The organism is Paenibacillus sp. J31P190, from assembly GCF_059692075.1.
This window is the reverse complement of sequence record NZ_JCAUAS010000007.1, coordinates 173,014-288,356: the sequence shown is the minus strand read 5'-3', so window position 1 is coordinate 288,356 and position 115,343 is coordinate 173,014. Positions and strand designations below refer to the sequence as shown.

Here is a 115,343-nt window from a genome sequence, read left to right as displayed (position 1 = left end):
TTGGTCGTTCGTATCCAGCCTCTCTCTACCGGAGAAGATTGCGTACTTCGGCGTAAAGGCAGCTCCGGGGATGGCCGGTGAAGTCTGGGCAAGTCTGGATTCAGGCGGTCTTATGCGTTCTAGTGATTCCGGCGACAAATGGACCAAACTGCCTAACGTACAGCGTGCCAAACTCTTTGCGTTTGGGAAAAACAGGCTTGGATCCAGTTATCCGACGGTGTTTGTCTACGGCACAGTGGACAACACCGCGGGGATATTCCGTTCCGATGATTTTGGTGCGACTTGGGTAAAGATTGACGTGCTCGACCCAACGATGAGCAATTTACCGAATACGATGGAAGGGGACCGACAGGTTTGGGGCCGTGTATACATCGGTACGAGCGGCTCAGGAGTCTTCTATGGCGAGACCTTAATGAGTGAAGGGACCGACACTGAACCGCCTACGGCGCCGACTAATTTGTCTTCTCCGTCGCAAACCGCCACGACCTTACTCCTATCATGGACAGCATCCACGGATAACACCAGTGTGGCGAGATATGAAGTTTATAAAGGAAGCACGTTTATTGGCAACACCACCAATTCGACAAGTACGACGTTTACCGCAACGGGTCTAACGCCAAGCACAGCGTATACGTTTTCCGTTAAAGCGAAGGATGGCTCAGGCAACGTATCTACACCTAGCAATACGCTCAGCGTAACGACGGCGCCTCCTCCTTCTCCACCGACGAATCTGACATCGCAGTCGATCACATTAACCAGTGTTAATCTGAATTGGAGCTTGCCCACTAATCTGACCAACGTGGCCGGATATAACATTTACAGCGGCTCCAGGTTTATAGGAACAACGACGGGCACGACGTTTACCGCCACGGGACTTCTCCCAGATATATCTTATTCATTTACCGTCAAATCCAGGGATACCGCAGGCAGCGAGTCCGCTCCCAGCAATGCGATTGCGGCGACAACCCTATCTGGTCCTGGAACACTTGCCTTCAGCGACAATTTTGAGGACGGCATCGCCGACGGCTGGACCACGCAAAACGGAACCTGGTCCGTTGAGACATCGGGTGCCTCCAAGATTTATAAGGAATCGGCCTGGCTAGCGGCTATGGCTTACAGTACGGTAGACGCCAGCACTTATGGCAATTACAGCGTGGAAGCCAAAGTCAAAATGACGTCGACCGATCCCGATCCGGCAATTGGCATTGTGGCCAGATTTACCGATCCGAGTAATCTCTACTCATTTCGTTACAGGGCAGGCAAACTGCAGATCGTCAAATATGTGAATGGAACCTACTATCTCGTCGTTCAAAAAGATTACGCCATGACCATGAATGTTTCCTACACGTTTACAGCGGTATTAAATAATAGCACCCTTGACTTTTATGTGGGTGGTGTTAAGGAATTAACAGTTAATGATTCGAGTCACACCTCGGGGAAAATAGGCGTATTTACGTATAAAGTAAGAGGGGATTTCGACGATGTGAAAGTCATTCATAATCGCGATTTCGTGTTGCCGTCGGTACCTGGGAATCTGACAGCGCTGTCAAAGAACGAGACGACGGTAGATTTGTCCTGGAGTGCATCATTGGACAATGTAGGTATAGCCAACTATGAGGTGTACAACGGCTCGACGTTGGCTGGAACGGTAACATCAACAACATATTCCGTCACCGGTCTTACTTCGGACACCGCTTATACCTTCACGGTTAAGGCCAAGGATGCGGCGGGGAACGTATCTGGAGCGAGTAATGCTCTCCACGTCACGACGGATCCCTACCTGATCAAACCGAAGAAAACGCTGGCGGCAGTTACCATCGACGGATCATTAAATGAAGCGGTATGGACAATGACGAAGCCAGTGAATAAAACCATTATCGGGAATCCGAATCATACCGCGGAATATGGTGCGTTATGGGACAACAATTATTTGTATGTTGGGGTGAAGGTAAGCGATAGTCAGCTTATTAACGATTCCACCAATGTTTATTTTGATGATTCCGTCGAAATTTACATTGACAGCAATCACAATAAGGCTGCAACGTATGACAGTTTTGATCGCCAGTATATTAAGGGCTGGAATGACAGCACGCTGTTTGAACAAAAAGGACTGATTACAGGCGTACAGCATGCTTGGGCCGCAATTCCAAATGGATACAGTGTGGAATTGGCAATTCCATGGAACGCGATTGGCATTGTGCCGACTGCGGGCATATCCATTGGTTTCGATGTTGCGGTCAATGATGACGACAACGGTGGCGATCGCGACAGTCAGTTGATGTGGGCCGGAACGGGCAATAACTGGACGAATACCTCTATGTTCGGGAATTTGGAGCTATCACCTGTATCCATCGGGGATACGCAAGCACCAACGGCCCCGACGAATCTGACAGCGCCATCGCATACCGATCGGACAGCGAATTTGTCATGGACCGCCTCTACGGACAATGTAGGTGTTACTGAATATGAGATCTATAATGGCACCACTTTAGCCGGAACGGTAACATCAACAACCTATAAGGTCACCGGATTGATGCCAAGCACATCTTACACGTTTACAGTGAAGGCTAAGGATGCGGAAAACAATGTTTCGGGGACGAGTAACGTGGTCAGCGTCACGATGGACGAATCGTACACACTGATCCATGTCAAGAAAACTTTGGATACCATGACAGTTGATGGATCGTTGGACGAAGCAGTATGGGCCATGCAGAAACCGGTTAACAAAACCGTGATCGGGACGCCAAACAATTCCGCCGAATTTGGTGTGTTGTGGGACAACGATTATTTATATGTTGGGGTCAAAGTAATTGACGGAGATTTATATAACAACTCCGCTGACACGTTCTTAGACGATTCTGTGGAGATCTATGTAGACGGCAACAACAACAAAGGCGCGACCTATGATAGCTATGATCGGCAGTATATCAAGGGCTGGAACGATAGCGAATTATTCGAATCGAGAGGTTTGAAGAACGGAGTACTACATGCATGGTCCGTGATCACAGGCGGGTACAGTGTAGAGATTGCGATTCCCTGGAGCTCGCTGGGTATTACGCCTACCGTGGGCATGACCATTGGCTTCGACGTGGCAAACAACGATGAAGACGACGGCAATGGCAGGGGGAGCCAGACGCTATGGTCTGGAACAACTGACAATTGGAAGGATACGTCGGCTTTTGGCGAGTTGCAGTTATCCCCCGAAACTACGACAGTTCTAAATTAAGGTTCAGCTCAAAGACAGCAACTATGTTCATTAAATGAAGAGGCTCCCTCAACTCATCTCGTAGATGAGTGGGCGGGCCTCTATTTTAAGCAGAAAAAAACTAATTTTGTGATATCAACTTCTGAATTATGACCATTGTATTGCTCAGATCGATCACTTAAAATATAAGATATTATAATATTTTCCAAAAGTTTAATAGAGTGTTGGAAAGAAGTGTGATCATTGTGAGAATCGAGGGGCGATACCAGATGATCTCTATACGGCGGTGGCTTCCCTCCAAGATAAAATATAAACTTTTTTTCGCTATTTTGTTATTCGTATTCGTTCCCCTATTTATTTTTCAACTCCGCAACTATAACCAAATCGAGGAAATCATCCGCCAGAAGGTGGATTGGCAAACAGGACTGCAAGTTGAGCAGGTGAAGGAAAAATTCAACTTATTGCATACGAATCTGTTAACGAATGCCTTCGAGATTGAAAACAATCCACAATTTTATACTTGGCTTACCCAAGCCGATGGCGATAAAACGAATGGGGATGCAAGAAGAAGTGAAATAGAAAATGAATTGGCACGTATCAACAGTCGCAGTTCGCCGAATAGTGTTTTTGTATATTATGCTCTAGTCGACAGATCAGGTCATACTTATACTTCGTACAGCCCTCTTAAGCCGCTGCAGGCAGATGATGTATTAAATGATCCTGGCTTTGTCAAGATGGCCAAGAGCGGGGAATCATTAAGTTGGTTGGAAGAAGAAATGGGGGATATTGGTGTTTCCTCCCGTAGCGAGCGGCAGCTTGCGTTATTATCCGTTTTGCATAAAGGAAAAGAAGAGCCTTTCGGTTACCTACGAATTAGCTTTGATTATGACAGCTGGTTGAAATCAATAATTCGGGATTTTCCTGTGTTGCAAAATTATTTTTTCCTTGATGGAAATGGGAGGATTCTCTCTCGTACACGTAACAGTGCGAGCTTGGCTCCCGAATGGATCGAGCGGATTCAGAAAAGTGCCAATCAAGTGCAGGGATACTTCGATCGGAACTCCAATATGTTATTCAACGTTCAATATTTATCGGATGTGAATTGGAAATTGGTCAGCCAATTCCCATTTGATTCGTATATTGGGGACATTAATGGGATGAAACAGCAGTACTTCACGACGTTTACGCTTTTCATTGGCCTGTTTGTTCTGATCATGTTTGTTATTTTGTCAGGTCTTACCCGTCCGCTTCAACTGCTTCAACGAAAAATGGAACAAACTGTAACCAGCAACTTCCGGGGCCGGATTAATGTGGAGCGAATGGACGGGGAGGTGCTGGTTTTGGCTCAAAGCTTCAATCGTATGACGGATGATATCCATGTCTTATTTGACAAATTGAAGGTAGAAGAGAAGCAAAAAGAAGCTATGCATTTTCAAATGCTACTCTCTCAAATGAATCCTCATTTTTTGCTAAACACGTTAAATATGGTGAAATGGCAAGCTGTCTTAAGTAAGCAGGACGAAATAGCCGAAATTTGCTTAAATTTAGGCAAGCTTCTAGAAAGTAGCTTGAATACGAATTTTGATATCATTTTTGCAAAAGATGAATTGGAGCTTGTCCGTTCCTATGTCTACATCATGCAAAAGAGATGGTTATATCCGTTTGAAGTCATTTATTACGTGGATCCTTCGTTAGACTATGTGCTTGTCCCTAAACTGAACTTACAGCTACTTGTAGAGAACTCTATACATCATGGCTTTGCCAAATTGAAAGACAAAGGTCAAATTGTCATAAAGATGACTGCTGTCGAGCAGGAACTAATCATAGAAGTAGAGGATAACGGTATTGGCCTGAAGAAAGCGGAAGAGATTAGTTCCCTCCGTAATCGGAAGCGTAACGGCATCGGCTTGACCAATTTACGTGAACGTCTGCGTCTGTTGTACAAAGAGAAAGCTTCGTTTTCGCTTGAAGAGCTGCCCCAGGGAACGCTTGCTCGTGTTATAATCCCGCTTCTTATCTCGAATCCGTACACGGAAGGGGAGAATCAACTTGTGGAAAGTACTTCTAGTTGAAGACGAAATTTTTGTAAGGGACGCGATCAAGCAACTGATCCCCTGGCATTCATTGGGGTTTACTTTGATCGGTGAGGCAGGCGAAGGTTTAGAGGCACTCGACCTTATAGCTCAGCATAAACCGCATCTCGTTATTTCCGATATCATCATGCCAGAGATGGATGGGGTGACACTCCTGAAATCGGTACGAGAGCAGGGGCTCGAAACCCGGTTTATTATGCTGACGTGCATGAGTGACTTTGAATATGCTCGGAAAGCTTTGGAATATGGGGCGTCTGGTTATATTTTGAAGCTGTCGATGGATATTCGCACCCTTGAAGATTCGCTCAACAAGGTGAAGCAGGAGCTTGAGAAATCCGCTGTCCAGTCCCGTGACAAGCTGCTCTTAAGTATGCCGGCGGTTTTCGATCGAATATGGAGGGCGATAAGCGCAATGCCCGCAACTCAGATTCGTCTGGAATTGGATGTGATTGAAGCGGGGCTCAGCAATGAGGGGATTCACATGAGTGCTATATGCTCCGTTCTACACGGGTTAGATCCGCTACCTTCTGGATTAATGGGTTGGATCGAAGAGGCGGGAGAAGCTCAAATCTTTACAGATATGGGAATCTCAACGATAATTACCTGGTCGCGGAATCCTTTTCCTTTAGATTTTCTGAAAAAGGATTATCCCCAAAGCTATGCGTATTCGAATGCCCGCAGTCTGGAGCAAATTCCCGAGCTGTGGTCATCGCTCCTTTCCAAGCTGACCGACCATTGGTATGGTGATCATGGAATAACGGAGAGAAACGAAGAAAGGAATGAAAATGGAGGAATTCTTTGGGAAACAGAACGGCAACTGATTGCAGCCATGGAACAGGCGATTCCCGAGGAAGTGGATAAAATGATCCGGCTGGTGTGGGAGGAGATGAAGCTGCGTCGGCTTCCTCTGAATAGAGTTAAGCAAATGGCTGCCCATATCATTAGCCAATATCGCCGGGTCACGAACACTACCCTTGGTGCTTCTATAAAATTGTGTATAGAATCAGCGGTCTCGCATGGAGAACTTCTAACAGATATGATAAACGAGATCGTTCAGGATATGAAACAAAGGAGCCATGAGACTGTTCCTGTAACGGACCACCCGGAAATTAATAAGATCTTGTTCTATATTCATGAGCATTACGCTGAAAATGAGAATGGACTGAAAGCTATGGCCGAATATGTGAAAATGGATGAAAACTATTTATGCGGTTTATTCCGAAAGAAAACCGGGGAAACGCTTATTCAATACTTGCAGCAGATTCGAATCAAACAAGCTCTGCGTTATTTGGAAACGACTGATTTTACGGTTAATGAGATCAGTCAGTTGGTGGGATTCGGAAATGACCATTATTTCATAAAGGTGTTCAAAAAGCTCTTGCTCATGACGCCTAACGAGTATCGTAAGTCGAAAATTTAAGCCTTTTTGATCAAAGCAACTATTTCAAAACTTAATTTGTCATTCTATTTTCACGAAGAAACTAGCAAACCTTTGCGTTTGCTGACTTCTTGCACTTTAAAACACTTTAAAACTTATTTGTCACCCAACATTGGTTGGTTGTTTTGAAATTAAATAGGCGTTCACTCTATTGTGGGTGAACGCCTATTTAATTTTTTTGTATGTAGAGGAGGAAATGATTGATCGTATCCATCTGCAACGCGGGAAGGGAGATTAATACGAACGGGCAGGATTGTTGAACCGAGTATGATATAATGCTCCTGCGGGGAGATGATACTATGTCTAGTTCAGAATGGATTACTGAGCTTTTGGAGAATGAGAATCCTTCATACGTAAAACAAGCAATCAGTTGTATTGAAAAACCAGAATTATTGCATGCCATCGCACTGAATTATAATTGGGATAACGGTTTTGAAGTACCTAATTGGATAGTGGAGAATGGAAACTGCGAGTTTGGAACAGCACTGTTGTTGTTCTACAGGGCCGACGGTTACGTACTCTTAAACAGTAATAAGGATATGACAATAGGACAAACAGAATGGGTTACATTCGTAAGTAACCTTTTAAAAAAATTAATAAATAATCATTTTAGTATATCGAAAGTTCCTTACCAACCAGAGTTGACTAAAGTACAAAAATTCAAATTAATAAAGGCTAATCCAAACATACCCGAAATAATTTATCATGGGGTCTAACCCCTGATAACCATTCAACTGAGGGACGAAGAACTATAACTCAATAAACATCAGGAGAAGGCTACCGACAGCAATAGATCGGTAGCCTTCTCAGCTACCGGGCAGGTTAGTATAAGAAGAAGGCATAAAATATAAAACAAAAAAAGGAGTTTTTTTTGTGATTATAGAAGGTGAAAAATTAAGTTCTTCTTTTAGTGTTGATGTTATAAATCGACCCGCGACACAAGGGGAGATTCAACTTCTTCAAAGATTCTCTCCAATCGAAATTCCATCAGATTATATTGATTTAGTTAAACAGGGAACAGAATGTGAAATTAAAGTTCTAAACGAAATGTATATACGGATTTGGGGACCAACTGGATGTATTGAATTGAATGAAGCATATAATATACAATTTTACATTCCCGATGGTTTAGCAATAGGTGATGATGAAGGTGGAAAGGCTTTAATTTATATGCAAGGAAAAAATGGATTCGGACTTTATTTAGTAGATTTTGGAGACTTAGATGTTAATGACGCAGAGTTAATTGCTCCCTCACTTATAGATTTATTAACTAAAGATATTGGTATCAAGATTTTATTTAACTAAACATTCCTGTAATGACTAAGATTTGGACTTTGTCAAAAAAGGAGCGCCTCGGTATGATGGGTTTGTGCACGGGTTCGAAACCCAATACCATCAAGGAGGCGCTCTTACTATGAAGTTTAAACAAAACGATGGACAAAATCAACGTATTGAACGAATTTCCACCTCTCATCTTGTAATAGGTATCGAGGTTGTGGTGCAAAGCTCTAATTCATGATAACGTAATTGATAATGAAGTCATGGGATGGAGCAACTTGCTTTGGAAACGAAATTGGATTTATTTAAATGGAAGCAATATGAATCGACAATCATTTTACTAACGGTGAGATGGTATTTGAAATATAGTTTAAGCTATCGAGATATAGTTGAAATGATGAGTGATCGAGGATTAAGGATATCCCATACGACGATAATGAGATGGGTCCATGAATTTGGACCCGAAATCGACAAACGAATCCGCCCCTTTTTGAAACCTACAAACGACTCGTGGAGGACTGACGAAACCTACATCAAAGTTAAAGGTCAGTGGAAGTATTTATACAGAGCCGTTGATTCTATGGGGAAAACCATTGATTTCATGTTATCTGAAAATCGGGATATGCAGGCAGCTAAGCGCTTCTTTACAAAGGCTTTGTCCTCTCCACATTCTCAAATCCCACGTGTAATCACCTTGGATAAAAATCCAGCATATCCACCAGCCATACAAGAATTAATAAATGAGAAATCCTTACCAAAAGAAACCTTGATTAGACAGACAAAGTATCTAAACAACATTGTGGAGCAAGATCACCGATTCATAAAGAAAATCACAAAACCAATGCTTGGTTTCAAATCGTTTCTTACAGCGGATCAAACGTTAAAGGGAATTGAGGCTTTACATATGATAAGGAAAGGGCAGGCCGATGATAATTCGACTGTCCTCACAGCTGTTGAATGGCTAAATAAGATATTTGGTTTAGTGGCATAGATAAAGTATAGTTTGTCGGTAACTGTGAACTTTTTTAAATCCTTGCACCAGAACCTGAATAAATGTAAAAACAAATACGGATAATGCTTACTTCAGCAATACTTATAAACGGATTACAGGACAAACGACCGAATATCGTAAGGAAGTATGTTCTACGAGTCAACTTTTGTAAGTAGCATTTAAACAGCATATAGCGTAATAACAAGAGGGTTGTAATCCTGAGAGGGTTGCAACCCTCTTGTTGAAGTAAACCATTTTTTATGCAACGGATGGACAAAAAAAGTGAATTTTAAGCAAAATAGACAAGAGTGGAGCAAGAAAATGAGTATTCATATGCTATATAATAAGGATATTCACGATCATTAGTGCTTAAGAAAATCGTACAAGATCAGAGGGGGTGCCATAGCGATGCAGAATTCAGATTCGGGGAAGAAGGAAAGCCTGCTTGTCTGCTCATGCTCGATATGCTGCTGCCGAATATTCCGGACAGAGCGTTTCGCATTACGGATTTTGGAGCAGTCGGAGATGGTAATAAGGACAACACGGAGGCGATTCAAAGGGCTATTGGAGCTTGTTCGGAAGCGGGTGGCGGTAAGGCAGTTATTTCAGCAGGCGTATGGCTGACGGGTCCATTGAAGCTTACAAGCATACTGGAGCTTCATGCTGAGGCAGAGGCGCTTGTTATATTTAGCAAACGATTCAAGGACTATCCCCTTGTGATGTCTAGATATGAGGGCAGGCCGTGTGTTCGATGTCAGTCCCCACTCAATGGATATGGGTTGGAGGATGTTGCCATTACAGGAACGGGTGTGTTCGACGGTGGGGGAGAAGTATGGCGACCAGTGAAGAAGTAGAAAATGACGGATCCCCAGTGGAAGCAGCTTATGCAAGCTGGAAGTGTTCTGGATGAAACCGGGCAATGGTGGCCGACGGAAGGCGCTATGCAAGGCGGGGCACTGGTGGAACGCCTGCTTCGGGAAGGAAATGTCAGTCTGGAGGCATATGAAGAAGCTAGAGACTATTTGCGTCCTAATCTGTTAAGCTTGCGAAATTGTAAGCGTATACTGCTTGAAGGACCTACTTTTCAAAATTCGGCAGCATGGTGCCTTCATCCTTGGGCATCCGAGCATATTACGATCCGTCATGACATGGTATGCAACCCCTGGTTTGCCCAAAATGGCGATGGGTTGGATCTGGACTCTTGCCGCTATGCTCTAGTGGAAAATTGATCGTTTGATGTCAGTGACGATGCTATATGCTTGAAATCAGGCAAAGATGAAGCGGGGCGGGAGTTAGGTATGCCATGTGAGTACGTGACTATCCGCGGATGTCGTGTTTACCATGGGCACGGCGGTTTCGTGAACGGGAGCGAGATGTCCGGAGGCGTGCGGCACATTCGTATATCGGACTGCATGTTCATCGGCACCGATATCGGGCTCCGGTTCAAGAGCGCACGCGGCAGGGGCGGCGTTGTTGAAGATATCAGGATCGAGCGCATCTATATGAGAGACATGAAGGGCGAAGCCATTTCATTCCATCTGTTTTATGCGGGGAAAGAAGGATCAGGATCGGCTGAAGAAGAGGTTTTTCCCATTTCAGTGGAGACGACAACTGGAGCTTAGGAGATGTCGAAGATGAGTTGGTTATCTCTGGAGCAAGAACAAAAAACTGGATATTGAATGATGAGGATGGGGATCGTCGGAAGGTATTTGTGGGGTCTGAGGTTATGTATAAGGAGACTATCCGTTGGTAAATGGCGGTCCATTTTCAAATAAACTGAATTCATAGGAGGTTTAAAAAAATGAATTTGAATGGAAGCAAGACCTTACCAGTGTGGTATGCAGATTTGGGAGATGGGCGCTATCGCAATCCGATACTTTGTGCAGATTATTCAGATCCCGATGTGATTCGGATAAAAGAAGATTTTTATATGACAGCTTCCAGTTTCGCTAGCTCGCCAGGGTTACCAATTCTCCATTCGAAAGATTTGGTTAATTGGACTTTGATTGGCCATGCCGTTGAGCGACTCCCTGGTGGCTATGATGGTCGTGTGCGACTTCAGCGCTCCGGATGAGGGGATTTACATGACGACTACTGTGGACCCGGCTAGTCCTTGGTCACCCTTGCATATGGTTAAGGAAGTGAAGGGGTGGATTGATCCATGTCCTCTCTGGGATGAAGATGGGCAAGCTTATTTGTTCCATGCTTTCGCCAAGAGCCGTAGCGGAATCAAGAGCAAGCTGCAAATTTGTAAAATGGACCCTGCCGGCACCTCCCTTCTGGATGAAGGAGAAATCATTTTCGACAGTACGGAAGGGCATCCGACCATCGAAGGACCGAAATTATACAAGAAGAATGGCTACTATTACATCTTTGCCCCGGCTGGCGGTGTTAAGACAGGATGGCAGACAGTGCTTCGTTCTAAGCAAATTATGGGACCTTACGAGGACAAGATCGTTATGCATCAAGGCGCGACGGAAATTAATGGCCCTCATCAAGGTGGTTATGTAGAACTAGAGTCGGGAGAATCTTGGTTCATTCATTTCCAGGATCGAGATGCTTACGGACGGATCGTCCACCTGCAGCCGATGATGTGGGAGAGTGATTGGCCTGTTATTGGCATAGATGCGAATGGGGATGGGATCGGCGAGCCGGTCGTTACACATAGGAAACCAGATGTAGGCGGAGAGTTTCCGTTCGCTGTACCGGAGACGAGCGATGAGTTCGATAAGTCCGCGTTAGGGCTGCAATGGCAATGGCAGGGGAACTATCAGAGGGAGTGGTATTCCCTCGCAGCAAATCCCGGACATTTGCGGTTGTTTGCACAGAAGCTTCCAGAAGGAGCCGCTACACTCTATGAAGCAGCTAATGTTCTGTGCCAGAAACTGCCCGCCCCTTCATTTACGGCGACAGCTAAGTTTGCTTTCCAGCCTGATTCTGCAAATGAACTAGCTGGCTTGACGGTGTTCGGTCAATCCTACCGTTATGCAGCCTTGCAGGCAACCTTAACGGGGATGCAACTTGTTCTTGTTGAAGGGCAAGGCAGCAAGGAGTCCTCCACTGAAATGGCAGCTGTAAGCGTGCCGTTACCGGATGCACCCGAGGTGATATATCTCCGTGTTATTGTTGCAGAGAAAGCAGTATGTACTTTCCATTACAGTTTGGATGGCTATGCTTTCATGCCGATCGGAGATGCCTTCGAAGCTGAGCCTGGTTTATGGGTAGGTGCTAAGCTTGGGCTGTTCTGCATACAGCAGAAAGAAGAAAACGGCAAAGGGTATGTGGATATCGATTGGTGCCGGATAGATTAGAAAGGCTTGCATGATTTGAGTGAAGCGGAATACATCTCATAGTCAGCGAAAGGAAGGAACAATGATGAAACAAGTGGAATTGTGGTCGGTAAAAATGGCACAGACGATTATGAAGAAAACTGAGGCAAGCGGATATCATCCCCAGCTGGATAAACAGTGGGCTTATGTCCCGGGAATGGCTTTGAAGGCCTTCCAATGGTTAGGGGAATGGACGGGCGATACGTCATATACGGATTTTGCAAAGCGGCATATGGACTTGTTCATTCGAGAAGATGGCTCGATCGAAACTTACACTTTGGAAGAATACAACCTCGATCAAATCAATCAGGGGAAAGGGCTGTTCTCACTCTGGAAGGAAACAGGTGAAGCCAAGTATGCGAAAGCGGCTGATCTGTTGATCAATCAAGTGAAAGGGCAGCCACGTACAAGCGAGGGCGGTTTTTGGCATAAAAAAATATATCCATTCCAGATGTGGCTGGATGGCTTATATATGGGAACACCTTTTGTTGCAGAGTATGCCAAAACCTTCAACGCACCGGAATTATTCGATGAAGCAGCCAGACAAATCCTTCTCGTTGAGCAGTATACACGCGATAAAGCGACTGGGTTGCTGCACCATGGGTGGGATGAAAGCGGCGAGCAGCTTTGGTGCGATCCTATGAGCGGGAAATCGAAGCATTTCTGGAGCAGAGGCATGGGATGGTATGCTATGGCGGTTGTTGACGCATTGGAGCACTTCCCTGTGGATCATCCGAAGCGTGGAACGATTGCAGGCATCTTCGAAAGAATGTGTCACGCGCTAGAACGTGTGCAGGATGCTGAGAAAGGGATCTGGCATCAGGTGTTAAATATGGCCGGTCGTGAAGGGAACTATTTGGAGGCATCAGGGTCCTGCATGTTTGTATATGCAATGGCTAAGGGTTTGCGGTTAAATTTCCTTTCAGGTCGGTTCAAGGCTACTGCAGTCAAGGGATACCAAGGAATTTTACGGCATTTGGTCGAAGAAGATAGAGAGGGTGTCCACTTGAAAGGAATTTGCCATGGTGCTGGACTCGGTGGGGTTCCATACCGAACTGGCACTTATGAGTATTACATCAGCGAAGCTATCGTCGAAGATGTCCTGATGGGAGTGGCACCATTCTTATTGGCAAGCATGGAGATGGAGAAGCTGGAGGCTGGCTCCATTCATTCTTAAGATTATAAGGAGATGACCTCGATGTGGAGCCCAGACGATTTTTTGGCAAAACTTTATTCGGATACGGTTGAAAACAGCTTTGACCGTTCAACTGAAGTGTCAACTGTCATTGCTAAACAGCAGGAGCTTAGACGCAGGCTTATGGCTTCATTGGGTGCATGGCCCGAACATAAAGCGCCTTTGCAGCCGGAACTGCTGGAGAAATTTGAGCATGGGGAATTGATCATCGAGAAATGGGTGTATACAACTTACGAAGGGATGCGGATACCTGCTTATGCCCTTTATCCGAAAGTTAGAAGCGGCAAGCTTCCAGCTGTGCTTGCCTGCCACGGGCACGGACCGGGCCAACGCGCGGCTCTTGGCATGAATTTCGATGGGACATTTGCCGATGAACCAGGCATTCACAACCGCTTTGCAATTGAGCTAGCTCAAAGAGGAATGTTCGTGCTTGTACCTGAAATTATCGGTTTTGGTGATAGAAGGCTGAAAGCGAGTGTAGAATCAAATCCGTCGAGCAGCGATTCTAGTTGCTTGCCCATTTCACTACAACTGTTGATGTGCGGGATGACGATCGCAGGGGTTCGAGTGTATGAGTCTATACGAGGGCTTGATTATTTGGCTCTCCGCGAAGAAGTTGACTCTTCACGGATCGGGACACTCGGTTTCTCGGGTGGCGGTTTGGTTGCTTCCATGACAGCAGCCATAGATGAACGGATACATGCTACTGTACTGTGTGGATATACGAATACTTATAAAGGCAGCATTCTAGATCGACCTCATTGTGTGGATAATTATATTCCAGGCATACTCCTGCACGCAGAGCAACCAGAGCTAATCGGATTAATTGCCCCCAGACCGTTGTTCATTGAATCGGGCTTAGAGGATAGGGTATTTCCGATTGAAACCGTGAAGGAAGCGATTAACCGCTTGTCCACCATCTATCGGAGCTTGGATGCGGATCACCAATTGGAATCTGATTTGTTCCCGGGGAAGCATGAAATATCGGGGAGAAGATCATTCGATTGGCTGAAGGAGCAGCTTTCATAGGCGTATCTATGTATGGATATTAGGAAAGGAGACCGAGTGGCTCATGCGGGAAATAACAGTTGCACAAGATGGCAGCGGTGACTTCACATGCGTTCAAAAGGCTGTTGATGCAGTTAGAGTTCATCCGCTTGAACCTGTCACCATTCATATTAAGAATGGAACCTACCGCGAGAAAATAACCGTGCCAGAGAATAAACCTCATATTAAGCTTATCGGGGAAAGCTGCGAGGGAACCATTCTAGCTTACGGTGATTTCGCTAGAATGACCGGATCAGATGGCGAAGAAATCGGCACATTCCGTACCGCCGTATTGAAGGTGGATGCAGATGATTTTCAAGCGGAAAATTTGACGGTGCACAACACCGCCGGGCATGGGCATGACATCGGGCAGGCACTAGCCTTGTCCGTTTCCGGCGATCGCCATGTCTATAAGAACGTCAGATTACTCGGGAATCAAGACACGATATATACATGCCGGGGACGTCAATATTTTGAAGAATGTTATGTGGAAGGCCATGTTGATTTCATCTTCGGGTCGGCTACGGTGCTATTCGATAAGTGCGAGATTCACAGCTTAAGGGGCGGTTATATTACAGCGGCTTCAACCCCCAAGAATATTGAATACGGTTATGTATTCATGAATTGTCGATTGACCGGCAGTGAGCATGAGGAGACTGTGTATCTAGGTAGGCCGTGGAGACCCTGGGCTTATACGGTGTTTATAGACACGTGGATGGGACCGCACATTCGTTCAGAAGGCTGGGACAATTGGGAGAATCCAGACAATGAAAGCTCGGTCCGTTATGCCGAATACGGCAGCACTGGACCAGGCGCACTGCAAGCAAGCCGGGTGCATTGGGCGAGGACTTTGACGGAAACAGAAGCGAAAGGGCTGAGCATTGAGCGTGTGCTTGGAGGGCATGATCAATGGAATCCTCATCAGAGCACTTTTCAGTAGGGGCTCGTTACTGAAAGATCTCTATCTAATCATGCGATAAGCATGGTGAAAGTACCTTTTAAATGGAAAAATGAGGTTGTCGATTAATTGAGGACAAACGCTGACGAACTCAGAAAACGTTATCAACCGAGATGCGGTCTTTTGATAATCTAATGAATCCAGAAATCGCTATTGTAGAAAAAACAGCCGAAAATCACGCTCTTTCGTCAACGTAACGAGGCTGCGATTCGTTAGAGATCCGAGTATGCGCATTATGAGGTCATGATAATTAAAGCTACATTTGGGACACCTTTTTAGGGTGTCCTATTTTTTTACCTACGTATCATTCCAATCGATTTCATATCTGTGTTGATGATTATCAGGTTATTAAAGGCTTGATTTAAGGGGAATCTTACATAATCTTCAGGGTGGAATGCGAACTGGAGAAAGTGATTGTAGAATTCTGGGACCAATCAGGTTACCTTGGAATCACAGGGATCCCAGTTCCACTTAAGCAAGGTTGAAGGAGGAGAGACACTTGTCAGTAAATCAAGGTACCGTTTCCACAAAGCAAAGCGGCGCGGTTCTAAGAGCCAGACAGCCTAGTTGGCTAAGAACGATGATAAGAAATCGATATTTGTACATTTTGATTTCTCCTGGGCTGCTATATTTTATTCTATTTAAGTATGTTCCAATTGGCGGGCTTGTCATTGCCTTTCAAGATTATCAGCCTTTCGTAGGCATTTCCGGCAGCAAGTGGGTAGGGTTGAAGCACTTCGAACGATTTTTTTCGGAACCGACCTTTTGGTTGTTGTTCAAAAATACGCTAGTTTTGTTTTTTCTCGACCTGGTCTTTGTGTTTCCCATTCCCATCATTCTTGCTTTGATGCTCAATGAAGTGCGCCAGCAGGTGCTCAAACGTGTTGTTCAAACATTTGTGTATGTGCCCTATTTTATGTCCTGGGTCATAGTAGTCGCACTCAGCTTTATCCTGTTGACTCCCGAGGGAGGAATGATCAATAAGCTGATCGAAGCCACTGGCGGAGATTCCGTCAATTTCATGGCTAACCGCGATTGGTTTAGGCCGATTTATATCCTTCAGATCATTTGGAAGGAAGCCGGATGGGGAACGATTCTGTATTTGGCCGCTATAGCGGGCATTGACCCTCAGCTCTATGAAGCGGCTAAGATGGATGGCGCCGGTCGTATTAGGCAGCTCTGGCATATCACACTGCCCGGAATCCGAAGCGTTATTCTTGTTCTGGTGATCCTGAAGGTGGGAGCGATTCTCGAGCTCGGATTCGATCACATCTTCCTGATGCTCAACTCCATGAACCGCGAGGTTGCTGAAATCTTTGACACCTATGTCTACTCTACAGGCATTAAACAAGGCCAGTTCAGTTATAGCACAGCTATCGGCTTATTCAAATCCTTAGTAGGGCTGATCATGGTCATACTGGCAAACCGATTAGCAAAGCTGCTGGGTGAAGAGGGAATTTACTAAGAAAGGAGCTAATCGCACATTGAGAGATCGAACATTATCAAGTCGGTTGTTCGAAATTATCAACCTATGTCTGCTAACCATTATAGCGCTGATAACCGTAGTCCCTTTTATTCATGTGGTGGCGGCCTCTTTCTCTACACCAGAGCAGTACCTGAAGAACGAGTTTCTGCTGTTTCCCACCAAATTCAGTCTTGAAGCATACAAGTTCATATTCAGTACTAGCACCTTGTTTCGCAGCTTAGCTGTGACCATTGGAATTACAGTAGTTGGCACGCTGTTCAGTATGGCTGTCACGAGTTCAATGGCGTACGGATTATCCCGCAGGGATCTGGGGGCAAGGCGGGTGCTCATGCTTATGGTCATTTTCACCATTCTGTTTAATGGCGGGATGATTCCTTCCTTTCTTGTTGTTAAAGAATTAGGTTTGATTAATACGTATGGCGCTTTAATTATTCCCAGCTGTGTCAGTGCTTTCAATCTAATTGTTATGCGTAATTTCTTTCAGAATTTGCCTGAAGGCCTGGAAGAATCAGCAAGAATCGACGGATGTAACGATATCGGAATTTTTATCCGTATTGTCCTTCCTTTGTCTAAGGCGGTTCTGGCTACCATCTCACTCTTTTATGCGGTGGGATATTGGAATACGTTCATGCAAGCCATCTTGTTTGTAGATGATTACAACAAATGGCCGATTCAGGTATTGTTAAGGCAAATTGTCATTTTGGCGGCGGGGATTTCGGCAAATCCAGAAATGATGAGTCAGAACTATGTACCTCCGCCGGAGCAAACGATCAAAATGGCCGTTATCGTCGTAGCCACTGTTCCTGTTCTTATAGTGTACCCGTTCTTGCAAAAGCATTTCGCCAAAGGGGCGCTGCTTGGTTCGGTTAAAGGATAAAATCAATCATTCAAGGGGGAATTTGAAAATGCAAGCCAAGGTAACCAAATGGGGTAAAGCATTAACGATTACAAGCGCAACCGCAATGCTGATTGCAGGCTGTGCAACCAAGGAAGCTGCACCGCAACCTACTAATGGAGCAACAGCCAAGGAGAAACCATTAGAAATTTCTATGCTGGCGCCTCTATATGGGCCAAACCCGCCACAAGATACTATTGAAAAGCTGATTGAAGAGAAGACCAATACGAAGCTGGAATTTACGTGGGTCCCTGCAAATGTGTATACGGATAAAATGACAACAGGCATCGCTTCCAACACATTGCCGAAAATCATCCAGGTTGCGGCTACCGAGTTCAAGAACACTTCCGTTATCAATGCAGTCCGATCCGGCATGTTCTGGGAAATTGGGCCTTACTTGAAGGACTACCCGAACATCAGCAAAAATTTAAATCCGAATATTATGAAAAGCAGTACCTTCTTCGGCAAAACTTACGGTCTTTATTATGAGATTGATATTTCTCGCCAAGGCACTCAGTTCCGTAAAGATTGGTTGGATAAGCTAGGTCTGAAAGAACCCCGCACCATTGACGAGCTATATCAAGTTCTGCGAGCTTTTACATTCAATGATCCGGACGGAAACGGCCAGAACGACACTTATGGACTTGTGGATCGTAATGAGCTGCCCTACAGCGCATTCAAGGAACTATCCATTTGGTTCGGAGCGCCGCATGAATGGGGAGAGGTGGATGGTAAGCTAGTTCCGGATTTTATGTATAAAGAATATATGGATGCATTGAAGTTCATGAAGAAGATTTACGACGAGAAGCTAATGAATCAGGATTTCACCATCACTAGCCCCGCTCAGCAGGAGGAGAAATTCTTTAATGGCAAGGGCGGAATGATGATCGGCAATATATTCGCCCAGCAAGATAAAATCAAGAAGATCAATCCGAAGGCGGAAATCAGCGTCTTTAATCGAATAGAGGGTCCCAAAGGCTTCCGTAACTGGGGAGGGACGGGAATGGGTTCCTTATACATGTTCCCGAAAACCAGTGTGAAAAGCGAAGAAGAGCTGAAAAAAATCCTTGGATTCTTTGATAAGCTGCTGGAGCCAGAGATTTATAATTTGCTTGGCTTTGGCATTGAGGGAAGGCACTATAAGAAAATCGATGACAAAAATATCGAATTTATCGAAGAAGCGAAAGATTTAAGAACGAATGAAGTAAATCCTTATTCCAATGTCCTGCATCTATTTAATTTCAACTACATGAAAGCAAAGCAAACCGATCCGGTTTGGGCTAGAGTATTAGATGAAATTGCCGACAATAAGAGCATTGCAGTCATGAATCCAGCTGTACCGCTGCTTTCCGCGACACAAGCAGAGAAAGGAACGGAGTTACAGAAGATCATTACAGATGCCACCTATAAGTTTATTCTGGGCACTATTAATGAGGACGGTTTCAATAAAGAAGTGGAAAAATGGCGCAAAAATGGTGGCGACAAAATTATTGAAGAACTAAATAAGGAGTATCTTTCACTCGAAAAATAAGCTAATCCTCAAAGGCAAAGAAATCCCTCTTCCTAGATCTAGGGGGAGGGATTCTTATTTGTTCCAAGCTCCTTATACTTTCCTGGGGTAATCCCCTCTGTTTTGCGGAAGGAGCGTATGAAGTTTTGAGAATTGTTGTACCTTAGACGCTCGGAGATTTCTTTTACCGATAATTCCGTCTCTGTTAACCATGTTTTGGCCATCTGATGTCTGTATTGCGCGAGATAGGCGCCAAACGGGATATCCATTTCCTTACGAAATAAGGTATTTAAATAATTGGCATTGTAATGTAGCCTTTCCGCACAAGCATCAATGCATAGATCCGTTTCAAATTCTTCATGAATCATTTGAACCATTTGCTGTGTAAGGAGCTGATGTTTGGATTCCGTGCGGTCTTGGATACGAGTCATCATGGGCTCAAGCATGGTAATGTGAAACCATTTCTCCGCATCTTGTGGCGATTTTAATTTGAATAGTTCATCAAACAACGAGTGCTGCTCATCACCTGAACGATCCGTTTTGATGCCTAAGCTTTGCATGAGCCCCAATAAATCGATTAGTAATCGATTGAGCGCAAACGGATATGGAGCAGAGGAGCCTATTTGAATTGGGAATGCTTCTTCAAGGAATTTACGGATCCATTTGTTTACGCCATCTTTGTCTAGTTGTTTGATCGCTTCGAACAGCTCCATCTCAACAACTTGAGGGAAGGAATAGTGCAGGTTGTGGTCTTCTCCAAGATCGCCGAAATAATGCGTGTCTTTATCATGGAGCCGGACTCCGTAATTTATGGCTTCCAATCCTTCTTCATAAGCGCGGGGAACTTGGTTCCATTGATCAAAGGGCTTGCTGATTCCAATGCTTACATTCACATCTAAGTAAGAGATAACAGTTGATCTAATATGTTCTGCGATTAAGAAAAGCTCGTTAACAAATTCGTCTTTATCCTCGTGATCAGAGACGATCAAGGTAACCTGGCACTGGCCAAGCAAAATCGGAGACAATCTCTTTTTTTCGGGAAGCAGCTCGCCTATGATATTGTTAATAGCGAACATCAGCAGATCATAGTCTTTGGCTGCAAAGCGAGTATGATCCAGATTCTTGATTTGAAGCGCAAGCACGGCAAAAGGGCGGTTTACTATTATATATTGAAAGCCGAAAACCTCCAGATTTCGATGGATCTCAACTTCCTTTAGATGCCCTTGAAACAATCGAACCATAAATAATATTTTGGCTTGCTCGATATGGCCATAAAGCTTGCTTTCCAATTCTGATTTGGTATAGAGCAATCGGTTCAACTGTTCCCCTATATAACGAAGCTCGCCGACGGAATGGCCTTTCGGCTTTTCGTTCGAATGGTTAGCCACAAGGTTATACAGGTTCAAGATAGGGAGATATAGACGCTTGGACCATCTCAAAGATATCAAGATGAACAAAGCTAGCAGTATCAAGCAAATATAAAGAGTAAACCAGCCGATCTCCTTGGATTGCTGAGTCAATTGACTTAATGTGACGATCGACATATAAACCCAGCCGTTATAATCGGACTTGCGGTAAGTAATCGTATATTTGATATGATCCAATGTAACGTCTGACTGTCCGGACGGTTGAAGTTCAACATCTTTGAAAATAGCTTGGCGCAAACGGTCTAGAATCTGGAAGGGGAGGCTGCCCTCATTGACAATGATCCGCTGCTGGGGATCGAGAATGACCATGGTTTCCGTTTCCCGGTCCAAAGCAAATAATCCTTTCAAGCTGCATGTGGGAATCGTGACCATGAACATGCCCGTTTGTTCGTAAGCGGCTAATGGAAGCTTTCTTATGTAGTGCACCATAGAATTACAAGCGTTGGCCGGTACATTTTGCCCGAAGACGTCATTGTTCGAGCTTGCGATCTTCCATTCTGAAGAAAGCGCTTCCTCAAACATGTGAAGTATCGGCGCAGAACCTGACCAATCATTTAACCGGTTCACCCCGCTATTATTGATAATCCAGTTGCCCTCTTTACTGAACATCGTAATATCGGTAATCCCGCTGTCAATGGTTTGTAAATGATTAAGCTCGGCTTTGATCGCGTTATAGGTATCGAATTGATAAGGCGATAGCGGCTCATAATAACCGGCTTGTAACGTATTCGAGCTTAAGAAATGGATAGAGGAGCGCTCTACTGTTTTTAACAACTGTTCAATGTTGGATTGCACTTGAGTGACATTTAGAATTTTCTCGCGGCTTACATTTTGCTGGACGATGCCTGAAGATTTGAAATATGAGAAGATGCCCAGGATCAGGACAGGAAGTGAAACGAGAACGAAACAGAAAATAACGAGCTTGGCATAATCGTTGATGGAAAACCAATTGGTCATACGTTTAATCTTTACAGAGAGATGGTTCATATGCTTGACGGAGGCCTCCTCTGCAACTTTGTTCCATCATAACATATGTGGGATTCACTTAAAATCGAGGGATGACAAGAAAGATCATTTTTTAGGAAAAAAGGACATCGAATAACAAAAATTTCTTAGAGATAAGGAGCTAGAAAGATGAAAGGCTATATCATTGTTGCGAAAGACGGAAGCGGAGACTTCACAACGGTACAGGAAGCCGTAGACAGCGTACCCTCAGGTAACCAGACCAGGATAAAAGTTTTTATCAAGAAGGGAATTTACAAAGAGAAGATCACCGTTCCGGAGGATCGTCCGTTTCTTACGTTTCAGGGAGAAAGCATGGAAGAAACTGTGCTGACGTATGATGACTACGCTAGCAAGAAGAGGCCTGACGGCGAGAACGTAGGGACAACCGGCAGCTCCAGTACGTTTATTCTTGCGGATCATTTTCGTGCGCGTAATCTGACCTTTGAAAACAACGCCTTCAACGCCCAGTCCGTAGCCTTATTTGTCCGAGGAGACCGCGCCATATTTCAAAACGTTCGAATGATCGGTAACCAAGATACGCTCTATACACCTGGAACTGGCAGACAGTTTTATCAACATTGCTACATCGAGGGGGATGTGGATTTCATTTTCGGTTCGGCAACAGCCCTATTTGACAGATGCAGAATCCATAGCAAACGCGATGGTTATATTACCGCTGCTTCCACTCCGGAAGACCATCCTTATGGTTATATTTTTATGAACTGTAACTTGACCGGAGCTGAACAAAGCCGAGTTTTCTTGGGACGTCCATGGCGGCCTTTTTCAAAAGTGATTTTTATGAGTACATGGATGGGAAGCCATATCGTGCCTGAGGGATGGGACAATTGGGAGAATCCCGCCAATGAACAAACAGCATCGTACGCAGAGTACAATAGCTCGGGACCTGGTGCGCAGCCTCTAACCCGAGCAAGCTGGTCACGGCAGTTGACTGGTGCGGAAGCGGGGCTTTTGACAATGGAACGGATATTTGACAGGGAAGACGGCTGGAATCCGTTATCAGAAGTCTTCCTTGGTTGAGGCTCTGTATTGCTTGCGGTAGCGGAGCGCGGAAATGCCCGTTATTTTTTTGAACGTTTTATTGAAATAAGCGATATGCTCGAATCCGACTTGCTCGGAAATAGCTTGGATTTTGTCCTGTGAGGCTATCAACCGTTTCTGTGCTTCCCGCACTCTAACGACTTGCAAGTATTCACGGAAAGGGAAACCGGTGAGCTTGGAGAAAAGTCTGCTCAAATACGATGGGCTGATGAAAAACTGTTTAGCCACCTGTTCAAGCATGAGTTGCTGCTGAAAGTTTTCGTTCATATGTGAAGCGATTTATGATATTTTCTGATGCATGGGATGGACGTATTGAGGCTTCTCATGTGCTGTTCTTGTACTATGGCGGTACATAGGGATAAGAAGCTGGGTCAGCAATGCTTTGACGTAAGAAGCGGTTCCGGGCTGATCTTTTAACGAGAACCGCACGCGTGTGCCACTTGGCTTTGTTGGTGTTATTACCCCATGGGACTTTCCAGTTGCCATTCCGATTTGGAAAATAGCGCCTGCCTTAATCTACGGCAACACCGTGGTGTTTAAGCCTGTTCAGGAAACAGCTGCAACGGCAACGCTGGTCATCGAGTGCTTCCATGAAGCGGGTCTTCCTTCCGGCGTCATTAATATGGTGACGGGCCAAGGTGGAGTGATCGGACAAGCATGGCTAGTTGTCCGGACATTGGCGGCGTCACATTCACAGGATCCGACCGAGTAGGAAAAGGGGTGGGACAGAGTGCTCTGGCGAGAGGAGCCAAGTACCAGCAGGAAATGGGAGGCAAGAATCCCATTATCGTGGCGCATGATGCGGATCTGGACCTTGCGGTCGAGGCGACGATCAGTGACGGCTTACGATCGACAGGGCAGAAATGCACATCTACGAGTCGGGTTATCGTTCAGAGCAAGGTCTATGAAGCGTTTAAGATGAAGCTGCTGAAAAAGATTGAAGCGATTCAAGTGGGTCCTGGTTTGGACGCAGAAACTTGGATGGGGCCGTGCGCAAGCGAAAACCAGTTCCATACCGTTCTATCTTACATCGCCAAAGGTGTGGAAGAAGGAGGTACCTTGCTTTGCGGAGGCGGTAAAGCTCAAGGACAAGGTTTGGAAGCTGGATTTTTCATTGAGCCTACGGTCTTCGAAGACATTTCCAGTTCCATGACGATCACGCCATCCGAATTGCCAATGACGTGAAGTTTGGACTCAGTACATCGGTATTCACACGGGATATTTCGAAAATGCTGACGTTCATGCATGATATCGATGCCGGACTTGTGCGGATCAATGCCGAAGCTCAGGAGTGGAGCTGCAAGCACCGTTCGGAGGTATGAAGCAGTCCACTTAGGTTCGCGTGAGCAAGGGCAGGCTGCCATAGAATTTTACACGGATATTAAGACCGTTTTCATTAAATCCTAAAATAGATAAACTAGCCAGCTGCTGGGGCTGGCTAGTTTTTGTTATAGGGTGAGTGATACGTACCGCATATTACATTAACAACAGAGGAGTTCATTTGTCAAAAGGGTGCGAAACCGCCGGATTACTTATTACTTTGCGCAGAGAACTGGGTACGGTATTGGCCCGGAGTCATTCCTTCCAGCTTTCTGAAGAAGCGGATATAGTTTTGGGCATTCGTATAAGTTAGTTTCTCAGCGATATCCTTGATGGGCATATTCGTTTCAACCAGCCATTTCTTAGAGATTTGAAAGCGATAGTCAGCTAGGTATTCACTAAAAGACATATTCGTTTCTTTCTTAAAAACACTGCTTAAATAGAAGACGTTATAATGCATGCGTGAAGCACATTCTTCTAGCGTTAAATCTCGCTCGTATTCCTTATGAATGATATCGATGATTTGTTCGGACAAGTTCTGGTATTGGGATTCCTGCCGATCCCGGAAAACCTGAATCATGGGCAGAATTATTCGATCCTTGAACCAGGTTTCGATTTCTGAGCTAACATAGAGCTGAAGCAGTTCCTCGTATAAGGAGCCTTCTTGCAGATTTAGCTGTTCGAGTCGAATTCCTGCTTCCTGCATGACGATCATACAATTATTCAATAGACGAACTAAGGAAATCTGATATTCGTGAGGTGATCGTTCTTTTTGGAAAACTTCTTTCAGCCATTGGTTAAGCACAATGAAAGATCGTTCCTCATTTGCCAACTTGATGGAATCGATAAGCTCGTTCTCCTGCAGCTTCGGGTAGGCATAGATAAGCGTATGTTTTCCTGCGTTGATACTCGCATAGGGGATAATGACGCCTTCCCCCAACGTGAGCCTGCGCTTCAAAGCCTCAAGTCCTTCCTGATAAGCTCTTGGAGCTTTGCGGATATGGGTGAAGGGCAGACTTATCCCGATGCTGACGTCGAGTTCCAAATAATTGCGGATCATTCGCTGGATCTCTTCCGTCCATTGATAGAGCTGGCTACAGAATGCTTCAGTCGTGAGGCCGGAGCAGCCTATCGTCGTAGTTAGTGTTTGTTCGACGATAACCGGGGACAAGCAGTTATCGCCCGGGATCAGCTCCTCGATAATATTTTTAATGGCAAACAAAAGTAGATCCAAATCCGCCTGTTCGTACCGCGTTTCCTTCAGTAGGTCGATCTGCAGGGTAAGCGTGGCCAGATTGTTCCAGGAGGAAATCTGCTTCGAATAGCCGAAGCGTTCAAGACTTTCTTCAAGTTCTCTGTTGCCGACGATTCCCTGATACAGCTTGGCAAGAAAAAAGCTGCGTACCTGCATCCCGGTTTGGTAAAGCTCTCCGTGAAGCTTGGAATTAGAAGCAAACAAATCTCTGAGATGCTCGTCAATGAATAGTAACTCGTTCTTATGGGGCTTGTCGGAATTGGGAAGTCGATCTGCGATGCCTTTCAATATCCCGTGAATAGGGAAGTACATTCTTCTGCTCCCAAACCAGACGAAGAAAACGCTCAGCCCAATGATTCCCAATAGCACGTAAAGAGTAAACCAGCCAATGGCTCGTGCTTCCTTATTCGTAACAGCAATATCCGTTATCGAAACATAGATCCAACCGTTAAACTCAGATCGAATAAAAGTAATCGTAGAGTCTTTGTCATTCGACTTGGACTGAAATTGACCAGATTTCCCCGCCATGAGGGAGAGATCCGTTCCTGGTATGATGCCCGATTCCGTTACGAATTGCCCGACCTTAGCTTCATCCGAATGGATAATGATCCGATTGCTTTGGTCAAGCACCATCACATTATGAGAATCCGAAGGAGCTCCCATGAGGGCTGCTAAACGGCACTCCGGGATAGCGGCAAATAATAGGCCTCTTTTTTCCGAAGTATGTAAGGGCATTTTTTTGATCAAAGTAATCATGTATTTACAGCCGGAGCTTTCCGTATCTGCAGCTCCTAGGGAATTGTTCGGCAGAAGCAACCAATTTGAATTGAAGGGCAAATTCGAGTAGAGGAGCAATGAATTTTTGAAAGCGTATTCATTTAAATTGTACAATCCCGTGTTCGTGATCACCCAATTATCGGTTGAATTTACCATAATGATATCCGTTACCATGGTCTTCGAGGACTGCTGATACGAAAGCTCTTTACGAATGGCATTATAGGCCTGAAAATCATAGGTTGTCATGGGCTTGTACAAAGCATCCAGCATTAAGGTTGAATTAATGAAGTTATTGAGGGAATAGTCCAGCGTCTGCAAAGTTTGCTCCAAATTGCTGCTCGTTTGTTCCATTAGCTGCACATTGCCTTGATTGACATGTTGTTGAATTGAATGCGATGATTTCATGTAGGAAAAGAAACCAAGCGCCAGAAGAGGAATAATGCAGATGGCGCAACTGAATAAGACGAGCTTGGTGTAAAAGCTTTGTTCGCGTAGCATAATCCGCACTCCTTTCTTGGCCGGTATCTAGTTCAACCTAGTTACTCTATTCTAATGAAAAAGCCTGTTAGGGGCAATAATCACTTCAAAGTGAAAATAATCATCAGATAATAAAAAGGCTTGCAAGCCCTGTAAAACTGCGGTCTAATCACATGATTATATACGTAACCTGTGTTAATTCATATGATTAAGCTATGAACATCCATCACCCAGATTAAGGAGGCCCACAAATTGACAAAGAAAAATACCGCCATATGGCTCTCCGCTTTAACGGCGGTTTCTCTGATAGCCGGATGTGTCAATAAGATCGACTCAAGTGCTGAAGAAATAAAATCAGAAAGTGAAGCTCCCAAAGGTCCGATCAAGATTAGCATCATGGCTGATTTGCAAACGACCGAGGTACCGTCAGATAAGCTTGAGAAGGTTCTTGAGCAAAAAACAAATTCCGAATTGGACATTCAATGGGTGCCGGACGGTTCTTACGATGAGAAGTTCCAAGCTGCTTTTGGAACGGGTTCTCTGCCCCAGGTTGTTTATTTGAAGAACGCGGCTTCATTTAGCCTCATGCGCGACGCAATTAAGAATAATCAGTTTTGGGAAATCGGTCCTTTCTTGAAGGATTATCCAAACCTGAAGAGCTTGAATCCGACAATTCTTAATCATACAGCTGTTGGAGGGAAAATTTACTCTCTGTACCAGGAAAGACAGCCGGCTCGTGCGGGTTTCATTTACCGGAAGGATTGGGCAGATAAGCTTGGACTCACTGCACCAAAAACGGTAGACGAGCTATACACCATGCTGAAGAAGTTCAAAGATGCGGATTTGGCTGGCGGCGGCAAAACGATCCCACTGTCTGACCGTAATGATCTAGTGTACGGCGCCTTCAAAACCGTTTCCATGTTCTTCGGAACACCGAACGGCTGGGGAGTTCAAGACGGCAAATTGATCCCTGATTTCATGACCAAGGGTTATGTAGATACCATGAAGTTCATGAAGAAGCTCCGCGATGAAGGCCTGATCAATCAGGATTTCCCGGTAACGAGCAAAACGGATCAGCAGAACCTGATGGTTACCGGCCGTTCAGGACTCTACATTGGAACGATGGGCGATGTCAAAGGACTTCAAGAGAAGACGGTGAAAAACGTTCCGGAAGCGGAGTATGAGGTAGCGAACGATATCCAGGGCGTTGACGGCAAGAATATTACATGGGGGCTTTCAGGCTACGGCACTGTTGTGCTGTTTCCGAAATCTTCCATTAAATCCGAACAGGAGCTCAAGAGCATCCTGGGCGTCATGGATAAGTTCTATTCACCTGAAATAGCCGATCTTCTCAAGTACGGTCTCAAGGACGAGCATTATGCATTGAAAGATGGCAAAGTAGTTCCTTCCACGGACAACAAGCTGATTGAGAAGGAAGTAAGGCCCTATCTGAATATGGCACTGTACGAGACCAATGTTACGCCTGCGTACTATTCTCTTCCTGTTTTTGAAAAAGCCATCAAGCTCTCGAATGGAGCCGTAAAATTTATGATTACGGATCCTACCCTATCCTTGGACTCCAAAGCATTCAACGAGAAGGGCTCTAGACTTCAGGATCAGATAAAAGACGCCACTTACCAGTTCATTTTGAACAAAATCGACGAGGCAGGCTTCCAGGCTGCAGTGAAAAAATGGAAAAACGACGGCGGCCAAAACATCATCGACGAATTTAACGAGCAGTACAGAGAGTAACGATAGAAAAGCGGAGGAATTTTCATGAAAACATTTCGAAATCCCATTTTACCAGGCTTTTACCCGGACCCATCGATTTGTCGCGTTGGAGAAGATTATTACATGGTCACCTCATCATTCGAGTATTATCCGGGTGTTCCGATTTTTCACAGTAAGGACTTGATTCATTGGCGACAGCTTGGTCATGTCCTGGATCGTCCTTCGCAGCTAAATCTGGATGACACACCATCCTCTAGAGGGATTTACGCTGCAACAATCCGTTATTCTAACGGAATGTTTTACGTAGTTTCGACGTTTGTCGTTAGCGCTACTGGCGAACGGAGGAACTTTTATGTCACGGCCGAGGACCCGTCTGGCTCGTGGTCGGATCCTGTCTGGTTGCCCGGTGCCGTCGGCATTGATCCTTCCTTATTTTTTGATGATGACGGGAAGGTCTACTATACGGGCAACCGTAAGCCGCCTGAAGGGCAGCAATATGAGAAGCACGTAGAAATCTGGCTGCAAGAATTGGATTTGGAAGAGAAGCAGCTAACAGGACCGACATACAGCTTATGGGATGGAGCCCTTAAACAAATTCATGCGACGGAAGGACCTCATCTTTACAAGATTAACAGTTACTATTACTTAGTCGTTGCCGAGGGTGGAACGGGCCACACGCATTCAACGACGATCGCCCGCAGTAAAACCTTAACCGGCCCTTATGAGGTGGCCAAAACAAATCCGATTTTGACACACCGTCACCTCGGTCGGAGCTATCCCATTGTAAATGTGGGTCATTCGGATTTCATTGAAACGCAGAACGGCGAATGGTATCTCGTTTGTCTGGCATCCCGCCCTTACGGTGGTAATTACCGTAACTTGGGTAGGGAGACATTCCTCGTACCGTTCGTTTGGGAAGACGGCTGGCCGGTGGTGAATCCGGGTAAAGGAATCGTTGAGTTCGAGCTGCCCTCGCCGAATTTACCATTGCGACGATGGCCGTCACTCGCAGCCTGCGATCATTTTGATGCAGAGATCCTTGACGATCGGTGGAATTTTATCCGTACGCCACGGGGGGATTTCTGGAGTTTGTCGGAGCGGCCAGGTCACCTGCGTCTACGAATGAAGCCTGAAACGATCACGCAAGTGGCGAATCCAAGCTTCATAGGCAGGAGGCAGCAGCATATGAATTTTGCTGCACGAACTGCTTTAGAATTTTCACCACTTAACGAAGGGGAAGTGGCTGGTCTGGTGTTTCTGCAAAATGAGGATTACCACTATCGTTTGGAGTCGGCGCTGATCGATGGAGAAGGTGTCCTCCGCCTGATCAAGCGGGAAGCGGGTAAAGATGAAACGCTGGCCCTCCGTCCACACCAGGCAACCGGGAGATTGTATCTCATGGTCGAAGCGATTGAGCAGGCTTATAGTTTTTATTTTGCTATGAATTCTGAGCAGTGGGAGCTCTTGTACGATTGCGCCGATGGCCGAATTCTAAGCAGTGATGTTGCGGGAGGTTTTACCGGTGCTTATCTTGGCATGTATGCAAGTTCCAACGGGCAGCCCAGTACGAACCAGGCGGATTTCGACTATTTCGAGTACAGCGAAATTTTCCCGAACAATTAAATGATGTAATCCAAATAATGATTGCTTACTATTGGACCTTACTGGTCAGGTAGTTAGCAATCTATTTCCTTTTTAGGGGTAATAATCATTGCAAAGCGAAAATAATCATGGGATTTGAAAAGGACTTTTATCCCCAGTTAAAGCGCGGACAAATCCCAGGATTATATACGTAACCAGGGGCTCCTGTTTATGATTAAGCCATCAGGTGGACGTTCGTTTCTTAGATACAGTCGAAGGTCCACCATGAATTCACTCATAAGGGGGTATTTTGATGAAGAAGTTGTTGCCGAAGCTCTTAATTGCTTCAATTCTTGCTGCAGCTATTCCTGTAAACGCTGCCAATGGATCTGCGGCGGAACCACTCCTGGCTTTTCCAGGAGCTGAGGGGGGCGGCAAATATGTAAGTGGCGGCCGAGGGCAAGAAGTATATGAGGTTACTACACTTGAAGACTACAAGACTAACGAAACACCAATTTCAGGCTCGCTGCGCGACGCGGTAAGTCAGAGCAACCGGACCATCGTGTTCCGTGTAGGTGGCACTGTCCGTCTCAAGGAAAGTCTAAAGATTAAAGGCTCGAATTTGACCATCGCAGGGCAAACCGCTCCCGGTGATGGGATTACGGTAACTGACTATACGACGAATATTGAAGCGGACAATGTGATCATAAGGTATATGAGGTTTCGCTTAGGTGATCGTTATCCAAGCGAGGATGATGCGTTCGGGGTCCGTTACCATAAAGACATAATGATTGATCACAGCTCTTTCAGTTGGTCAGTCGATGAAGTGGTCAGTTTGTACGATAATGCCAATACGACCGTGCAATGGTCAATCTCCGCAGAGAGCATGCTTATGACTTCACATCATAAAGGGCGCCACGGGTACGGGGGCATTTGGGGAGGCAATCAAGCAACGTATCACCATAACTTGATTGCCCATAGTGTAAGCCGGAATCCGAGATTTCCAACGGTCATCACCCAGTACCCGGATATTACGGAGGCATCCAACAATATCATCTACAATTGGGGCTTTATGTCCACTTACGGCGGCGGTGACGGGCAGTATAATTTGAACAACAACTATTATAAGTTTGGGCCTAGCACTTATTCTAACGTTCGTAATTTGTTGTTCGGCGAGTTAGGCTCTCCAAGCAAAATGTACATTAACGGCAATATGATGGATGGGGATTCTTCCGTAACGGCCGATAACTGGAAGGGCGTTCTATCGGTTGAGAACCCGGCATCGAAGCTTTCTGCGCCGGTAGCCGTGAACGGCGGATACATCTCCGAATCGGCGCAAGTTGCTTATGATCATGTGCTCGCGAATGTGGGAGCCACCCTGCCTAAGCGTGATGCCTACGATGCGAGAGTTATTCATGATGTGATACATCGCACAGGGCAGCATATTAATTCTCCGCGTGAGATAGGTGGATATCCCGATTACCCCGAGGTCATCTCCGCCGTAGTCGATCAGGACCACGACGGCATGGACGATGCGTGGGAAGCTGCAAAGGGGTTGTCTCCTGCCAATGCCGATGATCGGAACGCAACGAACCTATCTCCAGAAGGGTACACGAATCTGGAGGTATATCTCAACGATTTGATTGTTCAAGGAACCGCCAGCAACAAAAATACGGATAATCCGGCCGTTTCCATCACCTCGCCGGTGAACAACAGCCTGAAGGAAGCCGGAAGCCAAATTACGGTGGATGCAAGCGCATCTGATAGCGATGGTATTGCCAAAGCGGAACTGATTATTGACGGAGCAAAAGTAGCAGAGGATACGACGGCTCCATACATCTTTGATTGGAGTAACGTAACGGACGGCACGCATTTCCTTGTCGTTCGCGCTACAGATACCATGGGGCTGTCCACCCACTCAGACAATGTCGCAGTTCATGTGAACACAAGCGGTCCGATTGTACCATGGCAATCGCAAGATATTGGTAATGTCGGCATTCCTGGCCATACGCAGCTGGGAGGCGATGCGCAGGCCGTCACGGTGAAATCGGCCGGCGATATTGGAGGAACCGCGGATTCGTTCCACTTTGCCTATCAGCCGTTGACAGGGAACGGCGAGATTATTGCGCGAATCGAGCACGTTACGCCCACCGACGATAATGCGGAGGCAGGTGTCATGGTCCGCGAATCGCTGAAGGCTTCCTCCAAGATGGCAATGCTCTCGATCCCTTATGTCAAAATGGGGGGGAAAGGCGTCATGATCAGCCGTTCGTCGACGGGCGAAGAGTCGGCGAGAATCGAGCCGGAAGATTTCATTGCAACCCCATATTGGGTGAAGCTCGTTCGAATCGGCAGCCAGTTGACCGGCCTGATTTCTTCAGACAAGACAAACTGGAAGCAGATCGGGTCCCTTGATATACCAATGGCGGAAACCGTCTATTTCGGTTTAGCGGCAGATGCTTCGAAGGCGCCGGACGACATTAATAAGTACAACACGTCTGAATTCAGCGGTGTGGAGCTTCGTGCGCTTGCCGCAGACTTTCCAATGCCACCGCAGGTCCCTACGGTAACAGCAGGAGAAAAGAAGGCGGTGCTGGCCTGGTCCCCGGTAAGTGAAGCAACCGGTTATCATATCAAAAGAAGCGATATTCCTGGCGGTCCTTATACGACGATTATGTCAAACATTACTTCACTGTCTTTTACCGATTCGAATTTAACACCTGGTAAAACGTATTATTATGTCATCAGTGCTGTAAATGCACAAGGTGAAAGCTTCGATTCAAAGGAGGTCAACGTCACTCCTACCGGTGCACCGGAGGTCGTTTGGCTCGTTGCGGATGATTTCGAAGGAGATGCCATCGGAGAGATGCCGGCCGGTTACACATTAATTAATCCCATTCCGATGACACCCACGAATAAAGTGATCACGCAGACGGTTCCTGGGACAAGTGCGGGGAACAGCTCGTCCAAAGCGATGCAGCTTTATGATACTGGCTCGGTTAACACCAGGACAGCGAAGAGCTTTACTCCGCAAAAGGGCACAGTCATTCTCGAAGCGGATTACATGCAGCAATCGATGATCGGCTCGGCCGGCCTGCTTCAGTTGCAAACGCCGGATGGCGGCAAAACACCTTTGTCATTGGAAATCCGTAAACCGGCAAATGAAAGCAATAACGTGTTTGTCATCAATAATGGCGGTACGTATATCAAGGTGACAAACGAGCCGCCGCCGTTAAACCGTTGGATGAATATCAAGATCGAAGCGAACGTCTTGACGGGTAAGGCAAAAATTTATGTGGATAATGTTCCGGCCGCAACTCCGGAGATCGACTTCCTCAGCACGGCGCTGGCGGATACGAAGGCAAAGGGAATAGGCCGCATTCATTTCTCCACGCCGGGCTCCGGAACAGGTAGCCCATATTGGGATAACGTGAAGGTGTATGTAGAACCGGTAGCCTCACCGAAGGGATTGGCTGCGGTGCCGGGTAACGCACAGATTCAATTGAATTGGGATGCGGTGCAAGGAGCTGAGTCCTACACAGTCAAACGAAGCACGACCAGCGGAGGTCCTTATCAAATGGTAACCTCCGGTATTACGGCTACATCCTATATCGATGCGGGGCTTCAGAACGAAACTGCCTATTATTATGTTGTTACAGGTGTCGGCACTTCCGGTGAAAGCGCTCCGTCCAATGAGGTGAAGGTAACGCCGTCACAATCGGCGGAAAAACCGGAAGCTCCTGCCGGGCTTATACCGGTCGTACGAAACAGCCAAATAGATTTGAGCTGGAACAGTGTAAATAATGCGGTTTCTTACATGGTCAAGCGAAGCCTGACAGGTGATGGTCCGTATACGAAAGTTGCTGAAACCACCGCAACGTCCTATCGCGATGGCGGTCTGAGCAATGGGACGACGTACTATTATGTGGTTTCCGCCAAGAGTGTTGGAGGAGAAGGCCAGAATTCCGCACAGGTTCAAGTCCAGCCTGCTGCGCCAGTCGCCGCTCCTGCGATCAATGTTTTATGGGGGAACGGTCAGGCTGAGCTTCGGTGGAACGCAGTGGATGGCTCATCGACCTATACAATTCAACGTGCATCGGCTTTCGAGGGACCCTACATACCCCTTCAGCCGATGGTAACCTCCACAAGCTATAAGGATACGGGGCTTGAGAACGGCAATGTTTATTATTATAAAGTAACGGCCTCAGGCGTAAATGAAACAAGCTTGGAGTCCGCCGTTGTTTCCGGACGCCCCGTGGAAGATATTGGAATTCCAGAGGCTCCGGCAGCAGTAAAGGCAATAAACAGCGCGAATCAGGAGGTTAGCCTGTCGTGGAACCCCGCCCAGGGTGCGACAGCTTACCGCGTCAAAAGAAGCGAATCCGAGGGCGGCCCGTATCAGGTTGTGGCCGAAACGGTTGCCGGTACCCAGTATGCCGACAACGGGCTAACCCAAGGTAAGACTTATTTCTACATCGTTACGGCCGTCAATGGCAATGTAGAAAGCTATAGCTCGGCACAGGTGAAGGCAGATGCGGTTCCGGTCCTTACAGTAGCGAAGGATCAGAGCGGGCAGTTCAACACTGTTCAAGCGGCCGTCGACTCCATTCCGAACAATAATCCATCACGTATCGTTATTCGTGTGAAAGCCGGAGAGTATCGGGAGAAGGTTCTCATCGGCACCGGAAAAACCAACATTAGCCTTATCGGCGACGGTTCGGAGCTTACGAAAATCATTTATAACGACTCGGCCAGCAAGCCTGCACCTGGCGGCGGTACGATCGGCACTTCAGGCAGCTATACCTTAAGCGCGCAAGCGAACGATTTTGTGGCCCAGGAACTGACGATTGAGAACGATGCGGGCTTGACGGCGGGCCAGGCGGTAGCTTTGCAAGCCAGAGGAGACCGCCAGCAGTTCCGGAATGTCCGGCTTGTCGGCTTCCAGGATACGTTATTGGCAGATGGCTTAGGAAGACAATACTTCGTTGACAGCTATATAGACGGCTCAGTCGATTTCATCTTCGGTTCCGCTACAGCTGTGTTCGATCGTACGGTTATTCATAGCAAAGCACCAGGCTATGTGACCGCAGCCTCAACGCCTCAGGGAGCAAAGGGCTATGTCTTTGTGAACAGCAGGCTGACAGCGGATGCGGGGCTTAGCGGGCAAGTAGACCTGGGAAGACCATGGAGACCTTACGCGAATGTGGTATATATCAATAACTTTATGGGTGACCATATCCGGCCAGCAGGCTGGAATAACTGGGGCAATGCTGCAAACGAAGCCACTGCCGATTACGGCGAATATTTGAGTTACGGACCGGGAGCCAACCCGGCGGGGCGGCTTTCCTGGACAAAGCAATTAACGACGGGGGAGGCTGCTCAGTACACGGTCACAAAGGTTCTTGCCGGTAATGACGGTTGGAATCCTACGTCAGAAGGTACTCGGCTATTGAACAGCAATGCAGCTTTAACCGGCATGATGATAGACGGCACGCAACTGGCAGACTTTACGAAGCAGAAGTACGATTATGTTGTTACACTACCTCATGGAACGACAACCGTACCTCAGGTTCGTGCAAATGTAGATGCAGTTGCTTCGACTGTTCAAACAGTACAGGCGGATAAACTGCCAGGCAAGGCCGAATTGAAGGTGACGGCGGCGGATGGAACGCAGCGTATTTACACAATAAGCTTTGAGGTAGAACCTGACCGTGTGCCTCCGACGGCTATCGTCACCTACAGCACAACACAACCGACAAATCAACCTGTTACGGTGACCATCAAGCCAAGTGAACCTGTAGTTGTAACCAATAACAACGGATCGTACAGCTATACCTTCATGACCAATGGCAGCTTTACCTTTGAGTTTATAGACCAAGCGGGAAATAAAGGAACGGCAACGGCTGTCGTGAGCAATATCGATACAGCAGCGCCGACTTTAAAAATAATTCCGGATCAACAATCTTTATCGCCTGCGAATCATAAGCTGGTAACCGTCCATATGAATGTTTACGGACAGGATGAGGGTTCCGGCGTCAGTACGATCGTGCTGACCTCGATTACAAGCAATGAGCCTGACAACGGCTTGGGTGATGGAGATACGTCGGAAGATATTCAAGGTGCCGCCTATGGAACCACGGATACGGAATTCCTGCTGCGGGCTGAGCGCTCAGGCAAAGGAGAGGGCCGCATCTATCAGATTACGTATACGGTGACAGATCTGGCAGGAAACCAAATGACAGCTGTTGCCGAGGTCAAAGTGCCGCATTAAGCGGTTAATAAAAAATGGAATGGAAAAACGGGCAGGGTTCGTCCTGTCCGTTTTTCTGTCTATTTGGACAATTATATATAATTTTTAAATAATGCGTCATGGATATAGCAAGAAAATGAGTGATAATATGCTCTATAATTTGAAGTGTGATTAGGGTTGTACAGGAAGGGGTTTGTTAGATGAATCAAACGGAAATTGTAAAACAACCAAACAGCGCAATGCCGGAGGTGATACTTCCTCGTATTCCGGACCTTACGTTTACTTTGACCGATTTTGGCGCTGTCGGAGACGGGCAAACGGATAACTCGGAGGCGTTCCGATCGGCGATTCAGGAGGTAGCTGAAGCCGGGGGCGGGAGGCTAATTATTCCTGCCGGGTTGTGGTTGACCGGGCCGCTTAAGCTGACGAGCAGACTGGAGCTGCATGCGGAGGCAGGAGCTACTGTATTGTTCAGCAAGCGTTTCGAGGATTATCCGCTGCTGCACTCGCAATTTGAAGGAAAGCCGGTCGTACGCTGTCAATCTCCGCTGGATGCAGAGGGGTTGGAGGATATTGCTATTACCGGTGAAGGTATTTTCGATGGCGGAGGGGAAGCTTGGCGCCCTGTAAAGAAGTGGAAGATGACGGAGAAAGATTGGAATCGCCTCCAGAATAGCGGCGGGGTCATCGATGAATCAGCGGGCATTTGGTGGCCTTCAGCAGCTGCCATGCAGGGATCAGAACTAGTTGAGAAGCTCATTCAATCAGGTGAGCAGGATCCGCAGGCTTATTTGCCAGCACGTGAATATTTGCGTCCAAATCTGCTTAGCTTCCGTCGGTGCAGCCGTATTTTGCTGGAAGGAGCCACGTTCCAAAACTCTGCTGCATGGAACCTGCATCCTTGGGCATCTGAGCATATTACGATACGCCGGGTCAATGTGCGAAATCCCTGGTTTGCTCAGAATGGAGACGGCTTGGATGTAGACTCGTGCCGCTATGTGTTGGTAGAGGACTGTACTTTCGATGTCGGTGACGATGCCATCTGTATCAAATCAGGTAAGGATGAAGCGGGGCGAGCGCTTGGCATGCCGACCCAGTATGTGACGATACGTCGATGTACGGTTTATCATGGGCATGGGGGCTTCGTTATCGGAAGCGAGATGTCGGGCGGCGTCAGCGATATCCATGTCACGGATTGCACGTTTATCGGAACCGATATTGGCCTGCGTTTCAAAAGCGCAAGAGGACGCGGTGGCATCGTTGAGCGTATAAGGATCGATCGCATTCGCATGACGGATATCGTAGGGGAGGCCATCTCCTTCCATTTGTTTTACGAGGGTGTAGAAGGGTCTGGTTCGGCACAAGAGGAGATGCATCCCATATCGGAACAAACACCGGTTTTCCGGCAAATTATCATAACCGATATCGATTGCGCCGGCGCGGATAAGGCTTTCCTTATCAATGGTCTGGCTGAAATGCCATTGGAGGATGTCACCCTGCGCAATTATCGCGTTTCCTCGGTGCAAGGCGTCGTTTGCCATAACGTCAAGCGGTTGCTGCTTGAGGGGGTCGATCTGAAGCTTCGACAAGGCCCGCCGATAAGACTTCACCAAGCGCAAGGTGTTAGCATTAAAGACTTAACCGTAGCAGGAGCGCAAGAATTCGATTCCCTACTGGTCGTAACGGGGGAGAGGACAGAAGGAATTGAATGGGAAGGGAAAGATGAGGTTTATTCCCAGCTTAACTTCTGACGTGCTGCTTCCGATATTGCAACGGCGAGCAGCCGCTTATCTTTTTGAACGTTTTATTAAAATGGGAAATGTGCTCGAAGCCGACATGCTCGGCGATCTTCTGAATTTTGTCTGTCGTTGTTCTCAGCAGCTTTTGAGCTTCACGTACGCGAATGATTCGGATATATTCGCTTACATGTAAGCCAGTTAGCTTCAAGAAAACACGGCTTAAATATGACGGACTGATATAGAAGTTCGCGGATAGCTGCTCAAGTGTAATCGGCTCGCTGCAACGGTCATGAATATAAGCCGTTATTTCGGAAACCTTTTGGTGCATCGGATGCTGAGATTCGGCTGAATTATCGGCAAATGAGCTGATCCTGTGCAGGCGGATGAGCAGGCCGATCAGAAGCTGCCTGGTATAGGATTCGTAAAAGGCTTGATGCTCCTTGAACTCGGAAAGCATGTATAGAAGCGAATTCTCTAGCTCTGCCTGCTCTTTTAGCGGAACGCGCAGAAGCGTGGATCGGAGAAAAGGGGGAAGCTTCAGCACTGGACGGTCGGGCTGTGGAATGAATTCGGAATCGAAATGAACGAGCACTCTCTCCACGTGCTCGACCTGGGAGCTTGCCGTCGAGTGCAAATCGCCCGGAATGACGATAACCATATCGCCCTTTTGAGCAGTGAATACCTTACCGTTTATAAAGTAGATACGTTCGCCTTGCAGCAAATAATACAGTTCAAAACCTGTATGTACATGCGGGCGAGGCATGATGGAATAGCCCGTTTGCTGAAGTTGCTGAATGGCGAAAAGCTGGTCATGGGTCGTAAACTTTTGTCCGATTCGTTCATTCATGGGGAGGGTCCTTTCATTAACTAAAGCGGTTTCGATCTCTTATTTGTACATAGTAGCACAGGTGAAATCGAAAGGGGAAACAAAAATGGAAACGAAAATAGTAAGAAATCAAGATAACACTTACATTTGGCCAGCTGATCTGGGAAACGGTAACTTCAGGAATCCGGTAATTTACGCCGATTATTCGGACCCGGACGTAGTTCGCGTCGGTGAAGATTTTTATATGACAGCATCGAGCTTCAACAGTTCACCCGGATTGCCGATTCTTCATTCCAAAGATCTTGTCAACTGGCAGATCATCGCACATGCCGTGGACCGGCTGCCCGGCGGTTATGACAGTGTGGTGCGGCATGGGGATGGCGTATGGGCTCCCAGCATACGGTTTCATGACGGTAAGTTTTGGATCTACTTCAGCGCACCGGATGAGGGTATCTACATGACGACTGCGGAGGATCCGAAAGGACCGTGGTCCCCTCTTCATTTGGTGAAGGAGGTCAAGGGCTGGATCGATCCGTGTCCATTCTGGGACGAGGATGGTGAGGCTTACTTAATACATGCATTTGCGAAAAGCCGAACCGGAATCAAGCATAAGCTTAAGCTGTGCCGTATGAGTGCGGACGGCAAAGGTCTGCTGGACGATGGTGAGGTCATTTTTGATGGGGAAGCTGACCATCCGACAATGGAAGGACCAAAATTGTATAAACGCAACGGATATTACTATATTTTTGCGCCTGCTGGGGGTGTTCCTACCGGGTGGCAGACGATACTTCGTTCCAGAAGCATTACGGGACCTTATGAGGACAGAATTGTACTTCATCAAGGAGACACTGCGATTAATGGACCTCATCAAGGCGGTTACGTCGAATTGAGTTCCGGGGAGTCGTGGTTCGTCCACTTTCAGGATCGGGAAGCATACGGGCGTATCGTCCACCTACAGCCGATCCGTTGGGAGAACGACTGGCCTGAGATGGGCATCGATTCGAACGATGATGGGATCGGAGAGCCTGTGTTGGTGCATAAGAAGCCTGATGTTGGGCGGGATTGGCCGATTACTGTTCCTTCTACTAGCGATGAATTCGAATCGCCGTTTCTGGGTCTGCAATGGCAGTGGCAGGCGAATTGGAAGACATCTTGGTATTCCTTAAAAGATAGCCCAGGTAAGCTCCGTTTATATGCCGAGCCTCTGCCGATTGGCGTGTCGACGCTTTATCAAACGCCGAACGTGCTTTGTCAGAAGCTTCCGGCCCCAGCATTCACTGCGACGGCAAAGCTGACGTTCGGACCAGGAACAGCATGGGATCGAGCCGGTTTTACTGTATTTGGTCATGAATATCGTTATATCGCGATGAGTCAAGCGGATGAGCAGGTCCTGCTTACTTATGTTCAGGGAAGGGGAAGTAAGGAAGGCTCGGAAGAAGAGATATTGGAGAAAATTGAACTCCCGACTGGTGTGAGCACCGTTTATTTCAAAGTATCTATTGTGCTGGAGGCGGAGTGTTCGTTCGCATATAGTGTGGATGGCGACCACTTCGTACCGATCGGTGACCGCTTCATCGCGGTGCCGGGCGGTTGGGTCGGTGCGAAGCTCGGATTATTTTGTTTACAACAGCAAGGGCAACCCGGGGGAGGTTATGTGGACGTCGACTGGTTCCGGGTGAAAGAGCAATAATTACGAATAGGGCCTTATAAAGCTCGTTTGATGAGTTTTATATGGCCGTTTTTTTAAAAGTTTAATAAAGTATAAGTTTTCTGAGGCACGAGAGATCTCCTTTTGGCTAGGTTCGTCAACGTCAGTATTGGAAAACGTACAAAGAACTCTTTTTTTCAGCTACCATCCCTTAGAATACTGTACATTCAAGCTGTAAAGATATTTTTCATCGTTACAATCGCGAGGGGGAAGTGAAATCGTGTCTGTAACGATATTTTTCATCTTTACAGACGAGATGATGGCGGATTGGTATCTATCCGAGCGAGTGATAGCAAGAGAAGTTCGCTCCACCGCAGTTTGTCTGTAATAAGTCCCTGTAGTTCCCCTTCGCTGCCAAAACTACACTTTTTGCCTAAATAGCGCGCTTATTCCTTAAATAGGACTGGATGGCAATAATCACTTCAAATCAAAAATAATCATCAGATTATAAAAGACTAGATATCACCTGTAAAATCACAGACAAATCTCATGATTATATACGTAACCCGCGCTTGTCATTATGATAAAGCCATCAACATCCATCACCACCATTTCAAGGAGGTCCACAAGATGACAAAGAAGAAAGTCGCCATTATCCTTTCCGCACTGACGGCGGTTTCCATGCTGGCCGGATGCGCCAGTAAAACAGACACAGGTTCCGAAGCAGCGAAAGCAACAAGTGAAGCACCGAAGGGTCCGGTCAAGATCAGTATCATGGCCGATTTGCAAACAACCGAGGTTCCTTCCGATAAGCTTGAGAAGGTTCTTGAGCAAAAAACAAATTCCGAACTGGACATTCAATGGGTACCGGACGGCTCTTATGATGAGAAGTTCCAAGCTGCATTTGCAACGGGCTCCCTCCCCCAGGTTGTTTACTTGAAGAACGCGGCTTCCTTTATCCTCATGCGCGATGCCATCAAGAATAACCAGTTTTGGGAAGTTGGTCCTTACTTGAAGGATTATCCGAATCTCAAGAGCTTGAATCAGAAAATCCAAAATAATACAGCCGTTAGCGGGAAAATTTACTCGCTCTACCAGGAAAGACAACCGGCTCGCGCTGGCTTGATCTACCGAAAGGACTGGGCCGATAAGCTTGGACTCTCCGCGCCAAAAACGGTAGACGAACTATACAACATGTTGAAGAAGTTCAAAGAAGCGGATTTGGCCGGCGGTGGCAAAACGATCCCCATTTCTGACCGTAACGATCTCGTGTACGGAGCCTTCAAAACGCTCTCCATGTACTTCGGAACACCGAATGGCTGGGGAACTCAAGACGGCAAGTTAGTCCCAGATTTCATGACCAAGGGATACCTTGACACGATGAAGTTTATGAAGAAGCTCCGCGATGAAGGCCTGATCAACCAGGACTTCCCGGTTACGAGCAAAACAGATCAGCAGAACCTGATGTACACCGGCCGTTCAGGACTCTATATTGGGACGATGGGCGATGTCAAAGGATTTCAAGAGAAAACAGCGAAAAATGTACCGGAAGCGCAGTACGAGGTAACCAATGAGATTCAGGGCGTTGACGGCAAGAGCGTTACTTGGGGGCTTTCAGGCTACGGAACCGTTGTCCTTTTCCCGAAATCTTCCATTAAATCCGAACAGGATTTGAAGACCATCCTTGGTGTCATGGATAAATTCTATTCTCCTGAAATAGCCGACCTGCTCAAGTACGGACTCAAGGATGAGCATTATACGATGAAAGATGGCAAAGCAGTTCCTTCCACGGACAGCAAACTGATTGAGAAGGAAGTAAGACCATATCTGAACATGGCACTGTACGAGACAACGAACATCACACCTGCCTTCTTCTCACTGCCTGTTTTTGAGAAAGCCAACAATCTTTCGAACGAAGCAGTTAAATTTATGGTAACGGACCCTACAGTATCCTTGGACTCCAAAGCATTCAATGAAAAGGGAGCCCGGCTCCAGGATCAAATTAAAGACGCCACTTACCAGTTCATCATGAACAAAATTGACGAGGCAGGCTTCCAGTCGGCAGTGAAGAAGTGGCAAAATGATGGCGGTCAAAAAATTATCGACGAGTTTAATGAGCAGTTCAAGAATAACGGTGGAAAATAATCAGCGTTAAAAGGTGGAGGCTGCTGAAAGACTCAGCGGCCTTATCTTTCAACAAGAAAGGAAGGCCCACATCATGAACCATATAGCTGCTCGGGCGGAGCTGGCATCGGTCTCAAAGGCGAAAAATACGTTCTGGAAGCGGGTTCTCCGGAACAAATATATCTATCTGATGGTTTTACCAGGCTTTTTATATTTTATTATTTTCAAATATATTCCCATGGCTGGACTCGTCATCGCATTCCAAGACTATCAGCCTTACAAAGGTTTTTTGGGAAGCGAGTGGGTTGGGCTGGAACACTTTCGTCGGTTGTTTACCGATCCTGGGTTTTGGCAGATCTTTAAGAACACACTGATTGTGTTCGTGGTCAATATCCTGTTCTATTTCCCAATACCCATTATTCTTTCGGTCATGCTGAATGAAGTAGCGAACGGTTACTTCAAACGGCTTGTTCAGACGATTGTTTATATTCCGCATTTCCTCTCATGGGTCATTATTGTGTCCATCTCTTTCGTCATGCTGACCATGGACGGAGGGATTATTAACGAACTTATGGCTACCCTTGGCTTAAAGCCTGTCAACTTCTTGATGAACTCGGAATGGTTTTATCCCATGTATGTTCTGCAAGTGATATGGAGGGAAGCGGGTTGGGGAACCATCGTTTTCCTAGCGGCAATGGCGTCTATTGACCCCGGCCTTTATGAGGCGGCACGTATGGACGGAGCCGGTCGATTCCGGCAAATCTGGCACATCACGCTCCCAGGCATCCGCAATGTTATTGTTGTGCTGTTGATTCTCAAAATTGGAAATGTGCTGGATACCAGCTTTGAACATATCTATCTGCTCCTCAACTCCATGAACAAAGACGTCGCGGAGATTCTGGATACGTTTGTATATACGGCAGGATTAAAACAGGGGCAGTTCAGCTTCAGTACCGCCGTCGGCTTGTTCAAATCTGTCATCGGCTTTGCCCTCGTGGTAGGATCCAACTGGCTGGCGAAGAAATTCGGCGAAGACGGTGTTTATTAAGAACCGCTACATATGAAGGAGGACTAACTATGGTTACAGATAAAACATTCGCCGGCAAGATGTTTGATCTTTTCAACATCCTTTTGCTTAGCCTTATCGCTATTTTGATGCTGCTTCCGTTCCTTCACGTGGTGATGGGGTCGTTTACGACTGCGGAAGAGATGGCACGCAAACCGTTTGTCCTGTTCCCGACCGTTTTTACTTTTGATTCCTATCGATATATTTTTTCAACGAACACACTGTTCAAAGCCATGGGGGTATCCATCGGCGTTACCGTCGTGGGCACGCTGATCAGCATGATTCTCACTTCAATGATGGCCTACGGCCTTACGAGAAGGGATTTGGATGGCCGCAAAACGATGAATCTGATGATTGTGTTCACGATGCTGTTCCACGGCGGCTTGATTCCTTCCTTCCTGATCGTGAAGAACCTTGGATTAATCGATACGTATATGTCTTTAATACTTCCTGGAGCGATCAGCGCTTTCAACCTGATTATATTACGGAGCTTCTTCCAGGGCTTGCCTGACGGGGTAGAGGAATCGGCCAAGATCGACGGCTGCGGGGATTTTGGCATTCTATTCCGGATCGTTCTGCCACTATCGATGCCGGCTCTGGCTACGATTTCTTTATTCTACGCTGTTAACTACTGGAACTCTTACTTCGGGGCGATTATGTTCATGAATGATGCGGACAAATGGCCGATTCAAGTTCTGCTGCGCCAAATTGTAATTGCGGCAAGCGGCATGGCTGCTGATACGAGCAACGAGTTCGTCAAGCCGCCGGAGCAAACGATAAAAATGGCCGTTATTGTGGTTTCCACTTTGCCGATCCTTATTGTTTATCCGTTCCTGCAGAAATATTTCGCTAAAGGCGCTTTAGTAGGCTCCGTTAAGGGGTAATTGAAATCGGGAGGCTTTCATTGATGAAGCAAACAAGCTCGTACCCTTTGCAAGCAGTGAGAGGGAACTACGCGGATCCATCGGTTATTCGGGTCGGCGGTGATTATTATATGACGCATACTTCTTACAAGTATTTGCCTGGACTGCTTATTTGGCATTCACGGGATTTGATCAATTGGAAGCCGGTTTCTGCTGCCCTCCATCAGTATGTCGGGGATGTATGGGCACCTGATTTTGCAGAGCACAATGGTACTTATTATATCTATTTCCCCGCAAACCGGACGAATTGGGTAATCACAGCACCGTCGCCTTTAGGACCATGGAGCGAACCCATTGATCTTAAGATCAGAGGCATCGATCCGGGACATATTGCGGCACCGGACGGCAAGCGTTATCTGCATCTCTCCGGCGGGGATTTTGTGGAGCTGGCACCGGACGGACTGTCAGTGATTGAATCGCCCAGACACGTCTATGAAGGTTGGAATTACCCGGAGGATTGGGTGGTCGAGGCTTTCAGTATGGAGGGTCCAAAGGTGACATACCGCGATGGTTACTATTATTTAACCGTTGCAGAGGGAGGGACGGCTGGTCCGCCTACCAGTCATATGGCCGTATCGTCACGTTCCGTTAACCCTTGGGGGCCTTGGGAGCATTCGCCTTATAATCCGATTGTAAGAACGTTATCTCGGGATGAGCATTGGTGGTCCAAAGGACACGCCTCTTTGATCGATACCCCGGACGGAGATTGGTGGATGGTCTATCACGGTTATCTGAACAGCTTCCATACATTAGGCAGGCAAACGCTGATTGAGCCAGTCGAGTTTACGGAGGATGGCTGGTTTAAACCATCAGGTACGGTAATGAAGATGAGGTCGGAGCCTGATAGCGGAATGCCGATGGAGGACGACTTTACCGGGATTAAGTTGGGGTTTCAGTGGCAGTGCAACGGCCATCCTCCTGAGGAGCGTTTTCGGGTTTCAGACGGAGCACTTGTTACGGTAGGTCGACAGGAAAAAGAAAAGGGTTCACCACTTTTGTATATGACGGGTGACGAGAGCTATGAGGTAACGGTAGAAATTGCCTCCACCGGCGAGGCGGAGGGTCGGCTCGTACTTTACTATAACGACGAAGCCCAGCTTGGTCTAGGAGTTTCGACGTCCGGAATCCGCCATTTCCGCAGTTTTAAGAGCTACAGGTCCATCCCGGTGCAGGGGAGCAGCACCTTTTTACGTATTCGCAATCAAGCTAATATCGTTACTTTTTATTACAGCGAGGATGGTATCATTTGGAACCGATATGATAAAACTGTGGACGCTTCCGGTTTGCATCATAATACGCTGGGCGGTTTCCTCAGCTTACGAATAGGGCTTGATGCCGTAGGTGACGGAACGGCGGTATTCCGTCGATTCCGATACCGGCTAATCGGTCCAAAGAGTGGGGAGGATTTGAGTTGAACCGAAGCATCGAGAACATTTTAAAGGAAATGGATGGGGTATTCGAAGGTTTCTTTGAATGGCTCGAAGGACAGTATGACAAGACAACTGGGGGCTTCTACTACGCACGAAGCTCTAAGGAATCAGGGTCATTCACGCCTGACATAGAATCTACGTCGCAGGCCGTCAACATTATGGAGCGCTGCGGGATTTTGGAGAAACTGAGTCCGGAACGCAAAGAACGTATGGTACGCTTTTATCAAGCGAAACAGGATCCGAAATCCGGAAATTTCTATGATGAAGACCCTAACATGCGATTGGACGACGTTATGGTGGGCAGGGCCATCGGCTACAGCCTTCATTCCATGGCTAAACTCGGAGGGGCTCCGCTTTACCCCTTATCGAAGGAACGACAAGCATCACCTTCATATATGATGTCTCCAAAAGTTTACGGAGAATGGCTTCGAAGCATCAGTCTAGCCAACAGTTGGCGTGGATGCGATCGGCTGTGTAATTCCGCTCCTTACCTTGGACAATTGACAAAAGAGGAACGGGAACCATTTCTTAAAGAGGCGTTTGACTATTTCGATTCCATTCAAGACCGACATACAGGGCTATGGGGAGAGGGAGGTTGGTATGTCCGGATTTCGGGGACCTTCAAGCTGCATACGTTTTATAACAGGTTTCAAATTCCGCTTCCGAGGGTCAGTGAGATGTACCAAAGCATCAAATTTACACTTCGGAACGACGATGCAAAGGACATGTGCTACATACGCAATCCGATCAATCTGCTGTCTTCCATGAAGCTGAATATTCCGGCAGAGGATATGAGAGAACTCGCAGAAATTACGCTGACCAATCTGACTAGGCTAAAGCAGCGCGACGGCGGATTCTCCAGAGAACTGGCCCATTCTCCTGCCGCCCCTAATGTGGCACAGGTGAAAGAAGGCGAATATTATCCCGAAATGCCGGTGGCCGTTCCGCTTGGATTAGGGCTGGTCGAAGGGGATATGAATGCGGGAACGCAGGCGATTCTCATCCGGTGGTTATGCCATGAGCTGGCCGGATTGAAACCGAAGCCGCTTCCCGTTCTTACACGATTATTCGAATAATTGCTGCTCGAAAGGAGCTTATCTACATGAGTCTTATTAAAGAAACGTTACCGCAAACGCCCGTCGAGTGGGCTAAAGCCGCCTGTGATTCCCTAATGACCAAATTTAAACCCGAGGAGCTGCCGCCTGCCAAAAGGTGGCATTATCATGCGGGTATTTTTTTATACGGAATGCTGCAGGTCTGGGAAAAAACAGGGGAGGACGTATACCTGAACTATCCAAAGGGTTATGTCGACTCCCTCGTGGATTCGAATGGAAATTTTTTCTTTGCCCGAGATGAACTGGATGCCATTATGACCGGTTTGCTTCTGTTTACGCTGGATGAAGAATTTGATGATCGGCGGTATCGGGTGGCGGTGGAAAAGCTGCGCCAGCTGTTCAACACCTTGAACCGAACAACGGAGGGAGCCTTTTGGCACAAGGATAAATATTCTTACCAGATGTGGCTGGACGGACTGTACATGGGCGGCGTTTTTGCAGTCATCTATGCACGGAAGTACGGAGATCTACAGCTGATAGAAATGGTGCTTGACTGGGAACATTTAATGCGAAAGCATATGTCGGATGAGCGTACAGGGCTTCTGTATCATGCTTGGGATGAGAGTCGACAGTTTCCTTGGGCGAATCCAGATACCGGGTGTTCTCCTGAGTTTTGGGGGAGGTCTCTTGGCTGGTACGGCATGGCACTGGTTGATTTCCTTGACGAATTGCCAGCGGATCATCCCGGCCGCCAGGAATTGGCGCTCGTGCTGAACCGCTTCGTTCACAGTATTATCAGGTTTCAAGATGAGAAGACGGGATTATGGTATCAGGTAGTGGATAAAGGGGATCTGCCGGACAATTGGTTGGAAACCTCGTGCAGCAGCTTATTCGTTTATACCATTGCAAAAGCGTTTCAGCATGGATGTGTGGATGAAACTGCCTTGGAAGCTGCGCGCCATGGTTTCCGGGGTTTGACGGAGCGGGTTTATTTTGATGAAGAGGGTCGTCTTGTCGTACCGGACATTTGTATAGGTACTTCGGCAGGCGATTATCAAAATTATATTACCCGTCCGGTCAGTGAAAATGACCTTCATGGAATGGGCGCCTTTATTCTGGCCTGTGTGGCCATAGATGGCTTAGTTTAAAGGACAAGAGGAGAGGAACATGGACAAACTAATCGTGGATGCCGGCGGCGACGGCCATTAACGACGGGATTCAGCAAGAAGTAGAGCCGCTTTCTGTAGACCGCTGGAACCGCCGGCACGTTTCATATGCATCCGCCAACCTGTAATGATCTCCTCTGCGGATAGAGCCTTGAGATCTATCGGTAAGGGAAAAGACTTGAGTGTCGCAATCGAACGCGGAATTGTCCAATCCTTAAATATATTTCCATATTCAGGGAAGTTGATGTCTATCCAGCGAAACATTCGATTTTTTATGTGGGCAAGGTCCTTCGACCAGGACTCCCGATTGTTCATGATTGTGCGTAAACGTTGATATATCGCTTCATTTGGAGCGTAGAGAGAGTAAAAGCCGCGACATACGGCATCTGCGATCACCAGTGCGTCTTTCACATCATTTTTGGACTGGGAATTATCTCGATTTTCCTTGTTTCGCTTTGTTGTTAGCGGGTTCACCAGCACCAGTTCGATGTGCCTGGCAGTCAGCCAATCCGCTAAGCTATACCAATAATGACCTGTTGGTTCAAGTCCAATAAGCACGGAAGTGTAACCGTGACTTTCTTGGAGTTTCTGATACCAATGCAGCAATTTCGTAAAGCCGTCATCGGAATTTCTAAAGGAAATGTATCGTCCAATCTCGATTCCACGAAAATTGATCGCACGTGCAACATGTGTTTCCTTGGCAATATCGATACCGATTACAAGATGCTGAGTTGTAATTCTTTCAATACGTTGATTTTGTACATACCGTTGTTTAAACTTCATAGTAAGGCGTCCTCCTTATGGGTCTGTTAGTCACTGGCGGTGACATGATCCATCATACAGGGACGCTTGTGCTTTTTTCAAAGCCAAAATCTTAGCATCTACCGGAATGCTGTTAGGGCTAAGAAATAGCCTTTGTCAAAAAAGGAGCCCCTCGGTATGATGGGTTTGTCGACGGGTTTGCAACCCAATACCATCAAGGAGGCGCTCTCACTATGAAGTTTAAACAAACAGACGGACAAAATCAACGTATTGAACGAATTACCACTTCTCATCTTGTTGTGGGCATTGACATCGCGAAGGAAACTCATGTCGCACAAGCGACTAATTTTCGCGGCATCGTACTTAAGGGACTTATCATTGGCATGGAGCCGACTGGACATTACGGGTCAAACCTGGCTAATTGGCTTGCTGACAAGGGCATAAACGTTGTCATGGTGAATCCGGCCACCACCAAAAGAAACAAGGAGAATCGCGACAATAGTCCATCTAAGAATGATCCGAAGGATGCGCTTGTCATTGCCGACGTGGTCAGCCGAGGATTTTACTATGACTACTCTCGGCAAGCTGCAGTCTTTCAAAGGTTGCGAACATTGATGAGTGATCGGGAATATTGGGTGACAAATAATGTACGGCTGCAGAACCGAATCATCCGCTGGATAGACATTCTAAGATCGGGTTTGTTTTTCAGAGCTTCAACTTACTGCCGAGATTAAGCGCCTATGAAAATGTGGAGTTGCCGCTAATTTATCGGGGAATGACGAGGAAGCAGCGTGAACCGCTAGTATTGCAGGCACTGGAAGCCGTGGATTTGTTGGATCGTAGGAAGCATTTTCCTTCGGAGCTGTCTGGAGGGCAACAACAGCGCATAGCGATTGCACGGACGTTGGCCGGGGATCCACCGATCATCTTGGCGGATGAGCCAACGGGGGCGCTGGATTCGAAGACAGGTGCGGAGATTTTAAACATTTTAAAGAGATTAAATGCACAAGGTCGGACGATTATTCTGATTACGCATGACTCATTGATTGCCCAACAGGCGAAGCGGTTTGTGCGGTTTCGGGAAACAGCCATATTGCCATCTATAGCGTCATTTTTGTGAGGTCGTACTGTCAATTTTGTTTTTGATACCGGTTGTTTTTATAGCGTTTACTACACTCAAGTCGAACGCAGATTTATTAAACTACCCGTTCTACTCGATACCGAAGGAACTTCACTGGGATAACTTCCTGAAAGCCTGGGGTCAGGGAAGAATAAGTATGTACATGAAGAATACGATTATAATTTGCTTGGTTAAAGTTCCCTTAGGAATTTTAATTGAAGCCCTAGCGGCTTTTGCCTTAACAAGGTTTAATTTCAAATGGAGCGATCCCATTTTTACACTTTTCCTAATCGGTATGATGATCCCCATTCAGGCAACGCTTGTACCGCTCAACATATTTCTAAACAAAGTAAACTTAGTAGGCTCATACCCTGGAATCATTTTGGTTTATATTGGATTTGGAATTCCATTTGGTATCTTAATCCTTCGTGGTTTCTTCAGAACAATTCCGAAAGAATTAGACGAGGCATCGTTAATCGATGGTTGCGGAGATTGGAGCAAGTTTATCAAAGTTATTCTTCCACTTTCCATGCCTGCTATCGCGACGCTGATCATTTTTGACTTCATGGCGACTTGGAATGAATTCCTGCTTGCACAAATTTTCATTACCAAGGATACAATGAAAACGATTACGACAGGGCTAATGGCCTTCCGTGGAGAGCGTTCAACGGATTACACACTTTTGAATGCTGCCGTGTTGATTTCAATTATTCCAATTCTCGCTGTATATCTGACGTTCCAGAGGTTTTTTGTCAACGGACTGGCAGGTTCAGTGAAAGGATAAGCGATAGGAAAGAGCAATATACGTAGATGGACTATTACAATAACTTTGATCTAACGAATTGAAGCCATGGATCAAAAAGGGGCGTCGAATGTAATCCTTCGTCGCTCCTTTTTGTCGTATGCTTGATAATAGCTTGGATATGGATAAAACTCCCCATTTTTTGGACAATCTCCTATTTAAAAGCTTATTATCCGTAATTCATCATTTTTCTTATCCAGTAATCCGTAGAAATTCGTATTAGATCATGGGCTACATTGCATAGGTAGCTGCCTTTTTTATAACTAGCTGCTACTTCCCACTCCGGATTTTGTTTGATCGAAAAATAGGAGACGTTCGTGTTGGGCTTGGCGTACGTAATCGGAAATATGGAGCAGCAGATGCCCTCCGCAACCATTTTGAATAAGGTTTGACAGCTTCTGGTTTCCAACAAAATGTGAGGACTGATGTTTTCTTCGTTGAGCAGATGATCATAGATTTCGCGAAGGGTCGATCCTTTTTGCATAATGGCAAAGGAGTCGTTTTCAAAACGCTTTAAGCTTATTTCAGGAAGTGGTTCGCCAAGCTTTCCTCCCAAATGCGCAAGAGGATGAGCATTTGGAACACCTAAAATAATCTTTTCAGAACAGATATGGATATAGTGATCATTCGTTTTTTGGGAGTTTTGCAAAGTTAAAAATCCAATATCAAGATTACCTTGAGAGATTTCATATTGTTGTTTTTTGACAGGCATTTCAATAGGCTCAATTTTTACATTCGGATATTTTTTGTAGAAAATCGGGTATATAGCCGCAAACATCTTAATACCGCGCTCCGGAGTTAATCCAACAATCAATTTTCCTTCTTTTATCTCAAGAATATCGTTAATCCGGTTGTACGTTTCTTTTTTTATGCGTACGATTTCTTTCGCGTTCTCGACATAAATTTTCCCTGCATGCGTCAGGTGCCAATTGCTTCTTGAACGTACGAAAAGCTGCGTGCCCAGTTCTTTCTCAAGTCTTAAAAGCTGCTGGTTTAAGGCAGATTGGGTGATAAAAAGTTTTTCCGCAGCTTTTGTTATATTGTTTTCTTCCGCTATCTTAATCATATAATCCAACTGTTTTAAATCCATTTGAAGAAAATTCGCCTCCTTACTCTTAAATTTATTTAGAGAAATCTAAATATTTAAACTTTTACTTAATTACAAATTCAGATTACGATGTTTTTGGGAAAATAACAAGTCCGGAGGAGGCTTTTCGATGTGAATGTAAGCGCTGTAAATGGTAAATGAGGTGAGATTGAGGTTGTTAGGCAAACAAATGAAGGAGGAAAAATGAGATGGATGTCAATAGCACTAAAGTATCGAATCATCTTTCTTCAGCTATAGGGTTTGCAGGAAAAACCCAGGTACGCTATATGATTTTGATGGTATTGTTTGTCATAACGACGATTAATTATGCCGACCGCGCCGTCATATCGATAGCGGGAACACCGATGTCGAAAGAGCTTGGCTTGGATGCAGTTTCCATGGGTTATGTGTTCTCGGCTTTTTCGTGGGCCTATGTGATCGGTCAATTGCCGGGCGGGTGGTTTCTCGACCGTTTCGGTTCGAAGTTGATCTATACGCTCAGCATTTTTTTCTGGTCCTTTTTTACGATTACGCAAGGTTTTATCGGTTTCTTCACTACAGGAATCGCAATAACCATGTTGTTCGTGCTACGCTTCATGGTCGGTTTGTCGGAAGCGCCTTCATTTCCAGCGAACAGCAGAATCGTATCGGCATGGTTTCCGACAAAGGAACGCGGAATGGCATCGGCAATTTTCAATTCGGCTCAATATTTCGCTACGGTCATCTTTGCTCCAATCATGGGCTGGCTTACCAGCTCTTACGGTTGGAAGTCCGCATTTGTAATTATGGGTTTAATTGGGATTGTGCTGTGTGGGGTATGGGTAAAGACAATTTATGGCCCCAAAGATCATCCCCGGGTGAATCAAGCGGAATTGGATTATCTGGAGCAAGGCGGAGCTTTGGTGAATCTGGATCAGGCGAGAGAAGGAAGCGCGAAAAACGCTGAAGTGAAATGGGGCTACTTGAAGCAGCTGCTGACAAACCGCATGACGGTAGGTATCTACACGGCTCAGTATTGTTTAAATACGCTTACTTATTTCTTTCTCACCTGGTTTCCAGTCTATCTGGTTAAAGAACGGGGGATGTCCATTCTGAAAGCCGGATTTGTCGCTTCGCTGCCAGCCCTTTGCGGATTTATGGGCGGGATCTTAGGGGGAGTCATTTCCGATTACTTGCTGAGGAGAGGAAAATCCTTATCTGTAGCTAGAAAAACGCCGATCGTGATCGGGATGCTCTTATCGATTAACTTATCCGGATAGGGAGGTCATACTCATGTCTTTGAAACAAACGCGGAATGAAACTCCTCTTTATATTAAAGTACATCCCAACGACAATGTTGCGATTATTGTCAATGAAGGCGGGTTGCCTAAAGGAACGGTATTTTCTTGTGGGCTTGAGCTAACGAATCATGTTCCTCAGGGACATAAGGTGGCGCTAACCGATATCAATCAAGGTGAAGCGATCATACGTTACGGAGAAGTGATCGGGCATGCCGTTCAACCGATTGCAAAAGGCAATTGGATCGACGAATCGTTGGTTGAGCTTCCGACACCGCCGAGGTTGGAGGAACTATCGATAGCTAGCAACGTGCCGGCATTGTTGCCTCCTCTTGAGGGCTATACGTTTAAGGGTTACCGGAATGCAAATGGCAGCGTCGGAACGAAAAATATTCTTGGGATTACTACCAGCGTGCAGTGCGTCGCCGGCGTACTGGCATATACGGTAAAGAGAATCAAAGCGGAGCTGCTTCCGAAATATCCGAATGTCGAGGATGTCGTAGCATTAACGCATACATATGGATGCGGGGTTGCGATCAATGCACCGGATGCGATTATTCCGATTCGCACGATACAAAATCTTGCCCAGAACCCGAACTTTGGCGGAGAGCTCATGGTCGTTGGACTGGGTTGCGAGAAGCTGAACCCTGAACGTTTGGTGCCGGAAGGGGACTCAGGTAAGATCATATCCTTGCAGGAGCATCACGGATTTATTCCAATGGTCAAATCGATCATGGAGATGGCGGAAGCCCGGCTCGATCGATTAAATCGCCGGATGCGCGTCACTTGCCCCGCTTCCGATTTGGTCGTCGGTTTGCAATGCGGTGGCAGCGATGCGTTCTCAGGAGTTACGGCAAATCCGGCAGTCGGCTATGCCGCCGATTTGTTAGTACGCGCCGGAGCGACGGTCATGTTCTCCGAAGTCACTGAAGTGAGGGATGCCGTTCATCTGTTAACACCGCGGGCATCCAGCGAAGAAGTCGGCCGGGCATTGATTCGTGAGATGAAATGGTATGACGATTATTTGCAGAATGGTCAATCCGACCGAAGCGCCAATCCGACACCCGGCAATAAAAAAGGCGGTCTCGCCAATGTGGTCGAAAAGTCGCTCGGATCGATCGTGAAATCAGGCACCAGCCCGATTGTCGGGGTCCTATCCCCTGGCGAAAGGGCTGCCGAAAAAGGACTGATTTTTGCTGCAACGCCGGCTAGCGATTTTGTATGCGGCACTTTGCAGCTAGCCTCCGGTATCAACTTGCAGGTGTTCACGACGGGGAGAGGAACGCCTTACGGTCTGGCTATCGCTCCGGTGATTAAGGTGTCGACAAGAAATTCTTTGGCGGAACAATGGCATGATCTGATCGATCTGAATGCGGGGAGAATCGCAACGGGAGAGGCCACCATCGAGGAAATCGGCTGGGAAATCTTCCACTTGATCCTGGATGTCGCCAGCGGACGCAAGAAAACATGGGCGGATCATTGGGGACTATACAACGATTTGGCATTATTCAACCCTGCACCTGTAACTTGATTCGGGTTCATATCCAGCCCGGCAACGCTTCTTGATTCAAGGTTTGGCCGGCGGCTCAGTAAAAGGATAATGTATCAAAGTGCCCGGAAGGGCACTTTGATATTTTAATAAAAACAAATGCGCACGCAAGACAATAAAAAGTATACAATTAAATGAAGAAAGGAAATTCGTCTTAAAAATATGAATAATCATTTCATGTTGCCTACAAAATAAACGAAGCTTTAACATAAAAGGGATGGTCAAGAACCGTCGCACTGCAAAAAGTATTGTTGATGCAGGATGGAGTGGGCTTGTTCAATTCGTGACGTACAAGGCTGAAAGCGCCGGTCGTCAGGTTGTGCAAGTGAATCCATCGGGGACATCGCAGCGATGCTCAAACTGCGGCGAAATCGTCAAAAAATCACTCGCTGTTCGTATCCATCAATGTCCGTGCGGATACGATAATAACCTCATACGTTCCTAAGGGTTTATTGCACTCAAGAAAATAAAAGATTCACTTTCTCCTTTAGATACATAATACCGACTACAGAATTATACCCTCCTCAAATAAAGATTTAGCTGGATATACAGACTCAAGGCAAGGTACTGTTCAAAAGGAGGGTACGCTTTGAAACTAATCCCGCAAAGTTTAAAGGTATTTAAACAAAAGAGTATCTTTGTGAAAATGTTGTTTTTGTTTAATATTTTCATTCTGATCGCTATTCTTGCATTTGGTTATGTTTCGTATACCCAATCCTCCTCTTTGCTCGTTGAGGAAGTAGTGAAATCGAACTATAAATATATCGAGCAGGCTAGAGACAACATTGATGAAACATTGACCTCTCTGGATAATTTGTCCTTTCAGATTTCACTTCAATCGCAGATCCGACGGGCGCTGTATTTATCGGAAACCACATGGGATCTTGACCAATTGCTGTTTCTTGATATTATAAAATATTTAAAAAGCGTCAAGCAGGCGAATACATTGATCTCGGATATATGGATCCAGTTCTACCGCTATCCGATCGTATTGAATCAGGAATCCAAATACAATCTTGATTATTATTATGAGAATATTTACAACACCGGGCAGTCAATAGATTGGACAAGTCCGAGTCAAAACCATCATGGGCTTAAACCTATCGGCAGATTTCAAGCAAACTCGTATGGAATAAGCTCATCCGTAATTACATTTGCGCGGACGGTTCCTCTAAGTGAAATCAAGCCTATGGGCGCTTTGTACCTGAATATCAAAACGGATGATTTTTCCAACAGGGTTCAAGGCGTCAGTGATCCTTATCCGGCCTTCATCTATGCGTTGGACATCAAGGGAGAGGTTGTTTTTAACAGCAAAATTCGCAGCGATCAGGATGAGTTGATTAATTCTGTCAAAGGGGCCATTACAGAGAAAGTTAGGGGAATCAGTGCTGGTGAAGGCTATCTGGAGCAGACGATTGCGGGTAAATCGTATCAAATTTTGTTTACTTCATCGAAGGTAAATGACTGGAAATATATCAGCGTGGTACCGACGGCTTTTATCACGGAAAAGGCAAATGCGATCCGTCAATTTACATTTGTAACGGCTATTATTTGTCTGATAGGCGGCTTGATTATGTCCTATTTTTTGACCAACCGAATTTACCGTCCCATCAACAAAATTATCGGATATATCAACGTATTGGGCCGCACCCCCCTCTCCAGCCAGAACAATCATTCCAAGGAAGATGAACTTGGATTTATCGATCGAATTATTAATTATGTATATTATGAGAATCAAAGCTTAAGGGGTTCTTTTGAAAAAAAACTTCCGGCACTTCAACAAAAATTTCTCTATGACCTCATGGATGGCAGAGTATCGTCGGCCAACGTGCAGCAGCTTGCAGAGGAAATTCAATTGGAGTTCAACTACGATTCGTATCAAGTGATTGTGTTTGAAACCGTCGATTTTTCTCTAGAGGATAAAATCAATCTGCGTTACCGGGATATTCTGGAAATCGTAGATGGGATGGTTAGTGAACTGGACGACGTACATCTGGGTGTACGATCGATCCGCAAGCGCAATGACAAAATCATTTCCCTGTTAAATCTTGATCATCCCAATCCGAAGCCGGAGGTGATTCACGATTTTATCCAAAAGGTCCTCTCCTACTTCGTGCAGGAGCATTCTCGGACTTTCACGGTGGGGATCGGCAATATTTACAGCACGGTAGATGAGGTGCCCCTATCTTATGTAGAAGCTTTGTCCGCTTTGCAGTACAAGATCGTTAAGGGAGAAGGCAGTGTGATCTTTGTTGATGAGGTTAACAAATTGCCCGAGAGTTCCTTCAGTTATTCGATAGAAGTGGAGAAGCATATCATCAACTGTGTGAAGACCGGGAACCATATGGCTTTACATCAACATTTGCAGAAAGTATGGGGAGATAATTTAAAGCAAGGGGAGATAACGCCGGAAATTATTACTTACCTGTTTCAGGCTCTGGTAGGCACCGCAATCCGGACGATTTACGAAGTCCTATCTACGACAGGAGAAGTATTCAGCGAATCCTTTGATTTATATAAAGAAGTCAATCAGCATTCACGCTTGGAGGATAAGAAGGAGTTTATTGAATGGATGTTCCAGAACATTAGTGACTGGATTCAAAACAAGAAGCAGGGACAGGATAATACCTTATTCAATCAAATTAAAGACTATGTGGAGAAAAATTATCATTTGGACGTATCGTTAACAATTCTCGGGGAGAATATCGGTTTATCGCCTTCTTACCTGAGCAGTATTTTTAAAGAAGTCACGGGTATGAATTTTGTTGATTATATAAATACAAAGCGGGTTGAACAAGCTAAAATGTTGTTACAGCAAACTCAGGATACCGTAATTGAAATTTCTGAGAAGGTGGGATTCACGAATTCTAATACCTTTATCCGGGTGTTCAAACGGCATGAAGGGATTACACCGGGGCAATTCAGGCAAATACATACGAAGAAAGACCTCTAGAAGACTGGTGATTAAAGAGTGGAGCGACCGGGGTTTTCTGGAAATAGCGAAGCAGTACTAACCGTCAGGAGCTGATTCCTGGCGGTTTTTGCAATGATCATGAAAAAAGTAGATGTTTCTAAAGAATTATCGATATACGAAATTCATGTAAGGGGATACATTGAGTAGGCAAGCGAAGTACACGAAACGTTGAGAGGAGAGTCTTACTCATTGGCTAAGCAAACTATAGCTGCTGCGAGCCCGTCATCCATAAGTGCAGGATATAAGAAAACATCAAGCAGACGAAGCACTTTCAAAAAAGTCCTGCCGTACTATCTGATGTTCCTGCTACCGCTGATTTATTACCTAATCTTCAGATATGTACCTGTAGTCATGGCCGTCGTGATCTCTATGATGGACTACAATATTTACAAGGGGATTCTTAGGAGTGAATGGGCTGGATTTAAGCATTTTATCGATTTTTTTAACTCTGTTTATTTTGGTAGGTTGCTGCGCAATACACTGATGATCAACCTTCTGAGCTTGGTGTTTGTATTTCATGCACCGATTATTTTTGCCCTTTTATTAAATGAGGTTCGGAACTCGCTGATCAAACGCATGGTACAAACGATCAGTTATTTGCCTCATTTTGTTTCGACGGTTATTGTAGCGAGTATGGCGGTAACCTTTCTTTCGCCCAGCGTAGGATTAATCAACAATATTTTAGTGCAATTCGGTGTGGAACGGACGAATTTTTTACTGGATCCGAATTATTTCTGGGGAATCTTTACCTTTATGGATCTGTGGAAAACACTCGGATGGTCGGCAATCCTGTACTTTGCCACTTTAACGGGCATCAATACGGAATTGTATGAAGCTGCAAGAGTGGACGGCGCGAACCGTTGGCATCAGACCTGGCATATTACGCTTCCGGGTATCGCTCCTACGATTATTATTATGCTGTTACTGAAAATCGGTCATATGCTGGAGATCGGTTACGAATTAATCGTGCTTTTGTACAACCCGAATACGTACCTGACTGCAGATGTCATCGGTACCTATGTATACCGGAGGGGAATATTGGATGCTAACTACAGCTTCGCATCTGCAGTCGGACTGTTTCAGTCGGTCATGGGGCTGATTCTGATCGTAATCGCCAATAAACTGGCCAAAAAGTACTCGGAAACGAGTTTGTGGTGATTTGTAAGCCAACAAAGAAGCAGGCTTTCCACACAGAAAGCGCTAAGGAGGAAATGGTATGGCTTTCCGGCGTATGACGCTTGGAGGATTGGCTTTCAGTTTCATCAATGTATTGGTTCTGGGGTTAGTTGTCGTGATGACCTTGTACCCGTTTCTTTATGTCGTGTCCGCCTCATTGAGCGAGCAATTGTACATTCAGCAGGGGAGAATAGGTATTATACCGATGGGATTCCAATTAGAGGCTTACAAAAGAGTGCTTGAGTTTCCGATGCTTGGAAGATCCTATTTGAATACGATCCTATATACGGCGATTGGAACGGCAATAAGCCTGGTGTTAACGGTATGTGCCGCCTATCCGATGTCCAGACGGGACTTGCCGGGCCGTAAATTAATGACCACGATCGTACTGATTCCGATGCTCTTCGGAGGTGGATTAATTCCCACCTTTCTCGTCGTGAATGCCCTCGGGATGCGGAATTCCATATGGGCCATCGTCATTCCGGCAGCGGTGACTTCCTTTTATGTATTTATCCAGCGAACATTTTTTGAGCAAATTCCTGTCGAGCTGGAGGACGCCGCCAAGATAGACGGGTGCTCGATGGTACAAACACTGGTCAAAATTATTTTGCCGTTGGCGCTTCCGTCTTTGGTGACGATTGGCTTATTCTATGCGGTGAACGAATGGAACAGCTTTTTCCCAGCTATGATTTATTTGAATGATGAGAAACTGTTTCCGGTGCAAATCCTGCTTCGGGCGATCGTAATTCAAAATCAGACGGATCAGGTTTTGGTTGATGTTTTTGACGACAAGAACCTGTTAAGCGAATCGATTAAGTATGCGACTTTGGTTGTAGCGACACTACCCATTCTTATTGTGTATCCTTTCATTCAAAAATACTTTGTCCAAGGGTCGATGATGGGATCTATTAAAGGTTAAAACACAAATTTATAGGAGGCGTCATCATGAAAAAAGCAAGATGGATGAAAGGGATAACCGGCGTAATATTGGTATCAGTTACATTGGCTGGATGCCAAACAGGCGGGCCAGAGAAGTCAGTGGCGACTCCGGAGGTCAAGACAGGCGAGGCGAGTAAGCCTGTTAATGCGAATGGAAAGATCCTGGATAAGCAAATCGAGGTTAGTGTCTATATGAGGCCGAGACCTGAATCAGTGGAGTCCAATGAACTACTATGGATGAAGCCGATTTCCGAAAAAACCAACGTCAATTTTAAATGGCTGAAGGCACCTGCAGACGTCAACGATTACATCGAAAAGTTCAATTTGACCCTGGCGGGCGGGACGCTGCCAGATCTTATGGAGGCACCACTGGATTTATTAAATAAAGGCGGGGAGAATGGCGTATTTGAACCGTTGAACAAGCTGATCGAGCAGTATATGCCTAATTTTAAAAAGATTATCGAGCAAAATCCAGCGATCTTGAAGGATATCAAATCCGATGACGGGAACATTTACTTTTTCCCTCAAATCTCTGCCGTCAAAACGATCAACCTGCAAATCTTCCGTCAGGACTGGCTGGATAAACTCGGGTTGAAGGCACCGAAGACAACCGAAGAAATGTACCAGGTACTGAAGGCATTTAAAGAAAAAGATCCGAATGGAAATGGCAAGAATGATGAAATTCCTTTCACAACAAAAAGTAAAATCAAGGGTTTGCTGCCATTCATCGAGCCTTTTGGCGTATCGTTTGAAGAGGATTTTTATGTGGAAAACGGTCAGGTGAAATACACGTACACCAATGCCAAATTAAAGGATGCGCTTGAATATACAGCCAAGCTGTACAAGGAAGGCCTGATAGATAAGGAGTATATAACGAATGATCAAAAGGTCTGGGAGTCCAGATTCACGAATGAAGTATCGGGTGCTACCTTTGATTCATTCCCACGACTCGAGGCTCTTGAGAAGCTGGTTGGCAAGGCCAATCCGAAGGTCAACTTAACTGGTTTGACACCGCTCCAAGGCCCAACAGGGATTGCTCCATTTACCAAAAGTCAGCAAAACCTGATCAAGAACGGTTTTTGCATCAGCTCCAAATCGAAATTCAAAACCGAAATTGCCAAGGTACAGGATTGGTTTTACAGTCCTGAAGGACAGCTGGCGATGAATTTCGGTAAGCTCGGCGAAACGTATACGATGGAAAATAATGAACCGAAATACACGGATCTCGTGATGAAGGATAAAAATAATGCACCTCTGATCAAAATGTATGAGCTTGGACACCGGGAGTTTGCTTATCAATGGGACATTCGTTACGAGAACGCAATGGTTTCACCTAAGCTGGCTCAGGTCCGTGATTCGATTACGCCTTTTATTAAACCTAAGTATCCGGTTGCCTTGTCCTTCAAGCAGCAGGAGCGTGATATTCTTAACTCCAAATTTACAGAGATTACGACTTATAAAGACGAGATGATGAACAAGTTCATTATTGGCTCGGAGCCGATCAGCAAGTTTGACGATTATGTCAAACAGATTGATAAAATGGGCATTGATGCAGTCTTGAAAATCCAACAAGCCTCTTATGACCGATACCTGAAACGATAAAAGCAGAAAGCGGTGACGATCAGAAGATGGTTGAGCATATCGTTCATTCCGTTCTCAATCCAGTGCTTCCAGGGGATCATCCAGATCCCTCGGTAGTTCGGGTGGGTGAAGATTATTATGTTGTTACCTCTACCTTTCAATATTTTCCCGGCGTCATGGTGCACCATTCCCGTGATGTGATACATTGGCGCCCCATTGGTCACGTCATTACTCGACGCAGCCAAATTGACTTGACCGGGGTACCAGATTCACATGGCGTATTCGCACCAGATATTTCATATGCTGACGGGAAGTTTTGGGTGGTCGTTCCTTTTTTTCACGGCCAACCGCGTTGCACAAACCTGCTGTTCACAGCAGAACGACCGGAAGGGCCTTATTCCGAAGGCGTGGTACTAAATCATCACTTTATAGACCCATCCATATTTCACGACGATGACGGTCGTCGTTACCTCGCCTTTGGCGGAGGTTGGCTGCAGGAGCTTCATCCCGATGGGTCCAGGCTTATTGGAGATGCCAAGCAGGTGTGGCCGGGGACTGGAGGTAACAACCCTGAAGGTCCGCATATCGTCAAGCGCCATGGCTATTACTATCTGATGCTGGCCGAGGGAGGGACGCGCTTTGGACACATGGAAACACTGGCCCGCAGCTGTTCGATTTGGGGACCTTACGAACCATGCCCACACAATCCAGTGCTAACACAGACGGATCCTAGCAAGCCTCTGCAGAAGGCAGGCCACGGTAAGCTGGTGGAGGATACGAAAGGGAACTGGTGGATGCTGCACCTTGGAGGACGTCCGTTGACTCCAAATGGCAGTACGCCTTTAGGGCGTGAGACTTACCTTGAATCGGTTCGTTGGACAGACGATGGCTGGTTTGAGGTTGGAGACGGGGGAAGCCCGCAGGAGCGGGTGCATGTGCTGCTCGAAAGCGGGCAGGAACCCATCTTGGTTGAGGCCGAAACAGACCGTTTCGACGAACCAGCGTTGTCTCCAGTTTGGGAGTGGGTGCGTCACCCATTGGAAGGAAGCTATACGTTAACGGGAAACGGGCTTGAGCTGGAATGCGCACCTTACCCGTTATATGTTCCCGGGTCGACCCTTCTCCTGACTCGCCGATGGGAGCATTTCTGTTTTGAGGCGCACACACAGCTTTCTTTTGTACCCCAGTCGTTGGGCGACGAAGCAGGGCTGTTCCTGTACCGCGACATGGATGCCATGCTGCTTTTTAGTGTCCGTTATGGAATCGGTCAAACCGCAGGACAAAAGTTTGATGCCGCCCGGTTGCACGAGAAGCAGGAGGATGATGGACTCTATGTACAGATTGATCGCTCGGAGAAATGCCTTCGACATATGCTGTATCGGGAGAAGCTTGATATGGAACCGGGAGTGGACTTATGGCTGAGAACCCAGCTTGATGCAGAGAGTCGGCAGTTCACTTTCGCCATATCTGTTGAAGGTGTGGAGTATAGGGAGCTGGAATTGTCCGTCTCTGCGGAATTTCTGTATCCGGAGCATTTTGCCAGATTCAATTGTTTCACGGCTCCGCGTGTAGGAATCTTTGCTCGTGGTGTATTGTATCAACAGCATGGTAAGGCGTTGTTTAAACAATTTTCGTATCGCGGAAATTCGTAGTGTAATCGGTTTAATGGAGCCGCTGCCGCCCCTTGACGAGTGGGAGGAGTCTGGAAGAGAAGGGGGACGTTTAGTTAGTGTTTGGCAACATGAAGGCATGCGGAATTGGAAGGAAGGCATTAACTCCCATATGTTCCTATCTACTGCACGCATTCTCCACGCCGCCAGAGGCGCTCGTTTTTTTACAAAGCTGAAAATAATCCATCTACAGGAATTCAAACGGAGAACGATAGTTCAACATCGAAAGAGCTGCCGGGTGGCAGTTCTTTGTTCCACTACCGGATATTTGTGGACAGGATTTACGTTGCTTCGTGTTCACAACCTCAAAAAATTCGACAATACAGGAGAAGATTTGGAGGATTTGATCTCGATTGGGACGATCGGTTTGATCAAAGCTATCGAGTCGTTTTCGCCGAACAAAGGGACGAAGCTGGCGACTTTCGCAGCGCGTTGTATCGAAAATGAAATACTAATGCATCTTCGCTCGTTGAAGAAAACGCGCAAAGATGTATCCTTGCATGATCCCATCGGAACGGATAAAGAGGGGAACGAAATTACATTGATCGACATCCTCGGGACAGAAGCGGATGATGTCGTGGATAAGGTGCAATTGAAGATAGAGAAGAGTAAAATATATCGGAACTTAGAAATCTTGGACGATCGCGAGAAGGAAGTCGTCGTTGGCCGGTTTGGGCTGGAGCTTGGCGGGGAAGAGCGGACGCAGCGTGAGATTGCGAAGGAGCTCGGCATTAGCCGCTCCTATGTTTCGAGGATTGAGAAGCGGGCGCTGATGAAGCTTTATCATGAGTTTTATAAGGCAAAACGGTAAGGGTTATAAATCAAATACTTCTTTTATTTGGACTTAGTGCAAGTAATGGAGGTGAAGGTTATGACGTTAATTCATATCGAGAATGCCAGTAAATACTATACGATGGGCGAGGAAACGATTAAAGCGTTAGATGATGTCTCGTTAGATATTGATCATGGAGAGTTCGTAGCCATTATGGGACCGTCAGGTTCCGGCAAATCCACGCTGATGAACATCATCGGGTGTTTGGATATTGTAGATAAAGGTATCTATGATCTGGATGGTCAAGCAATAAACGTACTTAAGGATTCTGGGCTTGCTGAGATTCGTAATCAGAAGATTGGCTTCGTTTTTCAAAGCTTCAACTTGCTGCCGAGATTAAGTGCCTATGAGAATGTGGAGTTGCCTTTGATCTATCGGGGACTGAGCAAAAAGGAAAGAGAGCCGCTCGTTTTACATGCACTAGAATCGGTGGACTTGTTGGATCGAAAGATGCATTTTCCATCAGAGCTATCTGGTGGACAGCAGCAACGTGTTGCTATTGCGCGAACATTGGCAGGAGATCCAGCAATTATTTTGGCGGATGAACCTACGGGAGCTTTAGATTCGAAGACAGGTGTGGAGATTTTAAACATATTAAAGAGATTAAATGCACAAGGTCGGACGATTATTTTGATTACTCATGACTTATTTATTGCCCAGCAGGCGAAGCGGATTGTGAGGTTTCGGGATGGGCGGTTGAATGAAGTTGTTTAGTGTTTATAAGACCGGAACTCCATACAAGGGGTTCCGGTTTGTTTGTGCGCCTCACAGTCGCACAATCTAAGTGGTTCAAATCCACTCGGTAACTTTACCCTTTAAAGTGCCGTAGCCGAAGTAGAGGTCCTAATCCAGCAGGGTTAGGATTGGCAGGGTGTCTCTCGTGAGAGAATCCAAAGGGCCTGCAGGCAAAATCCAGCCCGGAATGCGGTGAACCAGAGGTGGCGGCGATATTGCTATTATATCGTTGATTCTCAAGGGTTGGGACTTGTGATTCATGGTCAAATGGAGATTGCTGGATTGTTAACGAATCCTTACTTTAAAGGAATAACTATATTCCAGGTTACACCGTCAAACCCCCACGGCTTCTCACCATTTCCTGTTGCTAGAAACAGATGCGTCGGCTTCCCGTCATGGAATAAGAGATTAGGCCGCTCCAAATTACATTGCACGCTCGTTGTCCCGTCATCCCATGTCACGCTGCGAGTATAGGACAAAGGATTAGAATGCAGATCCCAATGGATGCAATCCTCGCTTGTCGCGTACACTCCCGCTCCCCACTCACCCGTAAGACCGCCGCTGTCGTTCTTATAATCATCCTTCATCAGGACATGAAACCGTCCGTCCTCATACCAAAGATACGGATCCTCTACGTGGAAATCGTCGTTGTCAAAGCGGAATATCGGCGAATCGCTCAGCCGTTCGAATGGTCCGTCGGGTTGAGGCGCTTTCGCAATGCCGAGCTGTAAAGTCGCACCCGCGTATTCGCGCGATTTGTATATCATAAAAGTCGTTCCGTCCGGAAGAATAGCAGCCGAGGGATTCGTGGTAATGGTGCAATCCCAATGGCCTGGTTCTCTTGGCTCCAGAAGTGGAGTGTCCCGACGCTTCCAAGGTCCATAGATGGACTTGCTGGTGGCCAGCCCAATCCTTTTTCGATTCCAAACCTCAAGCGCACGCCCCGAGGAAACCGTGTCACCCGCTGACGGTATGGGTCCGCCATAAGTCGTTCCGAAATAATAGAGATAATAAGTGCCATTCCAATATTTAATAGATGGGTTATGCTGGTTAAGTGCATCAAAGTAAGAACGATCCCGTTTATCGAAGATAACCTCCTCGAATTGATACGGGCCTTCCGGCGTGTCGCTTACAGCTCTTACAATTTCGCAATTAAATAACCAATGCGGGTCAAAACCAAGTTCTTTGCGCCATCTCGATGCAAATAAATGATACTTGCAGTCTTCTCCTTGAATCGCAGAACCGCACCAAATGTAATAATCCTCCATATGAAAGCCGCCGTGTTTTGGGGCTGGGGATAACCTATGATAAAAAGGGTTCTCCATAATGAATTTCCTCCTCTAGATTGATGGACTTATTTCATGACCTATTATATTTGTAAGCGATTAAACTGTAAACATTGACAAGTTTCCGAGATAATAAAATCGCTCAACGAACGGGCAGATTAGTTGAAGACGGATCGTATTTGACATGCAACTAAAAGCGTACTGCCGGTCGTCGATCAGATTTTGGATGAGGCTACACTTGCGGAAATTCGCATATAAGACTACATCAGCCAGTTTGAATCGTGCGTATTCGGGAGCATTTATTCCTATGAATGGCGGCAACGTAATACCGACGATATTATGAAACTGGGAGCAAGAACGGCTGCTGACATTACAGGAAACACAACGACTCAAGCAGCTACCGTTTTAGTTTCTCAACATTCATCCGATAAATAATGATGCCAGGAAGAAATGCCAATTTGGTGATTTAAATTCGAAAAACCGGGCCTCCTTGGTAAATAAGGGGTTCCGGCTTATTATTTTATTTTCAATGAACATCCAATATACTATGGATAATGAGGAGGGTTAGCTATGTTAAAGGTGCTGATTGTGGAAGATGAGATGTTTGTTCGTATAGGCTTTAAAAATTCTGTGAATTGGGAAAAGTTCGGTATGATGGTTTGTGCGGATGTGTCGAATGGGCAGGAAGCCTGGGATCTGTATGTGAAGATGAAACCGGATATTATTATTACAGATTTAAACATGCCAGTAATGACTGGGATGGAATTAATTGAAAACATACGTCGCATCGATGAAAGAACGCGAATTGTCATTCTTTCTTGTCTTGAAGAATTTGCATTAGTACAAAAAGCGATGCGATTCGGTGTAACGAATTATATATTAAAATTAACAATGGAACCAGAAGAAATTGAAGAGGTACTTGTTAGGGTTTCGGAGGAATGTAAAGCCCAACAGCGGCTTCAGGAAACGAAAGGAATCATACATAATCCGGATTTGGTTAAGGAAAACATCATTAGAAATTATCTGTTCTACCCTCTATATTCGGAAGAGGAATTTTCCAGTCTAGTTTTTAAGCAAAAAATACGCCTGTCTTCTGAAAGTTTGCTAGTGGCCATGATGGAGATTAACAATTTCGGTCATACGCAAGCCAAATTTCAAGACAAAAAAGGGGAACTGATTCGTTACACGATATTGAATGTCTTAAATGAACTGTTGACCCAATGGAACCGTGGCGAAGTCGTTGCTGAAAAAGAGGACCGATATGTATTCCTACTTAGTTTTTCAGATGTCCATAGTCAAAAAAATCTTCGGGAGACGTTGCTGGCTCTGATGGATCAGATACGGAGTGTACTGAACCGTTACTTTAACGTTTCTGTAACTTTCGGAATTAGCCGATTGGGTAATCGTTATACCGACTTAAAGTCATTACTTTCTGAGGCTGCAGACGCCGTTAGCTGGAAGTATTTCTTGGGAGTAGGTAAATGCTTATTTAAAGAGGAACACAATTGGACACGAATTCATCGTCAGTCTCAAGTGAAAATCGATGAACTCTTGCTTATCTGGGAAACGGTATTGCCGGAAAAACATGCGGAGCGAAAAGCAATTGTGCAGTCCTTTTTTGAAAATGAGGTGATGGATCCGAAGTTGTGGGTTCAATTATTCGTTCGATTGCTGCATATCGATCATATCCCATTACGTTTAGGTGAATCTGAGGCGTTAGATTCTGTTTCGCTTGCAGTCGAGACTGTCACTCGATGTGAAACATTAGATGATTGTATTCTGACGGTTCATCGTTTGTTTGCTGATATTGAGCACTGGAATCAGTCCAGTCGCCAACTTAGCAAAGAAGTAGGAAAAGCTATTAAATATATACAATCCCATTATCGCGAGAACTGCTCAATTTCGGAGCTTGCGGAAACTCTGCAGGTTACTCCTAACTATTTAAGCGCTCTTTTTCGCAAGGAGCTTAATCTTACCTTCACTGATTATCTCACAAAAGTGAGAATTGACAACGCCAAGGAACTGCTCCTGAATACCCAATTAAAATCGTACGAGATCGCTGAACTTACAGGGTTTTCCGATGACAGCTATTTTAGTCGCGCATTTAAAAATAAGACCGGCGTCAGGCCAAATGAGTTCCGAAAAATGAGAATTACGGACGAAAGGACTGGGGGAAATGGCCCATTGGTGGCAAAAGATTAAAGGACCGGACAGCCTGTGGTACTCAATCCGTGTAAGATTAGTCATGACATTATTGTGTATTACTTGCATCGTGCTAGCCAGCTTTTCCTATTACAGCTATTCAAAAACGGTGGATTTGATTAAAAATCGAACACAGGATACGACTTTCCGGCAGTTTAGGCAAACGGAAAATAACGTACAGAATTTTATGAACGAAGTCGATCAGCTCTCAAAAACATTTTTATTAGATGACCGAGTTCAAAGAATACTTCTGTGGGAGCCACTTTCCAAACCGGATTTCCTTGGCTTACAAAAAGATATTACAGACCGAGCTATGGAATATTATGCAAACTATGACTTCTTAGACTCCATCTATATATTCGGCGATAACGGGAAGGTCGTTGGAGGTACTTGGCAGAAAAATCAAAGTATTGACGACCCCAACAAAACGTATCCTTTCTACCAATCTGATTTGTACGCATTCGCTAAAGAAAAATTTCCGGCAATGTTTTGGAGTGGAGGACATGTATCCAGCGATTTTTTGCGCATCCAAGACAAAGCCTCACTGTCAGATCAAGCTTATATCATCACAGCAATCCGAGGCGTGAAACCAATTGATGCTTCTAAGATGAGCGCAACTATGGTGGTAAATGTTAAGGAAGACAAATTAAGTTCCATCTATAGCGCCTTGCAGAACTCTGCCAATAGTAAGATGGCTATTGTTGATGATGCGGGTCGGATTATATCCAGTATAGATCCTTCTGACATTGGTAAACCGCATCCCTATTTTAATGAATTTCATGATCAAAGCAGTTTTGGGAGCTTTTCGGCAACACGAAACGACAATCAAGAGTTGGTCATTTATTACCGTATGAGTGAAACTGGCTGGTATTTGTGCAGTGAGGTGCCTGAAGCGGAATATTTAAAGGATATAGGCGCGATGAAACAGTTTTTCATCCTTATGTTCGTTATTTCAATTATCCTGATGACGTTATCTACCTCTTTTTGGATTAATCGTGTTATGAAACCGCTGAAAGAGCTTGTTAAAGGGATGAAGCAGCTCGGGAGAGGAAATCTTGGGCTTAAGCTTCAACCGGTTGCAGACCAGGAAATTCGCTATGTGATTGATCAATTCAATGCCATGTCAGACAACATCGTATTCTTTATGCGTAAGAGCGAAACGGATGAATTGGAAAAACGTCGATTAGAATTAGAAATGCTGCGGGCACAGATCAACCCACATTTTCTATATAACACGCTGAATACGATAAAATGGATGGCCGTGGTTATTGAAGCAGACAATATTCGGAAATGTGTTACCAGTTTAGGTAATCTACTGCGGCCTATTTACTCGGAAACAACACCTATTTGCACAATAAAAGAAGAACTATCCTATGTTAGGGACTACATTAATATTATGAATTACCGCTTCGGTGAGGAAATAAACTTTGAAATTGATCGTATGGATCCATATTTGAACTGCAGTACTCCGCGATTGATGCTCCAGCCCATCATTGAGAATGCTTTGCTTCATGGAAGAATGAAAAAAGGAATGATTCGAATTACAGTTATGGAAGACCGAGGAACGCTGCAATTTGCTATCCGGGACAACGGTATAGGCATGGAGGAAATGGAAGTTAGAAGAATTAATGCGTATATTCGCACGGGATTGCGAAATGACGATGACGTAAAGCAATCCGTAGGTTTATTAAATGTGAACAAACGGATCCAACTTCACTTTGGTGAACGTTATGGCTTATATGTAAATAGTGTATTAGGAGAAGGGACGGAGGTTCTGGTATCGCTTCCTTATGAAGGAGTCCAAATATCGTAGAATTGTACATTTTTCGAGCACTCCATTCCATATATGATTAATTTAAATCAAAGAAAGGACATAGGGTGATTAGGAGAATGCCATTATACAAAAAAATAAATTGGAATCGGTTATCGCTATTGTTGATGATACTTCCATTTCTGATCTTACTGTTTATTTTCAGTTACATTCCACTATTTGGGTGGTCATATGCTTTTGTTGATTACAAACCGGGACTCGGATTAATGCACTCATCCTTTGTAGGGCTTAAATACTTCCGTTTAATGATTGTTGAGCAAGGCGGCGAACTGGTACGTGTACTTCGAAATACGTTCGCTTTGAGCTTTCTCGGTATTTTATTTTCACCGCTTCCGGTCGTGTTCGCCATTTTGTTGAATGAGCTTCGCAGCAAATCATTTAAAAAATTTGTGCAAACGGCTACAACCTTACCGAATTTCGTCAGTTGGATTATTGTTTATTCCATCGTTGTTGCCTTTTTTACGACCGACGGTGTCGTAAACCAACTATTGCTAAAGTTGCATTGGATCGATAAGCCTACGCAAATATTAAGCAGTTCAGAAGGTACATGGCTGTTTCAAACAGCTCTTGGCGTATGGAAATCGCTTGGCTGGAGCGCTATTATCTATTTGGCTGCGATCGCAGGAATTGACTCCGAGCTTTATGATGCCGCCAAGGTTGACGGGGCGGGGCGATATCGATCGATTTTCCACATCACGATACCCGGGTTAATCCCTACCTTCTTTGTTCTACTGATCTTGAACATAGCAAATATCTTATCGGTCGGATTTGAACAATATTTTGTTTTTTACAATCCACTAATCGCCGATCGAATTGAAACATTAGATTACTACGTGTACCGAATTGGGATAGCGACGAACGATGTCTCCTTTGGGACGGCAATTAGCATCGCGAAATCGATCGTAAGCATTACCTTATTATTTAGTGTTAATTATTTGTCCAAGAAAGTGCGTGGCCAATCTATTATTTAATGAACTTGCATTTGGAGGTGAATAACTTTGACTAAAGTCAGCAATCCAATTTTTGAGTTTCTGAACTATTTCATACAAATTGTTTTTGTGCTTCTATGCTTATATCCATTTTACTACATTTTGATTTATTCATTCAGCGCTCCACAAGAAGCAATCAAGGGTGTGTACTTGCTTCCGGTTAACCCTACTTTTCAAAACTATAAACAAATTATGCAATTGAATAATATCTCCTGGGCTTTTGCGATTTCGATTTTGCGAACGATATTTGGAACCTTAATCACTGTTTTTTGCAGTTCTTTATGCGCGTATATCGTTACGAAGAAAGAACTATATTTTCGTAAATTTATCTATCGGTATATTGTCATTACGATGTATTTCAATGCGGGATTAATACCTTGGTATATCACGATGAAGACGTTCGGCCTGCAAAATAATTTTCTTTTATATATTTTACCGTCGGCTGTGGCAGCGTTCTATATCGTTCTGCTCAAAACTTTTATTGAACAATTGCCAGTAAGTTTGGAAGAATCCGCTATGCTGGACGGCGCAAGCTATTTCACTATTTATCAAAAAATTATATTCCCTTTATCGATGCCAATCGTTGCGACAATAGCTGTGTTTTCGGCAGTAAGCCAATGGAACTCCTGGACGGATAACTATTTTCTGGTGTCCAATGAGCATCTGCAAACGCTTCAAATGGTTTTATATAACTACTTGAATGATGCGCAACTTCTGGCCAATAGCAACAATATTAACTTGAATGATGTGAGCCACAGTGTGAAGAGGCTAACGCCTGAATCTATAAAAATGACAATTACGATGATTGTCACCATTCCGATCATGCTGGTGTATCCATTTTTGCAGCGATATTTTGTTAAAGGCATTATGCTTGGGGCCATCAAGGGCTAGCTGATTATGCACAGTTGGATGCTGCATCCTGTCCATGGAAGGATGTTCATCATAGAAAATGAAACATAGTTAAAAGGGAGGAATTCATTTTGGCATACAAAAAAGGTTGGAATGGAGCGATCAGCGTTGCACTGGCAACAATGATGCTGATGACTGGTTGTACAAGCAAAACCGAGGAGCCAGCGAAAGAGCCAAAGTCCGAGGGGGCAGCACAAACGAGTAATGAGAAAGACTCCGCTATAAAATCGGTCACGATTAAGACTGTGTTAAAAGATGCAAATAAAGATTTTGAACAAACCGATGTGTATAAAGAAATCGTCAAACAAACCGGAATCACATTTAAAATCGAAGCCTATGACCCGAATAAATTTAAAGTGCAGTTGGCAGGCGGAGACTTGCCCGATGTCATTCAAGTAGATAGCAGCAATTACAAGCAAATGATCGATGGCAATTTACTGCTTCCATTGGACGAGTTGGTAAAGACCAATGGAAAAGATGTCATGACATCAACTTTCCAGCCAGGGCTTGATTTTAGCCGTAAATTCTGGAGTAATGGCACCGGCAAGCTGTATTTCATACCGGGCGGTCATGTTGGTCCCGACGGGTATGGGCAGGAGCAAGGAATCGGGTGGACAACACGTTGGGACTACTACAAAGAGCTTGGCTATCCGCAAATTAACAACGAAGACGATATGTTGAATGTGCTCGAGCAAATGGTGAAGAAGCATCCGAAAACAGCAGACGGCAAGCCTGTCTATGGTGTCAGCACTTGGAACGATTGGGGAGCTTGGGGGCTGACCATGCCAATGGCGCTTCCTTACGGTTACGTAAACATGTCCTCTTGGAGCGCTATTCCCAATGTGTCGGGTGATTTGATCGATAACTACGCGAACCCGGACAGCCCGCTTTGGAAGACGGCAGCGTTCTTCTACAAGGCGAAACAAAAGGGGATTCTCGATCCGGATACGTTCACCAATAAAGTAAGCGATTTTGAAACCAAAATTACGAATAGTCAAATTTTATTTAGCCCAATGGGTTCTGGCGATGCTAACACTAATTTGGCAAAGGAAGGTCCGGATAAAGGCTATATCGCCATTCCGCTTAATTTTGGTTATGTTTGGCAGGGTGCTGCGAATCCGACCGGATGGGATGGGCGCGCATTCGCCATTTCGAAGAATTCCAAAAATCCAGAACGTGCGATGGACTTAATCAACTTTCTAAACTCAGAAAAGGGTTCACGTTTATTGTCCAGCGGAATAGAGGGCGTACATTGGGATTTGGTGAACGGAAAGCCGCAATTAAAAGCGGAGACATTAAAACTGTCCAGTGAAGGTGGAGATGTCTGGAAGAAAATTGGGATTGGCGGTTCCAATAACCAACAGGGTCTTAGTAAATTTGCTCCCACGAAAGATGGCGGAATCGTTGGTTTGTTTAACACTTCTGAAGTATTCGCATCGCGATTGAATGCTTTGCAAAAAGATTATTCCAACCATTATGGGGTTGCCTATCCTGCGGAAATTATGAAAAAAATGGTTGAGCAAGGAAAACTAAAAAATCAAAGCAGTTTCAACAATTCTTGGTTGTCTGCTATTGCCCAGCCGGATGACAATATGAAGCGTCTTAACGCACAGTTGGACGATATTATTATCAAGGGAATTCCAAAAGTTGTCTTGAACTCGAACAACGAAGGCGAATTCGAAGCTGCTAAGCAAGCTTTAATTGACAGTCTGAAAAAGGCTGGAGTCGAAAAATCATTTGCTTGGTGGCAAAAGGCTTGGTCGGATGCGAAGGCAGCAGTAGGTAAATAAATGACATCTATTGAAAGGGACTAATAACGACGATGAATCTCATTAAATTAGCGAAGCCGACGGAGCAGCAGCTTCGATGGCAGGATATGGAACTCGGAATGTTTTGTCATTTTGGAATCAATACCTTTTGCGATCAGGAGTGGGGAGTAGGTGCCGATTCGCCTGAGTTGTTTAACCCGACACAGTTCGATGCTCTACAGTGGGTTCGCACAGCGAAAAAAGCGGGGTTTGCGTATTTGATTTTAACCGCTAAGCACCATGATGGCTTCTGTTTATGGCCGACGAAAACGACCGATTATTCCGTAAAATCGAGCCCTTGGAGAGATGGACAAGGCGATGTTGTTCGAGAGGTTTCTGAAGCGTGCAAGCAGGAGGGCATCCGTTTTGGTTTATATTTATCGCCGTGGGACCGACATGAGCCTTGTTACCAGGATAAGGAAGCTTATGACGATTTCTACACTGCTCAGCTTACCGAACTGCTTACGCAGTACGGGCCGCTAATTGAAGTTTGGTTCGACGGCGCTGGTTCTCATGGCAGGGAATATGATTGGAGACGTATCATCGGATTAGTGAACCAATATCAGCCAGATGCGATGGTCTTCAATATGGGAGTGCCAACCATTCGGTGGGTAGGCAATGAAGATGGGATTGCACCATATCCGTGCTATAACACGGCGGAGTGGGCTAAGCTCAGCATGTATACCAACGATATGTTGACATGGCTGCCAGAAACTCCAGCGTGGGTGCCAGCTGAGTGTGATGTGCCGATCCGCAAGGATCGCTGGTTCTGGCATCCGAATGATGAACACACGCTTCGCTCCCTGGATAACTTACTCGATATTTATTATCGCTCAGTTGGACATGGCAGTACGCTTTTGCTTAATTTAGCCCCCGATAATCGGGGACTCTTGGATGAGGTGGACGTTAATCGACTGATTGAATTCACTGACGAAATCAAGCGAAGATTCTCAAACCCGATTGCCCAGACGGATGGTGAGGGTAAAACAGTACTACTATCGTTTGAGGCGGAAACAGATGTCAATCACGTCATTTTAATGGAAGCGATTGCCGATGGCGAGCGCGTTCGTACATACGTGCTCGAGGCTGAGCAGCAAGGGCAATGGGTGGAGCTGGTCAAAGGAAGCGCCATAGGCCACAAAAAAATCGACAGATTCGATACGATTCGTACCAAGCAGCTGCGGCTGCGCGTGACGTCTTGCGTGGGGACAGCTCTAATTAGGAGCTTTGCTGGTTATTATTGTTGATCGGCAGATAGGAAGTAAGCTTAATCCGTGGTCACTCGCGGAATAGGCTTGTTTTCCGTCTCGAGGTGAAACGGCTGAGAGAAAGCCGCAAAACCTCCTTCCAGATATGCGGCAATTCGAACATACTCTTCCCTTGCACTTATTCAGCGTCCCTACTCCTCAATGAATCGATTGTCGGGAGACAGCTTTTTGTTTCGCTATGTGGCATTTCTACAGAAAATTTACGTTGCTTCGTGTTCATAACGTCAAAAAATTCGACAATACAGGAGAAGATCTCGAGGATTTAATCTCGATTTGTACGATCGGATTGATCAAAGCGATCGAGTCATTTTCGCCGAACAAAGGGACCAAGCTCGCTACTTTCGCCGCTCACTGTATTGAGAATGAGATCCTTATGCATCTACGCTCGCTGAAGAAGACTCGGAAAGATGTGTTCTTGCATGATCCCATCGGAACGGACAAAGAGGGGAATGAGATCACGTTGATCGACATCCTCGGGACGGAAGCGGATTATGTCGTGGATAAGGTGCAGCTCAAGATAGAGAAGAGCAAAATCTATCGTAATCTGGAGATATTGGACGATCGCGAGAAGGAAGTTGTGGTTGGGCGATTTGGGTTGGAATTAGGCGGGGAAGAGCGAACGCAGCGGGAGATTGCGAAGGAGCTGGGTATCAGTCGTTCTTACGTGTCGCGGATTGAGAAGCGGGCGCTGATGAAGCTTTATCATGAGTTCTATAAGGCGAAACGGTAGGGATTTGAATCAGATACTTCATTTATTTGGACCCTGTGCAAGTAATGGAGGTGAAGGTTATGACGTTAATCCATATCGAGAAAGCCAGTAAATACTATACGATGGGCGAGGAAACGATTAAAGCATTAGATGATGTCTCGTTAGATATTGATCATGGAGAGTTCGTGGCCATCATGGGACCGTCAGGTTCCGGCAAATCCACACTAATGAACATCATCGGGTGTTTGGATATTGTTGATAAAGGTATTTATGACTTAGATGGTGAAGCGATAAACGTGCTTAAGGATTCTCAGCTTGCTGAGATTCGTAATCAGAAGATTGGATTTGTTTTTCAGAGTTTTAACCTGCTGCCGAGATTAAATGCTTTTGAGAATGTGGAGTTGCCTTTGATTTATCGGGGACTGAGCAAAAAGGAAAGAGAGCCACTCGTTTTAGATGCCCTTGAATCGGTGGACTTGCTGGATCGCAAGAAGCATTTTCCATTGGAGTTATCTGGTGGACAGCAGCAGCGTGTTGCTATTGCGCGAACATTGGCAGGAGATCCGTCGATCATTTTGGCAGATGAACCTACGGGGGCGCTGGACTCCCAGACAGGCACAGAGATATTGGATATTTTCAAAAGATTGAATAAGCAGGGAAGGACGATTGTCTTGATTACGCATGATCAGGCCATTGCTCAGGAGGCGAAGCGGGTTGTGTATTTTCGGGATGGGCGGTTGAGAGAGGTTGGATAAGTTGAATAAGGACCGGGACTCCGTTAGGAGTGCCGGTTTATTTTTGTTTATTTTTGTTTATTTTTGTTTTATTAAACTATGCGATTACCGTATTCGAACTTAAAGAACAACATAGGTGATCATATTAAATATCATGCGCATTTTCTCCAAAAAAATATGCACATCGACCTAAAGAATAACGCATTCATGGATTTCAATGTCGATGATATAGTTGAATTACACGAGGGAAACCATCAAACAGACAAAAAAGTCATCCCCAACAGCATAGGAGGTTATCAAAATGGAGAGTAGTGTTTCACTTCAATCTAGCGTAAAGCGAAAAAATAAAATAGGTTTTCTCCAAGAAATGAAAAAAAATTATTTGTTGTATCTAATGGCTTTACCCGGAATGTTAGTTATTTTTGTATTTTCCTATTTGCCAATGGGCGGGATCGTGATTGCTTTCCAAAACTTCAATCCGATTAAAGGGATTACTGGAAGTGAGTTTGTAGGGTTGCGTAATTTCCGATTTTTCATCGAATCCAATGATACGTTAAAGGTTATCTTTAATACGCTGTTTCTAAACTCACTGTTTATCCTTTGCGGAACAATTGCATCGGTGGCGATAGCAGTTATGTTCTCCGAAATATCGGGGAAATGGTTCAAACGTATCAGTCAAACATTGGTTACATTGCCGAACTTTTTGTCATGGACGGTCATTGCTATGTTTTCCGTCTCGTTGTTTTCCGCAGATACCGGCATGATCAACAAATTTCTTGGAGTTTTCGGAATAAGCCCCTTATCGTTGTACAGTGAACCCGCCTATTGGCCGCTGCTTTTGGTTCTTTTAAAGATTTGGCAGGGAGCTGGTTTTGGCTCAATTGTTTATCTAGCTACAATAACTGGAATCAATCCGGAAGTGTATGAATCCGCATCCATTGACGGCGCAACCCGGTGGGATAAGATCCGGTTCATTACACTGCCGCTTCTGAAGCCGACTGTAATTCTGATGGTTCTCTTGGCTATGGGCGGAATTTTTTACGGAGATTTCGGAATGATCTATGCATTGGTGGGACGCAATGTGGCCTTGTATCCGACAACCGACGTCATTGATACGTTTGTATTCCGTGCACTTATGGACTTGGGCGATATGAGCATGGCTGCTGCCGTTGGTTTCTTTCAGTCTCTGGTTGGATTCATTCTCGTCGTTACCATTAACCAGCTAGCCAAGAAACTCAGTCCCGAATCCGCTCTATTCTAACTATAGAATTATATTAAGTAAAGCAGGTGCAGAATATGGTCATTAAAGAAAGTCTATCGGACCGTTTGCTTAAGTATCTCATTTATTTCATCGTAACCTTGTTTTCGTTATACTGTCTGTTCCCTTTTGTATCTGTAATCAGCAGCTCATTCTCCACAGAAACCAGAATTATTCAGGAGGGCTATTCCATATGGCCAAAGGATTTTACGATCGAAGCCTACAAGCTTATTTTCAAAGATGACACGATATACCGTGCTTATGGGGTTACGATTTTCGTTACGGTTGTTGGTACGGTATTGGCCATGCTAGTTACATGTGCGTTAGCATATCCATTATCTCTTCGCCATCTAAAGTATCGGAATATGATGAATTTCTTTGTATATTTTACCATGCTGTTTCACGGAGGCTTGGTTGCTAATTATCTCTTAATCAGTAAGTACCTGGGTTGGCAGGATTCGATCTGGGTGCTTATCATTCCTGCTCTGGTAAGTCCCTGGAATATGTTCCTGATGCGGAATTTCTTTAAATCCATCGATGAATCCTTGGCAGAGTCAGCTAAAATCGACGGCGCGAACGATATCTACATTTTATTCCGGATCATCCTGCCGATTTCAATGCCGGCTATCGCCACCGTGGGGCTGTTCTACTCACTGGCCTTCTGGAATAAATGGTTCGAAGCTATGTTGTATATCTCGAAGGAGAATCTCTGGCCGCTGCAATATCTGATCATGCGCATCATGAGCAATACCCAATTTGCACAAGAGTTGTCTTCGATGGTGAGCTTGCCTAATTATGTGCCGCCTACGCTGACTATCCGTTTGGCTACAACCGTTGTGACAATCGGTCCGATTATTTTCTTGTATCCTTTTCTTCAAAAGTATTTTGTAAAAGGACTAATGGTGGGGTCTGTCAAAGGTTGAAGACGTCTAAACTCGTCCACCTGACGATTTAGTATATATGAGCAAACAAAAAAAGGGAGGAAACAAAAGTGAAAGGGAAATTAAAGGTAGTTACCACGTTGGCCGTATCAGTATCGCTCGTCAGTGCAATGGCTGCATGCTCCAAATCGGATAAAAATGATACAGGCTCCAGCGCTTCCCCTAGCGCAGCGACCACGTCTTCAGCTGTCAAGGCGCTAGATCCAGTCACACTTAAAGTGATGCTCTTTGGCGATAAGCCCGCAGATATGGATAAGGTGTTGGCAGAATACGAAAAGCGGACAAAGAACTCATTGAATACCAAGCTGGAGTTTGAGTTCAATCCTGCAAACGACCATAAGACGAAATCAAAGTTGAAATTGGCAGCTGGTGAGTCGGTCGATCTGATGTTCGATGCTCCGTGGATGAACTTAACTCAGAATATATCCCAGGGCTTCTATCAGGAATTGGACAAGTACTTCAACAATGACCAGTATCCAGGTCTCAAAAAAGCATTTTCGAATGAATTCTTGGAAGCTAGTAAGGTGAATGGCCATATCTATGCCTTACCGATCACCAACATGTTCTATGATACAGAAGTGATATACATCCGTAAGGATCTCCGTGAGAAATATGGGCTGCAACCCATTAAATCATATGATGATCTGAAGAAGTATTTGGACAAAGTGAAGGAAAACGAGCCATCAATGATACCTCTTGCTTTGAAAGGCGACCGTGGGTTCTTCAAGATGTTCGGACCTGAAGAGCAAATGACCCAGGTGCGAACTGAGCCTTACGCAATCTCGGGAACAGGAACCACATTCAACGTCATTCTGTCACAGGATGGCAAGAAGGTGGTTGGTGCAACAACGTTGGGCGATCCTGCTGAAGAATTCGCCAAATATCCGGCTCCTTTCAACAAATCAGATTACTTCTATGGCAGTAACGACAAAAAAGTCGAGTGGAACACTTATGTTCAGAAGGATGTACTGAACGAGAAGGATCCAGGTGCTCTGTTCCAAAGCGGTAAAACAGCTGCTAATGAAGGAACAATCAACGATTTCGCCGGCAAAAGTCAAAAGACGAAAGCTGCGATTCCGAATGCAGAAGTTGAATTCTTCGTGTACAACTCGAAGATGATGAATAGGGAAAAAGGTGCAATTGGAACTGAATACAAGGCATGGAATAATCTAGTTATCCCAACAACTTCCAAAAATGCGGATCGGACGATGAAATTCCTGGATTGGCTCTTCAGCAGTCAGGACAATCACGATCTGTTCGAGCTTGGTATCGAAGGCACACATTGGACTAAATCCGGCGATGGCTATTACAAAACAACACCGAATACACCAAACTATACCTTCCAGGGTTATGAGTTGTCATGGAATCCAACCTTATCCCGTGTAAATGCGGATAATAGTGAAGATGCTATAAAACTGATCTCTTACCAAAAACTTCAAGACACCTATTACAAGCTTCCGTTGGCTGGATTTACATTTAACACCGAGCCGGTCAAATCGGAAATTGCCAAGATTCAACCGAAGAGTATGACACTGGATCCGATTCTGAAGAGCGGTTTGAATAAGAACTGGCGTCAAGACGCTGAGAAGTTGAACAAAGAATTGCGTGACATGGGCTTGGAGAAAGTTCGCGCAGAGCTTATTAAGCAAGCACAGGATTTTATTGATAAGACTGTAAAATAATATTCTTCTCATACTATAGAACACCCGACCCTATGTGGTCCGGGTGTTCTAGTTCTATGTATATTGAACTGGTGTAAGAGATACTTTTTCTAAGTCGGTATTTCGGGTAAGATATAGATGAAATCAAGGGTAACTGGGGAGAGAGCATGATGAAGCTTCGATTCAATTTCTGGCACAGCTTGTTCTTTAAGTTTTCTTTAGCCTTTCTTTTTGTAGGGATGATTCCAATCTTTGTTCTTAGCATTCTTTCCCTCTACCAGTTTACTGGACAAATTGAACGGCATACCGTTAACAATATCAAGCAGATGTTGGTGTATATGAGCAATAATTCGTCTGACATCTTCAACAGCTACGACGACATCTCCAAGATGATGTACACGAAACCGGATCCGACTTCAATTTTTATGAATGAACAGTCATTAATGTTTCCGAACGGTGTTAACTCGTCTGCTATGGACGATTTTGTGAAGAACATATTATTCAGCGACCGTTTTATCCAAAATGTTATGTTTGTTAAGGCTTCTGACCGTTCAGTTTATCAGCAATCCCGTGGAAATAAGCGGATGGACCCACTGGTGTCATTTCCCCCGATAGAGTGGGATTATCAAATCCGGACAAATCCCAAAAAACTGTCCATCTTCCCTTATCACATGGAAACTTATTACGGTTCGCAAGATCTGGTCATGACGTTTGCACGCAGCTGGATAGATACGACAAATGGCGTTCGAAACCCAATAAATTTGTACGGTACGTTGTATCTGGATATTGATGTGGGTGTATTTGATGGCTTGCTTCAACAAGCGAAGCTTGGAAGCCGGGATGAAATATATATTGTCAACGGAAATGACAGCATCTTATATTCCAACAGACGGGATAGAATAGGGGGCAGATTCGATGAAACTTCTATTAAATCCCGTGGGGATATGATGATCTTTTCGGAACCCATTCCGGTTATTCAAGGAAAAGTCGTTGGGTTAATTGCTAAGGAAGGGATATATTTGCCAATCAACAGAACGAAGAAGAGTGTCTGGTTGGCAGCGATTCTAAGTTTTGCCGCTTTATTCATTATGGGAATCTTATTTTCTAGAATGTTTACAAAACCAATACTTCACCTTATGCGCCATATGATCAAAATCGAATCCGGCAATTTAGATAATGTCGTCGACATCAAGAGAAAAGATGAAATGGGACGGCTGGCAAACGGATTTAACAGGATGGTGGAACGGTTAAAGGAATTTATTAATGAGGCATATATTAACGAAATCAAACGGAAGCAGGCTGAATTGAATGCGTTGAAAAGTCAAATCCGGCCGCATTATCTGTATAATACATTGGAAGTAATTAGAATGAGTGCTATTGCGAATGGGGACCGGAAGGTCGGCGATATGATCCATTCGTTATCGGATCAACTTCAATATGTGATCGATTATGGAGATGAATTCGTTAAGCTGGAGCATGAGTTGGAGCACCTTCGCCATTATTTTCATCTGATCGAGGTTCGTTTTGATAACCAGATTTCGCTTCAAGTCGAGCTTCGAAACCAGGTTTTACTGGAAGCGATGGTGCTAAAGTTGATACTGCAGCCGTTGGTTGAAAATGCGGTTCACCATGGTATTCGTCCAAAAGGTGGTAAAGGAACAGTTCTGATTGTAATAGAGAAGGTTGATGAAGGTGTTATGGGGATTACCGTGTACGACGATGGATTAGGGATGGACCAAGAGAAAATGAAATCCTTGCAGGATCACCTAGCCAATGTCGCAGGAACTAGCGTTCGAGGTATAGGCATCAAAAATGTGCATGAACGGATCAAAGCAGCATATGGCGAACGATATGGCCTGGATATCGAGAGCAGACCCCATATCGGAACTTCTGTCCGGATATTGCTTCCCTTACAATTGGAGGTGGACTATGAGCAAAATTAGGATGATACTGGCAGATGATGAACCGGTTATTTTGAGAGGCTTGAGAATGATCATTGACTGGGATGAACTGGGTATAGAAATTGTGGGTGCAGCCTGTGACGGGAATGAGTTGCTGGCATTACTGGAATCCTGTGAGCCCGATTTAATTGTAAGCGATATCTGCATGCCAGGTTTATCCGGAATCGACGTGTTAAGACATATTGAAGCGTCAGAACGCACAACCAAGGTTGTCTTTATCAGCGCCTACAAAGAATTCTCATATGCTCAGGATGCTTTGAAATACGGAGCGCTAGATTATCTTGTTAAGCCCGTTAATACGGCACAGCTGGAACAGGTCATCCAAAAAGCAGTCTCTTTGATCAGGGATTCGTCGGAAGAGGAACGGACACGTGAAAAACTGGAACATCTGGAGAGGAACATCCGTGACAAAACGATTGAGGAGCTGCTTGACCGATTGATGGACGGAGATGAGAAAGCAGGACAAACCTTGAGCGAAACTGTAAACTTAAGGGCTAGGAAGAATGCAACCGTTTGTGTGGGGGAATGGAAAAAACTCCTGGAGGATGAAGGGCGTTGGCAGGAACAGGAGCGGAAATTGATTGATTTCGCCATTACGAATGTGATGAGGGAGATTATGCAGAACAACTCGGATTGCTTCTTTTTCCGTAAGGGGCATGCCTTTTGTTTCTTAATCCTAAATGATCATTCCGAAATGCCGCTTCAAGCAGCCAAAGAAGTTCGCGACAAGGTTAAAAGCTACCTTAAGCTCAATATGACTATTGGGGTAGGAGGGGCGGTTAGTCATATCCAGCAAGCCGTTACTTCCTACAAACAAGCGCTGGAAGCATTGGAATGGGCTTATTTTCATGGACCCGGAAACGTGATTCCGTATCAGACGGCACCGATGGATTCGGTCGTGCAGCTCAGCGTATCGGAAATGCAGTTGAATTTTATTCATGAAATCGTTACAGCTTCGTCGGGCGACGTTCTTTATAATGCTTTGTCAGAATTATTGAAGGCTATCCAACAAGAAGCATTCGGTAATAAGCATACCGCTGTTTCCACGGTGTATACCATGCTTATGATGATCCGCCAGGAATTGAGAAACATGGATATTGCCATAGAAGGCCTTAATGATCAATTTCAAGTCCTGTTGGAGCGCATTAACGGTTTTGGTAACTTCACGGAGGTGGAGGAATATACTCATAAGCTTATTGCGGAGATTCATCTACTTGTAAAGATCAAATTAGGCAACAAAGAACAGATGCAAATTACTCAGGTGAAGGAGTATATTGATGAGCATTATGCGGAGAATATTACTTTGGAGAAGATAGCTGCCCTTATCTATATGAATCCATCTTACTTCAGCACATTCTTCAAGAAACATACGGATGAAAACTTCAAGCATTATTTAACGGAGGTACGAATGAAGCATGCACGGCGGTTACTTCTTCATTCTAACCTAATGGTGTACGAGGTTGCAGAAAAGGTTGGTTACAATAGCGCCCGTCTATTCAGTGAGATGTTCAGAAAGTGGTTCGGACAACTCCCGCAGGATTATAAACATTTGAAAGGAACTCAAACGGATGAACTGCATACGTGAGAAATTCATTTGCATAATCCTGTTCCTTACTTTGGGACTTACGGCATGTGGAAGTCAGGATGAGAAGGAGAGTGCATTCGTTGGTGATATGAATCCAGCACCGATAACTATTTCTATTACTTATGCAATGGGGGATAACGCACATCAGAAAGGGATTCAAACCGTCATCAATGACTTCAAAAAGTCGCATCTGAATGTCCAAATCAAAGTTCTTGATAACAGAAATCAAGCCAAAGGTTATGCCGACAGCTTGGCGATGCTGGATGCCATGGACGAGTTCCCGGATTTGATAGAGATGCGAGACACACAAATATTTGCCGATGCCGGATTGTTGGCTGAGCTTCCTGAGGACATCATGTACCTCTTTGACAAGATCCCTCAAGTAAACGGGAAGGTATATACAGCCCCGCTAAATACGGAAATGCCCCAAGGGATCATTTACAATAAGAAGCTTTTTCAACAGTTGGGCTTGGGTGAGCCTTCCACCTATCAGGAGTTCCTTGAGATTTGTGAAACAATCAAAAGTTTCGGTGTTTCCCCGTTGGTCGTTGGCGGTAAAGATTTGTGGCATATGGGATTTTGGATCAATCACTTTATGATGGATTATGTTTACGCCAAAGATACGGAATGGAATCGCAAACGTTCAGTCGGTCAGACCAATTGGACGGACACCAGTCCTCTTACAGCCATTCAAGAACTTCAAGGATTATGGAAAAATGGCTATGTAGAGCCAAGCTACATGAATATTTCCGATAATCAAACGATTGGCTATCTGGTTTCTGGAAAAGCAGCTATGCTAATGTCGGGCCCTTGGATGTTCAAGCAGTTGGAACAAGCCAACCCCGACTTTGAAATAGGTTTCTTTCCTGTTCCTGATCGAAATGGCGACTTTCATATAATTGGACTCCCACAGCCTTCGGGGTGGTCCATTTCAAGTAATGCTGCAATGGATCCGGAAAAGGTGAAATATATCAAACAGTTCCTGCGCTTCTTCTACAGTGAGGAAGAGTATCCCAAATACTTGGAAGCGGCAAGCGCCTTTCCATCCACTAAGGAATCGGTAACCTACAGGACTTCGGAGTTGATGAAGAAGGTAGGGGATTTGCTACGGAATCCCCGAATGATCAAGCTTCGTTCCATGGACCAATATTGGGGAGCCGACCAGATTCCGCCAGGATTCCGGAATGAATTCTACTCCATTGTGCAGAATAGTTTGTCCGGAAAAATTTCGGTGGATGAGGCGATGATTCAAGCGAATCAGGCATGGGAGAAGAAGAAACGTCAAAATTAATTGTTAAAAAAAAGGCAGTGGTTGTTCAGGGTCCGACTCTGAACTCACTGCCTTATTTGTATTTATCTTCTTGCGACATTCCAAAGAAACATACATAACCAACTATAAAAGAAGCATTTTCTGCGATTGCGAAGAGGCATACAATGGAGTAAAGTCAATCCCCCACGTTAAACAGGATGCGGGATTGTTTGGCAATATCAATGACATAAAGAACCAACTAACCGGAGGCGTATATGAACCGATTGATTGTTTATGAAGCACCGAAAGGGGCATTGGGGCGCGATGACTTTAAAATTCGTGTCCGTATTCCTGGAGAATCTTGGTGTGATTTATTTGTTTATGAAGTGAAGGTTGACATGCATGAGGTACGTCAGGCTTCCATGGTTTATTTCGATATGTACGGAACTGTTGAAGTACAGGTTGAATGTGTGAAACATCATGTGGAGCAGGTGGTGATCCGCCCATTATCAGCCGAAATTCCTTTTAGATGTGAAGGGAACTGTATTACTTTTACTTTAGATCGCCCACGCAAGCTATCCATTGAGGTAAATGGAGATCGTTTCAGCAATCTGCATGTATTTGCCAACCCGTTGGAGGAAGATGCGCCACACCCCAATGATCCCGATGTTCTTTTGTTGAACCCGGCCATTCACAGGATGGAGGATATTTACCGGCTAGCCAAAGCGCCAACGGTGAAAAGCGGCCAACTGCCTAAAGTGATTTACTTTGCTCCCGGCATGCATTATTTAGAGGAAACGATCATGAGAATTCCATCCAACACAACTGTCTATATTGCCGGTGGGGCAATTCTTGTAGGATCACTAGTATGTGACCGTGCTGAAAATATCATAATCCGCGGTAGAGGGATTATGTATTTGTCAGATTTTCATCGGTTTTCCGCATTTCGCGGCGTCAGGATCATATTCTCACAAAACATTACTGTAGAGGGGATCATCCTGTTGGATCCCCCTCATTACAGCATTTATATCGGCAAGTCGGAAAAGGTTCGGATTCATAACTTTAAATCTTTCAGCACTCGCGGATGGTCCGACGGCATCGATATGATGGCCAGCTGCGAGATCGAGATTCATGACGTGTTTCTTCGTACGTCCGATGATTGCATTGCGGTATATGGGTCTAGATGGGATTACCGAGGGGATACACGCCGGATACGCATTAGCAATTCTATTTTCTGGGCGGATGTAGCCCATCCTCTGATGATTGGAACCCATGGAGATCATCAGAGGAACGGAGATGTGATTGAAGACATTCATTTTGAGAACATCGATATTCTAGAGCATCATGAGCCGCAGACGAATTATTGGGGAGCCATGGCGATTAATGCGGGAGACAAGAATACGATACGGAACGTGACCTATGACAACATCCGGGTAGAGGAATTTGAATTAGGGCAGTTGGTTGATATTCGTGTGGTATGGAATAAAGACTATAACCCGGTACCCGGTTCTACCATCGAAAATATCACATTCCGGAAAATTAGCTACAATGGGCCGAATCTTAACCCGAATCGGATTTATGGTTATGATAACGATCGAATAGTAGATGGAGTTAGCTTTGTTGATCTTCGAATCAACGGGGAGCTGATCCTTGGCATAGATCAGGGGAATTTTGACATAAACGGTTATGCCAAGCGTATTTCGTTCTCCGGATCAGGTAAGGGGTGATGATCAAGTGATGGTGGATATGGACAAAAAGTTAACCGTGATCAATCTGTTGGAATGGGAAGCGAGGTATTCGGGTTCTACGGAACAGGTTCACAATGAACACACGGGATTCATGTTATCCCCCGGTCAGGAGATCACTCTACAATATCCTGGTGTACATTTGGATAATCATTGGACTCAGCATGGGTTTGTCAGTGGTAATGATTACAGTGTGGATTTGCAAGATTGGTATGGACTTGAGCTGGAGGCGGAGCTTCCATGGATGCGAGTGCTGGAACTGAAAGTGGAGATTGGATTATTGCGCAATAAGAGTCCTTTGCCTGAAGAAGTGGAATACGTAAGCTCCCGTTGTTTGGTTATGAACGGAGGAACAGACGGGAAGCGGATCGTTCTACCTTTGCATCAATTTGACGACAAAAAGGCATTGTCAGGTAGATGGAAGTTTGTACGTTCCGTCCGTTTGTCCATGGTTTGGAAGAACGATGATGTCCAAGAGCCGGTTCGCATCAAACATATTCATTTGAAACGAAGGCCGGCCATATATGTCCAAAGTCCCGTATACTCCAAATCTGTCCCAGCCGACTGTACCGCTCGGTATGATTTCATCGTTCATAATTGTACAGGCGAGCATCAGCCGATTATGTGGATTCGTGAGAGGTATGGATGGGAAACCATGTCAGTCCGGGTGGAGCCGGAAGAATATATATTGAAACCATGGGAGTCACTGGAGGTATCAGTCTTGGTAGAGGTTCCCAAGCGCGTAGCACCAGGTGGGCATGAGGTTCAGAAGCTTACAGTAGTACCGGGCGGCCGGGGAGAATTGTCGGAGAAGCTGGAATTGATCACATTACGTGAGCTCCCCCACCCTTATATTAAGCTAACGGCAGCCGAATGGGCGACGGTCCACAGAAATGTGCAGGAGCATGAATGGGCCAGCGAGCTGCTCGGCATGTACGTACGGCGTGCAGATCTTTGGACCGTTCCCGATATACATGAAGGCTCTTATTTGTTCGAAACTCATCATTCCCACGAAGCAGAGAATGCAGTTATTGCCTGGAAGCTTACAGGCAGGCTGGAGCTAGCGGAGAAAGCGGTAGCATTCCTTCGCAAGACTGTTGATCCTGAGAAAGGCTATCCCGCAACAAGGAAAGCTTGCCACCAGGAGTTGGTCCATGAGGGGGAGTTTTTCAAACATACAGCTGTGGTCTACGACTTGCTTGCAGATTCTGGATTCCTTACGAAAGAGGACCATGTGAATGTAGAGCGATCCTTCAGGCTCTTTATGGAGCTGATCGATTGGGCATTATGCGTCGGAGGCATATCCAACTGGACCTTGGCGGAGATGATCGGAGCCTTGTATTGCAGCCAGGCCCTACAAGATTATGAGCGGATGAACAGGTACCTATTTGGAACGGGAGGGTATACAGACCACCTTTCTAAGGGGACCTTGGACGACGGTTGGTGGTATGAATGCTCCGTTGGCTATAATCTGATGGCAGCCGGCTTGTTTTCCGAAATAACTCAGAGCTGCAAACCATGGGGTATCAATCTCGCAGACATGTGGGTTCCCGCACAGTACCATGATCAGGTTACACCGGGAGACAAACCGGAAATCGATGGGCTTTGTTTAGACATCTGGGGGCCGAGCCGAACCAATTACCGTTCAATTACCCAATTGTGGGACAGTCTGCTTCCTTATGCGGATTACCGGGGAGTGCTGTTCGGCATCAATGACTCGGCGGAGTCCAAGCTTCCTGGCATTTCCCCAAGGGGTTATATGGACGCACGCTTTGATCTTGCGTACTACCTCTACAGAAAAGCTGAATATGCTAATATTCTCTTGACCTGTGATCTTAAGGACCGGGATCTATTGTACGCTGTACCGGAGCTCGAACGAAGTAAATCCAAGCCTTATTTGTCTTCGGCGTATTCGGACAACTCCGGTGTGGCCGTGCTCCGTTCTCAAACGGAAAGCAGAACGCCGGATTTGCAGATCCAAGCTGTCGTGAAATACGGCTCTCATGGGGGGGCTCATGGGCATTATGACAGAGTGAGTCTTTTGTCCATCATGCGATATGGGCGAAGCTTTTATAATCCGGAGAACATCTGGTACAACTATCATACGTTTATGTATAAGTTTTACGTACAAACCTCCCTTACCCACAATATGGTAGTGGTGGATCGGAAGCAGCAGGATCCAACCGATGGTAGACGGATGCTCTTTCATAGCGGTCGCCTCTTCCAGGCCTGTGCAGTGGAGAACAAAGCTAAGTGGTCCTATCCTCCCTATGGCGGGTGGAGGGTGGATGGGGACAAAACCTTTGCGGAGCGTACCTGGAACGAGGCTCGTTACATGCCAATCCCCGAAAATGCACCCGAGTATTCGGAACGTACCGGGTTCACGGAGCCAGTGCTTCAGCGTCGCTTGACTGTTGTTACGGACGACTATGTCGTTCTTTTCGATTACATGTCTGGTGATGAGGAGCATGATTACGATTGCTTATTCCATTGTAAGGGTCTTGTCGGTCTGGAAGCGGATGGAAAGAGGCTGATTAAACACACGGAGCAATTTGATTCCGATCCACTTGGAAGTGCCCAGCTTATTACCGACTGCGAGTGGTATGAGATCCAAGGGCCCGTCAAAGCTCATTTCGAGATGGGATTCGGTCCAGGGTACGATAACCGGGCAAACCGGACTGACCACAACGAGGACGGTCCCCTTTCCATCGACCATTACACGGTTTGGCCTCCTCAAGTGGAGATGATCGTCGGTAACGATCCCGAATATTACAAGGTGGAGAAACAGCTCCATTATGAAATCAGGGGAGATGGAGAAGTATTGGCAGAAGGTAGGTTCGGTGCTTGGATACTTGGCAGGGAGGATCTTAAACTTTCGTTAGAAGGGATCAGTACCTTGGAACTTCAAGTCAGAACCGAGGAAGGAACTGGCGAACACGGAGTTAAGAAGAGCTCAGAGAAGACCGTGTTTTGGGGAGATCCATATCTCGAAACCGAATTGGGTGACCGGCTATACCTTGCAGATTTACCTCTCAAGATGGTGAATACTGATCCTGGCAATGGCGTAGGAGTGGATTATTTCGGTGGACCGGTAAAGATTGCCTCCAAACGGTTTGATCGTGCAATCCCGGCAAACCCGATGGACACGGATCACGAAGGTATCATAACCGTGGATTTAACCGGCATCAAGGCATCTCGCTTTGTGGCCTCCATCGGCGGTGATTACCCCCTAGGAGACGAAACCCATAGACGTAAAATGCTAAGTGCTCGTAGTGTCGGGAAAACGGCAAGGTTTGTTACCGTAATAGAACCTTATCAAGATAAGCCTATGATCGTCAGAGTGGCGGCATGTTCTCCCGATGAAATCCGGATTGAATTAGCGGATGGAAGAGTTCAGACGGTTCTTGTGACGGACATGGAAGGTGATGGTGCCTGTATAGCCGTGGAGGTAAGAGAGACCCATGAGAGCGGAGCTCTGTTGAGGAGGGAGCACACCGAATGATACACGGTAAGTTTACAAGCGGGAAGTTGTTAGAGGAAGGCAGTATGCGCCTTTATTATGAATATCTAGGTAGTCCGGGAGAAGGTGAAGTCCTGGTATTTATCCACGGCCATTCCGTAGACTGCAGAATGTGGGAGCCTCAAATCAGGCATTTTAACAAGAGTTTTCCGGTCCTTTGCTACGATATGAGGGGCTATGGCAGATCTTCATTGCCTATGGAAGGACACGACTATATGCATGCGGAGGATTTGCATCTTCTGCTTCAGCGGTTAGATATAGGGGCAGTCCATTTGGTTGGACTTTCACTCGGCTCCTTTGTAGCATTGGACTATTTGGCTTTATATCCGGAGAATGTCCACTCGGTGACGGTTGCTAGCGGGGCCATACCAGACTCGAAACCGTCTGATCCAGTTCCATTGGTAACCGATGTGGCTAGCTACAAACGGGAATGGTATGAACGTCTGCTTCGAGGCTGTGGTCCGGACCATAATGGCTACAAAAGTCGATTATGGGAAATGATCTGCGACTGGACGGCGATTCAGCACACACAACGGGAGTCGGAAAGTCTGCTAGGGGATGGGCTGCTTCCTCGTCTTTCCAACGTCCGCACCACTCCTGTGTGCGTGGTGAACGGCGCATATGATTTTGAAGGGGCTCATCGCTCCGCACAGAAACTGCTTGATTGCATGCCGCATGCCGTTTGTGTGAATCTGAAGGACGCAGGCCATTTCTCCAATATGGAGACGCCAGAGGAATTTAACCAGGAGTTGCAAGCTTTTTTGGAGCAGCTGAAGTAATCAGTAAATCTTAATAAGGAAAGTGGGCACAAAATTATGTTAAAAGGGCAGGATCAAGAATGGCTGAATGAAGTCATCGACAGGATTTCAACGAAAATGGATTGGGTCAGCGAGAAATCCAAACATAAAATACCGTACACGACAATTAACGGTACACATGACAACCGCATTGTGGATAATCCTACAGGCACTGTTACCGATGAGATTAACTGGTGGACCAACGGCTTCTGGGGCGGCATGATGTGGCTTATGTATCATGAAACTCGCAACGAGAAATATAAAGAAATTGCGCAAATCTCTGAAAAAGAATTAGATCGCTGCTTTGATGAATTTTACGGCTTGCATCATGATGTCGGATTTATGTGGCTGCCGACCAGTGTAGCGAATTATAAAGTGACGCAAAATCCAGAATCTCGTAAAAGAGCGCTGCATGCAGCTAATCTGCTAGCAGGGCGCTTTAATTTGGCAGGCGGCTTTATTCGCGCTTGGAACGATTTGGAGGGCTCCGATACAAGAGGCTGGGCGATTATCGACTGCATGTTCAATATTCCGCTGCTGTATTGGGCTTCGGAAGAAACCGGCGATCCGCGGTTCAAGCAAATCGCGATGAAGCATGCCGATACGGCGATGACGGCGTTTGTCCGCCCGGATGGGTCTGTCAACCACATTGTGGAATTTGATCCTTTTGAAGGCGGCGTGGTCCGAACGTATGGCGGACAAGGCTACGAGGAAGGCTCCTCCTGGACGAGAGGACAGACCTGGGCGCTATATGGGTACATGATGAGCTATATTCATACGCAAAAGGATGATTATTTGCAAACCGCGAAACGGATTGCCAACTATTTTATCGCGAACATTCCTGCGGATAGTGTGATTCCGGTTGATTTTAGACAGCCAAAAGAACCGAAACGCGAGGATGATACGGCTGCTGCGATTGCAGCGTGCGGTTTGATTGAAATCGCGAAAGTCGCCCTCGAGCATGAAAAGGATTTGTATCTGGGCGCTGCGCTGAAGCTGCTCAAAACGCTGGATAGCTCTCGCAACGATTGGTCGACGGATAATGATTGCATCATTCAATACGGTTCAGCTGCCTATCATTCGGTCAACCATCATCACGCAATTATTTATGGCGATTACTATTTCTTGGAAGCGATTTTCAAGCTTAAAGGGAACGATTTGTATCTCTGGTAAGTTCAAACTAATACGACAAGGGAGTACCACATTATGATTCAAAATCCTATTCTGCGTGGCTTCAACCCTGATGCGTCGATCATTCGGGTTGAAGATGATTACTATATTGCAACGTCCACCTTCGAATGGTTCCCTGGGGTGCTCATTCACCATTCTAAAGATTTAATGAATTGGCGACCTTTGACGCGTCCGTTGGATCGTGTAAGCCAGCTGGATCTGCGCGGTGTGCCTAGCTCAGGCGGCATATGGGCACCTTCTTTAAGCTACGACAACGGCACCTATTATCTGTGCTTTACGAATGTAGTAGGCAGAAAAGGCGTATATAAAGATCTGCACAACTATATCGTGACGGCGCCTACAATTGAAGGGCCGTGGTCAGAGCCGATCTACCTGAATGCCAGCGGTTTCGATCATTTTCTATTTCACGACACGGATGGCCGCAAGTATCTGTTTAATATGCAGTGGGATTTTCGCAAAAACAAAAATAGATTCGCAGGCATCGTCATGCAGGAGTTCTGTTTGGCTGAAGGCAAACTGATCGGTGAGATTAAGCTGATTACCCAAGGGACGGATTTGGGTGTTACGGAAGGGCCAATGGTGTATAAGAAGGATGGGTACTACTATTTGCTGGTAGCTGAAGGGGGAACGGGGCCGATGCATGCCGCAACCCTCATGCGCGCCACTTCCGTTGACGGTCCTTATGAAGTTGATCCGGAATACCCGATTATCACGACAAGAAATACGCCAGAGCATCCTCTACAAAACGCAGGCCACGGTTCCTTGGTGGAAACGCAGCTCGGGGATTGGTACATGGTGTTTATTTGTTCCCGTCCCCTGCCGGACGGCAATAAGCTCAGTCCGTTAGGGAGAGAAACCTCCCTTCAAAAAGTAGCATGGACGCCTGACGGCTGGCTGCAGCTGGCCGCAGGCGGTAAGCAGCCACAGTTGCATATTCCTGAGACGGAGCTGACGCCACACCCGTTTGCGCCGGACCCGATCCGCGATGATTTTGACGAAACGAAGCTCAGCGTGCAATGGCACACACTTCGCGTCCCGACTGACGAGTCATGGTTAAGCTTAACCGAGTCTCCTGGCTTCTTGAGACTGAAGGGAAGAGAGTCACTTACCTCCTTGCACAACCAAAGCCTCGTGGCCAGACGCATTCAAAGCTTCCGGTGCGAGATGGTGACAAGCGTGGCGTTCGAGCCAGAAGCTTTTACCCAAATGGCCGGTCTTGTGCTCTATTATGATGAGTCCGATCATTACTATCTGCGTATCTCCCATGATGAACAGCTCGGCAAACACCTGGCGATCATCGTTAGCGATCAGGGGCAGTATGATGAACTAGAGGCTTATGTACCGATTCCTAAAGGGGAGCGCATACAGCTCAAAGCAGCAATGAATTTCGATAAGATTCAATTCTTTTATCGTACAGATGATCAAGAGTGGCAGCATATCGGTCCGACGCTGTACTCCGGAAATCTTGCCGATAGCTACCAACGTAAATTATCCTTTACCGGCGCATTCGTCGGGCTGTGCGCACAGGATTTGAGAGGAACGCGCCTGCATGCGGACTTCGACTACTTTGATTACATGGAGCTGGATGCCTAGGTTTGAAACATCAGTGAGTAGAAGGTTGATTATCAGAAGAAATTGACAGCGCCTTCAAGCCGCAATGTACAAAGGATCCAAGCATACGACGTTGTATGTAGACTCGTAAAACTTAAAGGAGGAAACACATGAAAACTGTATTTCATTTCGGAAAGATATGGATGCGTCTGTTAGCCGTACTTGTAGCAGTGAACATGGTTGCAACGTTTACGCCAATTGGGGCGGTTTCGGCTGCAGATACGACCGTCATCACAGGAAATCAAGTCGAAATTAACGAAACGATCACGGGCGGTTTTACTCACCCGGGCGTCGGCTTAACCAAGACCACACTGGAAACAATGAGAGCGGAGGTGCTCTCGCAACACGAACCTTGGTATTCCTATTATAAGGCAATGACGGTATCTTCAGCCTCTTCAAAAACGGTGAAGGCCGGCAATCAAAGTTCCTCGGATTCAACGAAACCGTCCATCGTTGCTTTTAACAGTCAAGGAGTTGAAGCGGTCTTTATTGCTGACAGTCTGAAGGCTTATACCCAGGCGCTGATGTATTATATTACAGGCGATGAGACCTACCGGGTCAATGCCCTGCATATTATCCGCCTTTGGTCCCAGATGGATCCTGGGCAATACACCCCATATCAAGATGCGCATATTCATACGGGTATACCGCTCAACCGGATGGTAACTGCGGCGGAAATCTTGAGATATTCCAGTTATCAAACAGCATCTCTGCAGTGGACGGATCAAGATACGGTTAATTTTACCAATAACCTGATTACGCCGATTATCGAAAAATATCAGCATAATAACAACTATTTCATGAACCAGCATAATTATCCGCTCTTAGGAGCCATAGCGGGTTATATCTTTACCGATAACAGAGCGAGATACAACGAGGCTGTCGAATGGTTTACCGTGAATAAGACGGCTTTAGATCAGGGCTTCAATGGATCGGTTAAGCAGCTGTTCCGATTGGTTGATACGAATGCAATGACGGGCGAAAAATTAGCCCAACCTTACGTTCAACATGTAGAGATGGGGCGGGACCAGGCACATGGCGGCGGTGATTTGACGAATGCAGCCATCATATCGCGGATGCTTCTTGCCCAAGGCACCAAAGTCGATCCGGAGAATGGAACCGTATCCACGAATAGCAATGCTGTAGGTCCGTATGAGTTTTTGAATGATCGGATTTTAGCGGCCGCCAACTATTTTTGGCAGTACATGCTCGGTTATGACACGCCGTGGACGCCGGTTCCATATGCCATTTCACCAGATGGAACTGTGAGAGGGATCTATCAAAAATTGGCGGATTCCTACAGAGGAAGGATGCTTACCGCTAACTTCTGGGATCTGTACTATTACTACACGTATGTCAAAGGGGTAAATGTAGCGGAGAAGGCTCCATACTATTACGAAGCATTCACGAAGAGAATCCCATCCAATTCCTATTATAAAGGAAGCTTGAAAATCAATTGGGATAACATGGACGGCGGCGGCGACTTCTGGCTCTATTTACCGCAGGCGGCGGAGGCTGAAGGGGCTACCTTTCTCCCGAAGGAGCAACCAAGCGCAGCATTGGCAGAAATCGAAGACCGGTACACAGCATACGACAACAATACCGCAACGAAGCAAGAGGGAACTACCTCTTATGTAGAAACGAAGGCAACGGCAGAGGGAAGCAAACTGGTTGTACAGAACATGTCCTATCCCGACCGTACGAATTCCCTTCTCATAGGATTAAAGATTCGAACGAGCGGTGTGGCTACATTAGAGTTTAGTAAAGAAGTGGGCTCAACCCCGTACAATACACTGACGCTGCCGGATACAAAGGGTCAGTGGCAATATATCACCTATGACATGGGGATCAGTCATGTTTCCTACGGCCAGGTGGATCCTGATTACAACCTTCTTTATATGAAAGTGAAGGGAGCCGGTACGACGGTTGACTTTGACCACTTCAATGTACAAGCAGGCACACAGCTGACTCCGCCGGCATTTCAAGCGGGAAGTTTGGATTTGAATATCGTTGCCTATGTCGGGGAGCCTGTGACCTTGGACTTTGCCGCTACGGATTCAAGCGCCACAGATGTAATTGCTTACGAGCTTCAGAATGGTCCGAATGGTGCCCAGTTCAATACGAGTACCGGCGCATTTGCATGGCAGCCGACGCAAGCCGGAACGACTTCTTTTATCGTCGTTGCTTCTGACGGCACGACGGCTGCAGCCAAGAACGTTAACATTGTTGTTGCCAGCGACCGCGCGTCTGCCGTACAAGCGGCCATCACGCCATATCAACCAAATGCAACTTACACAACAGCGACATTGAATCAATATAATGCTGTATATAATGACACGATGAATCAGATTCAGACTGCGTCCGACGCGGCGTTCTATCAACAGTTGCTAAAACTAGGAAGCGCTGCAGAAAGTCTTCAATTGGTGACGCCATTATTATCCGATGAAAGCATGGACTATACTAATATTGTGACATCCACTTTCGGCAACTCGATTTCGCTGCTCATGGATAATAACAATAATACGTTCCCGGTCGCTGGTCTGGCGCCATATCCGAATTTGTACCATATCATGGATTTCGGGCCGGATTATAAGGTTTCAGCAACGGCTTTCGGCATTCAGGGCCGAATGAATTTTGTGGATCGTTCGGCAGGCTCGGCGGTATTCGGGTCCAATGACAAGGAAAACTGGACGCGTCTGACGCCTGGTGAAGCACCGTTTATCGATGACATGGCAACACTAGTTGTCGATGATGCGTACAAAAATCAGGAATTCCGATTCATCAAAATCGAAGAAATTCATCCGCAGCCTGACGTCATTCATAATAGCGTTCAAAACTTCCTTGAGCTCGGCGAATTCAGAATCTACGGGCAACGTAATGAAACGAATAATAAGATTCAGTCCATTTCGATCGGTTCAGATCAAAGTGTCGGCGGCAAAATCGTGATCGGCAACACGGCAAAGGTAACCATCCAAGCCAAAGAGCCGATTCATAATGTAAACGTCAACATCCAAGGCAAGGCTGCGATTGTAAGCACTCAGGACAATATAAACTGGACGGCTACGGCTGTCCTGGATGGATCTGTACAAACGGGTGCAGTCAAATTTACGGTCGATTACCAAAGGAACGACGGTACGAACGGTGATACAGCATTTTTGACAACCGACAACTCCAACCTGTACCTTGTTGATCCGGCAAATTTCATTAATGTTCCCATGCTGGCAACCGTTACAGCTTCACACGCGCAGTTCCCTGGCACCGGTTTATCGAAGGAGCAGGTAGGGTATTTATTGTTTGACAGCAATACAGCTACTTATGGGGACTTAAATTCCGGTTCTGGTTCCTATTACACGATAGACTTCGGAGCAGACGCTTCTGTTAAGTTGAACGATATTTTCCTCATGCCAAGAGCATCGTTCCCAGGCAGAATGGATGGAATGATTGTTCAAGGCTCCAACGATAATGTCAATTGGAAAAGCCTTACGAGCACTGCTGCCGGCTCGCAGGCGAACACATGGACCGTTCTTAAAGTGAATGGAACGTCGGATCAAAGTTATCGTTATTTCAGACTGTATAATAGCAATGCGTGGTTTGGCAACGCAGCGGAAGTTGAATTTTATGGTGAATATCGTGCAACAGCTGCAAAACTTGCTTCCACAATAACAAGCGTAGAGGCGCCTGCACAGGATGCAGCAAGTTTAAAGCTGCCAACAGTTCCAAAAGGTTATACAATAGCGATAAAATCAGCAACGCCTGCCGGAATTATCGGAACGGATGGTGCAATCGCAAAACCTGCTGCTGACACATTTGTATCTGTGGTTTTTAGCCTAACAAAGACGGCAGATGGTACAACAGCGGATACGGGCAGCATCGCCACTTTGGTACCGGGAGTGACAACAGCTGAAAAAATAAACGTTTCAACGCTGGCAACAGTTATAGCTTCCGATAAGCAATTCCCCGGTACCGGTTTGTCGAAGGAGCAGGTAGGGTATTTGTTGTTTGATGGCAATATAGCTACTTATGGGGACTTGAATACCGGAGCCGGTTCCTACTACACGGTAGACTTTGGAGCAAACGCGTCTATTAAGCTGAGCGGAATTAAACTCATGCCAAGAGCATTGCAAAGCGGAAGGCTGAATGGACTCATTGTTCAAGGCTCCAACGATAATAGCAGTTGGTCAAACCTCACCCAAGCAGTAACAGCAGCGAAGGATAATTCATGGACCGAAATAAGATATGATAAGCTTTTGAATCATAATGGTTACCGTTATTTGAGGCTGTATAATAGCTCCGCTTGGTTTGGCAACGTAGCGGAAGTTGAATTTTATGGATATTATGATTTCAATGCAGTTTCCAAGGTGCTTGCACAGGACGGCTATACTAAGGGAAGCTACTACTTATACCTGAAGGAAATAGAACGGATTAATAACTCAGTAATCCAGCCGGGTGCCGACAAAGCGGCGCTTCTGGGCGATCTTTATCGGGCTCAAGGGCTGCTGGTAGCTGTGAATACCATTTATCCGAAAATCACCGTTACCTCTTCAATGGTAGTAGCCTCCACTAGTGCAACGGATGGTAAGGACGCTGCGACAAACGGATGGCGCGCTTTTGACGGTAATACGAGCACGTTCCCGGACACCACTACCGCAGCTGGTTGGGCACGCGTCGATTTGGGTGCAGGTAATGTAAAAGTGCTCGGCAGCATTAGGTATATGCCGAGAAGCGGTCAGGCTTCCCGTATGAATGGAGCGCTGATCCAAGGCTCCAACGATGGCAGCAACTTTGAGACCTTGTATACGATAAACGGCGTTAGCGATATGAAATGGTATACGCAAACGATTACCAGCAGCACGGCATACCGTTATTTACGGTATTATACGCCTAACGGCTTTGCCAATGTCAGCGAGATGGAGTTCTATGAGAAGATTGTCGATCGTACGCTGCTCACGCTCTTGCTGACTCAATCAAATGCAGTTGTCGCCGACCATTATACCACCGAAAGCTATACGTCGTTCCAAACTGTGGTAACGAAAGCAAAATCGGTTGCTGCTGATGCAAGCGCGACCCAGACCGCAGTTGATGCAGCCTCCGACAGCCTGCCGACGGCGTTGAACAGTTTGATCTATAAGATCGAGCCTTCCGTGAATCCCACCGCACCAAACGGGTTAAACGGTTGGTACACGATGCCAGTGAGCATCACGTTATCCACCTACGGGAATGCGGAATATAATCTGAACGGCGAAGCCGCATGGCTTTCCTATGCATCTCCGATCACATTGGAGCAGGACGGAAACTATACCCTCAATTATCGGTTGAAGGATTCTGCGACCGTCCAAACAATCAAGGTAAACATCGACAGGACTGCTCCGGCAGGTGCTACTTTTACTACGGAAAATACGCCGGACAACGCCAAGGCTGCCGTCACAATCAGTTACCCGGATGATGCCGTCATGAAGGAATACAAAGTGGGTGATAACGGTACATGGACAACGTATACTGAGCCTTGTATCGTTAACGAGAATGAAACGCTGTACGCAAGAGGAATGGATGCCGCAGGCAACGTCTCCAATGTAACGAGTTACACGGTCAGCATCATCGATAAGACGCCACCTGCGGACGCAACCTTCGTTATAGACATTACAGCACCGACCAACCACGATGTTTCCGTAACGATCAACTATCCGGCGGACGCGGCAGTCAAGGAATACAAACTGGACGCAAGCGGCACATGGACAGCATACGGTGCTCCTGTAGTTGTTTCCGGGAATGTGACGGTATATGCAAAAGCAACGGATGCTGCGGGCAATGTATCAAATGTAACCCAATATGGGGTCGGCAATATCGATCATATAGCGCCTGCCGATGCAATCTTAGCTGTAGATACGACAGCTCCGACCAACCAAGGTGTCACTGTAACGATCAGCTTTCCGGCCGACGCGGCATTGAAGGAATACAAAATGGGCGCAAGCGGCACTTGGACAGCGTACGCCGCACCAGTCGTTGTTTCCGACAATGACACGGTGTATGCAAGAGGAACCGATGCTGTAGGCAATGTATCAAATGTGACGAGCATGACCGTAAGCAACATTTATAAGATTGCCCCTGTCACTGCCGCAACGCTTAATCCGGCAGCGCCCAACGGCAAGATCAGCTGGTACACGACGGATGTTACCGTAAGCTTATCTGTATATGCTAGTGTATACGGTGGAGCAGTGACAACCGAATATCAATTGAATGACGGTGCTTGGATTACCTACACAGGTTCCATTCCTGCCTTCGGTGAAGGGACTTATAAGTTCAGTTACCGCAGCACGGATCAAGCAGGCAATGTCGAACAGCTCAAAACCGTCGAGTTTAAGGTTGACAAGGCGGCGCCAGCATTAACCGTTCAATTGGATAAGACGTCAATATGGCCGGCTAATCATAAAATAGTGACAATCAATGCCATTCTGAATTCGAGCGATGCTGTATCGGGTGTTGATTCCGTGGTGTTAACATCAATCACGAGCAACCAACCGGATAGCGGTATAGGCGACATTCAGGCTAATTTCGGTACAGCTGCCACATCATTTAGTTTACGTGCAGAAAAAGGGCGAATCTATACGATCAACTACACAGCAACTGACAAGGCGGGCAACAAAACAGTTACTTCCGTAACCGTGACCGTGCCTCATAATCAGTCTGGAAATGGTAATAACAATCAATCAGGAAATCATTAAGAAGCGTACTTGTTTCGGGAGGAAGGCCATGCGCCTTCCTCCCTATAAAAGTGGGAACCGATGAGTGCTGCCAACAAATAAAAGAGAGCAAAACAAGAGCCCCGGAGGGATACTGATAATCCCTTTGGGGCTCATTTCATTTGTATTTCCGGAATGACTTGGGGTAAAGTCGGTTGCTTCAGACACGGATCCAAGAGCAGGTTATTTGCTTATTTTGTTTACGGATGATTTTTTGGTAAATCCCCGACCCTTTTTATCGATAAAAATGATTCATATAAGAGGAAGGCGATTCACCCAAAACTTTTTTGAACACTCTGGTAAAATAGAACGGGTTTTGAAATCCGAGTCGTTGGCTAATTTCCGAGATATTCAAAGTGGTGGTACGCATTAGATGCAGGGCTTTGTTCATTCTTAGGCGGGTATGCGCTTCAATAACGGTTTGTCCGGTTGTTTTGGCGAAAGTTGCAGAGATATGGCTGTAATTCAAATTCATGTATTCACTTAACCGTTTGGAGTCAAATTCCTCTTCGGCATGCCGGCTCAAATACTCCATGATTCGTCCTACATGGGCTTCTGCTTTTCCCGGCATTTTCGCTTTATCCATATTCGCTGCCGAGTGATGCAAGCTTAAGAATAGCTGGTAGGCATGCAAGCAGATTTCCGTCATCCGGTTAGGTCTTTGCTTGCGGCTGCTTTCGATCAAGGACTTCAAACGGTCTTCGGTTGTATGGTGAAGCGCAGCTGTTCCGAATTTAGGCATCTGAAGCACGTGTTGATAATGCTCGGGGAAATAGTAGTCCAGCTCGGAAATAGCGGACTGCCGTTTATATTCGATTCGTTCATCGACGATCGTTGTAAAGTGAATCCAATACCAGGTCGTTCCGGGAAGCGTCTCGGGCCGGCCCCAATGATGCACCCCCTTCTTCAAAAACAAGTGTTCATTTTCCCCCACAACGTAGTCGTTCTCTTCCTCCGTGACCTGCATGCTCCCTTTGGCGACGAATAGAAAGACATCGTAATCAAGCATCCGATCCGGATGAGAATACCAGTCCTGAGTTCGGTTGCTGCCAATATCCCGGATTAGTGGGAACCTGTCCGCCGTTAGATAAATGTTCCGGTCCATCCTTGCTCCCCCCCCCCCATCCTTGATTTTGCCAAAAAAAGTGTAGGTAATAAAAATAAAATGCATTCAAAGCTTGTGTTCATACGATTATTATATGTATTGTACATCAAAAAAAGAGAGAGGTATAAGTATGGCTATACGTCTGCGAGAATATTCTTACGGTCAAATCAGGCTCGCTGAGGGACCGCTCAAGGCACGCTTCGAACTCAATAAACAATATGTCATGAGTTTAACGAATCAAAATCTGTTGCGAAACTTCTACCTAGAAGCCGGATTGTGGAGTTACAGCGGGAATGGGGGGACGACCAGTGTTTCGACCACGAGTAAAGACGGTCCCGAGCATTGGCATTGGGGGTGGGAATCCCCGACCTGCGAACTGCGTGGCCACATGATGGGGCATTGGTTGTCCGCTGCAGCACGAATCTATGCCCAAACCAAAGACCCAATGGTCAAAGCCAAGGCGGACACTATCGTCCAGGAGCTGGCACGTTGTCAGGAAGCGAACGGTGGGGAGTGGCTGGCGGCGTTCCCTGAATCGTATATGCATCGAATTGTCCAAGGCAAGTGGGTATGGGCGCCACATTATACGGTCCATAAGTTATTGATGGGCCTCTATGAGATGTATAAGATCGCCGGAAATGATCAGGCATTGAAGATTATGGATAAAATGGCTTCCTGGTTTTATCGCTGGACAGAGCGATTCACCCACGATCAAATGGACGATCTACTGGATATGGAAACCGGCGGGATGCTTGAAGTATGGGCGGATCTGTATGGATTGACACAGGCCGTACAGCACCGGGAGCTGATTTATCGGTATGATCGGAGACGCTTTTTCGATACTCTTTTAGCGGGAAAAGACGTGCTTACGAACAAGCATGCGAATACGCAAATTCCAGAAATACTCGGCGCTGCACGAGCTTGGGAAGTGACCGGAGACGAGCGTTTCCGCCACATTGTTGAAGCGTTTTGGCAATGCGCAGTCACACAGCGCGGATACGTATGTACTGGGGCGGGGGACGATGCGGAGCTTTGGATGCCTCCTGGGCAAATTGCCGAACGGCTGGGCGTTGGACAAGAGCACTGCTGCAACTACAACATGATGCGATTGGCTCAAGTGCTTCTTCGTTGGACAGGTGATCCCATCTATGCCGATTATTGGGAGCGCAGATTTATCAATGGCGTGCTTGCGCACCAGAATGGCGAAACCGGTATGATCTCTTATTTCCTCGGCGTAGGGGCTGGCAGCAAGAAAACATGGGGGTCGCCTACGCAGCATTTCTGGTGCTGCCATGGCACTTTGATCCAGGCGAATGCTGCGTACGAGACGCCGATCTATTCAGAGGACGAGGAAGGCATTATTGTCAATCAATGGATTCCTTCCAAGCTGGAAACCGAATGGGAAGGAACCCGTACCAGCCTCAGTCTGACACAAAACGGGCAAAATGGGCTTTATCCGCTGAACGGATGGTCGGTTGAGGGAATGACGGCGATCACACGGGTCGATATTTCCTCCATTCCGGTGCATCGTCCGGATCACTTTGTCTATGACCTGACCGTTGCCTGCGAGCAGCCGACCGAATTGACCATTAAGCTTCGGCTGCCGTGGTGGCTCGCCGGAGAGCCTGTCATTTTAGTAAACGGAACCCCGCATTCAGGCACCTTTAAGCCGTCATCGTACTGTGAAATCAGCGGCAAGTGGAGCAATGGCGATACAATTCACGTTGAGTTCCCTAAACGGCTCAGGGTCGAACCGCTTCCCGGACAATCTGGTACCGTAGCTTTCCTTGACGGACCCATTGTATTGGCAGGGCTTAGCCAAGAAGAAAGGCGTCTGTACGGCAATCTCGAGGATCCGGAATCCATGCTGATCCCGGATCGAGAGCGCAATCATAGCTGGTGGAATCCGGGGTATTACCGTACCAAGGATCAGGAGTGGGGAATCCGCTTCATTCCTTTATATGAAGTGAAGGACGAAATGTATTCGGTTTATTTCCCGGTTGAGCGGCGTTAAAGATAGCCGGGGGCAAGGATATGGAAGTGAATCCGATGGATACTTGATAGAGATTTAGGATGGAAAATAGGAAGGATACATCTTCCTTTATCAAAACAATCCTTAAATGAAGTCGTTAAATGCACATCAAAAAGTCGCCAAAACAGTAGAACAGGCTTCATAATTTTGATATTTTCTTAGCATAGTCTTATTGATAAGTATTCAGGGTTTAGGAATAATAATAAATAATCCCGGACTGCAGAGCAAACTCTCGGCATTTCATGTTGTCTGAAAATCGAGACGCTCTCGCTGCCAAACGATTTTTCAAAGAGCATTGACTTCAACACACAATCAATCGCCTCGCGTGATCTCTGTCGATAAAAATCCAGCTTACGCTATTGCAGTTCAGCAATTAAAGGACGAGAAGGCTATGAAACAAGAAACATTACTACGGCAAAAGAAATATCTTAAGTATATTATTGAACAAGATCATCGGTTTATAAAGAAAATCATAAAACCAATGCTGGGATACAAGTCGTTTGAAACTGCAGAATATACAATTGCGGGAATCGAAGTCATGCATATGCTAAGGAAAGGGCAGGTCGAATGCGTTCATTCGTCTGTCCTTTCTTCAGTTGAATTAATCAACAACTTGTTTGGTGTGACAGCATAATCAAACAACGAAATCGCGGATATCTTTGATCAATTTTAATTGTTGCACTAAACCTTCCGATCCTTTATACATTTTGCATTTTCTGTACGGGTATGCGGATTACAATAGCCGTCCCTAACCCCGGTTTGCTATTAAAAGTAAGCCCGTAATCCGAGCCGTAAAACAAATGGATCCGATCATTTATGTTTCGCAAGCCGTATCCGCTTCCTCTCGTTCGATTGTTGAGTTCATTCGTGAGCAGTTTCGATACAATATCCGGAGATATCCCTACTCCATCATCAGAAACGATAATCACAATATCCCCTTTGTCCAATCCGCCTGTAATCCGAATCGTACCCGATTCCTCTTCCGTACACAGAATACCATGGATGATGGCGTTCTCTACGATTGGCTGCAGAGTTATTTTTATAATTCCGTATTCCATAATCTCTTCGTCCACCTGGATGTCCAGCAGAATTTTATTCGCGTAACGGGTGCTCTGTATTTGCATATAACTGCTGGCGTGAAGAAGCTCATCACGGATGGAGATGACCGTATTTCCCTTGCTTAAGCTGAGTTTGTAAAACTTAGAAAGCGAAGTTACAACCTGTCCAATTTCGTCAGCCATTCCATTTCGAGCCATCCATTTCATCATATCAAGCGTGTTGTAAAGGAAGTGGGGATTTATTTGCGCCTGTAGCGCTTTTAGCTCCGCACTCTTGATTTCTTGTCCGGCCCGGAATTGATCCTCCAGCAATAACTCAATTTTGCCGACCATATAATTGTAATTCTCGATTAACTCGCCGAACTCGTCCCTGGATGGGGGCAAGGAGAGTGCTGCGATGTTGCCTTCTTGCACGTTGCGCATTTTACGCATGATCTGGGTTAGGCGCGAAGTCATATAATTGGAAATCAGAATGGATAGCAGAAATGCAATCAAAGCAATAGCGATGAGCAGGATGAGTGAATTCTGCAGATTTGCTTTGCTCTCGGAAGCAATCTCTTTAAGTGGAATCACAGTAACCATATACCAATCGGTCCCTGGTATCATTCTGCTTTGGAAATACACTTGATGGGATGAATTCTCCAGTTTGACAAAATGGGGACCTTTCTTAGCGGAGCTAATCACTTCATCTTTATCGATCTTATATTCCTGTTGAAGCGGAAGATTCGAACTGGCGACGTTATCCCCGCTGGAATTCTGAATATACGTCAAGCTATTACGAATAGGGGCAGCGTTGCTTAAGATATCCATGACCGCGTCTACCGGAATGTCCAATCGGAGGACGCCAAGAAGTTCAGAGTAATCTTTGGGGTTACGGAATGGCCGGAGAACCGCAAAGAAACTCTTGCCTTTTGCATCCAGGTCAGTGAAGTAAGAGCTGGGAGCCCACAGAATGCCATTACCGCTGTCCATCAACCGCTTGAACCAATAGGTCTGACGTGCTTTCTGCAGACTGAACAGATTGACGTTCTCTTCGGAATAAAACAATTGCTCGTTAAGGAACAATTTGACGCTTTGGATATCCCGCTGGTCCTCGAAAGAAGATATGAATGGCCGCAAATCTAGAAAATTTCTGTACTGCATGAAGAAATCATCGGAGCGCACTTCGGAGGTCATTACATCGGTAAGCATTTTCTCCGACATAAGAATATCGCTCGCTGCGCGGATCCTTTGAAATTTATAGGATAGAAAGGAGAATGACTGATCGAAATTTCGCGCGACCGAAAACGATGTCCTGTTCAGGAATTGCTTGTATAGCTGCTCCGACGACAGATAGAAATAAACCCCGAGCGGCAGGACGATTAATAGGAAGAAGGAAAGGATAAGTTTATGTCTAAGCTTGAGATTGGACAACAATTGGAAGTGCCGGGCCGCCTTTAACCTCATCCTCCAAGTCCCTCCCTGTATTGGGATGGTTTGCTTCCGGTAATCTTGCGGAAGCACTTCGCGAAGTAATCTCCGTTAGTATACCCAACGCTCAACGATATATCTGCCACTTTGCGCGAAGGATCGCGCAGAAGCTCCTTGGCTTTATCAATCCGGTAATTTGTAATATATTGATTGATCGTTTGACCCGTTTCCTGCTTGAAGCGATTGCACAGATAAGAGGTCGTAAGCATGGTGTGGGTGCTGATTTGACCGATGGACAGATGTACGTCCGCGTAATGGTCATGCACGAATTGAAGGATATCATTAACAATACCGCTATAAGGGGATTGTTCCTTGATCAGCGATGCATAGCGTTCCACCTTCATGACGAGGAAATCCCTCATCTCGCTTAAGGTGTCAAATTCGTTCATTATGTTCCATAAGAATCCCGAGCTATCGGCATTGTCAAACAAGCGGATGTCCCGATCTCCTGATGCCCGTATCAGTGTAATCAGAAGTTGGTGATAGATTTCTTTCACACGATTGACCGTCGTGTTTTTATGCTGTTTGATATCAAAGGTAAGGCTGGAAATGAGCCGAAGTGCTTGCCCGATTTCCTGCTTGAATAGATACTCCTGGAAAATCATTGCTAAATGGGTGTCGAAGGGATACGCGGGTGTCTGGATATCGTTATACCCGTATACGGAATAACCGTTATAGAACATATGCTGCATGGCAATGACGGCTGTGCGGTAGGATTCTTCAGCACCGGACAATCCTATGACCGGCTTGCCTGACGCGACGAATATAATGTCCTTGTTCGGTAGGATATCTAATAAGTTCGAGGCGAATCGATCGGCAGCATCCCGGAGGTCGTCCAGATTGCCGGATGTGACGTACAGGTGGATGATGATATGAGACTCGTCCTTTACGGCGGCAATGCCTGTCGTATTGGATTCCGTCAGCAAAGCAGATACTATCCCATAGATGTACTCCGCTGTCAATTCCGTTCGTTCCGGTTTCAACATATTCTTCTTACGGACTTTGACAAGCATCGTTTGCAGACGCATCCGGGCAGGAAACGTATATCCGGCCAGTGCCGTCAACTCACTGATCCTCTCTTTACTGGATTGCGGTTTCGTAATCGCTAGTGCAAGCTCGCTTAAGATGAGCGGCATAGCGGATGACAACACATTCGTCTCCGCAATGGGAATCAGTCTTGTCGATCGAGTCTGCGAAACCGCGAGCCGAAGGGCGTCCTGCAGTTCGCTTAATTCAATGGGCTTCTCAACGTAGGAGATGGCTCTAAGCTTAATGGCCGATTTCAGATATTGCTTGTCAGAGAAACCGCTCATGAAAATGATTTGACAGTTCGGAGCCAGTTCCCGATAAGCAGTCGCAAGCTCTATCCCATCCATCTTCGGCATTCGTACGTCGGTTAACAGCAGCTGCGGATGCTCCCGGCGTGCGATCTCGAATGCCTTGCTCCCATTGCTGGCTTGTAACACAGTCCCGATTCCGAATTCGTTCCAAGGAATAGCTCCGATAATCCCCTGAAGTGTGAATGGGTCATCATCCGCGATTAAAATCTTCAGCACAATTCAAGCCTTCTTTCTAGTTTTCCTTTTCATTCTGATAGTACAATATATTTGGCTAGTTTACAATTCTGTAGGGTTAATTATGTGTTGGTGATCTGTCAAAATAGTGATAACGATCTCGTAATAATACAAAAAAATAGGAGGGTTCAACAGTGAAAAGCGAATCGTTGCTTCGGCATCTGATCAAGAACCGACTATTGGTAATGATGTCTCTACCAGCAGTTATCTTCTTCTTCATCTTCAACTATTTGCCCATTGCCGGATTGGTTGTTGCATTCAAACACTACAACTACCAGGACGGTATTTTCGGAAGCCCGTGGGCGGGATTTGACAATTTTCGGTTTTTCTTTATTTCAGGCAAGGCCTTGCTTGTGACGACCAATACCTTCTTGTACAACATCGCTTTTATCGTCGTTAACAACATTCTGGAGATCGTGCTTGCAATCGCACTCGTGGAAATATCGGGCAAATGGTTCCGCAAGATTACGCAATCGATGCTGTTTCTTCCGTATTTTGTATCTTGGGTAACTGTGGGGCTATTGGTTTACGGGTTTGCTGATTTTGATTCGGGGATCATTAACGGCTTCTTGCGGTCAAGCGGCTCCGGGCCAATCGACATTTACAATACCCCGGGATATTGGCCTTTCCTGATTATCCTTGTCAGTGCGTGGAAGTCGGTAGGTTACGGAATGATCTACTACCTGGCTGCAATTATGGGAGTAGATTCCGAAATTTATGAAGCTGCACAAATTGATGGGGCGAATATTTTCCAGCGGATTTGGCATCTGACCCTGCCATTTCTTACTCCAACCATCGTCATCTTAGTGCTTCTTGGGATCGGTAACATTTTCCGAGGTGATTTCGGCTTGTTCTACCAGCTAGTCCAGAACAACGGCGTACTGTTCGACAAGACAGATGTTATCGACACATTCGTCTTCCGCTCCCTGCTCACAACGAGGGAGGAAGGCATGGCGGCTGCTGCCGGCTTCTACCAGTCGATTCTGTGCTTCGTCACGATTATGATTGCCAATTATCTGGTCAAGAAATACAACAAAGATTACTCGCTGTTCTAGAAAGGAGGTACCATCTTGAGAAAACTAACTGCGGATGTCGCGATCTTTAATATTGTCGCTTATCTATTGCTTAGTGTTTTTGCAATCCTGTGCGTCGTGCCATTTCTAATGGTCCTGTCTTCGTCCTTGACCAATGAACAGGAGATTATTCGTAACGGATATACATTGATCCCGTCTTCCTTCACGTTCAAGGCTTACGAGGTCGCCCTTGAGGATCCAATGATCATTCTGAGAGCTTATGGCGTTACGATACTGGTTACGGTAATCGGAACCCTCGCAAGTGTATACCTGATGGCTATGACGGCTTATGTCATCCATAAGCGCACATTCCGCATAGCGAACGGCTTGGCTTTCTATTTCTTCTTCACTACGCTGTTCAATGCCGGTCTGGTGCCCTGGTATATCCTGATCACGAAATACCTGCATTTAAAAAATAATTTGCTTGTTCTAATTGTTCCAGCACTGTTCAGTGTTTTCTACATCATTGTTCTGAAAGCGTTCATGCGCGGAGTGCCGGAAGCGTTAAGCGAATCCGCATTCATGGATGGAGCGAATGAATTTCGAATATTTAATTCAATTATTCTTCCTGTATGCAAGCCGGTACTTGCGACGATTACACTCTTCGTCGCACTGCAATATTGGAACGATTGGTATCTATCCATGCTGTTCATCTCGAATGAGAACTTGCGACCGCTGCAGTTGCTTCTCTACAATCTGGTCTCGAATTCCGACGAGATGCGAAAAGTGATGCAGCTATCCGGCGGTACGGCATCCGTCGACTTGAGCAACATGCCGCTAAACTCGCTAAAAATGGCAGTCACCGTGATCGCCATCGGCCCAATCCTCTTTTTGTATCCGTTCATACAGCGATATTTTGTGAAAGGGCTGACCTTGGGCGCTGTGAAAGGTTAAAACCGGTACTACCGGTTTAACATATAATAAACTTTATAGGAGGGTCAAAATGAAAAACAGACGGAACAAGTTATCTTTCGTCCTGGTAGTTGTTATGCTCTGCACGATTGTCTTGTCGGCATGCGGGAAGGACAAGGACAACTCACAGACAAGCAGTCCATCCCCTAACACGACGAGTGACACGTCCAGGAAAGACTTGAAAGAAGTCACGCTTAAGATGATTCTGCTCGGTGACAAGCCGGCTGATGCTGATCTTGTCTATCAGGAGTTAAGCAAAATGGCGAAGAAAGATATCAATGCCAACATTGAAGTTACGAACCTGTCATGGGGCGAATGGTCGCAAAAGTACCCTCTCCTTTTCTCTGCCGGTGAGGATTTCGACCTGATTTACGCCTCAAGCTGGACAGACTATGGGGGTTATGCCAGAAAGAACGGATTTTTGGAGCTGACAGGGGAGCTTCTGTCCAAGAATGCGCCAGTAACTTGGGAGAAAACGCCGAAAGATGCTTGGGAGCAAGCCAAAGTTGACGGCAAGGTCTATTTTGTGCCGCAGGCGGTGCAAGAGAATGGGGCGATCGGATTCATGCTGCGCGGAGATTTAATGAATCAATATAATGCGCAGCCGGTTAAAGACATGGCAGGGTTGGATGCCTATTTAACGGCGATTGCCAAGAACGATCAAGGGATTACTCCATTTGCTTACCATTATGAATCAGAAAATTTCTTCATAAATTTGTTCGATCCGAATCAGAATGCAGCTGACAACCAAGGGACGTCATCGAATCTGAGCTATAACGCATATAGCAAAGAAGGAATGCAAGCTAAGGAGTATTACAAGACCGAAGCCTACAAAAATTATGCAAACACTATGTTCCGCTGGCAGCGAGCCGGCATTATCTCGAAAAATGCATTGTCGCAAAAAGAAAAATCATATGAGCTGTTTAAGGCTGGGAAATCCGCGGTGGCTATTTCGTCACTTGATCAGATTTCAAACATAGCCATAGAAGTTGGCAAAGCTCATCCGGAATGGAAGACTGAAATATTCATTCCGCAGAGAACCGTCGTTCCTTCCAGTTATACGCAAAATGGAGTCGCCATCAACGCTCGTTCGAAAAACCCCGAGCGTGCGCTCATGTTCCTTGACCTATTGAAATGGAATCAAGCCTACTCGGATTTGACCTGGTACGGAATTCAGGGCAAGCATTGGGAGCCTGCCGGCGACAACCGATTCAAAGCGCTCGCAGATTCTCCCAAATATCCGCCGGGATCGAATGACCCTTGGGGATGGCGCGGACCGAACGAAAGATGGAGCGTCGAATCGCCCGACGAAATCGTCAAAGAATTGAAGGATTATCGGATGAAAACACACAAATACCCATATGGATATAATTTTAGCTACAGTGACGCCAAAGTGAAAAACGAAAGTGCAGCGATTAGCAATCTCGTTACACAATATATGAATCCGGCCAGCGTCGGTCTCATCGATTATGAAACGGCTTATGCGAAATTTGAATCGGCTGCCAAAAAAGCTGGTTTGGACAAAGTGCTGCAGGACCTACAGGTGCAGCTTGATGCTTACAAGGCAAAAAATCCATAAACTAAATCCAAGCCTGACAACCCAAAAAGACCCGCAGCAGTTTGTACGCTGCGGGTCTCTATTAAGATTAAGATCCAAATAACATGAGGAGTGAGTTGAATCGTATGATCGGCACATGGCACTTTCTGCATCAAACCCCACAATCCAGAATTAAAATGCAGTTTATCATTGAAAAAAAAGAAGACTACGCGTTATCCGTTTTATTGGAACCATATCCGTTCCCGATCGGCATTGATACATTGAAGGTCGAAGGAAATGTTCTTCGGGCCAAAGGGACATCGCCTTTTGTACCGGGTGAGTGGTTTGAAATGGAATTGACCTTTGAACAGCAGGAATTTCAGGGCAAGATCAAGTTGCCCTATCAGGACGAGTTTCTGGTGAACGGCGCGAAAGGAACTGGCCCGACTCTCGAGGAGATGCTAATTTCTGAGGTTGCACCGTATCGGAAACATGATGTGAAGCAAAGGGACAGTGAAGAGATCCGCTTAGCTGTAGAAGGTCTCCTTAGTAAGATGACAATTGCCGAGAAAATCGGTCAAATGAGTCAGTGTATGTCTACAAACATCTCCCTTGGAACAAACATTGAATCCGAGTCGCCGGAGAAATTGATCGAAGAAGGTCGTGTGGGCTCTGTACTTGCGGCAGTAAATAGCTACCGCGTGTTCGAGCTGCAGAAAATTGCAGTGGAACAATCCCCGAACGGTATTCCATTGTTATTTAACTTCGACGTTATCCATGGGTTTCAGACGATTTTTCCCGTGCCGCTCGCTTGGTCCTGCAGTTGGGATTTGGAAGCTATTCAAGAAGCTTGCGCGATTGCTGCGAGGGAAGCGACTGCAAGCGGAATTACGTATAACCACGGCCCAATGGTGGATATTACAAGAGATCCGCGATGGGGCAGGGTCGTGGAAGGGGCGGGGGAAGATCCTTACTTGGGAAGCTTGATCGCCAGAGCCCAAGTAGAAGGCTATCAAGGTAACAGCTTACATCACCCAGAGACACTCCTTGCTTGTTTAAAGCATTTCATCGCATACGGTGCCGCGGAGGCAGGACGCGATTACAATACGGTAGATCTTTCAGAGGGCACCCTGCGGAATGTTTACTTGCCGCCCTTCCAAGCAGGGATTGAAGCCGGCGCCGGGTCTGTGATGAACTCTTTTAATACGTATCAAGGGATTCCAGTTGCAGGGAATCGGTACCTTCTTAAAGATTTGTTGAGAGATGAGCTAGGTTTTAACGGAATTTTGATTTCCGATTATGGTGCCATTGAAGAAATCGTGGCGCATGGAAATGCAAAAAACAATAAAGAAGCGGCCAAAAAAGCCCTTGATGCAACCATGGATATCGAAATGGTGACCCGTTCTTATGATTATTTGCATGAGTTAATAGAGCAAGGTCTCGTTAGGGAAGAGCAATTGGACGAAGCCGTACGGCGCATCCTGACATATAAGTATAAGATCGGCATAATGGACGACCCATTCCGTTACGTTCGGCCGGAGAAGGAGCAGGAGTACCACTTCCATGAGAGTCACCTGGAGGCAAGCCGAAATCTGGCGCGTAAATCCATCGTTCTGTTGAAGAATAATGGAGTCCTTCCGATAGCAATCAAGGAAAACAAGGTGGCGGTGATTGGACCGTTCGGCGATAGCAAGGACCTTCTAGGACCTTGGCAGTGGTCCCGATATGCGAAAGAGACCGTTACGATCCGACAAGGACTAGAGGAACAAGGCATTCCGGCGACGCATCTATTGCTTGAAATGGGATGTAAGGTGGAGGAAGCCATTGAAGGGGGATTGGATCGAGCGATCGCGGCGGCAGAACAAGCCGATCTCGTCATTCTTGCGCTCGGAGAGAGCAGTGAAATGTCAGGTGAAGCTGCATCCCGTATGGACATTCATTTGCCGAGGGTACAGCAGGAGCTCGCGGAGGCTATGGTTAAGACAGGCAAACCTATCGTTCTTGTGTTGACCAATGGACGGCCTTTGGTGTTGGATTGGTTCGAGCGCCATGTCGATGCCATCGTAGAGACATGGTTCCTGGGATCTCAAGCCGGGCATGCCATAGCCGATGTGCTCTTCGGCAGCTATAATCCAACTGGCAAGCTGACGATGAGCTTCCCCGCACAGATCGGGCAAGTGCCTGTCTACTACAATCACTTTAAAACCGGGAGACCGGTGACGGAGAGCAATAAGGGTCAGAAGTTTTACTCGAGATATATCGACGGCGACAATGGGCCTCTGTATCCTTTTGGTTTCGGACTTAGCTATGCGACATTCGAGTATTCGGACATTCGATTGTCGCAAACGCAGATGAACGCATCCGAGACGATCATCGCCAGCGTGACGGTCACCAATACGGGTACGGTAACAGGTGAGGAAACCGTTCAGCTGTACATCCAGGACCTTTACGGCAGCGTGGTTCGTCCGGTGAAGGAGCTTAAAAGGTTTAGAAAGGTGACCTTGGACGTTGGGGAAGCGCAAGAAATCACGTTCAACATTGCCGTAGCAGATTTGGCATATTGGAACGCGGAAATGATGTATGCAGCTGAACCAGGAGAATTCAAGGTTTATATCGGATCGAGTTCCCGTGACGTGAAAGAAGCGTCATTCGAATTAGAGGAGGAAGAAAAATGATCTATAAAGATTCAAGCAAGTCCATTCTTGATAGAGTCGAAGATTTAATGAGAAGAATGACATTGAAGGAGAAAGTAGCCCAGTTAACCTGTGCCAATTCATACGGAGGTGAAAGTGTTTATGATACCAGATACGAAAAACTAAAAGATGGGATTGGAACAATAAGTTATTTGAATGATTCCCTAACAGGTGACAATAAAAAGGATAAGGAAACGATTAATAGCATACAAAGGTTTCTAGTTGAAGAAACGAGATTAGGTATTCCGGGGCTGTTTCATAGTGAAGGGATAGCAGGTGCGCAGATCCCCGGTGCAACTACTTTCCCGCAGTCTATTAATCTCGCTTCTACCTGGGATCAGGACTTAGTGAGAAAGATGGGTGAGGTAGTCAGAAAACAACTTAGGGCCTATGGATTTAGGGCTGTACATTCACCCCTTTTCGACTTGGGTCGGGATCCGAGATTCGGAAGAATCGGCGAAACCTACGGGGAAGACCCCTATTTAGTTGCGCAAATGGGCGTAGCTTTTGTTAAAGGCATACAGGGTGATAATGAAGTCATGGCTACCGCTAAGCATTTTGTAGGTTATGGTAATGCTGAAGGGGGAAGAGGCGGCGGAGAACAGCAAATAGGCGAGAGAAAATTATTGGATAGTTATTGCTTCCCCTTTGAAGCGGCTATTCATGAGGCAAACGTGAAAGCAATAATGAATAGTTATGGGATTTTAAATGACCAGGCAGTGTCTACGTCAAAATGGCTTCTTACAGACATTCTAAGAAACAAGCTGGGATTTACCGGGCTGGTTGTAGCTGACTATGGCAGTATCACGCATGCAAAATTACGGTATAGAGTGGCAGAGGATCATAAAGAAGCAGCGATACAGGCACTCAAAGCGGGACTAGATGTAGAACAACCTGGCAATCAATGCTACCAGTACTTGGTGGAAGCGGTTGAATCGGGCGAAATCGATGAGGCATATATAGACATTTCGGTAAGACGGGTGCTTGAGACCAAATTCACATTAGGACTATTCGAAAACCCTTATGAAGAAGGCGATTTCTTTTATGAAATCAGTAAAGCGGAGAATGCAGAATTATCACAAGAGATTGCTGAGAAATCGATGGTGTTG

Annotated in this window: 73 protein-coding genes and 6 pseudogenes (2 of these 79 only partly in view); 69 read left to right on the top strand and 10 right to left on the bottom strand. The window is 45.9% G+C overall.

Translation table 11 applies throughout. The features are described 5' to 3' along the window. The 16 genes and pseudogenes from AC58U0_RS15910 to AC58U0_RS15835 form a co-directional block, all read left to right on the top strand. Nucleotides 1–3,226: the 3' portion of a sugar-binding protein gene (locus AC58U0_RS15910; RefSeq protein ID WP_497379914.1), read on the top strand. It extends 1,700 nt beyond the left edge of the window; only the last 3,226 of its 4,926 coding nucleotides appear in the window; its start codon lies beyond the left edge, outside the window; its stop codon occupies nt 3,224–3,226. 248 nt (nt 3,227–3,474) lie between these two features. Continuing rightward, nucleotides 3,475–5,277 carry a cache domain-containing sensor histidine kinase gene (locus AC58U0_RS15905; RefSeq protein ID WP_497379913.1) on the top strand — a complete coding sequence of 601 codons (1,803 nt, stop codon included), beginning with the start codon at nt 3,475–3,477 and terminating at the stop codon, nt 5,275–5,277. Beyond that, entirely contained in the window at nt 5,255–6,718 is a 1,464-nt protein-coding gene (locus AC58U0_RS15900; RefSeq protein WP_497379912.1) for a response regulator transcription factor, read from the top strand. Before AC58U0_RS15905 ends, AC58U0_RS15900 begins: the two co-directional genes overlap by 23 nt. A gap of 317 nt (nt 6,719–7,035) precedes the next feature. After that, nucleotides 7,036–7,452, top strand: coding sequence for a DUF4274 domain-containing protein (locus AC58U0_RS15895; protein WP_497379910.1), 417 nt, complete (start codon nt 7,036–7,038; stop codon nt 7,450–7,452). Between the two features lie 160 nt (nt 7,453–7,612). Beyond that, entirely contained in the window at nt 7,613–8,041 is a 429-nt protein-coding gene (locus tag AC58U0_RS15890) for an SMI1/KNR4 family protein (protein ID WP_497379939.1), read from the top strand. Nucleotides 8,042–8,297: 256 nt separating this feature from the next. Beyond that, the gene (locus tag AC58U0_RS15885; RefSeq protein ID WP_497379909.1) at nt 8,298–9,005 is read left to right on the top strand and encodes an IS6 family transposase; all 708 of its coding nucleotides are present in this window, start codon (nt 8,298–8,300) and stop codon (nt 9,003–9,005) included. A gap of 365 nt (nt 9,006–9,370) precedes the next feature. Next, complete coding sequence (locus AC58U0_RS15880; RefSeq protein WP_497379908.1) at nt 9,371–9,859, top strand: glycoside hydrolase family 28 protein; 489 nt, start codon at nt 9,371–9,373, stop codon at nt 9,857–9,859. A gap of 3 nt (nt 9,860–9,862) precedes the next feature. Then, a complete protein-coding gene (locus AC58U0_RS15875; RefSeq protein WP_497379907.1) occupies nt 9,863–10,234 on the top strand; it encodes a hypothetical protein in 372 nt (123 codons plus the stop codon). A 21-nt stretch (nt 10,235–10,255) separates the two neighbouring features. Continuing rightward, nucleotides 10,256–10,627 (top strand): annotated as a pseudogene (locus AC58U0_RS15870) (glycosyl hydrolase family 28 protein); the annotation flags it as partial. A 179-nt stretch (nt 10,628–10,806) separates the two neighbouring features. Then, nucleotides 10,807–12,316: pseudogene (locus AC58U0_RS15865) on the top strand (glycoside hydrolase family 43 protein). Between the two features lie 64 nt (nt 12,317–12,380). Further along, nucleotides 12,381–13,511, top strand: coding sequence for a glycoside hydrolase family 88/105 protein (locus AC58U0_RS15860; RefSeq protein ID WP_497379938.1), 1,131 nt, complete (start codon nt 12,381–12,383; stop codon nt 13,509–13,511). 21 nt (nt 13,512–13,532) lie between these two features. Beyond that, nucleotides 13,533–14,558, top strand: a complete 1,026-nt coding sequence (locus AC58U0_RS15855; protein ID WP_497379906.1) for an alpha/beta hydrolase family protein — start codon at nt 13,533–13,535, stop codon at nt 14,556–14,558. 43 nt (nt 14,559–14,601) lie between these two features. Beyond that, the gene (locus AC58U0_RS15850; RefSeq protein ID WP_497379905.1) at nt 14,602–15,516 is read left to right on the top strand and encodes a pectinesterase family protein; all 915 of its coding nucleotides are present in this window, start codon (nt 14,602–14,604) and stop codon (nt 15,514–15,516) included. Nucleotides 15,517–16,114: 598 nt separating this feature from the next. Then, nucleotides 16,115–16,999, top strand: coding sequence for an ABC transporter permease (locus AC58U0_RS15845; RefSeq protein ID WP_497379936.1), 885 nt, complete (start codon nt 16,115–16,117; stop codon nt 16,997–16,999). A 19-nt stretch (nt 17,000–17,018) separates the two neighbouring features. Next, on the top strand, nt 17,019–17,897 hold the full coding sequence (locus AC58U0_RS15840) for a carbohydrate ABC transporter permease (protein WP_497379904.1): 879 nt from the start codon (nt 17,019–17,021) through the stop codon (nt 17,895–17,897). A 28-nt stretch (nt 17,898–17,925) separates the two neighbouring features. After that, nucleotides 17,926–19,446: an extracellular solute-binding protein gene (locus AC58U0_RS15835; protein WP_497379903.1), complete on the top strand. Its 1,521-nt coding sequence runs from the start codon at nt 17,926–17,928 to the stop codon at nt 19,444–19,446. 38 nt (nt 19,447–19,484) lie between these two features. On the opposite strand, the gene AC58U0_RS15830 is transcribed toward AC58U0_RS15835, so the two are convergent. Beyond that, nucleotides 19,485–21,839, bottom strand: a complete 2,355-nt coding sequence (locus AC58U0_RS15830; protein WP_497379902.1) for a helix-turn-helix domain-containing protein — start codon at nt 21,837–21,839, stop codon at nt 19,485–19,487. A 147-nt stretch (nt 21,840–21,986) separates the two neighbouring features. Between AC58U0_RS15830 and AC58U0_RS15825 the strand changes: the two genes are divergently transcribed. After that, nucleotides 21,987–22,895, top strand: a complete 909-nt coding sequence (locus AC58U0_RS15825) for a pectinesterase family protein (protein WP_497379901.1) — start codon at nt 21,987–21,989, stop codon at nt 22,893–22,895. On the opposite strand, the gene AC58U0_RS15820 is transcribed toward AC58U0_RS15825, so the two are convergent. After that, nucleotides 22,875–23,183 (bottom strand): helix-turn-helix domain-containing protein, encoded by a 309-nt coding sequence (locus AC58U0_RS15820; RefSeq protein WP_497379899.1) that lies wholly within the window; start codon nt 23,181–23,183, stop codon nt 22,875–22,877. The genes AC58U0_RS15825 and AC58U0_RS15820 overlap by 21 nt on opposite strands. A gap of 160 nt (nt 23,184–23,343) precedes the next feature. Here AC58U0_RS15820 and AC58U0_RS15815 point away from each other — a divergent pair. Beyond that, a pseudogene (locus AC58U0_RS15815) lies at nt 23,344–24,323 on the top strand (aldehyde dehydrogenase family protein); the annotation flags it as partial. A gap of 121 nt (nt 24,324–24,444) precedes the next feature. On the opposite strand, the gene AC58U0_RS15810 reads toward AC58U0_RS15815, so the two are convergent. After that, the gene (locus AC58U0_RS15810; RefSeq protein WP_497379898.1) at nt 24,445–26,766 is read right to left on the bottom strand and encodes an AraC family transcriptional regulator; all 2,322 of its coding nucleotides are present in this window, start codon (nt 26,764–26,766) and stop codon (nt 24,445–24,447) included. Nucleotides 26,767–26,997: 231 nt separating this feature from the next. Here AC58U0_RS15810 and AC58U0_RS15805 point away from each other — a divergent pair, with 231 nt between their 5' ends. The 4 genes from AC58U0_RS15805 (at nt 26,998) to AC58U0_RS15790 (ending at nt 38,058) form a co-directional block, all read left to right on the top strand. Next, nucleotides 26,998–28,497: an extracellular solute-binding protein gene (locus AC58U0_RS15805; RefSeq protein WP_497379897.1), complete on the top strand. Its 1,500-nt coding sequence runs from the start codon at nt 26,998–27,000 to the stop codon at nt 28,495–28,497. Nucleotides 28,498–28,521: 24 nt separating this feature from the next. Further along, entirely contained in the window at nt 28,522–30,099 is a 1,578-nt protein-coding gene (locus AC58U0_RS15800; protein ID WP_497379895.1) for a glycoside hydrolase family 43 protein, read from the top strand. A gap of 271 nt (nt 30,100–30,370) precedes the next feature. Next, a complete protein-coding gene (locus tag AC58U0_RS15795) occupies nt 30,371–36,328 on the top strand; it encodes a pectinesterase family protein (RefSeq protein ID WP_497379893.1) in 5,958 nt (1,985 codons plus the stop codon). 179 nt (nt 36,329–36,507) lie between these two features. After that, nucleotides 36,508–38,058: a glycoside hydrolase family 28 protein gene (locus AC58U0_RS15790; protein WP_497379891.1), complete on the top strand. Its 1,551-nt coding sequence runs from the start codon at nt 36,508–36,510 to the stop codon at nt 38,056–38,058. Here the strand turns inward: AC58U0_RS15790 and AC58U0_RS15785 are convergent. Beyond that, the gene (locus tag AC58U0_RS15785) at nt 38,048–38,893 is read right to left on the bottom strand and encodes an AraC family transcriptional regulator (protein ID WP_497379890.1); all 846 of its coding nucleotides are present in this window, start codon (nt 38,891–38,893) and stop codon (nt 38,048–38,050) included. The two genes, AC58U0_RS15790 and AC58U0_RS15785, sit on opposite strands and share 11 nt — an antisense overlap. 85 nt (nt 38,894–38,978) lie before the next feature. Here AC58U0_RS15785 and AC58U0_RS15780 point away from each other — a divergent pair, with 85 nt between their 5' ends. From AC58U0_RS15780 to AC58U0_RS15750, 7 genes are all read left to right on the top strand, one after another. Then, nucleotides 38,979–40,562 (top strand): glycoside hydrolase family 43 protein, encoded by a 1,584-nt coding sequence (locus tag AC58U0_RS15780; protein ID WP_497379889.1) that lies wholly within the window; start codon nt 38,979–38,981, stop codon nt 40,560–40,562. A 588-nt stretch (nt 40,563–41,150) separates the two neighbouring features. Continuing rightward, nucleotides 41,151–42,665, top strand: a complete 1,515-nt coding sequence (locus AC58U0_RS15775; RefSeq protein WP_497379888.1) for an extracellular solute-binding protein — start codon at nt 41,151–41,153, stop codon at nt 42,663–42,665. A 73-nt stretch (nt 42,666–42,738) separates the two neighbouring features. Continuing rightward, entirely contained in the window at nt 42,739–43,692 is a 954-nt protein-coding gene (locus tag AC58U0_RS15770; RefSeq protein WP_497379887.1) for an ABC transporter permease, read from the top strand. Between the two features lie 29 nt (nt 43,693–43,721). Then, on the top strand, nt 43,722–44,594 hold the full coding sequence (locus AC58U0_RS15765; RefSeq protein WP_307553963.1) for a carbohydrate ABC transporter permease: 873 nt from the start codon (nt 43,722–43,724) through the stop codon (nt 44,592–44,594). A 23-nt stretch (nt 44,595–44,617) separates the two neighbouring features. Continuing rightward, nucleotides 44,618–46,048 carry a family 43 glycosylhydrolase gene (locus AC58U0_RS15760; protein WP_497379886.1) on the top strand — a complete coding sequence of 477 codons (1,431 nt, stop codon included), beginning with the start codon at nt 44,618–44,620 and terminating at the stop codon, nt 46,046–46,048. Continuing rightward, on the top strand, nt 46,045–47,139 hold the full coding sequence (locus tag AC58U0_RS15755) for a hypothetical protein (RefSeq protein ID WP_497379885.1): 1,095 nt from the start codon (nt 46,045–46,047) through the stop codon (nt 47,137–47,139). Before AC58U0_RS15760 ends, AC58U0_RS15755 begins: the two co-directional genes overlap by 4 nt. A 26-nt stretch (nt 47,140–47,165) precedes the next feature. Continuing rightward, nucleotides 47,166–48,266: a glycoside hydrolase family 88/105 protein gene (locus AC58U0_RS15750; protein WP_497379884.1), complete on the top strand. Its 1,101-nt coding sequence runs from the start codon at nt 47,166–47,168 to the stop codon at nt 48,264–48,266. Nucleotides 48,267–48,323: 57 nt separating this feature from the next. Here AC58U0_RS15750 and AC58U0_RS15745 read toward each other — a convergent pair whose 3' ends face one another. Further along, entirely contained in the window at nt 48,324–49,067 is a 744-nt protein-coding gene (locus tag AC58U0_RS15745; protein WP_497379883.1) for an IS110 family transposase, read from the bottom strand. Nucleotides 49,068–49,279: 212 nt separating this feature from the next. Between AC58U0_RS15745 and AC58U0_RS15740 the strand changes: the two are divergent. From AC58U0_RS15740 to AC58U0_RS15730, 3 genes and pseudogenes are all read left to right on the top strand, one after another. After that, a pseudogene (locus tag AC58U0_RS15740) lies at nt 49,280–49,732 on the top strand (IS110 family transposase); the annotation flags it as partial. Continuing rightward, a pseudogene (locus tag AC58U0_RS15735) lies at nt 49,726–50,166 on the top strand (ABC transporter ATP-binding protein); the annotation flags it as partial. The pseudogenes AC58U0_RS15740 and AC58U0_RS15735, both read left to right, overlap by 7 nt. A gap of 157 nt (nt 50,167–50,323) precedes the next feature. Beyond that, nucleotides 50,324–50,950, top strand: a complete 627-nt coding sequence (locus AC58U0_RS15730) for a carbohydrate ABC transporter permease (protein ID WP_497379882.1) — start codon at nt 50,324–50,326, stop codon at nt 50,948–50,950. A 187-nt stretch (nt 50,951–51,137) separates the two neighbouring features. Here the strand turns inward: AC58U0_RS15730 and AC58U0_RS15725 are convergent, their stop codons facing one another. Next, nucleotides 51,138–52,058, bottom strand: a complete 921-nt coding sequence (locus AC58U0_RS15725) for a LysR family transcriptional regulator (protein WP_497379881.1) — start codon at nt 52,056–52,058, stop codon at nt 51,138–51,140. 206 nt (nt 52,059–52,264) lie between these two features. On the opposite strand from AC58U0_RS15725, the pseudogene AC58U0_RS15720 reads away from it, so the two are divergent. The 10 genes and pseudogenes from AC58U0_RS15720 to AC58U0_RS15675 form a co-directional block, all read left to right on the top strand. Continuing rightward, nucleotides 52,265–53,305 (top strand): annotated as a pseudogene (locus AC58U0_RS15720) (MFS transporter); the annotation flags it as partial. 22 nt (nt 53,306–53,327) lie between these two features. Further along, nucleotides 53,328–54,863, top strand: a complete 1,536-nt coding sequence (gene garD, locus AC58U0_RS15715; RefSeq protein WP_497379880.1) for a galactarate dehydratase — start codon at nt 53,328–53,330, stop codon at nt 54,861–54,863. 235 nt (nt 54,864–55,098) lie between these two features. Next, nucleotides 55,099–55,326 (top strand): zinc ribbon domain-containing protein, encoded by a 228-nt coding sequence (locus AC58U0_RS15710; protein ID WP_497379879.1) that lies wholly within the window; start codon nt 55,099–55,101, stop codon nt 55,324–55,326. Between the two features lie 144 nt (nt 55,327–55,470). Further along, entirely contained in the window at nt 55,471–57,834 is a 2,364-nt protein-coding gene (locus tag AC58U0_RS15705) for a helix-turn-helix domain-containing protein (RefSeq protein ID WP_497379878.1), read from the top strand. 210 nt (nt 57,835–58,044) lie between these two features. Then, nucleotides 58,045–59,013 carry an ABC transporter permease gene (locus AC58U0_RS15700; RefSeq protein WP_497379876.1) on the top strand — a complete coding sequence of 323 codons (969 nt, stop codon included), beginning with the start codon at nt 58,045–58,047 and terminating at the stop codon, nt 59,011–59,013. 58 nt (nt 59,014–59,071) lie between these two features. Further along, on the top strand, nt 59,072–59,950 hold the full coding sequence (locus AC58U0_RS15695) for a carbohydrate ABC transporter permease (protein WP_497379874.1): 879 nt from the start codon (nt 59,072–59,074) through the stop codon (nt 59,948–59,950). A 26-nt stretch (nt 59,951–59,976) separates the two neighbouring features. Next, nucleotides 59,977–61,572 (top strand): extracellular solute-binding protein, encoded by a 1,596-nt coding sequence (locus AC58U0_RS15690; protein ID WP_497379872.1) that lies wholly within the window; start codon nt 59,977–59,979, stop codon nt 61,570–61,572. A 26-nt stretch (nt 61,573–61,598) separates the two neighbouring features. Further along, a complete protein-coding gene (locus AC58U0_RS15685; protein ID WP_497379871.1) occupies nt 61,599–63,203 on the top strand; it encodes a glycoside hydrolase family 43 protein in 1,605 nt (534 codons plus the stop codon). Then, the gene (gene sigK / locus AC58U0_RS15680; protein ID WP_497379870.1) at nt 63,157–64,032 is read left to right on the top strand and encodes an RNA polymerase sporulation sigma factor SigK; all 876 of its coding nucleotides are present in this window, start codon (nt 63,157–63,159) and stop codon (nt 64,030–64,032) included. Before AC58U0_RS15685 ends, sigK (AC58U0_RS15680) begins: the two co-directional genes overlap by 47 nt. A gap of 60 nt (nt 64,033–64,092) precedes the next feature. Then, entirely contained in the window at nt 64,093–64,767 is a 675-nt protein-coding gene (locus AC58U0_RS15675) for an ABC transporter ATP-binding protein (protein WP_497379868.1), read from the top strand. A 317-nt stretch (nt 64,768–65,084) separates the two neighbouring features. On the opposite strand, the gene AC58U0_RS15670 is transcribed toward AC58U0_RS15675, so the two are convergent. Next, a complete protein-coding gene (locus AC58U0_RS15670; protein WP_497379867.1) occupies nt 65,085–66,113 on the bottom strand; it encodes a glycoside hydrolase family protein in 1,029 nt (342 codons plus the stop codon). 531 nt (nt 66,114–66,644) lie between these two features. On the opposite strand from AC58U0_RS15670, the gene AC58U0_RS15665 reads away from it, so the two are divergent. The 20 genes from AC58U0_RS15665 to AC58U0_RS15570 all read left to right on the top strand — a co-directional run bounded on the left by AC58U0_RS15665 (nt 66,645) and on the right by AC58U0_RS15570 (nt 100,762). Continuing rightward, complete coding sequence (locus AC58U0_RS15665; protein ID WP_497379866.1) at nt 66,645–68,276, top strand: helix-turn-helix domain-containing protein; 1,632 nt, start codon at nt 66,645–66,647, stop codon at nt 68,274–68,276. Then, nucleotides 68,251–70,089, top strand: a complete 1,839-nt coding sequence (locus AC58U0_RS15660) for a cache domain-containing sensor histidine kinase (protein WP_497379865.1) — start codon at nt 68,251–68,253, stop codon at nt 70,087–70,089. The genes AC58U0_RS15665 and AC58U0_RS15660 overlap by 26 nt, the downstream gene beginning before the upstream one ends. Before the next feature lie 77 nt (nt 70,090–70,166). After that, the gene (locus AC58U0_RS15655; RefSeq protein WP_497379863.1) at nt 70,167–71,078 is read left to right on the top strand and encodes an ABC transporter permease; all 912 of its coding nucleotides are present in this window, start codon (nt 70,167–70,169) and stop codon (nt 71,076–71,078) included. Nucleotides 71,079–71,105: 27 nt separating this feature from the next. Further along, nucleotides 71,106–71,987, top strand: a complete 882-nt coding sequence (locus tag AC58U0_RS15650; RefSeq protein WP_497379862.1) for a carbohydrate ABC transporter permease — start codon at nt 71,106–71,108, stop codon at nt 71,985–71,987. A gap of 89 nt (nt 71,988–72,076) precedes the next feature. Then, nucleotides 72,077–73,795, top strand: a complete 1,719-nt coding sequence (locus AC58U0_RS15645) for an extracellular solute-binding protein (protein ID WP_497379861.1) — start codon at nt 72,077–72,079, stop codon at nt 73,793–73,795. Between the two features lie 32 nt (nt 73,796–73,827). After that, a complete protein-coding gene (locus tag AC58U0_RS15640) occupies nt 73,828–75,060 on the top strand; it encodes an alpha-L-fucosidase (RefSeq protein WP_497379860.1) in 1,233 nt (410 codons plus the stop codon). Between the two features lie 199 nt (nt 75,061–75,259). Further along, on the top strand, nt 75,260–75,811 hold the full coding sequence (sigK, locus tag AC58U0_RS15635) for an RNA polymerase sporulation sigma factor SigK (protein WP_497379859.1): 552 nt from the start codon (nt 75,260–75,262) through the stop codon (nt 75,809–75,811). A 59-nt stretch (nt 75,812–75,870) separates the two neighbouring features. Continuing rightward, on the top strand, nt 75,871–76,545 hold the full coding sequence (locus AC58U0_RS15630; protein ID WP_497379858.1) for an ABC transporter ATP-binding protein: 675 nt from the start codon (nt 75,871–75,873) through the stop codon (nt 76,543–76,545). Between the two features lie 280 nt (nt 76,546–76,825). Further along, nucleotides 76,826–77,785: an ABC transporter permease gene (locus AC58U0_RS15625; protein ID WP_497379857.1), complete on the top strand. Its 960-nt coding sequence runs from the start codon at nt 76,826–76,828 to the stop codon at nt 77,783–77,785. Between the two features lie 35 nt (nt 77,786–77,820). Continuing rightward, nucleotides 77,821–78,705, top strand: coding sequence for a carbohydrate ABC transporter permease (locus AC58U0_RS15620; protein WP_497379856.1), 885 nt, complete (start codon nt 77,821–77,823; stop codon nt 78,703–78,705). Between the two features lie 68 nt (nt 78,706–78,773). Next, complete coding sequence (locus AC58U0_RS15615; RefSeq protein WP_497379855.1) at nt 78,774–80,405, top strand: extracellular solute-binding protein; 1,632 nt, start codon at nt 78,774–78,776, stop codon at nt 80,403–80,405. 149 nt (nt 80,406–80,554) lie between these two features. After that, entirely contained in the window at nt 80,555–82,327 is a 1,773-nt protein-coding gene (locus tag AC58U0_RS15610; protein WP_497379854.1) for a sensor histidine kinase, read from the top strand. Beyond that, the gene (locus AC58U0_RS15605; RefSeq protein ID WP_497379852.1) at nt 82,314–83,930 is read left to right on the top strand and encodes a response regulator; all 1,617 of its coding nucleotides are present in this window, start codon (nt 82,314–82,316) and stop codon (nt 83,928–83,930) included. Before AC58U0_RS15610 ends, AC58U0_RS15605 begins: the two co-directional genes overlap by 14 nt. Then, nucleotides 83,914–85,221 (top strand): ABC transporter substrate-binding protein, encoded by a 1,308-nt coding sequence (locus AC58U0_RS15600; RefSeq protein WP_497379851.1) that lies wholly within the window; start codon nt 83,914–83,916, stop codon nt 85,219–85,221. Before AC58U0_RS15605 ends, AC58U0_RS15600 begins: the two co-directional genes overlap by 17 nt. Before the next feature lie 233 nt (nt 85,222–85,454). Continuing rightward, entirely contained in the window at nt 85,455–86,906 is a 1,452-nt protein-coding gene (locus AC58U0_RS15595; protein WP_497379850.1) for a glycosyl hydrolase family 28 protein, read from the top strand. A 10-nt stretch (nt 86,907–86,916) separates the two neighbouring features. Then, a complete protein-coding gene (locus AC58U0_RS15590) occupies nt 86,917–90,426 on the top strand; it encodes a hypothetical protein (protein WP_497379934.1) in 3,510 nt (1,169 codons plus the stop codon). Beyond that, the gene (locus tag AC58U0_RS15585; protein WP_497379849.1) at nt 90,423–91,223 is read left to right on the top strand and encodes an alpha/beta fold hydrolase; all 801 of its coding nucleotides are present in this window, start codon (nt 90,423–90,425) and stop codon (nt 91,221–91,223) included. The genes AC58U0_RS15590 and AC58U0_RS15585 overlap by 4 nt, the downstream gene beginning before the upstream one ends. Nucleotides 91,224–91,259: 36 nt before the next feature. Then, nucleotides 91,260–92,414: a glycoside hydrolase family 88 protein gene (locus tag AC58U0_RS15580; protein ID WP_497379848.1), complete on the top strand. Its 1,155-nt coding sequence runs from the start codon at nt 91,260–91,262 to the stop codon at nt 92,412–92,414. Between the two features lie 33 nt (nt 92,415–92,447). Next, the gene (locus tag AC58U0_RS15575) at nt 92,448–94,025 is read left to right on the top strand and encodes a glycoside hydrolase family 43 protein (RefSeq protein WP_497379847.1); all 1,578 of its coding nucleotides are present in this window, start codon (nt 92,448–92,450) and stop codon (nt 94,023–94,025) included. A 128-nt stretch (nt 94,026–94,153) separates the two neighbouring features. After that, nucleotides 94,154–100,762, top strand: a complete 6,609-nt coding sequence (locus AC58U0_RS15570) for an OmpL47-type beta-barrel domain-containing protein (protein ID WP_497379846.1) — start codon at nt 94,154–94,156, stop codon at nt 100,760–100,762. Nucleotides 100,763–101,015: 253 nt separating this feature from the next. Here AC58U0_RS15570 and AC58U0_RS15565 read toward each other — a convergent pair whose 3' ends face one another. After that, on the bottom strand, nt 101,016–101,885 hold the full coding sequence (locus AC58U0_RS15565) for a helix-turn-helix domain-containing protein (protein ID WP_497379845.1): 870 nt from the start codon (nt 101,883–101,885) through the stop codon (nt 101,016–101,018). A gap of 130 nt (nt 101,886–102,015) precedes the next feature. On the opposite strand from AC58U0_RS15565, the gene AC58U0_RS15560 reads away from it, so the two are divergent. Both AC58U0_RS15560 and AC58U0_RS15555 read left to right on the top strand, forming a co-directional pair. After that, nucleotides 102,016–103,899, top strand: coding sequence for a beta-L-arabinofuranosidase domain-containing protein (locus tag AC58U0_RS15560; RefSeq protein WP_497379844.1), 1,884 nt, complete (start codon nt 102,016–102,018; stop codon nt 103,897–103,899). A gap of 298 nt (nt 103,900–104,197) precedes the next feature. Continuing rightward, on the top strand, nt 104,198–104,551 hold the full coding sequence (locus AC58U0_RS15555; RefSeq protein ID WP_497379932.1) for a DDE-type integrase/transposase/recombinase: 354 nt from the start codon (nt 104,198–104,200) through the stop codon (nt 104,549–104,551). Between the two features lie 64 nt (nt 104,552–104,615). Here the strand turns inward: AC58U0_RS15555 and AC58U0_RS15550 are convergent, their stop codons facing one another. Together AC58U0_RS15550 and AC58U0_RS15545 are read right to left on the bottom strand one after the other, a co-directional pair. Continuing rightward, nucleotides 104,616–106,421, bottom strand: a complete 1,806-nt coding sequence (locus tag AC58U0_RS15550) for a sensor histidine kinase (protein WP_497379843.1) — start codon at nt 106,419–106,421, stop codon at nt 104,616–104,618. Continuing rightward, nucleotides 106,418–108,001 (bottom strand): response regulator, encoded by a 1,584-nt coding sequence (locus AC58U0_RS15545; RefSeq protein ID WP_497379842.1) that lies wholly within the window; start codon nt 107,999–108,001, stop codon nt 106,418–106,420. Before AC58U0_RS15545 ends, AC58U0_RS15550 begins: the two co-directional genes overlap by 4 nt. Nucleotides 108,002–108,153: 152 nt before the next feature. Between AC58U0_RS15545 and AC58U0_RS15540 the strand changes: the two genes are divergently transcribed. From AC58U0_RS15540 to AC58U0_RS15520, 5 genes are all read left to right on the top strand, one after another. Further along, a complete protein-coding gene (locus AC58U0_RS15540; protein ID WP_497379841.1) occupies nt 108,154–109,074 on the top strand; it encodes an ABC transporter permease in 921 nt (306 codons plus the stop codon). A 15-nt stretch (nt 109,075–109,089) separates the two neighbouring features. Then, on the top strand, nt 109,090–109,986 hold the full coding sequence (locus AC58U0_RS15535; RefSeq protein ID WP_497379840.1) for a carbohydrate ABC transporter permease: 897 nt from the start codon (nt 109,090–109,092) through the stop codon (nt 109,984–109,986). Nucleotides 109,987–110,035: 49 nt separating this feature from the next. Further along, nucleotides 110,036–111,583 carry an ABC transporter substrate-binding protein gene (locus AC58U0_RS15530; protein ID WP_497379839.1) on the top strand — a complete coding sequence of 516 codons (1,548 nt, stop codon included), beginning with the start codon at nt 110,036–110,038 and terminating at the stop codon, nt 111,581–111,583. A gap of 104 nt (nt 111,584–111,687) precedes the next feature. Then, nucleotides 111,688–114,216: a beta-glucosidase BglX gene (gene bglX / locus AC58U0_RS15525; protein ID WP_497379931.1), complete on the top strand. Its 2,529-nt coding sequence runs from the start codon at nt 111,688–111,690 to the stop codon at nt 114,214–114,216. After that, nucleotides 114,213–115,343, top strand: the start of a protein-coding gene (locus AC58U0_RS15520) for a glycoside hydrolase family 3 N-terminal domain-containing protein (RefSeq protein ID WP_497379838.1). The gene runs 1,356 nt beyond the window's last position; 1,131 of the gene's 2,487 nt are visible here — the first part of the coding sequence; its start codon is at nt 114,213–114,215; the stop codon falls past the right edge of the window. Before bglX ends, AC58U0_RS15520 begins: the two co-directional genes overlap by 4 nt.

Coding starts and splice junctions, on each gene's coding strand:
- AC58U0_RS15625 (WP_497379857.1), top strand. CDS start 76,826: ATGGAGAGTAGTGTTTCACTTCAATCTAGCGTAAAGCGAAAAAATAAA.
- AC58U0_RS15575 (WP_497379847.1), top strand. CDS start 92,448: ATGATTCAAAATCCTATTCTGCGTGGCTTCAACCCTGATGCGTCGATC.
- AC58U0_RS15775 (WP_497379888.1), top strand. CDS start 41,151: ATGACAAAGAAGAAAGTCGCCATTATCCTTTCCGCACTGACGGCGGTT.
- AC58U0_RS15580 (WP_497379848.1), top strand. CDS start 91,260: ATGTTAAAAGGGCAGGATCAAGAATGGCTGAATGAAGTCATCGACAGG.
- AC58U0_RS15835 (WP_497379903.1), top strand. CDS start 17,926: ATGCAAGCCAAGGTAACCAAATGGGGTAAAGCATTAACGATTACAAGC.
- AC58U0_RS15780 (WP_497379889.1), top strand. CDS start 38,979: ATGGAAACGAAAATAGTAAGAAATCAAGATAACACTTACATTTGGCCA.
- AC58U0_RS15655 (WP_497379863.1), top strand. CDS start 70,167: ATGCCATTATACAAAAAAATAAATTGGAATCGGTTATCGCTATTGTTG.
- AC58U0_RS15550 (WP_497379843.1), bottom strand. CDS start 106,421: ATGAGGTTAAAGGCGGCCCGGCACTTCCAATTGTTGTCCAATCTCAAG.
- AC58U0_RS15585 (WP_497379849.1), top strand. CDS start 90,423: ATGATACACGGTAAGTTTACAAGCGGGAAGTTGTTAGAGGAAGGCAGT.
- AC58U0_RS15595 (WP_497379850.1), top strand. CDS start 85,455: ATGAACCGATTGATTGTTTATGAAGCACCGAAAGGGGCATTGGGGCGC.
- sigK (WP_497379870.1), top strand. CDS start 63,157: ATGGTAAGGCGTTGTTTAAACAATTTTCGTATCGCGGAAATTCGTAGT.
- AC58U0_RS15765 (WP_307553963.1), top strand. CDS start 43,722: ATGGTTACAGATAAAACATTCGCCGGCAAGATGTTTGATCTTTTCAAC.
- AC58U0_RS15590 (WP_497379934.1), top strand. CDS start 86,917: ATGGTGGATATGGACAAAAAGTTAACCGTGATCAATCTGTTGGAATGG.
- AC58U0_RS15855 (WP_497379906.1), top strand. CDS start 13,533: ATGTGGAGCCCAGACGATTTTTTGGCAAAACTTTATTCGGATACGGTT.
- AC58U0_RS15690 (WP_497379872.1), top strand. CDS start 59,977: ATGAAAAAAGCAAGATGGATGAAAGGGATAACCGGCGTAATATTGGTA.
- garD (WP_497379880.1), top strand. CDS start 53,328: ATGTCTTTGAAACAAACGCGGAATGAAACTCCTCTTTATATTAAAGTA.
- AC58U0_RS15560 (WP_497379844.1), top strand. CDS start 102,016: ATGGCTATACGTCTGCGAGAATATTCTTACGGTCAAATCAGGCTCGCT.
- AC58U0_RS15675 (WP_497379868.1), top strand. CDS start 64,093: ATGACGTTAATTCATATCGAGAATGCCAGTAAATACTATACGATGGGC.
- bglX (WP_497379931.1), top strand. CDS start 111,688: ATGATCGGCACATGGCACTTTCTGCATCAAACCCCACAATCCAGAATT.
- AC58U0_RS15730 (WP_497379882.1), top strand. CDS start 50,324: ATGTACATGAAGAATACGATTATAATTTGCTTGGTTAAAGTTCCCTTA.
- AC58U0_RS15790 (WP_497379891.1), top strand. CDS start 36,508: ATGAATCAAACGGAAATTGTAAAACAACCAAACAGCGCAATGCCGGAG.
- AC58U0_RS15530 (WP_497379839.1), top strand. CDS start 110,036: ATGAAAAACAGACGGAACAAGTTATCTTTCGTCCTGGTAGTTGTTATG.
- AC58U0_RS15685 (WP_497379871.1), top strand. CDS start 61,599: ATGGTTGAGCATATCGTTCATTCCGTTCTCAATCCAGTGCTTCCAGGG.
- AC58U0_RS15745 (WP_497379883.1), bottom strand. CDS start 49,067: ATGAAGTTTAAACAACGGTATGTACAAAATCAACGTATTGAAAGAATT.
- AC58U0_RS15725 (WP_497379881.1), bottom strand. CDS start 52,058: ATGGATTTAAAACAGTTGGATTATATGATTAAGATAGCGGAAGAAAAC.
- AC58U0_RS15770 (WP_497379887.1), top strand. CDS start 42,739: ATGAACCATATAGCTGCTCGGGCGGAGCTGGCATCGGTCTCAAAGGCG.
- AC58U0_RS15905 (WP_497379913.1), top strand. CDS start 3,475: ATGATCTCTATACGGCGGTGGCTTCCCTCCAAGATAAAATATAAACTT.
- AC58U0_RS15860 (WP_497379938.1), top strand. CDS start 12,381: ATGAAACAAGTGGAATTGTGGTCGGTAAAAATGGCACAGACGATTATG.
- AC58U0_RS15570 (WP_497379846.1), top strand. CDS start 94,154: ATGAAAACTGTATTTCATTTCGGAAAGATATGGATGCGTCTGTTAGCC.
- AC58U0_RS15895 (WP_497379910.1), top strand. CDS start 7,036: ATGTCTAGTTCAGAATGGATTACTGAGCTTTTGGAGAATGAGAATCCT.
- AC58U0_RS15630 (WP_497379858.1), top strand. CDS start 75,871: ATGACGTTAATCCATATCGAGAAAGCCAGTAAATACTATACGATGGGC.
- AC58U0_RS15875 (WP_497379907.1), top strand. CDS start 9,863: ATGACGGATCCCCAGTGGAAGCAGCTTATGCAAGCTGGAAGTGTTCTG.
- AC58U0_RS15600 (WP_497379851.1), top strand. CDS start 83,914: ATGAACTGCATACGTGAGAAATTCATTTGCATAATCCTGTTCCTTACT.
- AC58U0_RS15760 (WP_497379886.1), top strand. CDS start 44,618: ATGAAGCAAACAAGCTCGTACCCTTTGCAAGCAGTGAGAGGGAACTAC.
- AC58U0_RS15795 (WP_497379893.1), top strand. CDS start 30,371: ATGAAGAAGTTGTTGCCGAAGCTCTTAATTGCTTCAATTCTTGCTGCA.
- AC58U0_RS15695 (WP_497379874.1), top strand. CDS start 59,072: ATGGCTTTCCGGCGTATGACGCTTGGAGGATTGGCTTTCAGTTTCATC.
- AC58U0_RS15640 (WP_497379860.1), top strand. CDS start 73,828: ATGAATCTCATTAAATTAGCGAAGCCGACGGAGCAGCAGCTTCGATGG.
- AC58U0_RS15830 (WP_497379902.1), bottom strand. CDS start 21,839: ATGAACCATCTCTCTGTAAAGATTAAACGTATGACCAATTGGTTTTCC.
- AC58U0_RS15670 (WP_497379867.1), bottom strand. CDS start 66,113: ATGGAGAACCCTTTTTATCATAGGTTATCCCCAGCCCCAAAACACGGC.
- AC58U0_RS15850 (WP_497379905.1), top strand. CDS start 14,602: ATGCGGGAAATAACAGTTGCACAAGATGGCAGCGGTGACTTCACATGC.
- AC58U0_RS15810 (WP_497379898.1), bottom strand. CDS start 26,766: ATGCTACGCGAACAAAGCTTTTACACCAAGCTCGTCTTATTCAGTTGC.
- AC58U0_RS15660 (WP_497379865.1), top strand. CDS start 68,251: ATGGCCCATTGGTGGCAAAAGATTAAAGGACCGGACAGCCTGTGGTAC.
- AC58U0_RS15605 (WP_497379852.1), top strand. CDS start 82,314: ATGAGCAAAATTAGGATGATACTGGCAGATGATGAACCGGTTATTTTG.
- AC58U0_RS15820 (WP_497379899.1), bottom strand. CDS start 23,183: ATGAACGAAAACTTTCAGCAGCAACTCATGCTTGAACAGGTGGCTAAA.
- AC58U0_RS15665 (WP_497379866.1), top strand. CDS start 66,645: ATGTTAAAGGTGCTGATTGTGGAAGATGAGATGTTTGTTCGTATAGGC.
- sigK (WP_497379859.1), top strand. CDS start 75,260: ATGTGGCATTTCTACAGAAAATTTACGTTGCTTCGTGTTCATAACGTC.
- AC58U0_RS15565 (WP_497379845.1), bottom strand. CDS start 101,885: ATGGACCGGAACATTTATCTAACGGCGGACAGGTTCCCACTAATCCGG.
- AC58U0_RS15845 (WP_497379936.1), top strand. CDS start 16,115: ATGATAAGAAATCGATATTTGTACATTTTGATTTCTCCTGGGCTGCTA.
- AC58U0_RS15800 (WP_497379895.1), top strand. CDS start 28,522: ATGAAAACATTTCGAAATCCCATTTTACCAGGCTTTTACCCGGACCCA.
- AC58U0_RS15620 (WP_497379856.1), top strand. CDS start 77,821: ATGGTCATTAAAGAAAGTCTATCGGACCGTTTGCTTAAGTATCTCATT.
- AC58U0_RS15710 (WP_497379879.1), top strand. CDS start 55,099: ATGGTCAAGAACCGTCGCACTGCAAAAAGTATTGTTGATGCAGGATGG.
- AC58U0_RS15750 (WP_497379884.1), top strand. CDS start 47,166: ATGAGTCTTATTAAAGAAACGTTACCGCAAACGCCCGTCGAGTGGGCT.
- AC58U0_RS15785 (WP_497379890.1), bottom strand. CDS start 38,893: ATGAATGAACGAATCGGACAAAAGTTTACGACCCATGACCAGCTTTTC.
- AC58U0_RS15825 (WP_497379901.1), top strand. CDS start 21,987: ATGAAAGGCTATATCATTGTTGCGAAAGACGGAAGCGGAGACTTCACA.
- AC58U0_RS15610 (WP_497379854.1), top strand. CDS start 80,555: ATGAAGCTTCGATTCAATTTCTGGCACAGCTTGTTCTTTAAGTTTTCT.